Annotated in this window: 96 protein-coding genes, 1 tRNA gene, 3 pseudogenes and 1 riboswitch (1 of these 101 cut by a window edge); of the genes and pseudogenes, 51 read left to right on the top strand and 49 right to left on the bottom strand. The window is 74.0% G+C overall.

Going from position 1 to position 112732, the window contains the following annotated elements; all coding sequences use genetic code 11:
- The 3 genes from ACZ6ZT_RS24385 to ACZ6ZT_RS24375 all read left to right on the top strand — a co-directional run.
- On the top strand, positions 1-1310 hold the 3' portion of the coding sequence (locus tag ACZ6ZT_RS24385; RefSeq protein ID WP_469721990.1) for a BCCT family transporter. Its footprint begins 409 nt before the window's first position; 1310 of the gene's 1719 nt are visible here — the last part of the coding sequence; its start codon lies beyond the left edge, outside the window; the stop codon is at positions 1308-1310.
- Positions 1311-1360: 50 nt separating this feature from the next.
- Positions 1361-1861 carry an NUDIX domain-containing protein gene (locus tag ACZ6ZT_RS24380; RefSeq protein WP_469721989.1) on the top strand — a complete coding sequence of 167 codons (501 nt, stop codon included), beginning with the start codon at positions 1361-1363 and terminating at the stop codon, positions 1859-1861.
- 61 nt (positions 1862-1922) lie between these two features.
- The gene (locus ACZ6ZT_RS24375; RefSeq protein ID WP_469721988.1) at positions 1923-2351 is read left to right on the top strand and encodes a hypothetical protein; all 429 of its coding nucleotides are present in this window, start codon (positions 1923-1925) and stop codon (positions 2349-2351) included.
- On the opposite strand, the gene ACZ6ZT_RS24370 is transcribed toward ACZ6ZT_RS24375, so the two are convergent.
- From ACZ6ZT_RS24370 to ACZ6ZT_RS24320, 11 genes are all read right to left on the bottom strand, one after another.
- Positions 2294-2869, bottom strand: coding sequence for a methylated-DNA--[protein]-cysteine S-methyltransferase (locus ACZ6ZT_RS24370; RefSeq protein WP_469721987.1), 576 nt, complete (start codon positions 2867-2869; stop codon positions 2294-2296). The two genes, ACZ6ZT_RS24375 and ACZ6ZT_RS24370, sit on opposite strands and share 58 nt — an antisense overlap.
- An 11-nt stretch (positions 2870-2880) precedes the next feature.
- The gene (locus ACZ6ZT_RS24365) at positions 2881-4356 is read right to left on the bottom strand and encodes an AlkA N-terminal domain-containing protein (protein WP_469721986.1); all 1476 of its coding nucleotides are present in this window, start codon (positions 4354-4356) and stop codon (positions 2881-2883) included.
- 340 nt (positions 4357-4696) lie between these two features.
- On the bottom strand, positions 4697-5479 hold the full coding sequence (gene pssA, locus ACZ6ZT_RS24360) for a CDP-diacylglycerol--serine O-phosphatidyltransferase (protein ID WP_469722019.1): 783 nt from the start codon (positions 5477-5479) through the stop codon (positions 4697-4699).
- Between the two features lie 64 nt (positions 5480-5543).
- Positions 5544-6200, bottom strand: a complete 657-nt coding sequence (locus ACZ6ZT_RS24355) for a phosphatidylserine decarboxylase (protein WP_266573017.1) — start codon at positions 6198-6200, stop codon at positions 5544-5546.
- Between the two features lie 186 nt (positions 6201-6386).
- Positions 6387-7592, bottom strand: a complete 1206-nt coding sequence (locus tag ACZ6ZT_RS24350) for an acyl-CoA dehydrogenase family protein (RefSeq protein WP_469721985.1) — start codon at positions 7590-7592, stop codon at positions 6387-6389.
- Between the two features lie 2 nt (positions 7593-7594).
- Positions 7595-8107, bottom strand: coding sequence for a MaoC family dehydratase (locus tag ACZ6ZT_RS24345; protein WP_215018560.1), 513 nt, complete (start codon positions 8105-8107; stop codon positions 7595-7597).
- A gap of 5 nt (positions 8108-8112) precedes the next feature.
- Positions 8113-9087, bottom strand: coding sequence for an HpcH/HpaI aldolase/citrate lyase family protein (locus tag ACZ6ZT_RS24340; RefSeq protein ID WP_469721984.1), 975 nt, complete (start codon positions 9085-9087; stop codon positions 8113-8115).
- Entirely contained in the window at positions 9084-11153 is a 2070-nt protein-coding gene (locus ACZ6ZT_RS24335) for a protein meaA (RefSeq protein WP_469721983.1), read from the bottom strand. The genes ACZ6ZT_RS24340 and ACZ6ZT_RS24335 overlap by 4 nt, the downstream gene beginning before the upstream one ends.
- 45 nt (positions 11154-11198) lie before the next feature.
- Positions 11199-12536 (bottom strand): crotonyl-CoA carboxylase/reductase, encoded by a 1338-nt coding sequence (gene ccrA, locus ACZ6ZT_RS24330; RefSeq protein ID WP_469721982.1) that lies wholly within the window; start codon positions 12534-12536, stop codon positions 11199-11201.
- A gap of 422 nt (positions 12537-12958) precedes the next feature.
- Positions 12959-13825 (bottom strand): TetR family transcriptional regulator, encoded by an 867-nt coding sequence (locus ACZ6ZT_RS24325; RefSeq protein ID WP_469721981.1) that lies wholly within the window; start codon positions 13823-13825, stop codon positions 12959-12961.
- 160 nt (positions 13826-13985) lie between these two features.
- Positions 13986-15809: a 3-hydroxyacyl-CoA dehydrogenase family protein gene (locus ACZ6ZT_RS24320; RefSeq protein ID WP_469721980.1), complete on the bottom strand. Its 1824-nt coding sequence runs from the start codon at positions 15807-15809 to the stop codon at positions 13986-13988.
- Positions 15810-16139: 330 nt separating this feature from the next.
- Between ACZ6ZT_RS24320 and ACZ6ZT_RS24315 the strand changes: the two genes are divergently transcribed.
- Positions 16140-16721: a HEAT repeat domain-containing protein gene (locus ACZ6ZT_RS24315; RefSeq protein ID WP_469721979.1), complete on the top strand. Its 582-nt coding sequence runs from the start codon at positions 16140-16142 to the stop codon at positions 16719-16721.
- 140 nt (positions 16722-16861) lie between these two features.
- On the opposite strand, the gene ACZ6ZT_RS24310 is transcribed toward ACZ6ZT_RS24315, so the two are convergent.
- Entirely contained in the window at positions 16862-18445 is a 1584-nt protein-coding gene (locus ACZ6ZT_RS24310) for an alpha/beta hydrolase (protein ID WP_469721978.1), read from the bottom strand.
- Between the two features lie 124 nt (positions 18446-18569).
- Positions 18570-19625: an Rv2578c family radical SAM protein gene (locus ACZ6ZT_RS24305; protein ID WP_469721976.1), complete on the bottom strand. Its 1056-nt coding sequence runs from the start codon at positions 19623-19625 to the stop codon at positions 18570-18572.
- Positions 19626-19776: 151 nt separating this feature from the next.
- Between ACZ6ZT_RS24305 and ACZ6ZT_RS24300 the strand changes: the two genes are divergently transcribed.
- The 4 genes from ACZ6ZT_RS24300 (at position 19777) to ACZ6ZT_RS24285 (ending at position 24681) form a co-directional block, all read left to right on the top strand.
- A complete protein-coding gene (locus tag ACZ6ZT_RS24300) occupies positions 19777-20220 on the top strand; it encodes an SRPBCC family protein (RefSeq protein WP_469721975.1) in 444 nt (147 codons plus the stop codon).
- 181 nt (positions 20221-20401) lie between these two features.
- Positions 20402-21235: a M55 family metallopeptidase gene (locus ACZ6ZT_RS24295; RefSeq protein ID WP_469721973.1), complete on the top strand. Its 834-nt coding sequence runs from the start codon at positions 20402-20404 to the stop codon at positions 21233-21235.
- 103 nt (positions 21236-21338) lie between these two features.
- A complete protein-coding gene (locus tag ACZ6ZT_RS24290; protein WP_469722018.1) occupies positions 21339-22676 on the top strand; it encodes a M20/M25/M40 family metallo-hydrolase in 1338 nt (445 codons plus the stop codon).
- Between the two features lie 10 nt (positions 22677-22686).
- Entirely contained in the window at positions 22687-24681 is a 1995-nt protein-coding gene (locus ACZ6ZT_RS24285; RefSeq protein WP_469721972.1) for a S9 family peptidase, read from the top strand.
- Between the two features lie 4 nt (positions 24682-24685).
- Here ACZ6ZT_RS24285 and ACZ6ZT_RS24280 read toward each other — a convergent pair whose 3' ends face one another.
- Positions 24686-25423, bottom strand: coding sequence for a hypothetical protein (locus ACZ6ZT_RS24280; protein WP_469722017.1), 738 nt, complete (start codon positions 25421-25423; stop codon positions 24686-24688).
- 42 nt (positions 25424-25465) lie between these two features.
- On the opposite strand from ACZ6ZT_RS24280, the gene ACZ6ZT_RS24275 reads away from it, so the two are divergent.
- Both ACZ6ZT_RS24275 and ACZ6ZT_RS24270 read left to right on the top strand, forming a co-directional pair.
- On the top strand, positions 25466-26059 hold the full coding sequence (locus ACZ6ZT_RS24275) for a GNAT family N-acetyltransferase (protein ID WP_469721971.1): 594 nt from the start codon (positions 25466-25468) through the stop codon (positions 26057-26059).
- Positions 26060-26124: 65 nt separating this feature from the next.
- Positions 26125-28092: a DUF5107 domain-containing protein gene (locus ACZ6ZT_RS24270; protein WP_469721970.1), complete on the top strand. Its 1968-nt coding sequence runs from the start codon at positions 26125-26127 to the stop codon at positions 28090-28092.
- Between the two features lie 19 nt (positions 28093-28111).
- Here ACZ6ZT_RS24270 and ACZ6ZT_RS24265 read toward each other — a convergent pair whose 3' ends face one another.
- Both ACZ6ZT_RS24265 and ACZ6ZT_RS24260 read right to left on the bottom strand, forming a co-directional pair.
- Entirely contained in the window at positions 28112-28855 is a 744-nt protein-coding gene (locus tag ACZ6ZT_RS24265) for a nucleotidyltransferase domain-containing protein (protein ID WP_469721969.1), read from the bottom strand.
- Positions 28856-29064: 209 nt separating this feature from the next.
- Entirely contained in the window at positions 29065-29895 is an 831-nt protein-coding gene (locus ACZ6ZT_RS24260; protein ID WP_469721968.1) for a methyltransferase domain-containing protein, read from the bottom strand.
- A gap of 190 nt (positions 29896-30085) precedes the next feature.
- Here ACZ6ZT_RS24260 and ACZ6ZT_RS24255 point away from each other — a divergent pair, with 190 nt between their 5' ends.
- From ACZ6ZT_RS24255 to ACZ6ZT_RS24235, 5 genes and pseudogenes are all read left to right on the top strand, one after another.
- Entirely contained in the window at positions 30086-30658 is a 573-nt protein-coding gene (locus ACZ6ZT_RS24255) for a TIGR03086 family metal-binding protein (protein ID WP_469721967.1), read from the top strand.
- A 144-nt stretch (positions 30659-30802) separates the two neighbouring features.
- Complete coding sequence (locus tag ACZ6ZT_RS24250) at positions 30803-32068, top strand: aminotransferase class I/II-fold pyridoxal phosphate-dependent enzyme (protein WP_469722016.1); 1266 nt, start codon at positions 30803-30805, stop codon at positions 32066-32068.
- A gap of 43 nt (positions 32069-32111) precedes the next feature.
- Positions 32112-33206 carry an MBL fold metallo-hydrolase gene (locus tag ACZ6ZT_RS24245; protein ID WP_469721966.1) on the top strand — a complete coding sequence of 365 codons (1095 nt, stop codon included), beginning with the start codon at positions 32112-32114 and terminating at the stop codon, positions 33204-33206.
- Positions 33207-33316: 110 nt separating this feature from the next.
- Positions 33317-33733: pseudogene (locus ACZ6ZT_RS24240) on the top strand (amidase family protein); the annotation flags it as partial.
- A 103-nt stretch (positions 33734-33836) separates the two neighbouring features.
- Positions 33837-34586, top strand: a complete 750-nt coding sequence (locus ACZ6ZT_RS24235) for an amidase family protein (protein ID WP_469721965.1) — start codon at positions 33837-33839, stop codon at positions 34584-34586.
- A 284-nt stretch (positions 34587-34870) separates the two neighbouring features.
- Here the strand turns inward: ACZ6ZT_RS24235 and ACZ6ZT_RS24230 are convergent, their stop codons facing one another.
- The gene (locus ACZ6ZT_RS24230; RefSeq protein WP_469721964.1) at positions 34871-35512 is read right to left on the bottom strand and encodes a DedA family protein; all 642 of its coding nucleotides are present in this window, start codon (positions 35510-35512) and stop codon (positions 34871-34873) included.
- On the bottom strand, positions 35509-36285 hold the full coding sequence (locus ACZ6ZT_RS24225; protein ID WP_469721962.1) for an MBL fold metallo-hydrolase: 777 nt from the start codon (positions 36283-36285) through the stop codon (positions 35509-35511). Before ACZ6ZT_RS24225 ends, ACZ6ZT_RS24230 begins: the two co-directional genes overlap by 4 nt.
- A 158-nt stretch (positions 36286-36443) precedes the next feature.
- Between ACZ6ZT_RS24225 and ACZ6ZT_RS24220 the strand changes: the two genes are divergently transcribed.
- The 3 genes from ACZ6ZT_RS24220 (at position 36444) to ACZ6ZT_RS24210 (ending at position 40569) form a co-directional block, all read left to right on the top strand.
- A complete protein-coding gene (locus ACZ6ZT_RS24220) occupies positions 36444-36848 on the top strand; it encodes a hypothetical protein (RefSeq protein ID WP_469721961.1) in 405 nt (134 codons plus the stop codon).
- Between the two features lie 169 nt (positions 36849-37017).
- On the top strand, positions 37018-39081 hold the full coding sequence (locus ACZ6ZT_RS24215; protein ID WP_469722015.1) for a phage holin family protein: 2064 nt from the start codon (positions 37018-37020) through the stop codon (positions 39079-39081).
- A gap of 75 nt (positions 39082-39156) precedes the next feature.
- On the top strand, positions 39157-40569 hold the full coding sequence (locus ACZ6ZT_RS24210) for an amino acid permease (protein WP_469721960.1): 1413 nt from the start codon (positions 39157-39159) through the stop codon (positions 40567-40569).
- Positions 40570-40658: 89 nt separating this feature from the next.
- On the opposite strand, the gene ACZ6ZT_RS24205 is transcribed toward ACZ6ZT_RS24210, so the two are convergent.
- Complete coding sequence (locus tag ACZ6ZT_RS24205) at positions 40659-42245, bottom strand: RNA polymerase sigma factor (RefSeq protein ID WP_469721958.1); 1587 nt, start codon at positions 42243-42245, stop codon at positions 40659-40661.
- Between the two features lie 238 nt (positions 42246-42483).
- Complete coding sequence (locus ACZ6ZT_RS24200) at positions 42484-43245, bottom strand: methyltransferase domain-containing protein (protein WP_469721957.1); 762 nt, start codon at positions 43243-43245, stop codon at positions 42484-42486.
- 57 nt (positions 43246-43302) lie between these two features.
- Positions 43303-43402, top strand: a riboswitch (ZMP/ZTP riboswitch).
- Between the two features lie 95 nt (positions 43403-43497).
- On the opposite strand from ACZ6ZT_RS24200, the gene ACZ6ZT_RS24195 reads away from it, so the two are divergent.
- On the top strand, positions 43498-44379 hold the full coding sequence (locus ACZ6ZT_RS24195) for a bifunctional 5,10-methylenetetrahydrofolate dehydrogenase/5,10-methenyltetrahydrofolate cyclohydrolase (protein ID WP_469721956.1): 882 nt from the start codon (positions 43498-43500) through the stop codon (positions 44377-44379).
- 51 nt (positions 44380-44430) lie between these two features.
- Here the strand turns inward: ACZ6ZT_RS24195 and ACZ6ZT_RS24190 are convergent, their stop codons facing one another.
- The 3 genes from ACZ6ZT_RS24190 to ACZ6ZT_RS24180 all read right to left on the bottom strand — a co-directional run bounded on the left by ACZ6ZT_RS24190 (position 44431) and on the right by ACZ6ZT_RS24180 (position 48057).
- Positions 44431-45603, bottom strand: a complete 1173-nt coding sequence (locus ACZ6ZT_RS24190) for an MAB_1171c family putative transporter (protein ID WP_469721955.1) — start codon at positions 45601-45603, stop codon at positions 44431-44433.
- Positions 45600-47087: an NAD(P)/FAD-dependent oxidoreductase gene (locus ACZ6ZT_RS24185; RefSeq protein WP_469721954.1), complete on the bottom strand. Its 1488-nt coding sequence runs from the start codon at positions 47085-47087 to the stop codon at positions 45600-45602. The genes ACZ6ZT_RS24190 and ACZ6ZT_RS24185 overlap by 4 nt, the downstream gene beginning before the upstream one ends.
- Positions 47088-47280: 193 nt before the next feature.
- The gene (locus tag ACZ6ZT_RS24180; RefSeq protein WP_469721953.1) at positions 47281-48057 is read right to left on the bottom strand and encodes a hypothetical protein; all 777 of its coding nucleotides are present in this window, start codon (positions 48055-48057) and stop codon (positions 47281-47283) included.
- 340 nt (positions 48058-48397) lie between these two features.
- Between ACZ6ZT_RS24180 and ACZ6ZT_RS24175 the strand changes: the two are divergent.
- Positions 48398-48687 (top strand): annotated as a pseudogene (locus ACZ6ZT_RS24175) (hypothetical protein).
- Here the strand turns inward: ACZ6ZT_RS24175 and ACZ6ZT_RS24170 are convergent.
- Positions 48673-49479 (bottom strand): helix-turn-helix domain-containing protein, encoded by an 807-nt coding sequence (locus ACZ6ZT_RS24170; RefSeq protein ID WP_469721952.1) that lies wholly within the window; start codon positions 49477-49479, stop codon positions 48673-48675. The pseudogene ACZ6ZT_RS24175 and the gene ACZ6ZT_RS24170 sit on opposite strands and share 15 nt — an antisense overlap.
- A 152-nt stretch (positions 49480-49631) precedes the next feature.
- Between ACZ6ZT_RS24170 and ACZ6ZT_RS24165 the strand changes: the two genes are divergently transcribed.
- Positions 49632-49937 carry a 4a-hydroxytetrahydrobiopterin dehydratase gene (locus ACZ6ZT_RS24165; protein WP_469721951.1) on the top strand — a complete coding sequence of 102 codons (306 nt, stop codon included), beginning with the start codon at positions 49632-49634 and terminating at the stop codon, positions 49935-49937.
- On the top strand, positions 49937-50689 hold the full coding sequence (locus ACZ6ZT_RS24160; RefSeq protein ID WP_469721950.1) for a class I SAM-dependent methyltransferase: 753 nt from the start codon (positions 49937-49939) through the stop codon (positions 50687-50689). Before ACZ6ZT_RS24165 ends, ACZ6ZT_RS24160 begins: the two co-directional genes overlap by 1 nt.
- A gap of 48 nt (positions 50690-50737) precedes the next feature.
- Here ACZ6ZT_RS24160 and ACZ6ZT_RS24155 read toward each other — a convergent pair whose 3' ends face one another.
- From ACZ6ZT_RS24155 to ACZ6ZT_RS24140, 4 genes are all read right to left on the bottom strand, one after another.
- Positions 50738-51163 carry an RICIN domain-containing protein gene (locus ACZ6ZT_RS24155; protein ID WP_469721949.1) on the bottom strand — a complete coding sequence of 142 codons (426 nt, stop codon included), beginning with the start codon at positions 51161-51163 and terminating at the stop codon, positions 50738-50740.
- Positions 51164-51174: 11 nt separating this feature from the next.
- Positions 51175-52023, bottom strand: coding sequence for an aldo/keto reductase (locus ACZ6ZT_RS24150; protein WP_469721948.1), 849 nt, complete (start codon positions 52021-52023; stop codon positions 51175-51177).
- 140 nt (positions 52024-52163) lie between these two features.
- Positions 52164-53987 (bottom strand): AMP-dependent synthetase/ligase, encoded by a 1824-nt coding sequence (locus tag ACZ6ZT_RS24145; RefSeq protein WP_469721947.1) that lies wholly within the window; start codon positions 53985-53987, stop codon positions 52164-52166.
- Positions 53988-54133: 146 nt separating this feature from the next.
- Positions 54134-54985, bottom strand: coding sequence for a LysR substrate-binding domain-containing protein (locus ACZ6ZT_RS24140; protein WP_469721946.1), 852 nt, complete (start codon positions 54983-54985; stop codon positions 54134-54136).
- 379 nt (positions 54986-55364) lie between these two features.
- Here ACZ6ZT_RS24140 and ACZ6ZT_RS24135 point away from each other — a divergent pair, with 379 nt between their 5' ends.
- Positions 55365-56408: a bile acid:sodium symporter family protein gene (locus ACZ6ZT_RS24135; RefSeq protein ID WP_469721945.1), complete on the top strand. Its 1044-nt coding sequence runs from the start codon at positions 55365-55367 to the stop codon at positions 56406-56408.
- Between the two features lie 18 nt (positions 56409-56426).
- Positions 56427-56843: a (2Fe-2S) ferredoxin domain-containing protein gene (locus ACZ6ZT_RS24130; protein ID WP_469722014.1), complete on the top strand. Its 417-nt coding sequence runs from the start codon at positions 56427-56429 to the stop codon at positions 56841-56843.
- Here the strand turns inward: ACZ6ZT_RS24130 and fdhD are convergent.
- Positions 56840-57715 (bottom strand): formate dehydrogenase accessory sulfurtransferase FdhD, encoded by an 876-nt coding sequence (gene fdhD / locus ACZ6ZT_RS24125; protein ID WP_469721944.1) that lies wholly within the window; start codon positions 57713-57715, stop codon positions 56840-56842. The genes ACZ6ZT_RS24130 and fdhD overlap by 4 nt on opposite strands.
- 204 nt (positions 57716-57919) lie before the next feature.
- Between fdhD and ACZ6ZT_RS24120 the strand changes: the two genes are divergently transcribed.
- Both ACZ6ZT_RS24120 and ACZ6ZT_RS24115 read left to right on the top strand, forming a co-directional pair.
- A complete protein-coding gene (locus ACZ6ZT_RS24120) occupies positions 57920-58861 on the top strand; it encodes a beta-ketoacyl-ACP synthase III (protein WP_469721943.1) in 942 nt (313 codons plus the stop codon).
- A gap of 196 nt (positions 58862-59057) precedes the next feature.
- Positions 59058-59145: transfer RNA gene (locus ACZ6ZT_RS24115), tRNA-Leu, on the top strand.
- Positions 59146-59501: 356 nt separating this feature from the next.
- On the opposite strand, the pseudogene ACZ6ZT_RS24110 reads toward ACZ6ZT_RS24115, so the two are convergent.
- Together ACZ6ZT_RS24110 and ACZ6ZT_RS24105 are read right to left on the bottom strand one after the other, a co-directional pair.
- Positions 59502-60248: pseudogene (locus tag ACZ6ZT_RS24110) on the bottom strand (IclR family transcriptional regulator domain-containing protein); the annotation flags it as partial.
- A 773-nt stretch (positions 60249-61021) separates the two neighbouring features.
- Positions 61022-61552 (bottom strand): sigma-70 family RNA polymerase sigma factor, encoded by a 531-nt coding sequence (locus ACZ6ZT_RS24105; RefSeq protein WP_469721942.1) that lies wholly within the window; start codon positions 61550-61552, stop codon positions 61022-61024.
- A gap of 468 nt (positions 61553-62020) precedes the next feature.
- On the opposite strand from ACZ6ZT_RS24105, the gene metG reads away from it, so the two are divergent.
- Together metG and ACZ6ZT_RS24095 are read left to right on the top strand one after the other, a co-directional pair.
- A complete protein-coding gene (gene metG, locus ACZ6ZT_RS24100) occupies positions 62021-63736 on the top strand; it encodes a methionine--tRNA ligase (protein ID WP_469721941.1) in 1716 nt (571 codons plus the stop codon).
- Positions 63737-63894: 158 nt separating this feature from the next.
- The gene (locus tag ACZ6ZT_RS24095; RefSeq protein WP_469721940.1) at positions 63895-65124 is read left to right on the top strand and encodes a glycosyltransferase 87 family protein; all 1230 of its coding nucleotides are present in this window, start codon (positions 63895-63897) and stop codon (positions 65122-65124) included.
- 23 nt (positions 65125-65147) lie between these two features.
- On the opposite strand, the gene ACZ6ZT_RS24090 is transcribed toward ACZ6ZT_RS24095, so the two are convergent.
- Positions 65148-65816, bottom strand: coding sequence for a response regulator transcription factor (locus ACZ6ZT_RS24090; RefSeq protein WP_469721939.1), 669 nt, complete (start codon positions 65814-65816; stop codon positions 65148-65150).
- Positions 65804-67054 (bottom strand): sensor histidine kinase, encoded by a 1251-nt coding sequence (locus ACZ6ZT_RS24085; protein ID WP_469722013.1) that lies wholly within the window; start codon positions 67052-67054, stop codon positions 65804-65806. The genes ACZ6ZT_RS24090 and ACZ6ZT_RS24085 overlap by 13 nt, the downstream gene beginning before the upstream one ends.
- A gap of 319 nt (positions 67055-67373) precedes the next feature.
- Between ACZ6ZT_RS24085 and ACZ6ZT_RS24080 the strand changes: the two genes are divergently transcribed.
- Together ACZ6ZT_RS24080 and ACZ6ZT_RS24075 are read left to right on the top strand one after the other, a co-directional pair.
- A complete protein-coding gene (locus ACZ6ZT_RS24080; protein ID WP_469721938.1) occupies positions 67374-67913 on the top strand; it encodes a hypothetical protein in 540 nt (179 codons plus the stop codon).
- Positions 67914-67954: 41 nt separating this feature from the next.
- Positions 67955-68731 carry a bestrophin-like domain gene (locus ACZ6ZT_RS24075; protein ID WP_469721937.1) on the top strand — a complete coding sequence of 259 codons (777 nt, stop codon included), beginning with the start codon at positions 67955-67957 and terminating at the stop codon, positions 68729-68731.
- Positions 68732-68749: 18 nt separating this feature from the next.
- On the opposite strand, the gene ACZ6ZT_RS24070 is transcribed toward ACZ6ZT_RS24075, so the two are convergent.
- The 3 genes from ACZ6ZT_RS24070 to ACZ6ZT_RS24060 form a co-directional block, all read right to left on the bottom strand.
- On the bottom strand, positions 68750-69928 hold the full coding sequence (locus tag ACZ6ZT_RS24070) for an MAB_1171c family putative transporter (protein WP_469721935.1): 1179 nt from the start codon (positions 69926-69928) through the stop codon (positions 68750-68752).
- Positions 69925-70494, bottom strand: a complete 570-nt coding sequence (locus tag ACZ6ZT_RS24065) for a toxin-antitoxin system, toxin component (RefSeq protein WP_469721934.1) — start codon at positions 70492-70494, stop codon at positions 69925-69927. Before ACZ6ZT_RS24065 ends, ACZ6ZT_RS24070 begins: the two co-directional genes overlap by 4 nt.
- A 64-nt stretch (positions 70495-70558) precedes the next feature.
- A complete protein-coding gene (locus tag ACZ6ZT_RS24060; protein ID WP_469721933.1) occupies positions 70559-71227 on the bottom strand; it encodes a helix-turn-helix domain-containing protein in 669 nt (222 codons plus the stop codon).
- A 334-nt stretch (positions 71228-71561) separates the two neighbouring features.
- On the opposite strand from ACZ6ZT_RS24060, the gene ACZ6ZT_RS24055 reads away from it, so the two are divergent.
- The 3 genes from ACZ6ZT_RS24055 to ACZ6ZT_RS24045 all read left to right on the top strand — a co-directional run bounded on the left by ACZ6ZT_RS24055 (position 71562) and on the right by ACZ6ZT_RS24045 (position 76195).
- On the top strand, positions 71562-72434 hold the full coding sequence (locus tag ACZ6ZT_RS24055) for a helix-turn-helix domain-containing protein (RefSeq protein ID WP_469721931.1): 873 nt from the start codon (positions 71562-71564) through the stop codon (positions 72432-72434).
- A 250-nt stretch (positions 72435-72684) separates the two neighbouring features.
- Positions 72685-74043, top strand: coding sequence for a 6-phospho-beta-glucosidase (locus ACZ6ZT_RS24050; protein ID WP_469721930.1), 1359 nt, complete (start codon positions 72685-72687; stop codon positions 74041-74043).
- A gap of 91 nt (positions 74044-74134) precedes the next feature.
- Positions 74135-76195 carry an MDR family MFS transporter gene (locus ACZ6ZT_RS24045; protein ID WP_469721928.1) on the top strand — a complete coding sequence of 687 codons (2061 nt, stop codon included), beginning with the start codon at positions 74135-74137 and terminating at the stop codon, positions 76193-76195.
- Positions 76196-76243: 48 nt separating this feature from the next.
- On the opposite strand, the gene ACZ6ZT_RS24040 is transcribed toward ACZ6ZT_RS24045, so the two are convergent.
- Positions 76244-76798 carry a nucleotide triphosphate diphosphatase NUDT15 gene (locus ACZ6ZT_RS24040; RefSeq protein ID WP_469721927.1) on the bottom strand — a complete coding sequence of 185 codons (555 nt, stop codon included), beginning with the start codon at positions 76796-76798 and terminating at the stop codon, positions 76244-76246.
- Between the two features lie 170 nt (positions 76799-76968).
- Here ACZ6ZT_RS24040 and ACZ6ZT_RS24035 point away from each other — a divergent pair, with 170 nt between their 5' ends.
- A complete protein-coding gene (locus tag ACZ6ZT_RS24035; protein ID WP_469721926.1) occupies positions 76969-78384 on the top strand; it encodes an NAD(P)/FAD-dependent oxidoreductase in 1416 nt (471 codons plus the stop codon).
- Positions 78385-78442: 58 nt separating this feature from the next.
- Here the strand turns inward: ACZ6ZT_RS24035 and ACZ6ZT_RS24030 are convergent, their stop codons facing one another.
- The gene (locus tag ACZ6ZT_RS24030; RefSeq protein WP_469721925.1) at positions 78443-79510 is read right to left on the bottom strand and encodes an ATP-dependent DNA ligase; all 1068 of its coding nucleotides are present in this window, start codon (positions 79508-79510) and stop codon (positions 78443-78445) included.
- 75 nt (positions 79511-79585) lie between these two features.
- Between ACZ6ZT_RS24030 and ligD the strand changes: the two genes are divergently transcribed.
- Complete coding sequence (ligD, locus tag ACZ6ZT_RS24025; RefSeq protein WP_469721924.1) at positions 79586-80605, top strand: non-homologous end-joining DNA ligase; 1020 nt, start codon at positions 79586-79588, stop codon at positions 80603-80605.
- Between the two features lie 233 nt (positions 80606-80838).
- Positions 80839-81081, top strand: a complete 243-nt coding sequence (locus ACZ6ZT_RS24020; protein ID WP_469722012.1) for a WhiB family transcriptional regulator — start codon at positions 80839-80841, stop codon at positions 81079-81081.
- 75 nt (positions 81082-81156) lie between these two features.
- On the opposite strand, the gene ACZ6ZT_RS24015 is transcribed toward ACZ6ZT_RS24020, so the two are convergent.
- The 3 genes from ACZ6ZT_RS24015 to ssgD all read right to left on the bottom strand — a co-directional run bounded on the left by ACZ6ZT_RS24015 (position 81157) and on the right by ssgD (position 84657).
- Positions 81157-82128 carry an acyl-ACP desaturase gene (locus tag ACZ6ZT_RS24015; RefSeq protein ID WP_469721923.1) on the bottom strand — a complete coding sequence of 324 codons (972 nt, stop codon included), beginning with the start codon at positions 82126-82128 and terminating at the stop codon, positions 81157-81159.
- Between the two features lie 215 nt (positions 82129-82343).
- Complete coding sequence (locus tag ACZ6ZT_RS24010; protein WP_469721922.1) at positions 82344-83984, bottom strand: ABC-F family ATP-binding cassette domain-containing protein; 1641 nt, start codon at positions 83982-83984, stop codon at positions 82344-82346.
- 256 nt (positions 83985-84240) lie between these two features.
- Positions 84241-84657, bottom strand: a complete 417-nt coding sequence (gene ssgD / locus ACZ6ZT_RS24005; RefSeq protein ID WP_469721921.1) for a spore wall synthesis regulator SsgD — start codon at positions 84655-84657, stop codon at positions 84241-84243.
- A 304-nt stretch (positions 84658-84961) separates the two neighbouring features.
- Here ssgD and ACZ6ZT_RS24000 point away from each other — a divergent pair, with 304 nt between their 5' ends.
- Positions 84962-86116, top strand: a complete 1155-nt coding sequence (locus ACZ6ZT_RS24000; protein WP_469721920.1) for a WD40/YVTN/BNR-like repeat-containing protein — start codon at positions 84962-84964, stop codon at positions 86114-86116.
- On the opposite strand, the gene ACZ6ZT_RS23995 is transcribed toward ACZ6ZT_RS24000, so the two are convergent.
- Both ACZ6ZT_RS23995 and ACZ6ZT_RS23990 read right to left on the bottom strand, forming a co-directional pair.
- Positions 86097-86576 (bottom strand): GNAT family N-acetyltransferase, encoded by a 480-nt coding sequence (locus ACZ6ZT_RS23995; protein ID WP_469721919.1) that lies wholly within the window; start codon positions 86574-86576, stop codon positions 86097-86099. The genes ACZ6ZT_RS24000 and ACZ6ZT_RS23995 overlap by 20 nt on opposite strands.
- A 127-nt stretch (positions 86577-86703) precedes the next feature.
- Positions 86704-87003 carry a YciI family protein gene (locus ACZ6ZT_RS23990; protein WP_469721917.1) on the bottom strand — a complete coding sequence of 100 codons (300 nt, stop codon included), beginning with the start codon at positions 87001-87003 and terminating at the stop codon, positions 86704-86706.
- Positions 87004-87028: 25 nt separating this feature from the next.
- On the opposite strand from ACZ6ZT_RS23990, the gene ACZ6ZT_RS23985 reads away from it, so the two are divergent.
- Positions 87029-87706 carry an endonuclease V gene (locus ACZ6ZT_RS23985; RefSeq protein WP_469721916.1) on the top strand — a complete coding sequence of 226 codons (678 nt, stop codon included), beginning with the start codon at positions 87029-87031 and terminating at the stop codon, positions 87704-87706.
- A 15-nt stretch (positions 87707-87721) separates the two neighbouring features.
- Here ACZ6ZT_RS23985 and ACZ6ZT_RS23980 read toward each other — a convergent pair whose 3' ends face one another.
- Positions 87722-88921, bottom strand: coding sequence for a saccharopine dehydrogenase family protein (locus ACZ6ZT_RS23980; RefSeq protein WP_469721914.1), 1200 nt, complete (start codon positions 88919-88921; stop codon positions 87722-87724).
- A gap of 307 nt (positions 88922-89228) precedes the next feature.
- Between ACZ6ZT_RS23980 and ACZ6ZT_RS23975 the strand changes: the two genes are divergently transcribed.
- The 5 genes from ACZ6ZT_RS23975 to ACZ6ZT_RS23955 are packed head-to-tail and all read left to right on the top strand — an operon-like array spanning position 89229 to position 96067.
- Positions 89229-90428, top strand: a complete 1200-nt coding sequence (locus tag ACZ6ZT_RS23975) for a CaiB/BaiF CoA transferase family protein (protein ID WP_469721913.1) — start codon at positions 89229-89231, stop codon at positions 90426-90428.
- Positions 90428-91453, top strand: coding sequence for an LLM class F420-dependent oxidoreductase (locus ACZ6ZT_RS23970; protein WP_469721912.1), 1026 nt, complete (start codon positions 90428-90430; stop codon positions 91451-91453). The genes ACZ6ZT_RS23975 and ACZ6ZT_RS23970 overlap by 1 nt, the downstream gene beginning before the upstream one ends.
- A gap of 12 nt (positions 91454-91465) precedes the next feature.
- A complete protein-coding gene (locus ACZ6ZT_RS23965; protein WP_469721911.1) occupies positions 91466-92608 on the top strand; it encodes an acyl-CoA dehydrogenase family protein in 1143 nt (380 codons plus the stop codon).
- A gap of 27 nt (positions 92609-92635) precedes the next feature.
- The gene (locus tag ACZ6ZT_RS23960) at positions 92636-93850 is read left to right on the top strand and encodes an acetyl-CoA C-acetyltransferase (RefSeq protein WP_469721910.1); all 1215 of its coding nucleotides are present in this window, start codon (positions 92636-92638) and stop codon (positions 93848-93850) included.
- Positions 93851-93895: 45 nt separating this feature from the next.
- Positions 93896-96067: a 3-hydroxyacyl-CoA dehydrogenase NAD-binding domain-containing protein gene (locus tag ACZ6ZT_RS23955; protein ID WP_469721909.1), complete on the top strand. Its 2172-nt coding sequence runs from the start codon at positions 93896-93898 to the stop codon at positions 96065-96067.
- A 27-nt stretch (positions 96068-96094) separates the two neighbouring features.
- Here the strand turns inward: ACZ6ZT_RS23955 and ACZ6ZT_RS23950 are convergent, their stop codons facing one another.
- Both ACZ6ZT_RS23950 and ACZ6ZT_RS23945 read right to left on the bottom strand, forming a co-directional pair.
- On the bottom strand, positions 96095-96727 hold the full coding sequence (locus ACZ6ZT_RS23950) for a maltokinase N-terminal cap-like domain-containing protein (protein ID WP_469721908.1): 633 nt from the start codon (positions 96725-96727) through the stop codon (positions 96095-96097).
- 9 nt (positions 96728-96736) lie between these two features.
- The gene (locus ACZ6ZT_RS23945) at positions 96737-97468 is read right to left on the bottom strand and encodes a MerR family transcriptional regulator (protein ID WP_469721907.1); all 732 of its coding nucleotides are present in this window, start codon (positions 97466-97468) and stop codon (positions 96737-96739) included.
- An 85-nt stretch (positions 97469-97553) separates the two neighbouring features.
- Between ACZ6ZT_RS23945 and ACZ6ZT_RS23940 the strand changes: the two genes are divergently transcribed.
- Positions 97554-99419 carry an AMP-dependent synthetase/ligase gene (locus tag ACZ6ZT_RS23940; RefSeq protein ID WP_469721906.1) on the top strand — a complete coding sequence of 622 codons (1866 nt, stop codon included), beginning with the start codon at positions 97554-97556 and terminating at the stop codon, positions 99417-99419.
- Positions 99420-99465: 46 nt separating this feature from the next.
- On the opposite strand, the gene sph is transcribed toward ACZ6ZT_RS23940, so the two are convergent.
- Complete coding sequence (gene sph, locus ACZ6ZT_RS23935; RefSeq protein ID WP_469722011.1) at positions 99466-100461, bottom strand: sphingomyelin phosphodiesterase; 996 nt, start codon at positions 100459-100461, stop codon at positions 99466-99468.
- 232 nt (positions 100462-100693) lie between these two features.
- On the opposite strand from sph, the gene ACZ6ZT_RS23930 reads away from it, so the two are divergent.
- Positions 100694-101578, top strand: a complete 885-nt coding sequence (locus ACZ6ZT_RS23930) for an oxygenase MpaB family protein (protein ID WP_469721905.1) — start codon at positions 100694-100696, stop codon at positions 101576-101578.
- A gap of 46 nt (positions 101579-101624) precedes the next feature.
- Here the strand turns inward: ACZ6ZT_RS23930 and ACZ6ZT_RS23925 are convergent, their stop codons facing one another.
- A complete protein-coding gene (locus tag ACZ6ZT_RS23925; protein WP_469721904.1) occupies positions 101625-103130 on the bottom strand; it encodes a M1 family metallopeptidase in 1506 nt (501 codons plus the stop codon).
- Positions 103131-103454: 324 nt separating this feature from the next.
- Here ACZ6ZT_RS23925 and ACZ6ZT_RS23920 point away from each other — a divergent pair, with 324 nt between their 5' ends.
- The 5 genes from ACZ6ZT_RS23920 to ACZ6ZT_RS23900 all read left to right on the top strand — a co-directional run bounded on the left by ACZ6ZT_RS23920 (position 103455) and on the right by ACZ6ZT_RS23900 (position 109662).
- A complete protein-coding gene (locus ACZ6ZT_RS23920) occupies positions 103455-104318 on the top strand; it encodes an SCO6745 family protein (RefSeq protein ID WP_469721902.1) in 864 nt (287 codons plus the stop codon).
- Between the two features lie 78 nt (positions 104319-104396).
- Entirely contained in the window at positions 104397-106919 is a 2523-nt protein-coding gene (locus ACZ6ZT_RS23915) for a Tex family protein (protein WP_469721901.1), read from the top strand.
- Positions 106920-107226: 307 nt separating this feature from the next.
- Positions 107227-107679 carry a hypothetical protein gene (locus ACZ6ZT_RS23910; RefSeq protein ID WP_469721899.1) on the top strand — a complete coding sequence of 151 codons (453 nt, stop codon included), beginning with the start codon at positions 107227-107229 and terminating at the stop codon, positions 107677-107679.
- Entirely contained in the window at positions 107669-108868 is a 1200-nt protein-coding gene (locus ACZ6ZT_RS23905; protein ID WP_469721898.1) for an MAB_1171c family putative transporter, read from the top strand. The genes ACZ6ZT_RS23910 and ACZ6ZT_RS23905 overlap by 11 nt, the downstream gene beginning before the upstream one ends.
- Positions 108869-108876: 8 nt before the next feature.
- Complete coding sequence (locus ACZ6ZT_RS23900) at positions 108877-109662, top strand: SDR family NAD(P)-dependent oxidoreductase (RefSeq protein WP_469721896.1); 786 nt, start codon at positions 108877-108879, stop codon at positions 109660-109662.
- Positions 109663-109693: 31 nt separating this feature from the next.
- Here ACZ6ZT_RS23900 and ACZ6ZT_RS23895 read toward each other — a convergent pair whose 3' ends face one another.
- Positions 109694-111331, bottom strand: coding sequence for an ABC-F family ATP-binding cassette domain-containing protein (locus ACZ6ZT_RS23895; protein ID WP_469721895.1), 1638 nt, complete (start codon positions 111329-111331; stop codon positions 109694-109696).
- Between the two features lie 103 nt (positions 111332-111434).
- Here ACZ6ZT_RS23895 and ACZ6ZT_RS23890 point away from each other — a divergent pair, with 103 nt between their 5' ends.
- Entirely contained in the window at positions 111435-112394 is a 960-nt protein-coding gene (locus ACZ6ZT_RS23890; RefSeq protein WP_469721893.1) for a GlxA family transcriptional regulator, read from the top strand.
- Positions 112395-112732 lie beyond the last annotated feature (338 nt).

Genomic DNA, 112732 nt, shown 5'->3' with positions numbered 1-112732 from the left:
CGCCCCCGGCCTCCGGCGCCGCCCCGGGCACCGGCGGGGCGGCCCTCGCGGCCATGGAGTACTCGTTCTTCCACTGGACGCTCACCCCCTGGGCCATCTACGGCATCGCCGGCCTCGCCCTCGCCTACGCGACCTTCCGCAAGGGCCGCGGCAACCGCCTCAGCTCCGCCTTCGTCCCGCTCATGGGACAGCGGCGGGCCGACGGCCCGGCCGGCCAGGCCATCGACCTGCTCGCCGTCTTCGCCACCGTCTTCGGCACCGCCACCAGCCTCGGCCTCGGCGCCCTCCAGGTGGCCAAGGGCCTGAACCTCACCACCGGCGTCGAGGACTCCACCACCGTCGAGCTGATCATCATCGGCTCGCTGTCCGCCGCGTTCGTGCTCTCCGCCTTCTCCGGCCTGCACAAGGGCGTCAAGTGGCTGAGCACCATCAACATCGTGCTCGCCGCCGTCCTGATGCTCTTCGTCTTCGTGCTCGGCCCGACCGTCTACGTCCTGGACGTGATCCCCTCCAGCGTCGGCGGCTACCTGCACGAACTCCTGCCCATGGCCAGCCGCACCGGCGCCTTCACCGACAGTGCCTGGCTCGGCGCGTGGACGATCTTCTACTGGGCGTGGTGGCTCTCCTGGGCCCCCTTCGTCGGCACCTTCATCGCCCGCATCTCCCGCGGCCGCACCATCCGCGAGTTCCTGATCGGCGTGCTGCTGGTGCCCAGCGGCGCCACGGTCATCTGGTTCTGCGTCATGGGCGGCACCGCCATCCGCCTGGAGTCCACCGGCGCCGCCGACCTCGCCGCCAAGCTCAAGGAAGGCACCGAGGCCTCGCTCTTCGCGATGCTCGACGCGCTGCCGCTCGGCACCGTCACCTCCTGGGTGGCGATGGTCCTGGTCATGACGTACTTCATCACCAGCGCCGACTCCGCCTCCCTCGTCATGGGCTCGCTCACCAGCCGGGGGTCGCTGAACCCGCCGACCTGGCTCGTCGTCACCTGGGGCGTCCTGATGGCCGCCGTGGCCGCCGTCCTGCTCGTCGCGGGCGGCCTGAAGTCCCTGCAGACCGCGACCATCCTGGTCGCGCTGCCCTTCGTCGTCGTCATGCTGCTGCTGTGCTGGGCCCTGGTGACGGAACTGCGCGAGGACCCCGGCGCGGGACCCGTCCGCCACCACGCCCTGCACGGACTGCGGGACGCCGTCAACGCCATGGTCGGCGACGCCATCACCGAGCGGGGCGCGGCCCGCCACCACCGGCTGCGGCGCCTCGCCGAGTCCCGTGGACGCGACCGCGAGGACGGCAGCCCCCCACAGGAGTGATCGCGGGGCCGCCCGGTACCCCTGTCCGGGCGGCCGGTTAGGGTGGCCGCGTGACCACCACCGATGACTACGCCGACTACATCGCGAGCCTGCCTCGGGTCCTGGCCGGCGCGGCCGCCCTGTTCCGCGACGCGCGGGGCCACGTCCTGCTGGTCGAGCCCAACTACCGCGAGGGCTGGGCCCTGCCGGGCGGCACCGTCGAGTCCGACCGCGACGAGTCGCCCCGCACCGCGGCCCGGCGCGAGAGCGCCGAGGAGATCGGCATCGACGTCCCCCTCGGCCGGCTCCTCGCCGTCGACTGGAGCCTGGGCCCCGGCCGGCCCCCGCTGGTGGCCTACCTGTACGACGGCGGCGTCCTCGACGCCGGCCGGCTCGACTCGATCGTGCTCCAGGAGGAGGAACTCCTCTCCTGGAAGCTCGTCGAGCCCGCACGGCTCACCGAGTACCTCCTCGGATCGCTCGGCCTGCGCGCCCAGGAGGCCTGCCGGGTCCTGGAATCGGGCGAGGGCACCGTGGAACTGGAGAACGGCCGCAGGCCCGATCCCGCGTAAGACCCCGGCCGGGCCGGGGGGTTCATCACGTCGCCCACTGCGAGCAGGACAGAATCAGCAGATGATCACGATGTACGCCTGGCCCAGCACGGCCGACGGTCCCGACGCCCTCCCCATGGTCCACTTCACCACCGAGCAGCAGTCCGGGGGCGAGGTCACCGAAGAGGGCACCCCGGTCTGGCTGTTCGACACCGCGATCCGCGAGGGCGGCTGGTCCCCCTTCGAGGACTTCGAGGGCTGGTCCGCCCCCGCCGAGGGCTGGCAGGCCTTCTACCGCCGCGAGGACGACCTCCTCGCCATCACCGGCCCCGGCGCCTGCGAGGGCTGGTACCAGGGCCGCCTCGGCGCCGACGGCGACTGGGTGGCGGCCGCCGCCGCCCAGCAGAGCGTGGTCCTGCTCGCCGCCCCCGTCCAGCACCCGTCCCTCTACGCCTACGCGGTGGAGGCCGGAGCCGGTTTCGCGCTCCTGGTCCCGCTCGCCGTGATCTGACGGGCGCGGACCACCGCCCCCGCCGCAGCCTCCTCCCGCCGCTCGATCTCCAGCAGCCGCACCTTGCGGTCCAGGCCGCCGCCGTAGCCCGTCATCGCGCCCGAGGCGCCGATGACGCGGTGGCACGGCACGATGATGCTGACCGGGTTCTTCCCGTTGGCCAGGCCCACCGCCCGCGACGCGTTCGGCTTGCCCAGCTCCGCCGCGAGCCTCCCGTACGACCAGGTCTCGCCGTACGGGATCCGTACCAGCTGCGCCCACACGCTGCGCTGGAAGGGCGTGCCCTCCAGCCGCACCGGGACGGTGAACTCCGTCAGCTCCCCGGCGAAGTACGCGGTCAGCTCCCGCAGCACCTCGGGGAAGGGCCCCGCGGTCGCCGGTACCCGCTCGCCGAAGGTCTCCTCACCGGGCATGTGCCGGTGCTCGGTCATGTACAGGGCGCTGAGCACCCCTTCGGTGGCCACGAGCGTCAGCGGCCCCAGCGGGCTGTCGACGATGGTGTGGGTCTTGCCGTTCATTGCTTCGCTCCTCAGACGGGGAGGTGGTTGATGGCGTGGTCCTCGGTGGCCCACAGGTACTGGACGGCGTACGCGCGCCAGGGCCGCCAGCCGGCCGCCCGCGCGGTCAGGGCCGCGGGCGTGGCCGGCAGCCCCAGCCGCCGGGCGGCCCGCCGGACCCCGAGGTCGGACGGCAGGAACGCGTCCGGGTCGCCCAGCGCGCGCATCGCGATGATCCCCGTGGTCCACGGTCCGAAGCCGGGCAGGGCGTCCAGCCCGGCGCGGGCCTCCTCCCAGTCGCTGTCGATGCCGAGCGGCAGCGAACCGTCCGCCAGCGCCGCGACCAGGGTCGTCAGCGTGGTGCGGCGGCTGCGCGGCATCGACAGCGCCCCGGGGTCCAGGGCGGCCAGCGCCGCCGGGCTCGGGAAGAGGCGGGTCAGCCCGCCGTGGGGGTCTTCCACGGGCTCCCCGTACGCGCTCACCAGCCGGGCCGCGTGGGTGCGCGCGGCCGCGGTGGACACCTGCTGCCCCAGCACCGCCCGGACGGCGAACTCCGCCGCGTCGACGGTACGGGGGACCCGCCGCCCGGGGGCCTTGTCCACGAGCGGGGCCAGCAGCGGATCGGCGCGCAGCTGGTCGTCCACGGCCTCCGGGTCGGCGTCCAGGTCGAGCATCCACCGGCAGCGGCTGATGGCGATGGTCAGGTCCCGCAGGTCGGTCAGGGCCAGCCGGCAGCCGATGTGCTCGGGGCCGGGCGTCAGCGCGACCACGCCGGTGCCGTACGGGAGCCTCAGCGTCCGCCGGTAGGCGCCGTCCCGCCACTCCTCGACCCCGGGCACGGCCGTCGCGGCGAGGTGCCCGAAGAGGTTGTCGGGGTTCAGCGGGGCCCGGAAGGGCAGCCGCAGGCTGATCACCCCGGGCACCCGGGGCTCCTGCCGCCCGGCCTTCGCGGCCCGGGTCCGCAGCTCGCCGGGGGTCAGCGCGAAGACCTCGCGGACGGTGTCGTTGAAGCTGCGGATGGAGGCGAAGCCGGCGGCGAAGGCGATGTCGCCCATGGGCAGGGCGGAGGTCTCGACGAGCAGCCGGGCGGTCTGCGCGCGCTGGGCCCGGGCGAGGGCGAGGGGGCCCGCGCCGAGCTCGGCGCGCAGCTGCCGCTCGACCTGCCGCGCGGAGTAGCCGAGCCGCGCCGCCAGCCCCGGGACGCCCTCGCGGTCGACGACCCCGTCCTGGATGAGCCGCATCGCCCGGGCCACGGCGTCGGCGCGCGCGTTCCACTCGGGGGAGCCGGGGCTCGTATCGGGCCGGCACCGCTTGCAGGCCCGGTACCCGGCCTGCTGGCAGGCGGCGGCGCTGGGCAGGAAGCTCATGTTCTCGACCTTGGGCGGCACGGCCGGGCAGCTGGGCCGGCAGTAGATCCCGGTGGTCCGCACGGCGGTGAAGAACCACCCGTCGAAACGGGCGTCCTTCGACTGCACGGCCCTGACGCAGCGCTCGGTGTCGGTGTACATGCGTCCAGCTTCCCGTCCGAACCCCACCCGGGCTGGCAGTTTTCCGACATCAACCTTACGCCGGCACCACTCACTACACGGCGCTCCGCGCCCGCGCCTCAAACGCCGGCGGGGCTGAGGTTGCCGAAATCCAGCCCCGCCGGCGTTTGAGGCGCGGGGTCTGGGGCGGAGCCCCAGGGGCTTTCCGCCGCGCCGGCGGTCGAGGCGGGAACGGTGGAAGGGCGGGGAGGGGCGGGCCCCGCGCAGCGGTGGCAGCGGCGGACGCCGCCCCGGCCGGGGGCATGGGAAGGCCCCGGCGCCAATGGCGGCCGGGGCCTTCCCGTACAGCTGAGCGGCAGCGTTACGGCAGCTGCGCCGCCCGCGCCTCGCGCCGGTTGTGCCGGAACGTGTTCGCCCGACGGGTCGTCGCGAACAGCGGAATCGTCGCCGCGAGAGCGATCTGCAGCGCACACCCCGTCTGAAGCAGCAGCTGCCCGCCCGGCGCGTCGAACGCCCAGGCCGCCAGCAGCCCCATCGCCCCGACGATCCAGCTCAGCATCGCCGCCGCGAGGACCCCCCGCGGCTTGGGGTACTCGACCCGGCTCACCATCAGCCAGGCCACCCCGACGATCGCCAGCAGGGTCGGCACGAACGGCAGCTCCAGCAGCACGATGGAGACGACCGTCAGCGCGCCGAAGGGGCTCGGCATGCCCTGGAACATGCCGTCCTTCAGGGTCACGCAGCTGAATCTCGCCAGCCGCAGCACCACCGCCAGCAGCACCACGATCGCCGCCAGCGCGGACATCTTCTGGTGCGCGTCGTCGGCGACCATGCCGTAGACGAGCACGAAGTACGCCGGCGCCAGCCCGAAGCTGATCAGGTCGGAAAGGTTGTCCAGCTCCGCGCCCATCGGCGAGCTGCGCAGCTTCCGCGCGACGATGCCGTCGAAGAGGTCGAAGACCGCCGCGAGCAGCATCAGTATCACCGCGGTGGCCGCGCTGTGCCGGGCCATGCCCGACTCGCCGCTGCCGGTGAGGTGGGGGATGAGGATCCCGGTGGTGGTGAAGTACACCGCCATGAATCCGCACGTGGCGTTGCCGAGGGTGAGGGTGTCCGCTATCGACAGCCGCAGCGAGAGCGGCATGTCGTCCTCGGCGGACTCCGCCTCGGCGGATTCGGGCACCCAGCCGGTGGCAGGGCTCTCAGGGTCAGTCACGGTCAATTCGGGTCACCCCCGCGGTGGTGGCCTGACCGACCTCGACCGCGACCTCGACGCCCTCGGGGAGGTAGATGTCGACGCGCGAGCCGAAGCGGATCAGACCGATGCGTTCGCCCTGCTCCACCTTGGTGCCGGCCGGCAGGTACGGGACGATACGACGGGCGACGGCGCCGGCGATCTGCACCATCTCGATGTCGCCGAGCTCGGTGTCGAAGTGCCAGACGACGCGCTCGTTGTTCTCGCTCTCCTTGTTGAACGCCGGGACGAACCCGCCGGGGATGTGCTCCACGGACGTCACCGTGCCCGCCAGGGGCGCGCGGTTGACGTGGACGTTCAGCGGGCTCATGAAGATCGCGACGCGGGTGCGCCCGTCCTTCCACGGCATGATGCTCTGCACCACGCCGTCGGCGGGAGAGATGACGCGGCCCTGGGTGATCTCACGCTCGGGGTCGCGGAAGAACCACAGCATGCCCGCCGCGAGCGCGGTGGCGGGCACGGCCGCCGCGGCCCAGCGTCCGGACTTGCGGGCCCGGGTGAGGCTGAGCGCCGCGGTGGCGACGGTCGGCAGGAGCCACGGCGATGCTCCGCGTGCGAGACGTCCACCGAGGATGCCGACGCGAGGTGCAGAGGTTTGGCTGTGGGGCATGGATGACCTTCGTAGCGGGTGATTGCCGCGCCGTAAACGGGGGGACGGGACGGCGGCTTTACTGGAATGCTATCGGTTGCGCGCAACAACTGGGCAAGCCAGAAGCCGAGTCGATGGCCCGTAACCCGTGACTGCTAGTGACTCTTCGGCGGAGAATCATCGGTAAATTCGCCACAAAAGGGACATTCAGCCCTGGATCCGGTACTCCTCCAGCAGGCGTCGCCCGATGATCATTTTCTGGATCTCGGCGGTACCTTCACCGATCAGCAGCATCGGCGCTTCGCGGTAGAGCCGCTCGATCTCGTACTCCTTCGAGAAGCCGTAGCCGCCGTGGATGCGGAACGCGTCCTCGACGACCTCCTTGCAGTATTCGGACGCGAGGTACTTCGCCATCCCCGCTTCGAGGTCGTTTCGTTCCCCGGAGTCCTTTTTGCGTGCCGCGTTCACCATCATCGCATGGGCGGCTTCGACCTTGGTAGCCATCTCGGCCAGCTTGAACTGGATGGCCTGGTGTTCGGCGATCGCCTTGCCGAAAGTGTGACGTTGCTGGGCATACGAGACACCCAGTTCGAACGCACGCTGTGCGACACCGCAGCCACGCGCCGCCACGTTCACACGGCCGACCTCGACCCCGTCCATCATTTGGTAAAACCCTCGGCCGGTCTGGCCGCCGAGCACGCGATTGGCCGGAATGCGCAGTCCGTCCATGATCAGCTCGGTCGTGTCGACGCCCTTGTAGCCCATCTTGTCGATCTTGCCCGGGATCGTCAGGCCCGGCCGGACCTCGCCGAAGCCCGGCTCCTTCTCCACCAGGAAGGTCGTCATCGACTTGTGGGGCGCCGTGCCCTCGGGGTGTCCTTCGTCACTCCGGACCAGCACGGCCACCAGCGTGGACGTGCCGCCGTTCGTGAGCCACATCTTCTGGCCGTTCAGGACGTACTCGTCGCCGTCCCGCACCGCCTTGGACGTGATGGCCGACACGTCGGAGCCCAGAGCCGGCTCCGACATCGAGAACGCGCCCCGGACCTCGCCCAGCGCCATCCGCGGCAGGAAGTGGTCCTTCTGCTCCTGCGTGCCGTGCTGCTTGAGCATGTACGCCACGATGAAGTGGGTGTTGATGATGCCCGAGACGGACATCCAGCCCCGCGCTATCTCCTCGACGCACAGCGCGTAGGTGAGCAGCGACTCACCCAGACCGCCGTACTCCTCGGGGATCATCAGGCCGAACAGGCCGAGTTCCTTCAGACCGTCGACGATCTGCTGGGGGTACTCGTCGCGGTGCTCCAGCTCGGTCGCGACCGGGATGATCTCCTTGTCGACGAACTCCCGGACGGTCTTCAGGATCTCCCGCTGGACGTCCGTGAGCCCGGCGGTCTGGGCGAGTCGGGCCATGGCTACTTCCCCTGTTCCTTCAGCTGCGGGCGGCCGGGCTGCTCGCCGCCGCGCTCCTTGATGTACGTCTCGGTCGGGACCATCACCTTGCGCCGGAAGACGCAGACGAGGGTGCCGTCCTGCTTGTAGCCCTTGGTCTCCACGTAGACGATCCCGCGGTCGTTCTTCGACTTCGAGGGGGTCTTGTCGAGGACCGTGGTCTCGCCGTAGAGCGTGTCGCCGTGGAAGGTCGGCGCCACGTGCCGCAGCGACTCGATCTCCAGGTTGGCGATGGCCTTCCCCGAGACGTCGGGGACCGACATGCCGAGCAGCAGCGAGTAGATGTAGTTGCCGACCACCACGTTCTTGCCGAAGTCGGTGGTGTTCTCGGCGTAGTTGCTGTCCATGTGGAGCGGGTGGTGGTTCATGGTCAGCAGACAGAAGAGGTGGTCGTCGTACTCCGTGACCGTCTTCCCGGGCCAGTGCTTGTAGACCGCCCCGACCTCGAACTCCTCGTACGTACGTCCGAACTGCATCGGGATCAGGCCTCCGGGGTCTCGAACTTGCTGGTGCGCTGCATGCCGGCGGCCCGGCCCTTGCCCGCGATGACCAGGGCCATCTTGCGGCTGGCCTCGTCGATCATCTCGTCGCCGAGCATCGCCGAGCCCTTCTTGCCGCCCGCCTCCGAGGTGCACCAGTCGTACGCGTCGAGGATCAGCTCGGCGTGGTCGTAGTCCTCCTGCGAAGGGGAGAAGACCTCGTTCGCCGCGTCGACCTGGCCGGGGTGCAGGACCCACTTGCCGTCGAAGCCGAGGGCGGCGGCGCGGCCGGCCACCTCGCGGTAGCCGTCGACGTTCTTGATCTGGAGGAAGGGGCCGTCGATCGCCTGGAGGTCGTGGGTGCGCGCGGCCATCAGGATGCGCATCAGGATGTAGTGGTAGGCGTCCGCGCCGTAGCCGGGCGGCTGCATGCCCACGACCAGGGACTTCATGTTGATGGAGGCCATGAAGTCGGCCGGGCCGAAGATGATGGTCTCCAGCCGCGGCGAGGCGCCGGCGATCGCGTCGACGTTCACCAGGCCCTTGGCGTTCTCGATCTGCGCCTCGATGCCGATCTTGCCGACCTCGAAGCCCATGGTCTTCTCGATCTGGGTCAGCAGCAGGTCCAGGGCCACGATCTGCTGGGCGTCCTGGACCTTCGGCAGCATGATGCAGTCGAGGTTCTGGCCGGCGCCCTCGACGACCGTGATGACGTCCCGGTAGGTCCAGTGGGTCGTCCAGTCGTTGACGCGCACCACCCGGGTCTTGCCGGTCCAGTCGCCCTGGTTCAGCGCGTCCACGATCGTGTGGCGGGCGCCTTCCTTGGCGAGCGGGGCGCAGGCGTCCTCCAGGTCCAGGAAGACCTGGTCGGCCGGCAGGCCCTGGGCCTTCTCCAGGAACCGGGGGTTGGAACCCGGGACCGCGAGGCAGGAGCGGCGCGGGCGCAGCCGGTTGACCGGGGAAGAGGGCGTGGTCATGCGGGGACCTCCGTGCTTTCCGAGATGTCGAGTGGTTCGAGCTTGTTGGCCTTGCGGATCTCGTCGACGATACGTCCGATGATCTCCGTGATGCCGAAGTCCTTGGGGGTGAAGACGGCGGCCACGCCGGCCGCCTTCAGCGTCACGGCGTCGGCGTTCGGAATGATGCCCCCGACGATGACGGGGATGTCACCCGCCCCCGCCGTGCGCAGGCGTTCCAGCACGTCCGGGACGAGCGCGCTGTGCGAACCGGACAGGATGGACAGTCCCACGCAGTGCACGTCCTCGGCCAGCGCGGCCGAGGAGATCTCCTCGGGCGTCAGCCGGATGCCCTGGTAGACCACCTCGAAGCCGGCGTCGCGGGCCCGCACGGCTATCTGCTCGGCGCCGTTGGAGTGCCCGTCCAGGCCGGGCTTGCCGACCAGCAGGCGCAGCCGGCCCGCGCCCAGCTCGTCGGCCGTACGGGAGACCTTGGCGCGGACGAGGGCCATGGGGGTGCCCTCCTCGGCGGTGACCGCGACGGGGGCGGAGGAGACGCCGGTCGGGGCCCGGAACTCGCCGAACACCTCGCGCAGCGCGTCCGCCCACTCGCCGGTGGTGACGCCGGCCCGGGCGCACTCCAGGGTGGCCTCCATCAGGTTCTCGGTGCCCGCGGCGGCCTCCTTCAGCCGGTCCAGGGCCTGACCGACGGTCGGGAAGACGAACGGGTCGCCGCCGCCCTGCCGCTCCGAGGACTCCTGCCGCTCGGCGCGCCAGCGCCGGATCCGCTCCACGGTCAGCGCCTCGGTGGCCGGGTCGACCGTCATGATGGCGCCGTCGAGGTCGGCGGTGAGCGGGTTCTCCTCGGTCTGCTGGAAGCAGTTGACCCCGACGATCTTGTCCTCGCCGGCCTCGATCCGGGCGCGCCGCTCGGCGTGCGAGGAGACCAGCTCGCCCTTGAGGTACCCGGACTCGACGGCGGCCATCGCGCCGCCCATCTCCTGGATCCGGTCGATCTCGGCCAGGCACTCCCGGACCAGGGAGTCGACCTTGGTCTCGATGACGTGCGAGCCCGCGAAGATGTCCTCGTACTCCAGCAGGTCGCTCTCGTGCGCCAGGACCTGCTGGATGCGCAGCGACCACTGCTGGTCCCACGGCCGGGGCAGGCCCAGGGCCTCGTTCCAGGCGGGCAGCTGCACCGCGCGGGCGCGGGCGTCCTTGGAGAGGGTGACCGCCAGCATCTCCAGCACGATGCGCTGGACGTTGTTCTCCGGCTGCGCCTCGGTCAGGCCGAGGGAGTTGACCTGGACGCCGTAGCGGAAGCGGCGCTGCTTGGCGTTCTCGATGCCGTAGCGCTCACGGGTGACCTGGTCCCAGATGCGGCCGAAGGCGCGCATCTTGCACATCTCCTCGATGAAGCGGACGCCCGCGTTCACGAAGAAGGAGATACGGGCGACGACCTCGCCGAAGCGCTCCTCGGGCACCTGGCCGGAGTCGCGCACCGAGTCCAGGACGGCGATGGCGGTGGACATCGCGTACGAGATCTCCTGGACCGGGGTGGCCCCGGCCTCCTGGAGGTGGTACGAGCAGATGTTGATCGGGTTCCACTTGGGGATGTGGCTGACCGTGTACGCGATCATGTCCGTCGTCAGGCGGAGCGAGGGCCCGGGCGGGAAGACGTGCGTCCCGCGCGAGAGGTACTCCTTGACGATGTCGTTCTGGGTGGTGCCCTGGAGCAGGGAGACGTCCGCCCCCTGCTCCTCGGCGGCCACCTGGTAGAGCGCCAGCAGCCACATGGCGGTGGCGTTGATCGTCATCGAGGTGTTCATCTGTTCCAGGGGGATGTCCTGGAACAGCCGGCGCATGTCACCCAGGTGGGAGACCGGCACGCCGACCCGGCCGACCTCGCCGCGGGCGAGGATGTGGTCGGGGTCGTAGCCCGTCTGCGTCGGCAGGTCGAAGGCGACGGACAGGCCGGTCTGGCCCTTGGCGAGGTTGCGGCGGTACAGCTCGTTGGACGCCTCGGCCGTGGAGTGGCCGGCGTACGTCCGCATGAGCCACGGTCGGTCCTTCTGGCGCTCTGTCATCTCAGGCTGTCCCTTTGGCCCTTGAACGATCGGACGTGTCGGCTGTCAGACGTTGCGGAAGCGGTTGATGGCGTCGAGGTGCGTCGCGCGCATCTCGTGGTCGCGGACGCCCAGGCCCTCCTCGGGGGCGAGCGCGAGGACGCCGACCTTGCCCTGGTGGAGGTTGCGGTGGACGTCGTAGGCGGCCTGACCGGTCTCCTCCAGGGAGTAGACCTTCGAGAGGGTGGGGTGGATCTTCCCCTTGGCGATCAGGCGGTTGGCCTCCCACGCCTCGCGGTAGTTGGCGAAGTGCGAGCCGACGATCCGCTTGAGCGACATCCACAGGTAGCGGTTGTCGTACTCGTGGTTGTAGCCGGAGGTGGAGGCGCAGGTGACGATGGTGCCGCCCTTGCGGGTGACGTACACGGAGGCGCCGAAGGTCTCGCGGCCGGGGTGCTCGAAGACGATGTCCACGTCCTCGCCGCCGGTCAGCTCGCGGATGCGCTTGCCGAAGCGCTTCCACTCCTTCGGGTCCTGGGTGTGCTCGTCCTTCCAGAACTTGTAGCCCTCGGCGCTGCGGTCGATGATCGCGGTCGCGCCCATCGCCCGGCAGATGTCGGCCTTCTGCGCGCTGGAGACCACGCAGATGGGGTTGGCGCCGCCGGCCAGCGCGAACTGGGTGGCGTAGGAGCCGAGTCCGCCGCTGGCGCCCCAGATCAGGACGTTGTCGCCCTGCTTCATGCCGGCGCCGTTGCGGGAGACCAGCTGGCGGTAGGCGGTGGAGTTGACGAGGCCGGGGGAGGCGGCCTCCTCCCAGCTCAGGTGGTCCGGCTTCGGCATCAGCTGGTTGGACTTGACCAGGGCGATCTCGGCGAGTCCGCCGAAGTTGGTCTCGAAGCCCCAGATGCGCTGCTCCGGGTCGAGCATCGTGTCGTTGTGGCCGTCGGAGGACTCCAGTTCCACCGAGAGGCAGTGCGCGACGACCTCGTCGCCGGGCTTCCAGGCGTTCACGCCGGGACCGGTGCGCAGCACGACGCCCGCGAGGTCGGAGCCGATGACGTGGTACGGCAGGTCGTGGCGCCGGGTGAGGTCGCTGAGCTTGCCGTAGCGCTCCAGGAAGCTGAAGGTCGACACGGGCTCGAAGATCGACGTCCACACGGAGTTGTAGTTGACCGAGGAGGCCATGACGGCCACCAGGGCCTCGCCCGGACCGAGTTCGGGGACCGGGACCTGGTCGAGGTGCAGGGACTTGCGCGGGTCCTTCTCGCGGGTGGTGAGCCCGGCGAACATCTCCGTCTCGTCCTTGTGCACGGTGATCGCGCGGTACGAGTCGGGGAGCGGCAGGGCCGCGAAGTCGTCGGCGGTGGCTGCCTGCGACTGGATCGCGTCCAGGATGTCCTTCACGGTATTGCCTCCGGCTGAGCGCTGATGAGGGTGCGCTGAGGGATACGCGTTGCGTGCGTGGGAGCGGGTGTGGGGTGGTGCGGGTGCCGTCGGTCCGGCGGGAGCGGTGGTGCGGGGCGCACCCGTGGTGAGGTGCGTGGTGCCTGGTGACGCAGGCATCCGGGGCGCGTTCCGTGCCGTGTGGGCGTGGGCCGCGGGGACATCCGGACGAGATTCAACGTATGGCACCCCGTGTCACTCGACAAGGCACCGCGTGCCAAAACTTTCTCTCATTTGGCTATTGACCTGCGCAGATGAGCGATGATCGATCAGAGTTACCGGCGAGTAGGGGCAACCCGGACAAACGAAACGGCCGCTCCCGGGACGGGAGCGGCCGCTGTGACGTGCGCGACTTCGAGTGCGGTTACCGCGGTGCCTTCTTCCTACTGCTGCGCTTCGCGGTTGTTCCTGAGCGCCTCTTCGATGGTGCGCATGACCTCCTCCAGCGGGGCGTCGGTCCGCGCCACCGCGACCAGCACCTCGCCCTCGGTCCGCACGGCCGCCGGAGCCGCCGGCGCGACGGCGGCGGCGCCCGCACCGGCGCCGAGCGTACGGCCCGCGCCGATCCCGGAGCCGAAGGTCTTGCGGACGATCGAGAAGGCGTGGTCCAGCTGCGCCTCCACGTCCCCCTGGCCGCCCGCCCGCAGCCAGCGCCGCAGCACGTGGTTGTGGGCGGTCACCACCGCCGAGGCGGCCACCTCGGCCAGCAGCGGGTCGTCATTGCCGTCGTGGTGGTCCTGCTCGTCGAAGTGGGCCAGCAGGTAGCGGGTGAACAGCCGCTCGTAGCGGGCCACCGAGGCGATCTCCCGCTCCCGCAGCGCCGGTACCTCGCGGGTCAGCCGGTAACGCTCCACCGACACCGCCGGCGAGGCGGCGTACATCTTCATGACTTCCTTGATCCCCCGGCACACCGTGTCGAGCGGGTGCTCGTGCGCCGGGGCCACGTCCAGGACCGCCTCGGCGCGGGTCAGGGTGTCGTCGTGGTCCGGGAAGATCGCCTCTTCCTTGGACCGGAAATGCCGGAAGAAAGTCCGGCGGGCCACCCCGGCGGTCGCGGCGATCTCGTCGACCGTCGTGGCCTCGTACCCCTTCGTCGCGAACAGCTCCATGGCGGCAGCCGCCAGCTCGCGGCGCATCTTGAGCCGCTGAGCGGCCGCCTTGGTGCCGACCGCGCTCTCCGGGGCATCGGACGCCGTGGCGGCGCGGGGCGAGGTCTTGGCGGGCTGGGACATAGAGCGAAAGTACTTCATTCGCGCGGGGGAGCGCGCCTGTGGGGGGTCGCAGGGGGTCGGATGCGGGGGAGGGCCCGCACTGGGCCCGGGAGGGTGTGTCCGCCGTGAGGGTCCGGCGGACCCGAGCAGCCCTCCCCACGCATCCTGCTCGGGGACCGCGGGATCGGGGGGAGTCCCCTTACCGGCGGGCGTACTCACGGAAACCGCGGCCGGTCTTCCGGCCCAGGCAGCCCGCCGCCACCAGGTGCTCCAGCAGCGGGGACGGGGCCAGACCCGGATCGCGGAACTCCTGGTGGAGGACCTTCTCGATGGCCAGGGACACGTCCAGGCCGACGACGTCGAGGAGCTCGAAGGGCCCCATCGGGTACCCGCCGCCCAGCTTCATCGCGGCGTCGATGTCGTCGAGGGTCGCGTAGTGCTGCTCGACCATCTTGATGGCGTTGTTCAAGTACGGGAACAGCAGCGCGTTCACGATGAAGCCCGCCCGGTCCCCGCAGTCCACGGGGTGCTTGCGGACCTTGACGCAGACCTCCCGGACCGTGGCGTGCACGTCGTCGGCCGTCAGGACCGTCCGGACCACCTCGACCAGCTTCATCGCCGGCGCCGGGTTGAAGAAGTGCATGCCGATCACGTCCTGCGGCCGGGCCGTGGCCCGGGCGACGGCGATCACCGGCAGCGAGGAGGTGGTGGTGGCCAGCACCGCGCCCGGCTTGCACACCTTGTCCAGCCCCGCGAACAGCTCCTGCTTGACGGCCAGGTCCTCGGCGACGGCCTCCACGGCCAGGTCCACCTCGGCGAAGGCCTCCAGCGAACCGGCCGGGGTGATCCGGCCCAGGGTCAGCGCGGCGGCCTCCTCGGTCAGGCGGCCCTTGGACACCGCACGGCCCAGGGACTTCCCGATCGCGGCCTTCGCGGCCCCGGCCTTCTCCAGGCTGCGCGCGGCCAGCACCACGTCGTAGCCGGCCTGCGCGAAGACCTGGGCGATACCGCTCGCCATCGTCCCCGAGCCGGCCACGCCGACGGAGGCGACCGGGCGGCCGGAGCCCAGCAGCGAACCGTCGAGGGGGGTCTGCAGGTCACGGACGACCACGGAGCTGCCCGGGGCCTCGTACGTGTAGAAGCCGCGGCCCGACTTCTGCCCGGTCAGCCCGGCCTCCGCGAGGTGGCCGAGGATCGGCGCCGGGGCGTGCAGCCGGTCGCCGGAGGCGGCGTACATGGCCTCCAGCACGGTGCGCGCGGTGTCCACGCCGATCAGGTCGAGCAGCGCGAGCGGGCCCATCGGCAGGCCGCAGCCCAGCCGCATCGCCGCGTCGATGTCCTCGCGGGAGGCGTACTTGGCCTCGTACATCGCGGCGGCCTGGTTGAGGTAGCCGAAGAGCAGGCCGTCCGCGACGAAACCGGGCCGGTCGCCCACCGCGACGGGCTGCTTGCCCAGCTCGCGGGCCAGTTCGGTGACGGCCTCGACGGCCGGCGGGGCGGTCAGCACGCAGGAGACGATCTCGACGAGCTTCATCGCCGGCGCCGGGTTGAAGAAGTGCAGGCCCAGCACCCGCTCGGGGCGCAGCGACTCGGCGGCGAGCCGGGTCACCGACAGGGCGTTGGTGCCGGTGGCGAGGATGGTGTCGGGGCGGACGATCGCGTCGAGCTCGTCGAAGAGGCGGTGCTTGAGGTCGTAGTCCTCCGGGACCACCTCGATGACGAGGTCCGCGTCGGCGGCGGCGCCGAGTTCGGTGAAGGTGCGCAGGCGCGCCAGCACCGCCCCGCGCTCCTGCTCGGTGAGCCGGCCCCGGGCGACGGAGCGGGCGGTGGCCGCGGCGAGGGAGGCGGTCGCCCGGCGGGCGGCGGCCTCGCTGACGTCGATGCCGATGACCTCGCGGCCGCCCCGGGCGAGGACCTCGGCGATGCCGGAGCCCATCGTGCCGAGGCCGACGACGGCGATGGTGCGGGGACTGCTGGACGGGGCGGGCTGACCGGACTGACCGGACGTGGACGGAAGGTCCATCGCGGGACTCCAGTGGAAGAGGGTGACGGCTGAGGGCGCGGCGCGCGGTGCACGGGGCGCGGCCGGAAGCGGCATGCGGAGAGGAAACGCATGGCATGCCCGAAGAGGCGCGGAGAGCGGCGGACCCTGTCCCGGGGCCACGCCGTACGAAAGGGCAGCGCGAGCTGCCGCGGTACCTGGGTACCGGACCGACGGCACGGGGCGGCTGCGTCACCAGGCCGGTCCCGTACGTGATGAAGCGAGCGTAACCCGTCGGTAACCGCTTGGCCAGAGCCGGGGAGATGTGACGTACACCGCCCGCCCGTCACGCGTACCGCCTAGGGTGGGCCCGTGAACGACGTGCTGGAGCGCCTGCGGGCCGAGGCTGCCGGATCGCCGCGGGACGCGGATCTGTACGCGGAGCTCCTGGTGGCGGGCCCCGACGCGCTGGCCGCGTCGCTGACCTCGGCCGGCCGGCCGCTGTGGGCCCGCGAACTGGCCGCGTACCGGCTCGGGATGGCGGGGGACCGGCGCGCCTTCGAGCCGCTGGTGCTGCTGCTCAACCACCGCGACCCGGCCCGCTGCGAGGCCGCCGCGCAGGCCCTCGCCGTCCTCGGGGACCCCCGTACCGCCCGCGCGGCGGCGGCCCTGGCGACGAACGCCCTGCGCACCGCCTACGCCCTGCACCCGGTCCGGCTGCTGGCCGCGCTGCGGGCCCCCGAGTCGGCGCCCGCGCTGATCGCCACCCTGGCACGGCTGCTCGCGCCGCACGACCCGTACTGGCGGGTGGCCCTGGCCTGCGTCGAGGGGCTCGGCGCGCTGGCCGACCCGAGCGCCCGCGACGTCCTGGTCCGCGCCCGGTCGCACCCCCGGCTGGCGGTGGCGGCCACCGAAGCCCTCGGCCGCCTGCTGGCGGGCCACCCGGACGCGTAGCCGGGGGACGCGGGACCGGCCCGGCCGCCCGTGCTCACTCCGCGGCGACCGGGAGGACCGCGAACGCCTCGACCTCCAGCAGCAGTTCGGGCCGGAACGGACGAGGTCAGGTCATGTGCGCGTTCCTGCCGGGGCGGCGGTCAGCCGCGGAACCCCAGCAGGCCGTGCAGGGCGGCCCCGCCGGCCGAAGGCGGCACCGCGCGGGTCGCGGTGGTCGGCTTCGGGGCGGGCTGGGCGGGGCAGGAGGCGTCCGCCGCCCGGCCCGTCAGCAGGTACGCGGCGAGCTTTTCGTCCAGGCACTTGTTGCCGCTCAGGACGACGCCGTGGTTGCCGCCGCCCTCCTCGCGCACCAGCGCCGAGCCCGCCAGCCGGCGCTGCATGCCCACCGCGCCCTCGTACGGGGTGGCCGCGTCCTCGGTCGCCTGGAACAGCAGCGCCGGGGGCAGCTCGGTGTTCGTCACGTCCGGCGCCTTGAGCGGCTCGGTCTTCCAGAACGCGCACGGTGCGTTGTACCAGGCGTTGTTCCAGGTCATGAAGGGCGCCTTGGCGTGCGTGCGCCACATGTCGGCCCGCCACAGGTTCCAGTTCCGGGGCCACGCCGAGTCCCGGCACTGCACTGCCGTGTACACGCTGTAGCTGTTGCCCGCCGAGGGCTCCACCGCCCCGAACCGCTCGTACGCCGCCACCAGCGGCTTGGCCTCCCCGCGCACCGCGTACGCCGAGAAGGCCTCGGCGAGGGCCGGCCAGTAGCCGTCGTAGTAGCCGCCCGGCATGTAGGTGTCCTCCAGCTCGGCCGGACCGACCTTCCCGCCCGCCGGAGCCGACCGCAGCGCCTCGCGCACCGCGTACCAGCGCTCCTCGACGCGGGCCGGGTCGGTGCCCAGGTGGTAGGTGGAGTCGTACTGGGCCACCCAGGCCAGGAACGCCTTGTGGCGGGCGTCGAAGGCCTGGTCCTGGGCGAGGTTGTCCTCGTACCAGACCCCGCCCGGGTCGACCACGGAGTCCAGCACCAGGCGGTGCACCCGCCGCGGGTACAGCCGGGCGTACACCGCGCCCAGGTAGGTCCCGTAGGAGTAGCCGAAGTAGCTGAGGCGCTCGGCGCCCACGGCGGTGCGCAGCACCTCCAGGTCGCGGGCGGCGGAGACGGTCCCCACGTACGGGAGCACGTCGGCGTGCCGGCTCTGGCAGGACTCGGCGAAGGCCCGCACCCGGTCCAGGTTGGCCCGCTCGGTCGCCGCGTCCCGAGGCACCGAGTCGGGTCGCACCGGAGCGAAGTGGCCGGCCCCGCAGTCCAGCGCGGGTTCGCTCTTGCCCACCCCGCGCGGGTCGAAGCCGATCACGTCGTACTGGCCGGCCACGTCCTTGGGCAGGGCGGAGGCGACGAACCCGGCCAGGGTGCGCCCGCTGCCGCCCGGCCCGCCCGGGTTGACGAGCAGCGGGCCCTGGAAGGTGGCGGAGGTGTGCGGGACCCGGGTCAGGGCCAGCGAGATCTGCCGCCCGGCCGGCCGGTCGTGGTCGAGCGGGACCTTGAGGGAGGCGCACTGCAGCGTCGGGAAGCGGGGGGTCGCGCAGCGGGTCCAGGCCAGGGGCGCGGCGGCGCGGGCGGCGGCCGGGGCGGGCACCGGGGCCGCGGTGACGGGGCTCGCGAGCGCGGCGGCGACGGTGGACAGCGACAGCAGGACGGCGGCGCGCTTCTTCAGGGGGTGCGGAACGGGGTGCAGCATGGGGCCTCCCAGCCGAGGGTTCTGGGCGGAATCGTCCCGGAAACCGTGGCGGGAAGACGGCATTGGGCGGCCTATTGGCCCGATGTGATGACCCCTCGGGCGGCGGGTCCGGCCGACGGGGTGATCACAGCAGGGTGAGCTGCGTCGGCCCGGCGGGCGCCGGATCCGCCGGACGCTCCGGCAGGACGACCGCGCGCGCCGCCCCGCGCCCCGCCGGACCGATGCCGAATTCGGCGGCGAGTTCGTGGACTTGGCGGGTGATCCGGCGCTGGTACCAGGTCGGCGCGTACGAGCCGTCCGCGTACAGGCGTGCGTACCGTTCGACCAGGTCGGGGTGATGCCGCTCCAGCCAGGCGGTGAACCACTCCCGCGCCCCGGGCCGCAGATGGAGTACCAGGGGTGTCACGGAGGTGGCCCCCGAGGCGGCGACAGCGCGGACGGTGTCGCGCAGCTGCTCCGGGCTGTCGCCGAGGAAGGGGATCACCGGGGCCATCAGCACCCCGCACTCGATGCCCGCGTCGGTGAGGGTCCGTACGGCGGCCAGCCGGGCGGCGGGGGAGGGGGTGCCGGGCTCCACCGTGCGCCACAGGGCGGTGTCGGTGAACCCGGCCGACACGGAGATCCCGACGTCGGTGGCGGCGGCGGCCCGCCGCAGCAGGGGCAGGTCGCGCAGGATCAGCGTGCCCTTGGTGAGGATCGAGAACGGGTTGGCGCGCTCGGTCAGCGCCTCGATGATCCCCGGCATCAGCCGGTAGCGGCCCTCGGCGCGCTGGTAGCAGTCGACGTTCGTGCCCATCGCGATGTGGGCGCCGCCCCAGCGGGCCGCGCCCAGCTCCCGGCGCAGCAGCTCCGGCGCGTTGACCTTGACCACGATCTGGGAGTCGAAACCGATCCCGGTGTCGAGGTCGAGGTAGGCGTGCGTGTTGCGGGCGAAACAGTAGACACAGGCGTGGCTGCACCCCCGGTAGGGGTTGACGGTCCATTCGAACGGCATCCGCGAGGCACCGGGGACCCGGTTGACGATCGACCGCGCGCGGACCTCGTGGAAGGTGATCCCCCGGAACTCGGGGGTGTCGAAGGTGCGGGTGACGACGGATTCCGCGCCGAAGAGCGCGGGCGGCCCGCCGGGCCGCCCCTCGCCGGCCGCCTTCGGGTCCTCGGTCAGATGGTTCCAGCGCATGACGCCGCCTTTCGCTCGCCCTCCGACCGAGAATAGAACAAACGTTCCCATGATCGTGCGGAGCCGTTTCCGCGACCCCGGATTTGGGCGCCCGTCCCGGAGGTGGTTGGCTTGCCGCCGACGAGCGAGAACGACTGCTGGAGGAACAGGTATGGCGCAGGTCGAGGCCACCACGGAGCGCATCATCGGGGCCGACGCGGAGACCGTGTTCGACACGCTCGCCGACTACAACGGAGCCCGGCCCAAGCTGCTCCCCGAGCACTTCAGCGAGTACGAGGTGCGCGAGGGCGGAGACGGCGAGGGCACCCTCGTCCACTGGAAGCTCCAGGCCACCAGCAAGCGCGTCCGGGACTGCCTGCTGGAGGTCACCGAGCCCACCGACGGCCAGCTGGTGGAGAAGGACCGCAACTCCTCCATGGTCACCACCTGGACCGTGACCCCGGCGGGCGAGGGCAAGTCCAAGGTCGTGGTCAGCACCGTCTGGAACGGCGCCGGCGGCGTCGGCGGGTTCTTCGAGCGCACCTTCGCCCCCAAGGGCCTCGGCCGCATCTACGACACCGTCCTCGCGAACCTCGCGCGGGAAGTCGAGGCCTGAGCAACGCCGTTGCCCCGGCCCCGCGCGGGGCGGCTCACCGGATCGGGTGGATTCACCGGCCCCGGTGAGCCGCCCCGCCGGAGGTCTGGCGGACCGCCCGCGCACCCGGGCGTGGCCCCGGGCCGGGAGGGAGCCGGGCGGTTAGGGTGGGGCTCCGCGACCCGACGCACCGGGGGGCCCGATGAAGATCCTCATCTCCGCCGACATGGAAGGCGCCACCGGCGTCACCTGGCCCGCCGACGTGCTGCCGGGGACCGCGCAATGGGAACGCTGCCGGGCCATGTTCACCTCCGACGTGAACGCCGCCGTCCTCGGCCTCTACGACGGCGGCGCCGACCAGGTCCTCGTCAACGAGGCGCACTGGACCATGCGCAACCTGCTGCTGGAGCGGCTCGACGCCCGCGCCGAGATGCTCACCGGCCGCCACAAGTCCCTCTCCATGGTCGAGGGCGTACAGCACGGCGACGTCGACGGGATCGCCTTCGTCGGCTACCACACCGGCGCCGGGGCCGAGGGCGTCCTCGCCCACACCTACCTCGCCAACTCCATCACCGGGGTCTGGCTCAACGGCCTGCGCGCCAGCGAGGGACTGCTCAACGCGCACGTCGTCGCCGAGTACGGGGTCCCCGTCATCCTCGTCACCGGGGACGACCTGACCTGCGCCGACGCCCTCGCCTACGCCCCCGACGCGCGCACCGTCGCCGTCAAGGACCACGTCTCGCGCTACGCCGCCGTGTGCCGCACCCCCGCCCGTACCGCCGCCGACATCCGCGCCGCCGCCACCGAGGCGGTCAAGCTCGCCGTCCGGCACGAGCCGGTGCGGGGCGGACCGTTCGCGGTGGAGGTGGAGTTCGACGCCGAACACCTCTCCATGGCCGCCACCGTGGTCCCCGGAGTCGAACGCTGCGCCGAGCGCCGGATCGCGTACACCAGTGGGACCATGTACGAGGGGATCCGGACCTTCAAAGCCGTCACGACGGTCGTCTCGGCGGCCGTGGAGGAGCAGTATGGCTGACATGCGATGGATGGACGGCGAGGGTGAGGGCGAAGGCCACGGCGGCGCGGGCGCGGCCCCCGGGGGCCTGGCCGCGGCGGGCGCGCATCCAGCGGGCGTGGCTGTGGCCGGGGCGCCCGGCGGGTCCCTCGACGCGGCCGCCTTCGAGGAGGTCGTCGCCTTCACCTCCGACCTGATCCGGATCGACACCAGCAACCGGGGCGGCGGCGACTGCCGGGAACGGCCCGCCGCCGAGTACGTGGCCGAGCGCCTCGCCGGCGCCGGGCTGGAGCCGGTCCTGCTGGAGCGCACCCCGGGCCGCACCAACGTGGTGGCCCGCGTCGAGGGCACCGACCCCACCGCCCCCGCCCTGCTCGTCCACGGCCACCTCGACGTGGTCCCCGCCGAGGCCGCCGACTGGAGCGTGCACCCCTTCTCCGGCGAGGTCCGCGACGGGGTGGTCTGGGGCCGCGGCGCGGTCGACATGAAGAACATGGACGCGATGGTGCTGGCCGTCGTACGGGCCTGGGCGCGCCACGGCGTACGGCCGCGCCGGGACATCGTCATCGCCTACACCGCCGACGAGGAGGACAGCGCCGTCGACGGCTCCGGCTTCCTCGCCGACCACCATCCCCACCTCTTCGAGGGCTGTACGGAGGGCCTCGGCGAATCCGGCGCCTTCACCGTGCACACCGGACCCGGACGGGCCCTCTACCCGGTCGCCGCCGGCGAACGCGGCACCGCCTGGCTGAAGCTGACCGCGCGCGGCACCACCGGACACGGCTCCAAACCCAACCGGGCCAACGCCGTCAGCCGGCTCGCCGCCGCCGTCGCCCGGATCGGCGACCACGCGTGGCCGGTCCGGCTCACCGCCACCACCACCGCCTGCATCGCCGAACTCGCCGCCCTCCAAGGCCTGACGGCCGACCCGGAGGCACCCGGCTTCGACCTCGACGAGGTCCTCGGCGCGCTCGGACCCGCCGCCGCCCTGGTCGAGGCGACCGTCCGCAACAGCGCCAACCCGACCATGCTGGAAGCCGGTTACAAGCTGAACGTCATCCCCGGCCACGCCACCGCGTACGTCGACGGGCGCACCCTGCCCGGCGGCGAGGCCGAGTTCGCCGCCACCCTCGACGAACTCACCGGCCCCGACGTCGAGTGGGAGTTCCACCACCGTGAAGTGGCCCTGGAGGCCCCCGTGGACGGACGGACGTACGCGGTCCTGCGCGAGGCCGTCGAGCACTTCGACCCCGACGGGCACGTGGTCCCCTTCTGCATGGCCGGCGGCACCGACGCCAAGCAGTTCTCCCGGCTCGGCATCACCGGCTACGGTTACTCCCCGCTCAAGCTGCCGCCCGGCTTCGACTACTGGGCCCTCTTCCACGGCGTCGACGAGCGGGTCCCCGTCGACGCCCTGCACTTCGGCGTCCGCGTCCTCGACCGCGCGCTGCGCACCCTGTGAAGGCCCCGCGTTGACCACTCCCTCCGGCCTGGACGGCCCCTACGGCAGCTGGCCTTCACCGATCGACGCCGCGCTCGCCGCCGCCCACGACGGGCGCCCCGAGTACGTGGGCACCGTCGGCGCCGAGGTCTGGTGGACGGAGCCGCGCCCCCGCGAGGGCGGCCGCCGCACCCTCGTACGCCGCCCCGCCGACGGCCGGGCCGCCCGCTCGGTGCTGCCCGCGCCGTGGAACGTCCGCAGCCGCCTCACCGAGTACGGAGGCCTGCCCTGGGCGGGCGCCGAACGCCCCTCCGGGGGACCGCTCGTGGTGTTCGTCCACCACGCCGACCAGCGGCTGTACGCCTACGAACCCGACGCCCCCGGCAACCCCGGACCGCGCCCCCTCACCCCGCTCTCCGCGGTCGGCGGCGGCCTGCGCTGGGCCGATCCGGTGCTGCGCGGCGGCGAGGTCTGGTGCGTCCTGGAGGAGTTCACCGGCCCCGCCCCCGCCGACGTGCGCCGCGTCGCCGCCGCCGTCCCCCTCGACGGGTCGGCCGCCGCGGACCGCTCCGCCGTCCGGGAGCTCACCGACGACCGCCACCGCTTCCGGACCGGCCCCAAGCCCTCCCCGGACGGGCGGCGCGCCGCCTGGCTGGTGTGGGACCACCCCCGGATGCCCTGGGACGGCACCGAGCTGCAACTCGCCGACATCGCCCCCGACGGGACCCTCGGCACCCCCCGCACGGTGCTCGGCGGCCCCGAGGAAGCCGTCGCCCAGGTGGTGTGGGCGGCCGACGGGAGCCTGCTCGCGGTCAGCGACCGCAGCGGCTGGTGGAACCCGTACCGGGTCGACCCGGACGGCGGCGGGGCCGTCAACCTGTGCCCCCGCGAAGAGGAGTTCGGCGGCCCGCTGTGGAAACCGGGGCTGAGCTGGCTCGCCCCGCTGCCCGACCGGCTGCTCGCCGTCCTGCACGGCCAGGGCGCGAGCGTCCTCGGCGTCCTCGACCCGGACAGCGGGGACCTCGTCGACGCCGCCGGGCCCTGGACGGCCTGGCAGCCCGCGCTGGCCGTCAGCGGCACCCGCGTCTACGGCGTCGCCGCCAGCCCCCGCAGCGCCTACGAGGTCGTCGAGCTGGACACCGTCACCGGCCACACCCGCATCGTGGGCGCCCGCGCCACCGATCCCGTCGACCCCGCCCACTACCCCGAACCGCAGACCCGGACCTTCCCCGGCGCCGGCGGCCGGGAGGTGTACGCCCACGTCTACCCGCCGCACCACCCCGCCCGGCGGGCGCCCGCCGACGAGCTGCCCCCGTACGTGGTGTGGGCGCACGGCGGGCCCACCGACCACGTGCCCCCCGTACTCGACCTGCACATCGCCTACTTCACCTCGCGCGGCATCGGCGTCGTGGAGGTCAACTACGGCGGGTCCAGCGGCTACGGGCGCGCCTACCGCGAGCGGCTGCGCGAACAGTGGGGCGTGGTCGACGTCGAGGACTGCGCCGCCGTCGCCCGCACGCTGGCCGCCGAGGGCACCGCCGACCCGGCCCGCCTCGCCATCCGGGGCGGCAGCGCGGGCGGCTGGACGGCCGCCGCCTCCCTGGCCGCCACCGACGTGTACGCCTGCGCGGCCATCATCTACCCGGTCCTCGACCTGCTGGGCTTCGCCGCCGAGACCCACGACCTCGAATCGCATTACCTGGACGCCCTGGCCGGACCCCCGCCGGCCCTGGCCGTGCGCTCCCGCGAACGCTCCCCGGTGTCCCGGGCCGACCGGATCACCGCCCCCTTCGTCCTGCTCCAGGGCCTGGAGGACCCGGTCTGCCCGCCCGCCCAGGCCGAACGGTTCCTGGCCGCCCTGCGCGGCCGGGGGATCCCGCACGCGTACCTCGCCTTCGAGGGCGAGGGCCACGGCTTCCGGCGCGCGGAGACGATGGCGCGCGCCCTGGAGGCGGAACTCTCCCTGTACGCGCAGGTGTTCGGCTTCACCCGGGACGACGTCCCGCGCCTGGAGCTGCGCGGCTGACGGGTCAGGCGGTGTGCAGCCAGACGCGGAGGGGGCCCAGCGGGACGAAGCCGGCGCGCAGGGCCGCCGCCAGGTCCTCGCCGTGCTCGTAGCCGACCACCGGCAGGCCGGGCCAGCGGGCCGCGACCGCGTCCAGGACGGCCGCCCAGGCCGCGTCGGCCGCGTCCGTCCCGGGGCCGTCCGGGGCGAACAGGTTGGACACGCCGACGACCCCGGCCGCGGCGCTCGCGACGGCGCCCGCGACGACGCCGCCCCCGCTGCGGCCCGCCAGGAAGACGAGATCGCGGGCCAGGAGGTCCGGCCGGAACGGGCCGTCGGCGTCCGTGCCGTTCGCGTCGGCCTGGGCGCCCGCGCCGGCCTCGCCGCTCCAGGCCGTGCGCCAGGCCGCCAGCTCATCGGGCGTCCGGACCGCCGACCACTCCGGGCCCGTGGCCGCCGGCCGGCCGGCCGGTCCCGCCGGGCGGTGGATCCACTCCGCCTCGAACAGCACCTCGAAGCCCGCCGGAGCCAGGTCGAGCGAGGCGAAGCTGTCCTTCACCGAGCAGCCGGGGGAGACGGTGTCGATCCCGGCCAGCACCTCGGCGGCCGAGGCGTGCGGGGTGAGGGACACCGCGTCGGGGTAGAGCGGCGGGGTGCGCCGCGCGCTGCTCCAGACGGTGTCGGAGAACGCGCCGCCGCGGCAGACGGCGTCGCACCACTCGGCGTTGTTGCGCGCGGCGGCGCGGAGCAGGTCCGGGATCATGATCACAGGCGGGGATGCTGCCACACCGCCTAGCCTGGGGCGATGGAATATTCCGGGTACCTCGTCACGGGCCGTCGGGTCGGCCTGTCCCCCTACCGCTCCGCCGACGGGCCGGAGTTCACCGCCCGCGCCCGCGAGAGCCGCGCCCTGCACCACCCCTGGCTGTCCCCGCCCACCACCCTCGACGCGTACGGGCCCTACGCCGCCCGGTTCGCGGAAGGCGGCGGACGCGCCGGGTTCCTCGTGCGCGAGCTCGACGGCGGCGGCCTCGCCGGATTCGTCAACGTCAACAACATCGTCCACGGCGCCTTCCAGTGCGGAGCGCTCGGCTACGGGGCCTTCGCGCACGCCGCCGGGCGCGGCCTCCTCGGCGAGGCACTCGACCTGGTCCTCACCCACGCCTTCACCCCGCGCGAGCGCGGCGGCCTCGGGCTGCACCGGCTGGAGGCGAACATCCAGCCCGGCAACACCGCCTCCCTCCGGCTCGTCCGGGGCCGCGGCTTCCGGCTGGAGGGGCTGTCCCCCGACTTCCTCCACGTGAACGGGGCCTGGCGGGACCACGAACGCTGGGCCGTGACGGCGGACATGCGTACGGACGACCGACCGGCCGGCCCCGCCCCGGGGGCCTTTGCGTAATCCTGACCGGTGGTGATGCGCGGAACCCCTGTGCACGGGCCGGGGCGGAGTGTTCCATTTCCCTCATGGCCACCACCGTCCGACGTGCCCTACTGACCCTCCCGGCCGCCCCGTTGGGTCCCGACAACCCCCTCCCCGCCCTGCGCGCACCCGACGGGGTGCACGAGCTCGACGAGCGTTCCCGCCACGGGCTGCCGCGCGACATGGCCCGGCAGGTCGGGCACGAGCCGCTGCGCTCGCTGCTGCCCGTCCGCCTGCGTGACGGGTACGGACGCGAGCGCGCGGAGCGGGAGTTCGAGGCGGTCGTCCTGGACAACGGCCGGCTGCGCGTCACGGTGCTGCCGGAGCTCGGCGGCCGGATCCACTCCCTCGTCCACCTCGCGAGCGGACGCGAACTCCTCTACCGCAACCCGGTGTTCCAGCCCGCCAACTTCGCCCTCAACGGCGCCTGGTTCTCCGGTGGCATCGAATGGAACATCGGCGCCACCGGACACACCACCCTCTCCTGTGCCCCGCTGCACGCCGCCCTCGTGCCCGCCCCCGACGGCGGTTCCATGGTGCGGCTGTGGGAGTGGGAGCGGCTGCGCGACCTGCCCTTCCAGGTGGACCTGTGGCTGCCCGCCGACTCCGACTTCCTGTACGTCGGCGTCCGGATCCGCAATCCGCACGAGCGGCCCGCGCCCGTCTACTGGTGGTCCAACACCGCCGTCCCCGAGGACCCGGGCACCCGCGTCCTCGCCCCCGCCGAGGAGGCCTGGCACTTCGGGTACGAGCGCGCCCTGCGCCGCGTCCCGGTGCCCCGCTGGGAGGACGCCGACCGCACGTATCCGCTGGGCAGCGCCCATCCCGCCGACTTCTTCTACGAGGTCCAGGACGAGGACCGGCCCTGGATCGCCGCGCTCGACGCCGACGGGCACGGCCTGGTGCAGGCCTCCACCCGCCTGCTGCGCGGCCGCAAGCTGTTCGTGTGGGGCGCGGGCGCGGGCGGCCGCCGCTGGCAGGAGTGGCTCACCGCGCCGGGCACGGGCGGCTACGCCGAGATCCAGGCCGGGCTGGCCCGCACCCAGCTGGAACACGTACGCCTGGAGGCCGGGGCGGAGTTCAGCTGGCTGGAGGCCTACGGGCCGCTCTCCGCGGACCCCTCGGCGGTGCACGGCGAGGACTGGACGGCGGCTCGGGGGGCGGCCGGGGCGGCCCTCGACGCCGCACTGCCGGCCGTCGCGCTGGAGACGGCGTACGAGGCGTGGCGCGGGCACGCCGACACCGAGCCGGGGGAGCGGCTGGCCGCGGGCTCGGGCTGGGGCGCGCTCGAAGTGCTGTGCGGGGGCTTCGAGCTGCCCGGTACCCCCTTCCCGGAGTCCACCCTCGGGGAGGCCCAGCAGCCGTGGGCGCACCTGTGGCGCACCGGGGTGTTCCCCACCCCGCGCAAGGTGGTGCCGCCCGGGGAGGCGCTGGTCGCCCCGCACTGGCGGGACATGCTGGAGACCGCTCCGGCCGACCCGCTGACCGAGTACCACCTGGGCGTGGCCCAGTGGCACGCGGGCGACCGGGCCCAGGCCGTACGCAGCTGGGAGCGCGGGCTGTCGCTGGCGCCCTCGCGATGGCCGCTGCTGCGGGCCCTGGCGGTGGCCGACGAACTGGCCGGGTACCGCGAACGGGCCGCCGACCGCTACGCGGAGGCCTTCGACGACCTCGCGCAGGAGAGCCGGGGCGGCGAGCGCTGGGCGGCGGCCGAGTCCGCGCTCGGGCGGGAGGCGATGACCGCGCTGCTCGCCGCCGGACGCCTGGCGGCGGCCCGCGCGGTCTGGGAACGGCTCCGGCCCGTGCTGCGCGAGCAGGGCCGCTTCCGGCTGCTCGCCGCCCGGCTGCTGGCGGCGGAGGGGCACGTGGGCGCGGCCCGCCGGCTCTTCGAGGACGGCTTCGAACTCCCCGACCTGCGCGAGGGCGAGGAAACCCTGTCCGAGACCTGGGCCGCCCTCACGGACGCCCCCCTCCCGGCGGCCTACGACTTCCGCATGCGCCCCCCGCGCTGACGCGCCCCGGCGATGGTCGTCAGGCCGGGCCGGCGGCGAGCGCCTCGATGACCCCGTGCCAGCTCCGGCGGTAACCCTCGCGCAGGGGACCGCCGACCAGGGCGAGAACCTGAGCGGCCGCCCCGGCCAGGCCCGCCGGCTCCCCCGACCCGCACACGCGCCGATGCCCTTCGAGAAGAGCCGCACCGAGCCGACCGTCCGTCTCCAGCAGGCGCCGGGGAAGCCACTTGCCGCTGCCGGCCCAGGCGCGGTGGTGGTCGAAGAGCAGGTCGGCCGAGGCGTCGAGTACGACGGCCGCCACCGCGAGGCGCTCGAAGGGGTCGTCCGCGTCGGTGAGGTCGTCCAGGGCGTCCGTCAGCCCGTACCGCCGGTTCTCGACCGTCCGCGCGTCCAGCCGGGGCGGCCCGGCGCGCAGGTCTCGCCCGGCGAGGGTGCGGGCCCGGCGGCCCGCGCCGTCCCGATCGGCCAGTACGAGGCCGTCGGCGTACACGTGCTGCAGGACCGCGCGCCGGCCGGCGACGTCGGCCGCGAAGAGCTCGGCGAGCCCGGCCCGGGTGTGGACGAAGAACTCCACGACCCGGCCCTCGAACCGGACCGTCTCGCGGCAGGTCTCGCCGTCGTCACCGACCAGCACGGCGATGTCGAGGTCGCTGGTCGCGGTGGCCCGGCCGGCGACCGTGGAACCGGCGAGTACGACGGCCAGCGCATCGGGGAAGCGGTCGCGGGTGAGACGTCGAGCCTGGTCGACGGGGTCCGGGGTCATGCGGGGCACCCTCGCACGCCGGAGGGCGGACGATCAACGGGTTTCGCCGGAGCGGGCGGTGGCCCGGCGGCTCCGGTTCCGGCGGCCCGGCGCGCGGCCCGGACCAGCGGATCCGGCCGCCCAGCGGCCACAGCGGTGGTTCCGTCTCCCAGGCCCCGGCCCCGGCGGGTCCGGGTTTCCGCTCGCCACCGCCCCGGCCGTGTCCGCCGTCAGGCGCGGCAGAGCAGTTCGCCGTTCAGGACCGAGAACCAGGCGTCGGGGTGGGCGCCCCAGGTGTGCCAGGCGTCGGCGATGGCGGTCAGGCCGTCGGCCGTCGCGTGGCCGCCGCGGACGGCGATGTCCGCGTAGGCGGAGGCCGTCGTCCGCTCCGCCCACAGCGCCGACCACCAGGCGGTCTCCTCGGGGGCGGCGTAGCACCAGGCGGTCGCCGTGCAGGTGACGTCCGTGAAGCCGGCCTCCCGCGCCCAGGCGCGCAGCCGCCGTCCGGCGTCCGGTTCGCCGCCGTTGGCCCGGGCGACCTTCCGGTACAGGGCCTGCCACTCGTCCAGTGCCGGCGCGGCCGGGTACCAGGTCATCGCCGCGTAGTCGGCGTCCCGTACCGCCACGATCCCGCCCGGCCGGCACACCCGGCGCATCTCGCGCAGCGCCCGTACCGGATCGCCGACGTGCTGGAGCACCTGGTGGGCGTGGACCACGTCGAAGGAGTCGTCGGGGAAGTCCAGCGCGTGGACGTCCGCCACCGCGAAGTCCACCGACCCGGCCGCCCCGCGTTCCGCGAGGTGGGCCGCGGCCTGCTCCAGGACGTCCGCCGCCGCGTCGACGGCCGTGACCCGGCCGCCGGGGGCCACCAGCTCCGCCAGGTCCGCCGTGATGGTGCCCGGGCCGCAGCCCACGTCCAGCAGCCGCATGCCCGGCCGCAGGGCCGGGACCAGGTAGGCCGCCGAGTTGGCGGCGGTGCGCCAGCGGTGCGAGCGCAGCACCGATTCATGGTGGCCGTGCGTGTAGACGGCGCTCTCGCGCGCCGGCCTCGGGTCGTTCATGGCGGGACTCCTCGATGTCGGGAAGCGTGGTGATCACCGTAGCGGGGATGTTCGGTGGATGAGATACGCGTATTGATATGTGGACAGTCCGCTTCTCTCCCAAGGGCGGTCGGCCGGTCGGTGGCAGGGGCGGGAGGGGGCGAGGACAGTGGGCCCCAGGGGGATCCGAGCACGGAGGACGGTGAGAGCCATGCCGGAGACGCTGCTCGAACAGCACGCCGCGGCGCTGCGGCTGTTCGGCGAGCGGGTGCGGGAGGTCGGGGACGACCGGTGGGACGCGCCGACGCCCTGCACCGAGTGGACCGTGCGGGACCTGGTCGCCCACGTGACCGGCGAACAGCTCTGGATCCCGCCCCTGCTCACCGAGGGCCGCACGGTGGCGGACGTGGGCGACGCCCTCTCCGGCGATCCGCTCGGCGCGGACCCGGTCACCGCCTGGGACCGGGCCTCGGCCGCCGCCCTCGACGCCTTCGCCGAGCCGGGCGCGCTGGAGCGGACCGTGGCGCTGTCGTACGGGCCCACGCGCGGGTCCGCGTACTGCTCGGAGCTGATCACCGACTGCGTCGTGCACACCTGGGACCTCGCGCGGGCGATCGGCGCGGACGAGGAGCTGCCCGACGGGCTGGTGGAATTCGCCCTCAAGGAGGTCATGCCGTACGCCGACACCCTCGCGGCGAGCGGGATGTTCGTCGCGCCGCTGGACTTCCCCGCCGGGGCGAACGCGCAGACCCGGCTGCTGGCGCTGGTCGGGAGGCGGGGCTGAGAGGGCGCTCGGAGGGGTAGGCCCGGGAAGGGGTCGACGGACGCCGCTGGACGGGCATCGCGGGGCACATCATCGTATAAAGGTCACGGCTGGTCGGTCGGCGTGGCAGTGGTGGCGGCAACGGGAGGCGGACGCGTGGCGGGGATGGCGGAAGGGCGACTGGCCGGAGCCGGAGCCGGAGCATCCGGAGCGTGGCGCTCCGCCGCGCAGGGGCGCGGCCCCGTCCGCTACGGTCCCCCCGGACCCCCGCCCGGCCTGCCCGTGCTGCCCGAGCTGGCCGCCGTCCTCGCCGGAGCCGCCGGGCGGGCCGCCCCCGAGCCCCCGGGCGGCGGACCGGCCGTACACGAGGCCGCCTGCCGCTACTGGGCCCGGCGCGGGCTCGCCACCGCCCCCGAGAACGTCGCCGCCGGACCCGGCGCGCCCGCCCTGCTGCTGGCCCTGCTCGGCGCGTACGGCGGCGACGTGCTGCTGCCCCGGCCCTGTCCCGCCTGGTGGACCCCGCAGGTCCGGCTGCTGGGACGGCGGGCCTACCACGTGCCCACCCCGGCGGAGTGCGGGGGCATCCCCGACCCGTACGCCCTGCTGGAGACCGTCCGGCGGGTCCGGGCCGAGGGCGGCGACCCCCGCGTCCTGCTGCTGTCGGTCGCCGACGACCCCACCGCGACCGTGCCGCCGCCGGAAATGCTGCGCGAGGCCTGCGAGGCGGCGGAGTCCGCCGGGCTGTTCGTGGTCAGCGACGAGAGCTGGCGCGACACCGTCCACCGGCCCCACGACACCCTGGTGCTGAGCCCCGCCGAGATGCTCCCCGAGCAGGCCGCCGTCCTGGTCGACCTGTCCGGCGCGCTGCTGCCGGCCGGCTGGCCCGCCGCCGTCGTCCGCTTCCCCGGCACCCCGCGCGGCACCTGGCTGCGGGCCCGCACCCTCGACGTCCTCACCGCCACCGGCGCCGCGGTCGCCGGCCCCGTCGCGGCAGCCGCCGCGCACGCCCTCGACGAACCCGACGCCGTCGCGGGACGCGCGTACGCGGCCGCCGCCCTGCACGGCGCGGTCGCCGCCGCCGCCCACCGGGAACTGCTGGCCGCCGGGGCCCTGGCCCGGCCGCCGCAGGCCGGCCGCCACCTGTACGCCGACCTGACCCCGCTGCGCGCCGGGCTGGCCCGGCACGGCGTCGGCGACGCGATGGAGCTGGAGGACTGGCTCGGCGCCCGGCTGGGCGCGCCCACCCCCGGCGGCCAGCGGTTCGCGGACGAACTGGGCGCGCCACGCGTGCGGTTGTCGACCGGCCCGCTGCTCGGCGCCACCCCGGAGGAACGCCTGGCCGCGCTCGGGTCCCGCGAACCGCTGGCGCTGCCGCACGTCCGGGACGCGCTGGACCGGCTCGGCTCGGTGCTCGCCGGCCTGGCCGACTGACCCGCCCCCGCCCGAACCGGCCGCCCCTGAACGGAGACTCCCGATGAGGGACCAGACGGACGCCCCCGCCCCGCCCGCCGCCGCACCGGCCCCCGCCGCGCCCGCTCCCGTCCCGCCGGGCCCCGCCGCCCGCCCCGCACCCGCCCCGGGGACCGGCGGGACGCGGACCCTCGGGGAGGTACGGGTGTGGCCGCGGTCGTTCGCGGACCGGCTGACCACCCCGCTGCCCGGTGTCCGGGCCTTCGCGCGCCTCGCCCGCGAGGGGGCGTTCCGGCCCGGTCCCGACGGGCTGCGCGGGATCCCCGACCTGCCGTACGAGCCCGCCCCGCTGCCCGCCGCGTCCCCGGGCGCCGTCTGCGTCACCTGGGCCGGACACGCCAGCTGGGTCCTGCGGGCCGGCGGGCTGACGGTGCTCACCGATCCGGTCTGGTCCCGGCGCATCCTCGGCACCCCGGCCCGGATGACCCCCGTCGGGGTGCCCTGGGAGGATCTGCCGCCCGTCGACGCGGTGGTGATCAGCCACAACCACTACGACCACCTCGACGCCCCCACCCTCAGGCGGCTGCCCCGCCACACCGCCCTCTTCGTCCCCGCCGGGCTCGCCCGCTGGTGCCGCCGCCGCGGCTTCACCCGGGTCACCGAGCTCGACTGGTGGGAGTCCGCCGAACTGGGCGGCGTACGCTTCGAGTTCGTGCCGGCCCACCACTGGTCCAAGCGCTCGCTGCTGGACACCTGCCGGACCCTGTGGGGCGGCTGGATCCTGACCGACAGGGCGAACGGCCACACCGTCTACTTCGCGGGCGACACCGGGTACGGCCACTGGTTCGGGGAGATCGGCCGCCGCCACCCCGGGATCGACCTCGCCCTGCTGCCCATCGGGGCCTACGCCCCGCGCTGGTGGCTCCGCGACGTGCACGCCGACCCGGAGGAGGCCGTCCGGGCCTGCCGCGACCTCGGCGCCCGCCGGATGGCCCCGATGCACTGGGGCGCCTTCGTCCTGTCCGCCGAACCGGTCACCGAACCCCTGCACCGCGTTCGCGCCGCCTGGGCCCGCGCCGGGCTGTCCCGCGAGGACCTCTGGGACCTCCCGATCGGCGGCTCCCGGGAGTTCGGCGGCCGGGAGTTCGGCGCCCGGTGAGGACTCCGCACGCCGTGCGGGGGTCCCTTTCCCGGACGTCCGTCCGTCGATAGCCTGCTCGCCCCCACCCACCCGGAGCGGAAGGCGCGTACGTGGACGACAGTGAGCTGATGTTCCTGGGAGCCGCCCGGCAGGCCGCACTCGTACGCGCCGGCGAGGTCACCGCGCGGGCGCTCACCGAGGCCTCACTGCGCCGGATCGAGCGGCTCGACCCCGGCCTCGGCGCCTTCCGGGTCGTGCTCGGCGCCCGGGCGCTGGCGGAGGCCGACGCCCGCGACGCCGCCCGCGCGGCCGGGGAGGACCTCCCGCTGCTCGGCGTCCCCGTGGCCGTCAAGGACGAACTGGACGTCGCCGGAGAGGTCACCACCTTCGGCGGCGCCGCCAACCGCACCCCGGCCGCCCGCGACTGCGAGTCGGTGCGCCGGCTGCGGGCGGCCGGAGCGGTGATCGTGGGGAAGACGACGATGCCGGAATTCGGGCAGTGGCCCTTCACCGAGTCGGCGGCCCACGGCTACGCCCGCAACCCCTGGGACACCTCCCGCACCCCCGGCGGCTCCAGCGGCGGCAGCGCCGCGGCGGTCGCGGCCGCCGCCTGCTGCGGCCTGTTCGGCCTCAAACCGCAGCGCGGCCATGCTGGACAGTGCCCTGCTCTACGACGTCCTCAGCGGCCCGGCCCCCGGGGACCGCTGGGCGGCCCGCCCCGCCGCGACCGGCTTCGTCCGGGCGGCCACCACCGAGCCCGGCCGGCTGCGGATCGGCTGGTCCGCCCGGCCCGCGGCGCCAGGCGTACGCCTGCACCCGGAACACCTGGAGGCCCTGCGCGAAACCGTCCGGACCCTGCGCGCCCTGGGCCACGACGTCCGGCGGACCGACCCCGGCCTCCCCGACACCACCGCCGCCTTCCTCCCCCAGTTCTACGGGGGCGTACGCGCCGAGGCCCTGACCGTCGAGCACCCGGAGCTCCTGGAGCGGCGGACCCGGCAAACCGTACGGGCCGCCCGGTTGGTGCCCGAGGCCGTCGTGGAGCGGGCGGTCCGGGCGGGGGAGCGGATGGCCGTACGCGCCAACCGGGTCTTCGACCGCGTCGACCTGCTGCTCACCCCGACGCTGGCCGGCCGGCCCCGGCGGGTGGGCGCCCTCGACGGCCGGGGCATGGCGGGGGCGATGCTCCGCTCGCGCCCGATGATCGCCTACACCGCCCTGTGGAACGTCACCGGCAACCCGGCGGCGTCCGTCCCGGCCGGCTTCGGTACGGACGGCCTGCCGCTCGCCGTCCAGCTGGTGGGCCGGGAGCACGCCGAGCCCACGCTCCTCCAGGTCGCCGCCCAACTCGAAGCCACCCACCCCTGGACCACCCGCCGCCCACCGGCCTCCGCCTGACGCCCGGGTGCGCCCGCGGCCTGATGCCCCTGGTGCGCTTGCGGCCTGACGCCCCGGTGCGCTTGCGGCCTGGTGCCGGGTCCGCCTGCGGCCTGACGCCGGGGTCCGCCTGCGGCCCGATGCCCCGGGCGCGCCCGCGGCCTGACGCCCTGCTGCGCTTGCGGCCTGATGCCGGGTCCGCCTGCGGCCTGATGCCCCGGGTCCGCCTGCGGCCCGATGCCGGGTCCGCCTGTGCCCTGATGCCCCGGGTCCGTGCGCCCTGACGCCCCCGGGTGCCCGCGCCGCTACCCCGGCGGCGGTTCCGGGCGCAGCCGCCGCCACAGGGCCGGGGCGGCGCTGATCAGCACGGTCAGGGCCACCGCCAGGGCCACGCCCTTCCACGGCTCCGAGAAGAGCGAGCCGCCCAGGATCCCGATCAGCCCGTACGTCGCCGCCCAGGCCAGGCACGCCGGGGCGTCCCCCCGGGCGAACCGCCGCAGCGGCATCCCGCTCAGCAGGCAGGCCAGCATCACCGGGATCCGCCCGGCCGGCACCAGCCGCGAGAGGACCAGCACCAGCACCCCGTGCTCGTCCAGCCTCGTCCGCGCGTGCTCCAGCCGCTCCGGCGTGGCCCGCCCGCGCAGCGACTCCAGCCACCGCGAGCCGTTCTTCGACCGCACCCCGCCGCGCCCCAGCCAGTACAGGGCGACGTCCCCGCAGAAGGCCGCCAGGGCCGCCACCCCGCACACCAGCAGCACCCCGAACGGCAACGAGCGCTGATGGAACGCCACCACCGCCGCCGAACTCACCAGCGCCCCCGTCGGGATCACCGGCACCAGGGCCCCCAGTGCCACCAGCACGAACAGCGCCGGGTACCCCACGGCCTGCCGGGTGGTCTCCGGTGTCACCCGGCCGACGACCTCCGCCGCCACCCACCACGGCGTCACGGCAGCCGCACCCGCTCCCCGTGCGCGGGCACCCGTACGGCCACCTCCGGCGCGAGCCGCCGCGCCCACCGGGCGAACTCCTCACCCGGCGCGTGGAACTCGTGCGGCCGGACCGCGTCCATGCCGATCGGCCAGTACGTCCCGTAGTGCACCGGCACCGCCGCCGCCGGCCCCAGCAGCGCCGCCGCCCGCGCCGCCCGCTCCGGGTCCAGATGGCCCGGCCCCAGGTACGGACCCCACCCGCCGACCGGCAGCAGCGCCACGTCCACCGGACCGACCTCCTCCGCCAAGGTGCCGAACAGTCCGGTGTCCCCGGCGAAGTACGTCCGCTCCGAGCCGTGCACCACGTACCCCAGCGCGGGCGCCCGCTCGGGCCCGTACGGCAGCCGCCGCCCGTCGTGCCGGGCGGTGACCGCCCGGATCCGTACGCCCTCCCGTACGCCGACCTCCTCGCCCGCGGCCACCTCCGTCAGCGCCAGCCCCCGGACCCGGGCCAGCCGCGCCAGCCCCGGCACCGCCCGGGGCGCGCCCCGGGGCACCACGAGCCGGGTGCCGGGCGCGAGCCGGGCCAGCGAGGGCAGGTGCAGGTGGTCGGCGTGCAGGTGCGACACCAGCACCACGTCCGCCTCCGCCGCCTCGGGCGGGGGCACCGCCCCGCGCCTGCGCCGCAGATGCGCGAGCCGCCGGGCGAACAGCGGGTCCGTCAGCACCCGTACGCCGGAATCCCGCACCGTGCACGTCGCATGACCCCACCAGGTGATATCCACCGGCACCCCGCACTCCCTCCCTCGGCCCCCGGCACACGGCCCGCGGCCCACCGAGCCTAAGCCTGCGCGGCTCTCCTCCGCTGACCTGCCCGCAAGCGCCCCCGGCAACCGGATCCCGGCCACCCCCTCCTCCCCGGGCCCGGATCGGAGTAGGGTCGGGCGCCATGGAAGCGCTGCGCGTGGCCGCGATCGCCAGCCTGGCCCCGCTCGAAGAACTCGACGCCGACCCCTTCGCCGTGGACACCCGCAGTCAGCACGCCATGTGCGCGCGCTGGGCCGCCGCACAGGGCTACGTGGTCACCCGCCACCTGCTCTTCTACGGGCTGCGGGCCGACCACTGCGGCCTGTGGTGCGACGTGGACGCCGGGCAGGTCGACCTGTTCGTCGCCCCCAACCGGCGGGTCCTGGCCCGAGCCCTGCGCTCGGTGGAGGAGTTCGCCGCCGAGTGCGCGCGGCGCGGCGTCCGCCTGGAGACCGCCGGACTGGACGAGCCGCGCTACACCTCCGCCATGAAGGCCGAGGTGCACCGGCGCCTGTCCATGCCCACCGCCGGGTACGACGGCACGTAGACCGCCCGCGCCCCCACCGAACTCCCGTGCGCGGCCTCGGCGACCGCCCGGATCGGGCCGCCTGTGCGACGCTGGCGGGGGGTCCGCGGGCGGGGCGCGGACCGTGGAGCGAGGCGGGTACGGCGTGCGGCGGAGGCGGTTGCGGTGGCGGGCCGCGGGCGGGGCACTTATACGGGTGGTCCTCGTCTGGGCGGCGTCCACCCTCACGATGCTCGCGCTCGCCGCGATCCTGCCCGACTTCCGCCTCCAGTCCGCCGACGGCGCCAGCGTCACCCGGGTCGGGCTCACCGCCGCCTGGGCGGCCGGAGCCTTCGGCCTGCTCAGCGCCCTCGTCTGGCCCCTCCTGGTACGGGCCGTGCTGCTCGTGCCCGCCCTGGTGCTCGGGCTCCTGGTGTTCTTCCTCAACGGCTCGCTGCTGCTCGCGGCGCTCGACCTGATCCCCGAGGGGCGCGGCGCCCGGGTGGCCCCGGAGACGGCGGTGGTCGTCGCCGCCGTGATGTCCGCCGTCGCGTCGGCCACCTCCACCGCCCTGGCGGTGCGCGACGACGAGGCGTACCGCCGACGCCTGTACCGGCTGGCCGACCGGCGCCGGCGCCGCCACGGGGCGCCCCCGGGCGGCGCGCCCGGGCTGGTCTTCCTCCAGCTCGACGGCGTCGGGCACGAGGTGCTGCGGCGGGCGGCGGCCGACGGCCTGATGCCGACGGTGGCCGGCTGGCTGGAACACACGCACCGGCTGACGCCCTGGCAGACGGACTGGTCCAGCCAGACCGGCGCCAGCCAGCTCGGCATCCTGCACGGCTCCACCTTCGACGTCCCCGCCTTCCGCTGGTACGAGAAGGACACCGGCGAGGTGATGGTCTGCAACCGGCCCAGCAGCGCCGCCGAGCTCCAGCGCCGGGCCGCCGAGCGGACCGCGGACGGCGGGCTGCTCACCCTCGACGGCGCCAGCCGCGGCAACCTCTTCAGCGGCGGCGCCGACCAGGTGGCCCTGGTCCTCGCGGTCGCCGCCCGCCGGGGCCGCGCCAACCGCTCCCGCGCGGGCTACTTCGCGTACTTCTCCGATCCGGCCAACGCCGTGCGCACCGCCCTGTCGCTGGTCGCCGAGGTGGCCCGGGAGATCGGCCAGTCCCTGCGGGCACGGCTGCGCAAGGTGACGCCCTGGGTCTCGCGCGGCGGGCTGTACCCGGTGCTGCGGGCCTTCGCGACGGTCGTCGAACGGGACGTGGTCGTCTCGGCGGTGATCGGCGACATGCTGGCGGGGCGCGCCGCCGTGTACGCGGACCTGGTGGCCTACGACGAGGTCGCGCACCACTCGGGGCCGCGCGGCCGGGACACCGACCAGGTGCTGGCCCGGCTCGACCGGAGCCTGGCGCTGATCGCCCGGGTCGCCGAGCACGCGCCCCGCGAGTACCGCCTGGTGCTCCTGTCGGACCACGGCCAGAGCCCTGGGGAGACCTTCCTCGCCCGCTACGGCCTGACCCTGAAGGACCTGGTCCGGGCCGGCTGCGGGCTGCCCGTCCCGCGCCGGGCCCGCCGCAGCCGCAGCGGCGCCGAGGCCCGCGCGGCCGTACTGGCGGCCCTGCGCCGGCCCGTCGAGGAGGACGAGGAGGCCCGCCCGGCGCCCGGCTCCGACCCGGTGGTGCTGGCCTCGGGCAACCTCGGGCTGGTCTCCTTCCCCGGTGTGCCGGGGCGGGCCACCCGGGAGTGGATCGAGCGCGCGCACCCGGCGCTGCTGCCCACCCTGGCCCACCATCCCGGGGTGGGTTTCCTGCTGGTGGACGGGGAGGTGCTGGGGCCGGGCGGGGCGAGCGCCCGGCTGGACGTGCCGGGGGCGGCGGAGGAGCTGCTGGCGGTCTTCGGCCCGGGCGCGGCCGACGCGGTCCGCCGTACGGACTCCTTCCCACACGTGGCCGACATCATGGTCAACTCCGCGTACGACCCGGCGACCGGGGCCGTGCACGCCTTCGAGGAGCAGATCGGCTCGCACGGGGGCCTCGGCGGAGAGCAGGGGCACCCGTTCCTGATGTGGCCGACGGTGCTGTCGGAGCCCGGCCCCGCGCTGGTGGGCGCGGAGGCCGTGCACCACGTACTGCGCCGCTGGCTGCGGGAGGCGGACGGGCCGCAGGTGCCCCTGACGGGCGCGGAGCGGCCGCCGGAGGATCGGCGGCCGGAGGCCGCATCGAGTGGAACCCTTCCTTCCGCATGCGTGCCCGCGCCGGACGAAACCCGGTGATTTGGTACGGACTTCGGCGTGGTCAACCATGTGGAGACCTGCCCACCATGTGAGATCTTCCGAGGCGCACCCCCGATGACCAGCACCGCAGCCCCACCCTCCAGCACCGAGACCGCCCCCGCGACCCCGTCGGCCCCCGCCCCCGCCACCGGTGCGGGCGGGCCGGCCGCCGACCGGCACGGCCGCGGCTTCGGCCTCCCGGTCGCCATCTGCCTGGTCATGGGCAACATCATCGGCGGCGGGATCTTCCTGCTGCCCGCCTCGGTCGCCCCCTTCGGCACGATCAGCCTGGTCGCCTTCGCCGTCCTGACCGCCGGCGCGATCGCCCTGGCCCTCGTCTTCGGCCGGCTCGCCGAGCGCCACCCGCGCACCGGCGGCCCGTACGTGTACGTCCGCGCCGCCTTCGGCGACTTCGCGGGCTTCCTCGCCGCCTACAGCTACTGGATCACGGCCTGGGTCTCGAACGCGGCCCTCGCGGTGGCGGCCGTCGGCTACCTCGCGGTGCTCTTCCCGGCCGTCGGCGCCCACACCTGGTCCCTGTGCCTGACGGCCCTCGCCGTCCAGTGGCTGCCCGCCCTCGCCAACCTGGCCGGCACCCGGTACGTGGGCGCCGTGCAGCTGGTGGCGACCGTCCTGAAGCTGGTCCCGCTGCTGCTGGTGGCCGTGGGCGGGCTGTTCTTCTTCGACCCGGCGAACCTCGGCCCCTTCCAGGCCACCGGCCAGGGCCCGGTCGGCGCCGTCTCCGCCTCGGCGGCGATCCTGCTCTTCAGCTACCTCGGCATGGAGTCCGCCGCCGTCAGCGCGGGCGAGGTCCGCGATCCGGCCCGCAACGTCGGCCGCGCCACCATCCTCGGGACCGGGGGCGCCGCCGTCGTCTACCTCCTCGGCACCCTCTCCGTCTTCGGGCTGGTCTCCCACGCGAAGCTGGTCGACTCCCAGGCCCCCTTCAGCGACGCCGTCAACGCGATGTTCGGCGGCACCTGGGGCGGCACCCTCGTCGCCTGCGCCGCCGTGATCTCGATGCTCGGCGCCCTCAACGGCTGGACCCTGCTCAGCGCGCAGACCCCGTACGCCGCCGCCCAGGACGGGCTCTTCCCGAAGGTCTTCGAAACCAAGCGGCGCGGGGTCCCCGTCGTCGGCGTCCTGGTCACGGCCGGGCTCGCCTCCGCCCTCACCGTCTACAACTACACGGCCGGTTCCGACGGCGTCTTCGAGATCCTGGTCCTGGTCACCACCTTCACGGCGACCGTCCCCTACCTGCTGTCCACCGCCGCGCAGCTCTACTTCCTGGCCTCCGGCCAGGGGGAGCGGGTCCGGCGCGGCCGGCTGGTGCGCGACGCCGTCCTGGCCGCCCTGGCCTTCGGCTTCTCGATGTGGCTGGTCGCCGGCTCCGGCTACGCCGCCGTCTACCAGGGCGTGCTGTTCCTCTTCGCGGGCGTCCTCGGCTACGCCCTGATGGCGGCCCGCAAGCGGCGCGCCGCCGGCTGACCGCCCCCCCGCCCCCCGATACGCGCCTGCCGCGCGGGACGGAGCACTCTCCGTCCCGCGCGGCAGGTTCCGTCGTATCCGACCGGGGATCAGTCGAGGTAGTCGCGCAGCACCTGCGAACGCGAGGGGTGACGCAGCTTCGACATGGTCTTGGACTCGATCTGGCGGATGCGCTCACGGGTGACCCCGTACACGCGGCCGATCTCGTCCAGCGTCTTCGGCTGGCCGTCGTTGAGGCCGTAGCGCATGGAGACCACGCCCGCCTCGCGCTCCGAGAGCGTGCCCAGGATGGACTGCAGCTGCTCCTGGAGGAACGTGAAGGACACGGCGTCGGCCGGGACGACCGCCTCGGAGTCCTCGATGAGGTCACCGAACTCGCTGTCGCCCTCCTCACCCAGGGGGGTGTGCAGGGAGATCGGCTCGCGGCCGTACTTCTGGACCTCGATGACCTTCTCGGGGGTCATGTCGAGTTCCTTGCCCAGCTCCTCCGGAGTGGGCTCCCGGCCGAGGTCCTGGAGCATCTGGCGCTGCACGCGGGCGAGCTTGTTGATGATCTCGACCATGTGGACGGGGATGCGGATGGTGCGCGACTGGTCGGCCATGGCGCGCGTGATCGCCTGCCGAATCCACCAGGTCGCGTACGTGGAGAACTTGAAGCCCTTGGTGTAGTCGAACTTCTCCACCGCGCGGATCAGACCGACGTTGCCCTCCTGGATCAGGTCCAGGAAGAGCATGCCGCGGCCGGTGTAGCGCTTGGCCAGGGAGACCACGAGGCGGAGGTTGGCCTCCAGCAGGTGGTTCTTGGCCCGGCGGCCGTCCTCGACGAGGATCTCCAGCTCGCGCTTGAACGCGGGCTTGTGGTCCTCCTCCTCTTCGAGCTTGTACTCGGAGAACAGGCCCGCCTCGATGCGCTTGGCGAGCTCGACCTCCTGCTCGGCGTTGAGGAGCGGCACCTTGCCGATCAGCTTGAGGTAGTCCTTGACGGGGTCGGCGGTGGCGCCGGCCACCATGACCGTCTGCGCCGGAGCGTCGTCCTCGTCGTCGTCGGACAGGACGAAGCCCTGGGTGCCGCCCGTCTTGGGCGTCTCCTCCTCGGCCTCGTCGGCGAGGTCCTCGACGGCCCAGTCCTCGCCCTCGGCGGCCGGGGTCTCGGCCTCGTCGCCGTCCTTGCCGCCGGCCTTCTTCGTGGCGGCGGTCTTCTTCGTGGCCGTGGCCTTCTTCGCGACGGCCTTCTTGACCGTGCGCTTCTTCGGCTCGGCGGCGGCCCCGGCCGTCGCCTCGTCCTCGGCGGCGGCCGGCGAAGCGGATATCGCCGCGGCGGTGGCCGGGGCGGCGGTGGCCGCGGTCTTGCGCGCGCCGATGGGGCGCGGCGCGGCGGCGGCCTTCTTCGTCACGGTGCGGGCGGGGGCGGCGGCTGCCTTGCGGGGCTTCTTGGCGGCGGCCTTCGTGGCGGGGGCGGCGCTGACGTGGAGAGCGACACCCTCCTCGTCCAGGACCTGGTTCAGGCTGCGCAGGACCCGCTTCCACTGGTCCACCGGGATGCGGCCGGCCTCGAAGGCCTGACGCACATCGTCACCGTTGATGTGACCCTGCTCGCGGCCGCGCTCGACGAGCGCGACGAGGGCCTCCGATTCGGCGATCTCCGGAGGGAACGTACGGGACGGGCTGAGCGACACAAGGAGCCTCTCGTTGCGAACAGATAAGGGGTGGGCGGGACATCATCGCGCGAACTCGGGAAACAGACCCGAGGGGGGTCGGTATTCCGGGGCCGCGCGAGGACACCTGTCGGTTCATCGCATGCCCGAGTCGATTCGTTACGCGCTGAATTGAGTGACCTGCGCCACGCTGTGGCCGCGCAACCGATCCCACGCGGATCCGTCCGCCCCGGATCCGCGCCTTCCGCAGGTCCCGACGTCAGCCCTTTTTGCGGGCTTCGATCAAGAACCGGGCGGTGTGCGCGACGAACGGGCCTTCGCGCTCGATCCGTTCGTGGAGCTCGCGCAGCCGGTCCCGGTACTGCCCGACCGTGAAGCCGGGCACCATCCAGATCACCTTCCGGAGAAAGTAGATCACGGCTCCGATGTCATGGAATTCCGTCCGCAGCCGCTCGGAGCGCAGATCGACGACTTCCAGGCCCGCCTTCGTGGCGTCGGCGACCGCGTCGTCGGGGTGCCGGCCGCGCCGCACCTCCTCGGGCTGCGGGCCGAGGAAGTACTCGACGAGCTCGAACACGCTCGCCGGACCGACCTGCTGCGAGAGGTACGTGCCGCCCGGTGTCAGCACCCGGGCGATCTCCTCCCACCAGATGGTCACCGGGTGCCGGCTGGCGACCAGCTCGAAGGCCTCGTCGCCGAAGGGCAGCGGCGGTTCGTCGGCGTCCGCGACCACCACCGCGCCCAGCGGGTGCAGCAGCCGCGTCGCCTTCCCGATGTTCGGCGGCCAGGACTCGGTGGCGGCGGTCAGCGGCGGCAGGGGACCGGCGCCGGCGAGCACCTCGCCGCCGCCGGTCTGGATGTCCAGGGCGGAGCGGACCCGGGCCAGGCGCTCGCCCAGCAGCCGCTGGTACCCCCAGGAGGGCCGCTGTTCGGTGGCCCGGCCGTCGAGCCAGGAGAAGTCCCAGCCGTCCACGGAGACGGAATCGGCCTCCGCGACGAGATGGTCGAAAGTGCGCGTCATGTCCCGATCGTCCCAGGTCGAGGCTCCGGCAACCACCGGATACCTCGACTAGACTGTGCGACGGGCCGTGACTGGCGTTCGGGTGGATCACCACCGGGGAGCGGCCCGGCGTACGGCCACCTCCGTACGTCGACTGCCGCGCGCCTGGGCGACACGCGATCCACGTTCCGCGATCCACATCCCGTGATCGATGTCCGTGATCGGCGTCACACGTTCCGCGTTCCGCGCCCGCAGCGACGTCCAGGAGACCCCATGACGACCGCCACCGCCCGCCTGATGGACGGCACCGCCCTCGCCCGCCGCATCTCCGAGCAGACCGCCGCCCTCGCGGCGAAGATCACCGGGCGCACCGGCACCGCGCCCTGCCTCGCCACCGTCCTCGTCGGCGAGGACCCCGCCTCCGTCACCTACGTACGGATGAAGCAGAACCGTTGCGCCAAGGCCGGGATCACCTCCCGCCACGTGGAGCTGGCCGCCTCCACGACCACCGAGGAGCTCGTCGCCGCGCTCACGGCCCTCTCCGAGGACCCGGAGATCAGCGGCATCCTGCTCCAGCACCCCGTCCCGCACCACATCGACGAGCGCGCCGCCTTCGAGGCCATCGCGCCGGGCAAGGACGTCGACGGGGTGACCATGCACTCCTTCGCCGCCATGGGCTTCGGCCTGCCCGGCTTCGTCTCCTGCACCCCCGACGGCATCATGCGGCTGCTGGAGGCGTACGACGTCGACCTCACCGGCAAGCACGCCGTCGTCGTCGGCCGCAGCGCGATCCTCGGCAAGCCCGCCGGCATGCTGCTGCTGGAGCGCAACGCCACGGTCACCTACTGTCACTCCCGCACCGTGGACCTGCCCTCGATCGTCCGCCAGGCCGACGTGCTGGTCGCCGCCGTCGGCAAGGCCGAGTTCATCCGGGGCGAGGACATCAAGCCCGGCGCGGTCGTCCTGGACGCCGGTTACAACGAGGGCAACGTCGGCGACGTCCACTTCGAGTCGGCCGCCGCCCGTGCCTCCCTGATCACCCCGGTGCCCGGCGGAGTCGGCCCGATGACCATCGCCGTCCTGCTGGAGCAGACCGTCCGGGCCGCCGCCGCACAGGCCGGCCTGGACCTCGCGGAGCTCCTCGCGGACCACTGACCGCGCGCGCCCGGGCCGGGGGCCCCGCGCCGGCTCCGGCCGGGCGGGGTCTCAGCGGCCGGCCGCCGCCACGATGGGGGAGGTCCGCAAGGCCCGGGCGAGGGCGGCCAGCGGCGGCCCGTCCAGGCGGTGCCCGGCGTCCTCCCCGGCAGGCCGGGACGGGGGCCGCACCGTGCCCGCGCGGTCCGCGGCCTCCCGGCTCCGGCAGGCCGCGGCGAGCATGGCGGCGTCCGCCACCACCGAGGCGGCCGCCCCGTCCAGCCCCTGGCCGCGCGCGGCCTCGTACGCCGCCTCCCGGACTGCGGGGTCGAACCAGCCGGCCAGGGCCAGCAGCCCGTCGTCGATCACCGACTCGCGGTGGACCAGCCGGATCCCGAGCGGGGACCACCAGGCCAGCGGCACCGTCGTCACGCTGCGGGACGCGAAGGGGCGCAGCGCGCTCCACAGCGGGCGCAGCAGGCGGTACTGGCGCAGGTCCCGCCAGAACGCCGAGCCGCCGGCCAGCGGCACGAGGAAGCCCGCGCCGACCATCAGGGCGGAGGCGGAGGCCAGCGGCGGCGCCACGTCCGTGGACAGCGCCACCCAGTCGCGGCCGCACCAGCGGCCCGCCACCGCAGCCCACTTGGCGGCGAGGCAGGCCAGGTCCAGCAGCCCGCCCAGCACGATCAGCGCCAGCCCGCCGCGCAGCGGCCGCAGCGAACGGCCCGCCCGCCGCAGCCACTTCGCGCACAGCACGGTCAGGGCCGAGGTGCCCGCCGTGTGCGCCGCGAGATAGCAGACGATCATCTCCCGGATCCAGGGCGTCGTCGCGTAGTACGTGTCCAGGTCCCGCAGCCGCTCCACCGGCGCGTCCCCGATCACGAACAGGACGACGATGGCCGCGGCCGCCGCGCCGAAGACGCCCACCGTCAGCCGGGTGGCCCGCCGCACGGCCTCGGGCGGACCGCCGCGCCACTGCAGGACCAGCACCACGCAGACCCCGGAGAACAGCGTGAGCAGGCAGAACACCAGCGGCGCGGAGAAGTTGACCACCCCGGTCGCCCGGTTGACCGCCGCGATCGTCGGCGGTGAGGCCAGGAAGGTGATCGGAGCGCCGAGGACGAGCAGCGCGCACGCGGCCCGGTTCAGCGGCCGGTTCCAGTCCCGGAGCAGGGCCGGCGCCTTGACCAGCAGCGCCAGGACCATGAGGGACCCCGGCAGGCAGTCCAGGAACCTGCCGCTCACCGGGCCTGTCCGACGGGATCGGCGGGGTCGGCCGGGCCGACGGGGTCGGCGGGACCGGCCGGGCCGGCCGGGTCCACCGCGCCGGCCGGCGCGTCCAGGCCGGCGACCGCGCGTTCGGCCGCGGTGAGCGGCGGCGCCTTCAGGGCGCCCCGGTCCGAGGCGCGCAGGACGTGCCAGACCACCGACGGGCGCAGCCAGTCGGTGGGCGCACCGCTCATGGTGATCACCTTGAACAGCGCGGCGGTGAGCACCTCGTCCGTGGTGGCCCCGGTCATCAGCCGGTCTACGTACGCGTTGAGCAGACCGCTCCCCGCCTTCGGCTTCATCCCGGTCGCCCCCGGGTACAGGATGTCCTGCGAGGTGGCCAGCTCCCAGGCGGTGGCCACCTGCGGCACCAGCGCGCGCTGCGCCTCGCGGCCGATGCCGGGATGGGCGAGCCCCTTCTCCCGGAGCAGCGCCCGTACGGCCAGCAGCCCCTGGGCGGCGACCGTCATCCCCTGCCCGTACAGCGGATTGAAGGTGGCGACCGAGTCGCCGACGGCGAAGAAGCCGTCGGGCAGCGCCGCCTTCTCGAAGTAGATCCGGCGGTTGGCGGTGCCCGGGGTGACGGCGACGTCCGTCAGGGGCTTCCTGCCCTCCAGGAGCTCACCGACGATCGGGTCCCGCATGCCCTTGGCGAAGGGGATGAACCGCTCGGGGTCGCCGGTCGGCTGCCCGCCCCGGGTGCCGGAGAGGGTGGCCTGCCAGCGGCCGTCCTCGATCGGCACGATCGTGGCCGTCTGCCCCGGTACGGGCACCCGCGGGTCGGACTGCACGTTGACGATGGGGAAACCCGCCTCGTGCGCCCCGGCCGGGGCCTCGAAGATCCGGGTCGCGTAGACGAGGCCGGAGTCGACCCCGGCCTGCCGGATGCCGTCCACGCCCAGCGCCCCGAGCCAGGCCGTCGCCCGCGAGCCGCGCCCGCTCGCGTCGACCACGAGGTCGGCCGCCACCAGCCGTCCCCGCTCCTCGGGCGTGTCGACGCGGACCCCGGTGACCCGGGCCGCCGTGCCCTCCAGGCCCTGGACCCGGCTGCGCTGGAGCGTGCCGACCCCCGGGAGGCCGGTGACCCGGGCGCGGAGCACCGAGTCGAGCAGATCGCGGCTGCACGAGATGTTGAACTGCTTCTCCGCGCAGCGCGGGATCCAGCCCTGGGCGGTCATGGTGACCAGGTCGGTGGGCAGGCTGCGGCGCAGGGCGCCCGCGGCCGTCAGCTCGTCGAGGATGCCGGGCAGGACCGCCTCCATGGCCCGGGCGCCGCCCGACCACAGCAGGTGGGTGTGCCGGCCCTGCGGCAGGCCGCGGCGCGGGGCCGGCCCCTCGGGCAGCAGGTCCGCGTCGATGACGGTGACCGTCGCGTGCTCGGCCAGCACGGCGGCGGCGAGGAGCCCGGTCAGACTGCCGCCGATGACGACGGCGTGGCGGCGCGGGGAGGACTGGTTCATCGTGTCGTGCTCTCTGTCAGGGGCCGTGCCCGGAGGCAGCGGCCGCGCGGGGACGCGGGGACGCGTTGACGCGGGTCAGGCGGTTCCTCGGCGGGACGGGGTCGCTCCGCTCGGCGGGGGTACGTGGCGGGACGGGGATCATGTGGCGGGCCGGGAGCCACCCGGTGAGGCGGGCGGCACGGCCCTACGGGGATCACCCGGCGGGGGACGGACCACCCCAGGCAGCCGGGCCGCCGACGGGAGCCCGGCCGCCCGCAGGGGACGGGCCGTCTGCGGCAGGCGGGCCGCCGGCCGGGGCGGGGCCGCCGGCGGGGGACCGGCCGTTCGCGGCAGCCGGGCCGCCCCCGGCAGCCGGGGCGCCCCCGGCGGACGGGCTGCCCGGTGGGCGTGGGGGGCCGGGGTGACACGTGCTGCCCCAGCCGAGCGAGGTGTTGATGCGCTCGATCGCCCCGGGGAACCGCTCCTCCCGGGGCGCCGGCAGATAGGGCCGGAGCAGCTTGCCCAGGTGCAGGCCGAAGGTCTCGGCCCGGACCTCCACCGGATCCCCCTGGTCGGCCCGGGCGGCCACCTGCCGGACCACCGCGTCGAGCCCGCCCTCGCGGGCCAGCAGATCGGCGAGGGCGGCGTGGCGTGCCGTCAGCCGGGCCGCCACCGCCCTGCCCGGTCCGAGCTCGTAGCCGATGCCCTCGTCCACGTGCCACAGCTCGTGGCAGGCGATGACGAGCTGGTGCTCCGGCCGGGTGCGCTCCTCGACGACCACCAGGTCCCGGTCCTCCAGCTCCAGCCACAGCCCACTGGCCGACTCCGGCGGGAAGGAGGTGAAGTGGAAGTCCACCGGCCGGCCGCCGCGCCGCCGCTCGAACGCGGCGCAGAGGGCGCCGAGGATCCCGGCGACGTCACAGGGCGGCACGATCCGTGCCTCGGCCAGCAGTTCGGCGCCGAGCCGGCGCATGGCCCGGGTGGTCCTCATGACGCCGTCCCGCCGACGGGGCTGTGGGCCACGGTGGGTTCGGGTCGGGCGGCGGCTCGCACCGGGTCATTCTCCGTTTGTCGACAAGGCGTTCGAGTGAGGGGCTCGGGGCAGCCTAGCCGCCGCTCCCGCCCCCAACCAGCGCCCGCCCAAAAGGCGGGCGCCGGACGCTCCCCGGCCCCCGCTCCGCCGCCTTGACCTCGCAGGTAATCGACCCGCGCCCCGGCACCCCGGCACAGTGAGGACACGGGTTCCGGGGCCGCGCACTCGGCTCCGGGATCCGGCGACGCCCCGCCATCGCCCCGCCCCGCCCCACGACCTCGACGGAGGCTGGTCCGCCATGTCCGCGACCCTGTTCACCGCCCTCGCCCGTACCGGCGCCCCGCAGACCGCACTGCGCCGCTTCCTCGCCCTCGACGCCGTGGTCACCGCCGGGAACGGACTCGCGTACGCCGTCTTCGCCGGCCCCCTCGCTACGCCTGGGCGGCCCTCAGCCCGCTCTCGCTCGCCCTGTGGTTCCCGCCCACCGCGGCCGCGGCGGTGTGGATCCCGGCGCAGGCCCTCGTCGTCGCCGCGTTCGCCCTCGTCCAGCAGTCGGCGCTCCGCTCGGCCCGCTCACGGGCCCAGTGAGCGCAGGTACTTCACCGTCGCCGGGTCCGCCGGGAGGAAGGTCTCGATGGCCAGTTCGGCGACGGTCACGTCCAGCGGCGTGTTGAAGGTGGACACCGACGACACGAAGGACAGCAGCTGCCCGTCGTGCTCGATCCGCAGGGGCAGTGCGACGTACGGATACCCCTCCACGCCCGCCTCCGCCGCCTCCGGCCGCTCCCGCTCCCGCTCCGGCGGTACGGGGTAGGCCGCGACCTCCTCGTACAGGGCGTGCAGCGGCGCCGAGCGGACCAGCGCCATCTGCCGCTCCATCTGCTCCAGCAGGTGGCCGCGCCACTGCCGCAGGTTGCGGATCCGCGGGGCGAGCCCGCGCGGGTGGAGCGTGAGCCGCATGGCGTTCAGCGGCGGCGCCAGCAGCTCCTCCGCGACCCCCTCCAGCAGCATCGCGACGCCCCGGTTGGCCGCCACCACCGTGTACGTCCCGTCCACCACCAGCGCCGGGTACGGCTCGTAGCCGGCCAGGAGCCGCTCGATGCCCTCCCGGAGGGCGCCCATGGCCGGGGCGTCCAGCGGGGTGTGCGCGTACCGGGGGGCGTGACCGGCGGCCATCAGCAGGGCGTTGCGGTCCCGGACCGGCACGTCCAGGTGCTCGGCGAGCCGCAGCACCATCTCCTCGCTCGGCCGGGACCGCCCGGTCTCCACGAAACTGATGTGCCGGGACGAGGAGCCGGCCCGGCCCGCCAGCTCCAGCTGGCTGATCCCGCGCCGCTCCCGCCAGGTGCGCAGCAGCGCGCCCACACTTGCCGTCGTCATGCCCCGAAGGTAGCCGAGCCCCCCGCCGCCGGGAGCGTGCGGTGCCGGGGCGCGTGCGCCGGAGCACCCGGGCGCACCGTGGCGCGCGAGGGTCGTACCGGCGCCCGCTGTGGGAAACTGACCGTACGTCACCGGGATGAAGGAGAACGCGGATGCCGAGCGAACCGCTGTCGCAGAAGGAGATCGAGGACCGGCTGCGCGAGCTCCCCGGCTGGGCCTTCGAGGACGACCGGATCCTGCGCACCTACCGGCTGCCCACGCACCGCGCCGCCAGCGCAATGGTGGCCCATATCGCGGTGGTCCAGGACGAGTTGAACCACCACAGCGACCTCACCCTCGGCTACGACACCGTCCGCCTCGCCGTGAACAGCCACGACGCGGGCGGGCTCGTCACCGAGAAGGACTTCGGCCTCGCCGAACGCGTCGAAGCCCTCGCCCCCGCCCATGGGGCCGCCTGATGGCGGGGGCGCGCCCCCTGCTCGACTACGACGCCGAGGCGGGGAGCTACGACGCCACGCGCGGCGGCGTCCCGCGCGCCGAGGCCGCCGCCGCGGCGGTGCTCGGCCTGCTCCCGCCGCACGCCCGCACCCTCCTCGACCTCGGCTGCGGCACCGGCATCGTCACGGCCCGGATCACCCGGCCCGGGCTCACCGTCCTCGGCGCCGACAGCTCGTTCGGGATGGCCCGCACGGCCGTCCGGCGCGGGGTGCCGGCCGTCCTCGCCTCCGGCACCCGGCTGCCGCTGCGCCCGGCCTCCCTCGACGCGGTCGGCGCCGTCTGGCTGCTGCACCTGCTGCGCGCACCCGGCGCCGTGGCGGCCGTGGTCGCGGAGGCGGGGCGGGTCCTGCGGCCCGGCGGGGTCCTCGTCACCACCGTGGACAAGGACGCCGCGCACGACGTCGGCAGCGACATCGACACCCTGTTCGCCCCGCACCTGACGGACCGGCCCGCCGACGACTCGCGCACGGTGGAGGCGTACGCGGCCCGCGCGGGCCTGCGCCCGGACCGGGAGACCCGGTTCACCGGCCACGGCCAGGGCCGCACCCCGCGCGGCGCCGCCGCCGACCTGCTGGCCGGGCGCTACGCCTCCCGGATCAGGCCGCGCGGCACCACCGTGGCGGAGCTGGCGGCCCGGTTGGCGCACCTGCCCGGCCAGGACGCCCCGCGCGCGGAGCCGACGTACCGCGTACGGAGCTTCGTACGCCTGTGAGGACGCGGGCACCGGGGCGGACCCCCGCGTCCGCCCCGCCGGGGCGGGTCAGGCCGGTTCCAGGCGCCACCACTGGGACGGGGAGTCGGTGTCCTCGCCCTGTCGGGCCCGGCCCTCCGGACCGGTCTCCAGCGGGAGGCCGCTGATGCAGGCGACCAGCGACACCACCCCGGGGGCGTCGAGATGCTCCTCGACGAGCCACTCCTGCGCCCCGAAGGCGTTGGCCCGCCACACCTGTACCCGGGCGCCGCTCTCCGTCGACGCGTTCGCGACGTCGAGGCGGCGGCCGTTGTCCTCGCTCACCACATGGAAGATCCCGCCGCCGCTGTGCACCGGCGAGATCCGCCACCGGCGGGCCCCCGCAGGCGCGGGCGGCCCGTCCGGGCCCACCCGTACCCGCGAGGCGCCCTCCAGCTGGAGCACCAGGCCACTGTCGACGTTGCGGATCCGGTAGACCCCGTCCGGAAGATTCACGCGCGCGGCCCTCAGACGTCGAAGACGGCCGGGTCCGGACCGATCCGCCGGCCCGCCGCGCTCGCGCCCAGCGCGTCCAGCGCCGCGACGTCGGCGGCGTCCAGCTCGAAGCCGAACACGTCCAGGTTCTCCCGGATCCGCTCCGGCGTCACCGACTTCGGGATCACGACGTTGCCGTGCTGGAGGTGCCAGCGCAGCACCACCTGCGCCGCGCTGCGGCCGTGCCGGTCCGCGATCCCGACGACGGTCGGGTGCGTCAGCAGCTCCTTGCCCTGGCCCAGCGGGGACCAGGCCTCGGTGACGATGCCCCGTGCGGCGTGCAGGGCCCTCAGCTCCTCCTGCGGGAAGAGCGGGTGCAGCTCGATCTGGTTCACGGCCGGCACCAGGCCGCTCTCGCCGGCCAGCCGCTCCAGGTCCGCCGGGCGGAAGTTCGACACGCCGACCGCCTTGGCGCGGCCGCTCTCCGCGATCTCCTCGAAGGCCTTCCAGATGGCCAGGAAGTCGTCGCGCATCGGGCGCGGCCAGTGGATCAGGTACAGGTCGAGGTGGTCGAGGCCCAGCTTGTCGAGGGACTCGTCGAAGGCGCGCAGCACCTCGTCGCGGCCCCACCGCCGGTCCGGGCCGTTCCACAGCTTCGTGGTGACGAACAGGTCCCCGCGCGGCACCCCGGACGCGGCCAGGGCCCGGCCGGTACCGCGCTCGTTGCCGTAGACCGCCGCCGTGTCGACGCTCCGGTAGCCGGCCTCCAGGGCCGTCCCGACGGCGCGTTCGGCGTCGGCGTCCGGGACCTGCCAGACGCCGAAGCCGAGCTGGGGCATGAGCGTGCCGTTGTTGAGCTTGATGGTGGGGACCTGGTTCACGTCTGGTCGTTCCCTCGGGGTCGGTGCGGTGTGGCCCGTGCCACGGCGTACGAGGGGCGACAACCGGCCCTCAGCACACCGTATTCCCGCTCTCGGGGTGATCATCCGGGGCGGCGGCCGGCTCCCGGGCGGGCGCACGCTCACGACGGGTAGAGGCCGGCCACCTCCCGCGCGTACGCCTTCTCGATGGCCCGGCGCTTCAGCTTCAGCGACGGTGTCAGCAGCCCGCGTTCCTCCGTGAACTGCCCCGGCAGCACCCGGAAGGCCCGGATCCCCTCGGCCTGCGAGACCAGCGTGTTGGCCGCCACCACCGCCCGCCGCACCTCCGCCGCCAGCTCCGGATCGTCCACCAGCTCCTCGGCGGGCCGCTGCGCCAGCCCCCGCATCGACAGCCAGTGCGCGATGCCCTCCCGATCCAGGGTCACCAGCGCCGCGATGAACGGCCGGTCGTTGCCGACCAGTACGCAGTGCGACACCAGCGGATGGGACCGGACCCGCTCCTCCAGCGCGGTCGGCGCCACGCTCTTGCCGTTGGAGGTGACCAGGATCTCCTTCTTGCGGCCGGTGATCGTCAGGTACCCGTCCCGGTCCAGCCGCCCCAGGTCGCCGGTCGCCAGCCAGCCGCCGCGCAGCACCTCCTCCGTACCGCGCGGGTCGTTCAGGTACCCGGAGAAGACGTGGCCGCCGCGCAGCCACACCTCCCCGTCGTCGGCGATGTGGATGGTGCAGCCCGGGATCGGCGGCCCCACCGTCCCGTACTTCGTCGCCCCCGGCGGGTTCGCGGTGGCGGCGGCCGACGTCTCCGTCAGTCCGTACCCTTCGAACACGGTGATCCCGGCGCCGTCGAAGAACAGCCCCAGCCGCCGCGACATCGCCGACCCGCCCGACATCGCGTGCCGCACCCGCCCGCCGAGCGCCTCGCGGACCTTCCCGTACACCAGCCTCTCGAACAGCTGGTGTTCCATCCGCAGCCCGGCGGAGGGCCCGGGCCCGATCCCGAAGGCCTTCTGTTCGCGCGCCTCCGCGTACCGCACGGCCGTCTCCACGGCCCGGTCGAAGGGACCCCGGCGTCCCTCCGCCTCCGCCTTGCGGCGGGCCGCCGCGAACACCTTCTCGAAGACGTGCGGGACCCCCAGCACGAAGGTCGGCCGGAAGGCGGCGAGGTCCGGCAGCAGTTCGGACGCCGCCAGCACCGGCTGGTGCCCCAGCTTCACCCGGGCCCGTACGGCGGCCACCTCCACCATCCGCCCGAAGACGTGCGCCAGCGGCAGGAACAGCAGGGTGGACGGCTGCTCGCCGGGCCCCGCCCGGAACACCGACTCCCAGCGGGCCACCATCGTGTCCGCCTCGAACATGAAGTTCGCGTGGGTGAGCACGCAGCCCTTGGGGCGGCCGGTGGTGCCCGAGGTGTAGATGACGGTGGCGACGGCGTCCGGGGTCACCGCGCGGCGGTGGCGGTGCACCACGTCCTCGGCCACCGACCGCCCCTCGGCCACCAGTTCCGCCACCGCGCCCGCGTCGAGCTGCCACAGCAGCCGCAATTCCGGCAGCCGCTCGATCACCGAGCCGACCGTCATCGCCTGGTCCTCGTCCTCCACGACGCACCCGGTGCAGGCGGAGTCGTAGAGGATCCAGTGCACCTGCTCGGCGGAGGAGGAGGGGTAGACGGGCACCGGCTGGGCGCCGATCGCCCACAGCGCGAAGTCGAACAGGGTCCACTCGTAGCGCGTACGTGACATCACGGCGACCCGGTCCCCGAACCGGATCCCCTGCGCCAGGAGCCCCTTGGCGAGCGCCAGCACCTCGGCGGCCAGCTCCTGAGAGGTGACATCACGCCAGATTCCGTCCGACTTGCGCCCGAGCACGACCCGGTGCGGATCCTCTGCGGCATGCTGGAACACGACGTCGGCCAGACCGCCGACCGGCGCTCCTGTGACCACGGGTGGCACGGTGAACTCGCGCAACGTCCCGCTCCTCTCGGTGCTGGGCGCCGCGACGCTACCCCAACCACCCCACCGACCGGCACCCCTGTGGAAACCTCCACAAGATCCCTACGGGGGCGGGCGCGGGGGCGGCGGCCCGGGGTGACGGGTTCCCCGGCGGGGCCGGGTCAGACCGGCCGGCTCAGGCGGTCGGCGCCGCGCAGGACGGCCGCCGCGAGGGCTTCCGCCGCCGGGGCGGGGCGGCGCCCGTGGAGCAGGGCGAACTCCACCGGCCCCAGCTCCGGCAGGCCGCCCACCCGTACCAGGCCCGGCGGGATCAGGCCCCGGGTGTGCGCCATCACGCCGAGCCCCGCACGGGCCGCCGCGACCAGACCGCTCAGGCTGCCGCTGGTACACGCGATCCGCCAGGCCCGCCCGTCCCGCTCCAGCACCTCCAGCGCCCGCGCCCGGGTGATCCCCGGCGGCGGGAAGACGATCAGCGGCACCGGACGCTCCGGGTCCACCCGCAGCCCCTCCGCCCCGATCCACACCATCCGGTCCCGCCACACCAGCCGGCCCCGCTCGTCCCCGGGCCCGCGCCGCTTGGCCAGCACCAGGTCCAGTCGCCCCGCGTCCAGCCGTTCGTGCAGCGTGCCCGACAGCTCGACGGAGAGTTCCAGGTCCACCTCGGGGTGCTCGTGGCGGAACCCCTCCAGGATCTCCGGCAGCCGGGTGAGGACGAAGTCCTCGGACGCCCCGAACCGCAGCCGCCCGCGCAGCCGCGTGCCGGTGAAGAAGGCGGCGGCCCGCTCGTGCGCCTCCAGGATGGTCCGCGCGAACCCGAGCAGCGCCTCCCCGTCCTCCGTCAGCGCCACGCTGTGCGTGTCCCGGGCGAACAGCGGCCGCCCCGTCGCCGCCTCCAGCCGCCGCACGTGCTGGCTGACGGTGGACTGCCGTACGCCGAGCCGGGCCGCGGCCTGGGTGAAGCTCAGGGTCTGGGCCACGGTGAGGAAGGTCCGCAGCTGGACGGGGTCGTACATGGAGCCAGGGTAGGGCAGCCATCGTGTTACGTGATGGCAGTGAGTGCGGTGTACGGGTTTCCCGATGACCGTCCCACCGGCGAGCATGGAGGAGCCCTCCAGGCCCCGCCCCCGCACTTCGGGGGTGGCGACTTCGTTCGCGGAGCCACCGGCCCCACCCCGACCCAGCCGCCGGGGCGGGGCCATCGGCTCCTCAGGGCAGAGCTCCGGGTGTCCCGCACCGCCGGGCCCCCGGTCGGGGCCGCTGGTCCCGCCGCCTGCTACGGCCCGCCGCCGGAGCGGAACGGCCGCCCGCCCCGACGCGCCCACGGCCGGGCACCCTCCGGCCCCGCCCCGCCCCGCCCGCCGTCCCCGACCCCGCCCCGAGTGAGTGCCGCCCATGCGAAGTGCCCGTACCCGTCTCCCCGCCCGGCTGCCCCTGGACCCGTACGTACTGGCGCTGCTCGCCACCGTGGGCCTCGCCGCCCTCCTCCCGGCCAAGGGCGCCGCCGCCCCCGTCGCCGACGGCGCGTCCGTCGCCGCCGTCGCCCTGCTGTTCTTCCTCTACGGGGCCCGGCTCTCCACCCGGGAAGCCCTCGACGGCCTGCGCCACTGGCGGCTCCACCTCACCGTCCTGGCCTGCACCTTCGTCCTCTTCCCGGTACTCGGCCTGGCGGCCCTCCCACTGGCCCCCGGCCTGCTCGGCCAGCCGCTCTACAGCGGCCTGCTCTTCCTGTGCCTGGTCCCCTCGACCGTCCAGTCCTCCATCGCCTTCACCTCCATCGCCCGGGGCAACGTCCCCGCCGCGATCTGCGCCGGCTCCTTCTCCAGCCTCGCCGGCATCGTCCTGACCCCCCTCCTGGCCGCCGCCCGGCTCGGTGCCGACGCCGGCGGCTTCTCCAGCGGCTCCCTCCTCAAGATCGCCGTCCAGCTGCTGCTGCCGTTCCTCCTCGGCCAGGTCCTGCGCCACCGGATCGGCGGCTTCCTGACCCGGCACAAACCGCTGCTCGGCTACGTCGACCGGGGCTCGATCCTGCTCGTCGTCTACGCCGCCTTCAGCGCGGGCATGGCCGCCGGGGTCTGGCACCAGGTCGCCCTCCCGCGCCTCGGGGCCCTGCTGGTGGTGGAGGCCGTACTCCTCGCCGTGATGCTCCTGGTCACCTGGTACGGGGCCGGCCGGCTCGGGTTCGGCCGCGAGGACCGGATCGCCATACAGTTCGCCGGGTCCAAGAAGAGCCTGGCGGCCGGACTCCCGATGGCCAGCGTCCTGTTCGGGGCCCAGGCCGGCCTCGCGGTGCTGCCGCTGATGCTGTTCCACCAGATGCAGCTGATGGTCTGCGCGGTCCTGGCCCGCCGCCGCGCCCAGGATCCCCCGGTACCCGGCCCCCACCGAGTGGCCGAGGTCGCGCCCCCGGCTCAACACCCCACCGCCCGGGGCCGGTAACGTGCCCCGGTGACCTGGATACGCCCGCTCGCCGTCCGCGCCCCGCGCCCCTGCACCCTCGTGGTCTGCCGCGGCTGCTGCTGCGGGGATCCCCGTAAGAACCCCGGCACCGACCACGCCGGCCAGCTCGCCCGGCTGCGCGAGGCCGCCGCCGCCTCCGGGGGCCGGCTGGCCGTCCGCACCAGCGAATGCCTCGGACCCTGCGCCCAGGCCAACGTCATCGTCGTCCAGCCCACCAGCGAGGCCCGCGCCCGGGGCGCCCGGGCCACCTGGTTCGGCTGGGCCCTGGACGACACCGCGACCGACGAGGTCATCGCCTGGGCACTGTCGGGCGGCCCGGGCGCCACGCCCCTCCCGGCCACCCTGGAACTGCACCGCATCGACCCCCCGCAGCCGAAGCCGGTCCCGACACCACGCAAGGGCCGCCGGCGCTAGCCCCCGGCCCCGGCCCCCGCCGTCGCCGCCGGGCCCGGGCTCGTCGGCAGGACGACCCGCTCCTCGCCCGCGTACACGTTCATGTCCCGCCCCCGCAGGAACCCCACCAGCGTCAGCCCGGCCTCCACCGCCAGGTCCACCGCCAGCGAGGACGGCGCCGAGACCGCCGCCAGCACCGGGATCCCGGCCATGACCGCCTTCTGCGCCAGCTCGAAGGAGGCCCGCCCCGACACCAGCAGCACCGCCCCCTCCAGCGGCAGCCGCCCGGCCTGGAGCGCCCGGCCGACGATCTTGTCGACCGCGTTGTGCCGCCCCACGTCCTCCCGTACGTCGAGCAGCTCGCCCCCGGCCGTGAACAGCCCGGCCGCGTGCAGCCCGCCCGTACGGTCGAAGACCTTCTGCGCCGCGCGCAGCCGGTCCGGCAGCTCGGCGAGGAGCTCCGCCCGGACCCGTACGCCGTTCGCGGCCAGCCCCGGGAACCGGGTCGCCGTACGCACCGCGTCCAGGCTGGCCTTGCCGCACAGCCCGCAGGAGGAGGTGGTGTAGACGTTGCGCTCCAGCGTGATGTCCGGCACCGGCACTCCGGGCGCGAGCTGCACGTTGACCACGTTGTACGTGTTGGAGCCGTCCTCGGCCGCGCCCTCGCAGTAGGTCACGGCCCGGACGTCGGAGGCGTGCGCGAGCACGCCCTCGCTGACCAGGAAGCCCACGGCCAGCGCGAAGTCGTCGCCCGGCGTGCGCATCGTGATGGCCAGCGGCTTGCCGTTCAGCCGTATCTCCAGCGGCTCCTCCGCGACCAGCGTGTCGGGGCGCATGACGACCGCCCCGCCCCGGATCCGCACGACGCGGCGCCGCTCGGTGACCCGTCCCATGGCGATCAGCCACCCGTTCTGTCTTGGTCGTGCACCTGACGAGCACATTCTGTCGGATCCGCGGTGTGCGAGGCCCCCGGCAGCGAGTTGCTCGGAATTCTCCAAATTACGGTGCGTGAATACTGTCGGGTCACGCGCACCCGTACCGACCGGTAGCAGGCCAAGCTGGTTGATCCTGACCGTCTACAAAGGGGGACCCCGCCCATGACCGGTTCACGCGTGGTGGCGCTCGGGCACTACCAGCCCGCGAAAGTGCTCACCAACGAGGACCTCGCGGCCATGGTCGACACCAATGACGAGTGGATCCGGTCCCGCGTCGGCATCCGGACCCGCCACGTGGCCGGCCCCGAGGAACCGGTGGACGAGCTGGCCTACCAGGCCGCCGGCAAGGCCCTCGCGCACGCGGGTCTGAGCCCCGACGACATCGACCTCGTCCTGGTGGCCACCTCCACCGCCATCGACCGTTCCCCCAACATGGCCGCGCGCGTCGCCGCCAAGCTGGGCATGGGCGGCGGACCGGCCGTGATGGACATCAACGTGGTCTGCTCGGGCTTCACCCACGCCCTGGCCACCGCCGACCACGCGATCCGGGCGGGCGCCGCCCGCCGCGCCCTGGTCATCGGCGCCGACAAGATGACCGAGATCACCGACTACAGCGACCGCACCACCTGCGTGCTGACCGGCGACGGCGCCGGCGCGGCCGTGGTCGAGGCCTCCGCGGAGCCGGGCATCGGCCCGGTGCTGTGGGGCTCGGTGCCGGAGATGGGCCACGCGGTCCGCATCGAGGGCTCGCCCCCGGTCTTCGCGCAGGAGGGCCAGTCCGTCTACCGCTGGACCACCAGCCAGCTCCCGCCGCTCGCCCGCAAGGTCTGCGAGAAGGCCGGGATCACCCCCGAGGACCTGGCCGGGGTCGTCCTGCACCAGGCGAACCTCCGCATCATCGAGCCGCTCGCGGCCAAGATCGGCGCGGTGAACGCCGTCGTCGCCCGGGACGTCGTCGACTCCGGCAACACCTCCGCCGCCAGCATCCCGATGGCCCTCTCGAAGCTGGTCGAGCGCCGCGAGATCCCCTCGGGCGCCCCGGTCCTCCTCTTCGGCTTCGGCGGCAACCTCTCGTACGCCGGCCAGGTCATCCACTGCCCGTAACGCCCCGGCGGGCCCACCCCCGCCGCAAGGCGCCAGGCCACCCCGAGACGCCCCGTCTCGCCGACCCCGCAGCGTCATGCCCGCAGGTCAACGCGGCGAGTCCCGCGCTCCGGCCCCCCGGATAAGTGGTCGGAGCCCCCCCGATCCTTTGCTATTGTTGTCCATGTCGCCGCGGGAAACCGGGGCCGACCACCTGGTCCGGGTGGCGGAATGGCAGACGCGCTAGCTTGAGGTGCTAGTGCCCTTTATCGGGCGTGGGGGTTCAAGTCCCCCCTCGGACACCAGCAGGAACCCCATTTCGGTGGGGTTCTTTTGCGTTTCCGGGGTTCGGGCGCGCTCGCCTGCTCGTACCGGGCGCCGGTCACATGCGGAGGACCAACAGGGACTTCGGGGTGGGGAGGGTGTCCGGGGGGAGTTCTGTGTAGGTGTGGGGGAGGGTGAGGTGGGTGGGGTCTGGGTTGGCTTCGAAGAGGTAGGCCTTGGCGGTGGTGGGGTCGGTGACCAGGTGGGGGCCGTCCTGGGGGGTGGCGCGGGTCAGGGGGGTGCGGAAGAGGAGGCGCAGGGTTTCCGGGGTGATCCGCGTCGGTGGGGCGGGGGCCGTCTCCGGGGGTGGCGGGGGGTCCGGGGGGATGGCGCCGGAGAGGAGCAGGGCCAGGAGCACCGGGACCGCTTTGCGGCGCAGGGCCTCCGTGGCGGAGGGGAGCCGGTGCGCGTGGGCCGCGGGAAGGGAGAGCGCGAGGCTTCCGGCGGCGCCCCCGGCCGCGATCGGTACGGCCGCGCAGACGACGCCGGGGGAGTACTCGCGCAGGTCGAAGACGGGGGCGCCCGGAGCCACCGCGTCCAGGGTGGTGAAGAGGGTTCTGCTGTCGGTGATGGTCCGCGCGGTGAGCCGGGCCGGGCGGTGGCGGGCCACGTGGTCGGCGCGGCCGTGGTGGTCGAGCTGCGTCAGCAGGCACTTGCCGACCGCGCTGGCGTGCGCGGCGGCCCGGAAGTCCACCCACTCCCGCACCGGCGGGGCCCCCGGCCCGGCGGCCATCTGCGTGATGCGGACCTCTCCCTCCGCGTACCGGCTGAGGTAGACGGCGGCGCCCGCGCTGTCGCGGGCGAGGGCCAGGGTGCGCTGGAGCTGGCCGGCCAGGCTCGTGCCGCCCGGGCCGCCGAGCCGGTCCAGGGCCGGGCCGCGGGCGTACACCCCCGCGCCCGGGAGGTAGGCGTACTCCTCCTCGCACAGCATGGCCAGCAGCGGTCTGAGCGCCGCCTCGCTGAGGCCCGACTCGCGGGCGAGCCGGCCGGCCCGTACGCCCAGGGGGTGCCGCTCCAGGACGCGTACGACGGCCAGGGCGCGCCGCGCCTGCGCCAGGGCCTCGCCCGAGTCGGTCCGCACCACCGCCCGGCGTGCGGCGGAGGTCAGCGCGGGGTGGCGCAGCGGGCCCGGGTCCGGGCGGGGGCGGTGCGCCGGGAGCGGGAGCGGGAGCGGGGGCGGCGGCAGGAAGGCGCCGAGTACGGCCGGCAGCCCCGCCCGGGGCAGCGGTACCGGGCCCAGGTCGGGGTCGTCGCGCTGGTCCACGTACCGCAGGACGGCGGCCTGGGCGCACAGCCGGACCTCGCGCAGCTCGCGGCGCCCGCCCGGCCGGAAGCCGCGGCGGCCCAGCTCCCGCGCCCACAGCCGGGCGTCGTGGTGCTCGCCGCGGCGGGAGTGGTCGAGGAAGAGGCAGTACGCGGCGGGGGCGGTGCGCTGGATCCCGGCGCCCGCGGCGAACTGCCACCAGAAACGGGAGCCCTCGCGCAGGCCCGCGAGGTGCAGCAGGCAGCCGAAGACGACCGCGCCGGGCGGGTCGGCGTGGCAGCCGTCGACGAACCGGCCGAGGTCCTGCCCGGCGCGGGGGTCGCAGACGACGGCGAGGCAGGCGGCCTTGAGGTCACGGCGGGCGCGTTCGGAGTCGAGGGGGCGGTCCCGGGCCGGATCGCTCCAGCCGAAGGGGCGGCGCCGGTTGCGGGCGGCCGCCGCGGGGGCGCCCGGGGCCCGGGGGGTGCGCAGCAGCCGTGACTCGGCGGCGCCGAGGTCGTAGTGGGGGTAGCGGTCGCGCACACCGGCCCGGGCCAGGAACTCGGTCAGGGCGCGCGGCGGCCCGGCGGGCGGGCCGGTGTGCTCGCGGGGCCTCATGATCCGGCGGACGCGTCGAGCAGCCGGGCGAGGCGGCGGTGGGCCTGGCCCAGCTGCGAGCGGACGGTGGCCTCGTCGACGCCCATCACGGCGGCGGCCTCCCCCGGGGTGCACTGGAGCCCGTAGCGCAGGATCACCGTGTCGCGCTGGCGTTCGGCGAGGCGGGAGACCGCCGCGTAGAAGCGGATGGTGTCGGCGAGCACCTCGTACCGGTCGGCGTGGGCCTCTTTGAGGGCCGCCTCGAAGGCGGTGGTGTCCATCGGTTCGGCAGGCTGCCGGCGCGGGTCGCGCCGTAACTGCCCGTCGACGATGCGCTGTTTGAGCACGGTCCAGGCGTAGGCGTCGAGGCGGTCCATGTGCAGCATGCGGAGCCACTCGTCCATGATCGATTCGAAGGTGGCGTCCACGGCGTCCTCGGCGGCCGCGTCCGAGCCGAGCTGGAGGTACGCGAAGCGCATGTACTGGGGCCGTCGGTTGGTGTGGAACGCCCAGTACGACAGGCGTGCCGTCGGATCCCACTGGCTCATGGGCGTGGGCTGCCGCTTCCGGCTGGGCAGTCCCACGGCCCCACCGGACTCCTCCGGTCCGCCATCGTTCACCGTTCCCCACCTCATCCCCTGTACGGGTCCATGGAAGCAGCGCGGGCGCACTCGGAGGGCGCAGAGAGGAAACCTGGAAATATTACGTTCGGTGATGACCGGTTCGTGATCGATGCCGATCGCGGAGGGGGGCCCGACGGGGCGGCCCGAGCCGGTGCGGGCGCCTGTAGCATGGGCCCCTTGCGAGGGCCGTGACGCAGAGGTCACCGCCCTCCCTGTTTTTGCGCCGCGAGCGCAAGAGCGCGAGCGCCGGGACCACCCGGTGAAATGCGGGCGCGTGCCCTCCGGGCGGTTCGATACGATGAACCGCATCACCGTCCGTCACGGCACGCCGTCACGCATGGACCCGTACGAACCGTACGAACCGTACAAATGAAACGAATGGAGCATCCGAGGATGGCTCGTCACCTGATCACCAGCGCGCTTCCCTACATCAACGGGATCAAGCACCTGGGCAACATGGTCGGGTCGATGCTTCCGGCGGATGTGTACTCCCGGTACCTCCGCCAGCGCGGCCACGACGTCCTGTACATCTGCGCCACCGACGAGCACGGCACCCCCGCCGAACTCGCCGCCAAGGAGGCCGGGATCTCGGTCGCCGAGTTCTGCGCGCAGGCCCACGACGCCCAGAAGGCGGTCTACGACGGCTTCGAGCTGTCCTTCGACTACTTCGGCCGCAGCTCGTCCGCGCAGAACCGGGAGATCACCCAGCACTTCGCGCGCAAGCTCCAGGAGAACGGCTTCATCGAGGAGCGCGCGATCCGGCAGGTGTACTCGCCCGTCGACGGCCGCTTCCTGCCGGACCGCTACGTCGAGGGCACCTGCCCGCACTGCGGCTACGACAAGGCCCGCGGCGACCAGTGCGAGAACTGCACCCGCGTCCTCGACCCCACGGACCTGATCGAGCCCCGCTCGGCCATCTCCGGCTCCACCGAGCTGGAGGTCCGCGAGACCAAGCACCTCTTCCTGCGCCAGTCCGCGCTCCAGCACGAGGTCGAGGCCTGGGTCGCCGAGCACGAGGAGGAGTGGCCGCAGCTCGCCTCCTCCATCGCCCGCAAGTGGCTGACCGAGGGCCTGCACGACCGCGCGATCACCCGCGACCTCGACTGGGGCGTCCCGGTCCCCGCCGACACCTGGCCCGAACTGGCCGCCGAGGGCAAGGTCTTCTACGTCTGGTTCGACGCCCCGATCGAGTACATCGGCGCGACGAAGGAGTGGGCCGACCTCGACCCGGCGAACCGCGACTACCAGTCCTGGTGGTACGAGGCCGACGACGTCCGCTACACCCAGTTCATGGCCAAGGACAACGTCCCGTTCCACACGGTGATGTTCCCCGCCACCGAGCTGGCCACCCGCGAGCCGTGGAAGAAGGTCGACTACGTCAAGGCCTTCAACTGGCTGACGTACTACGGCGGCAAGTTCTCCACCTCCCAGAAGCGCGGCGTCTTCACCGACCAGGCGCTGGAGATCCTCCCGGCCGACTTCTGGCGCTACTTCCTCATCGCCAACGCGCCCGAGTCCGACGACTCGTCGTTCACGTGGGAGCACTTCGCGGCCACGGTCAACAAGGACCTGGGCGGCACCCTCGGCAACTTCGTCAACCGCGTGCTGACCTTCTCCCGCAAGAAGTTCGGCGACGAGGTCCCCGCGGGCAGCGCCGCCGGCGAGAGCGAGGCCAAGCTGGGCGAGCAGATCGCCGAGCTGCTGGCCGAGTACGAGGGCCACATGGAGTCCCTCCAGTACCGCAAGGCGGCCGCCGCGCTGCGCGCCCTGTGGTCGGCCGGCAACGCCTACCTGGACGAGAAGGCCCCCTGGCTGGAGGTCAAGACCGACCTGGACGGCGCCGCGCTCACCCTGCGCACCGCGATGAACCTCATCCACCTCTACTCGGTGGTCTCCGAGCCGTTCATCCCGGCCTCGGCGCGCGCCATGCGCTCCGCCTTCGAGCTCTCGGACGACACGGCGGCGTGGATCACCCCGGAGCGGGCCCGCTCCCTGGACGCCGTCCCGGCCGGCACGCCGTTCACCGTGCCGCCGGTGCTCTTCGCGAGGATCACCGAGGAGGACCTGGAGTCCTACCGCGAGCGCTTCGGCGGTTCCCCGGAGGCCTGACGGTCCCCGCACCCCGCACCCGGCTCCCCGAAGGGCGCGACCCGACCAGGTCGCGCCCTTCGGCGTTCCCGCCGGCGTCGCGGGTAGGGGAAACCCCACCACGAAGGCTCCGCCTGGGTGTGCAGACGGGGAGGGGGCCGCGCGGCTGGAATGGGCCCATGCCCCTGATCCCCGCCCCCCTTACGGCCCGACTCCCGCGCCCCGCCGCCGTTTCCGCCACCGTCCGGTGGACCGCCGGGTGGCTGCTCGCGGCCGCCTGGGCCCTGTCGTTCCCGCTGCTGTCCTCCCTCGGCCCGCACCGCCTGTGGGGGTGGTGCGCGGCCACCGGGTACCTGGCCGCCGCCGGGGCCACCCTGCTCGGCCGCCGCCGGGCGGCGCTGGGCGCGGCCCTGCTGGGAGCCGTCGCCGTACCGCTGCTGTACCTGGTCCTCACCGGACAGGGGCAGTCCGAGGTCGGCGTGATCGAACGGTCCGGGCGGCTCCTGCTGGCGTCCGGACGGCTTTACGTGGACCAGCCCGCCGGAGTCGGCGAGTACACCCCCTACCTGCCGGGCATGGCCCTCCTCGGCCTCCCGCGCGCCCTGCTGGGCGGCGGCGACGGCTGGGCGGTCCGGCTCCTCGGAGACGCCCGGATCTGGTGCGCGGCGGTGCTGTTCGCCGCCCTGTGGGCCGGCCGCCGGATGCTGGGCGGGCCCCCCTCGCCGCTGCTCCCGGTCCTGGTGGCCTCACCGGTGGTGGCCCTTCCGCTGGCGGTGAGCGGGGTGGACCTGCCGCTGGCGGGGCTGTGCTGCCTGGCGCTCGCGGCGGCCGTCTCGGGCCGCCCGGCGGCGTCGGGGGCGGCGCTCGCGGCGGCCTGCGCCCTCAAGTGGACGGCGCTGCCCGCGGTGGCGGTGGCCCTCGCCGTCCTCGCGGCCTGCCGGGGCGGCCGGGCGGCGGTGCGCTGCGCGGCGGTGGCGGCGGCGGGCACGGCGGCGCTGGTGCTGCCGGGAGCGCTGCTCCAGCCGGCGGAGCTGTGGCGGCAGGTGTTCGCGTTCCCGACGGGCCGGGCGGCGGTGGCGACCCCGGCGAGCAGCCCGCTGCCGGGGCACCTGCTGGCCGGACTCGGGCCGTGGGGCTGGCACCTGACGGTGGCCCTGCTGGCGCTCGGCGGCTTGGCGGTGGCGCTCTCGCTGTGGGCGCGGCCGCCGCGCACGCTCGTCGCCGCCGCCGACCGGCTCGCCCTCGGGCTGACCCTGGCCTTCCTGCTGGCCCCGGCGGGCCGCTTCGGGTACCTGGCCCTGCCGGTGCTGCTGGTGCTGTGGGCCCGCTCGACGGGCCCGCGGCCGGGGCCGTCCCGGATCGTGGCCCGTTCGGCCGCCGGGAGCCACCGTCCGGCGGGGGCCCGGTAGCGGCCGGGCGGCGGGACGGTGGCTCAGGTGGGGGCGTCGGTGCTGCCCCGCAGGTGGGCCAGGACGGCCAGGACGCGGCGGTTGCCCTCCGTCGGGTCCAGGTCCAGCTTCATGAAGATGCTGGACGCGTGCTTGACGACGGCCGCCTCGGTGACGAACAGCCGGGCCGCCAGCGCCTGGTTGTTGAGCCCCTCGGCCATCAGCGCCAGCACCTCGCGTTCGCGCGGGGTCAGGCGGCCCAGCGGCCGGTCCCGCTCGTCGCGGGGCGCGAGCAGCACCCGTACCACCTCCGGGTCGATGACGGTCTGGCCGCCGTGCACCCGTTCCAGGGCGTCGAGGAACTCCGTCACCTCACCGACCCGGTCCTTGAGCAGGTAGCCCAGCCCGGCCGCCGAACCGCCGCCGAACAGCTGGGCCGCGTACGCCGTGGCCACGTACTGGGAGAGCACCAGGACCGGCAGGGCGGGATCCTCCGCCCGGAGTTCGAGCGCCGCCCGCAGGCCCTCGTCGCGCAGTCCGGGCGGCATCCGCACGTCCGTGACGACCACGTCGGGCCGCTCGTCCCTCACCGCCCGCAGCAGCGCGGGGGCGTTGCCGACGGCGGCGAGGACCCGGTGGCCGCCCAGGGTCAGCAGCTCCGTCAGCCCCGCGCGCAGCAGGACGGAGTCCTCGGCGAGGATCACCCGGAGCACGGCACCTCCACGCGCAGCTGCGTCGGTCCGCCCACCGGACTGGTCACCGTCAGTCTGCCCCGCAACATCGCCACCCTGTCCGCGAGTCCGGCCAGGCCCGCCCCCGCGCCGGGATCGGCCCCGCCGCGGCCGTCGTCGCTGATGGTGAGGGTGAGCCGGTCGCCCTCGACCCTACCGGCGACGCCGATGTGCGTGGCACCGCTGTGTTTCGCGGCGTTGGCGAGGGCCTCGGTGACGGTGAAGTAGGCGGTGGTCTCCACGGGTTCGGGCAGCCGGGGCAGATGGGCCAGGTCCACCGTCACCGGCACCGGATGGCGCAGCGCCACCTCGGCGACGGCCGCCGCCAGCCCGTGGTCGGTGAGCACCTGGGGGTGGATCCCGCGTACCAGGTCGCGCAGTTGCTCCAGGGCGAGCTTCGCCTCGCCGCGTCCCCGCGCGACCAGCGCCGCGGCCGCCGCCGCCTCGGGGACCGCGCGCAGCCGCATTTCCGCCAGGCCCAGGGTCATGCTGAGCGCCACCAGCTGCTGCTGCGCACCGTCGTGCAAGTCGCGTTCGATGCGCCGCCGTTCGGCCTCGAAGGCCTCCACCAGCCGCACCCGTGACCGGGTCAGCTCCAGCACGCGGCCGTCCTCCTCGCGCGGGCCGAGCAGCAGCCGCGCCGCCTTCACCTGGGCTCCGGCGATCAGGGCGCCCGCGTACGCCGCCAGGACGAGCCCCGCCAGCCCGGCGGCCGTCCCGCCCAGGGCCTCCAGCGGGCCCGACACGGCCCGGCCGGGCACCAGCATCACCGGTTCCGGGGCGAGCGCCCACACGACGGCCGGGGAGGCCACCAGGAGCAGCGAGAACGCGACCAGGGCCAGCACCCCGAAGCCGGCCGCGCCGAAGACCGCCCCGAGCAGCGCGGCGTACCCCAGCTCCCGCCACGTGGCCCGCTCCCGCAACCGGGTCCGCAGCCAGGCGGCGGCGCCGGCCCCCGCGAGCGAGGTGTGCGGATCGGTGACGGGCACCGGCTCGATCCAGCGCAGGCGGCCCCGCTCCAGCTCCCCGAGCGGCACGGCGCCGGCCAGGACGGCGGTCAGCAGCAGCAGCCCGATCCCGGTGACCGCGAGCAGCACCCCGAGGCCGGTGAGCAGCACGAGCGCGACCAGCAGCGGGTAGCCGAGGAGGAACCCGCTCCCCAGGTAGGCCCAGCACCGCCACGGCCACCACGAGCCGAGGAACCGCAGGGGCCGCCGCATCACCGCCCACACGGCCACCGGGGGAGCGGGCGGGGCGGAGGAGGATGCGGACACGTGCTCCACCCTAAGGGAGGCGGCGCGAGCGCCGACGGGGCGTCACATCGTCCCGACCGGGCCCGGGAAGCCGCAGATCAGGATGGGCAGGGTGGCCAACGGCGGCCGGCCGGAGCGCGGGTAGCGGTCGCAGCCCGCCTTCGCGAGGGCGACGCCGCCGACGGTGACGGCCGTGACGGGGACCCGGAGGGCGTGTCGCAGGGGCGTTCTGATCGTTTCTTCAGCCGTAGGCCTCAGATCGGCTGCCGAAATCGGGAGGAGCGCGGTGACGGCTTGGCAGTACTTCGCCGGGGCGGGGCTGGTGGCGGCGCTCTGCCCGCTGCACGGTTACGTGGCGGTCGCGGGCGACGGCCACGGCCGGGGGGCGCGGGTCGACGTGTGCGTGCCGGGCGGGCATCCGCAGGCGCACCCCCCGTCGCCGTCCGGGACGCCGGAGCCGCCGGCCGTGGCCGGTCCCCCGCCCCGGGCCGGCCTGCCCACCGTGCGCCACCCGGGCGTCGCGCCCCGGCTCGGGGCGCCGGCCCCGCCCGCGCCCCCGGTGCCGCCGGCGGTGGCGCAGCCCGCACCGCCCGCGCCGGAGGCCGCGCCCGGACCGGAGCCGGTCCCGGCCGCCGCTTCCGCCCCGCCCGCGGTCAGGGCCGCCGCCGCGCGGGCGAGCGCCTTCCACGTACGTCCGTACCGTTCCGCGGCCCTGGAGCGGCGTAACCCGAACGGCCTGAGCACCATGGTGCTCATGGTGGTCGTCACCACCCCGGCCGTGCTCGCCGCCGCCGCGCTGCGCCCCCGCTCCAAGAGCCGCGGCTGAGGCACCGATGAACCCACGCATCCACGAACGGGAGATCCCTCGTGTCCGAATGGCTGGTCCTGGCCATCGCCATGGCGCTCGTCTGCGCCGTCGTCCTCACCATCACCACGATCCGGCACCGCCGGGTCGCGGCCGACGAGGACACCAGCGAAACCCCTGACGTCATCGAGTACATGACGATGATGGTCGGCGTGGTCTACGCGATCGTCCTGGGCCTGGCCATCGCCGGAGTCTGGGAGGCGCGCGGCTCGGCCGAGGACAGCGTGCGCCGCGAGGCGCAGTCCCTGTACGAGGTCACCCAGCGCGCCGACGTCTACCCGGTGCCCGTCCGCGACCGGATCCGCGGCGAGGTGGACGCGTACGTCTCCCACACCGTCAGCGTGGACTGGCCGCGGCTGGTCTCCGGGCAGGCCGCCTCCGAGGAGGGCGCCCAGCTGCTCGGCAAGCTGCGCGGCGACGTCACCCACCAGAGTCCGGCCAATGAACTCCAGGCCCAGGCCTACCAGCCGCTGCTGGACCACATCGCGGCGGCCGACGACGCCCGCCACTCCCGCACCCAGAGCGACGAGTCCACCCTGCCGGGCGTGGTCTGGTTCGGACTGGTGGTGGGCGGCCTCGTCACCATCGGGCTGATCTTCACCCTGCAGATCCGGCGCTCGGGCCGGGAACTGCTGCTGGCGGGCCTGTTCAGCGCGCTGATCGTCTTCCTGCTGTTCATGGTGTGGAGCTTCGACGCCCCCTACGGGCGGGAGGGCACCGATTCCGCCGGGCCCTTCCAGGACCTGTTCCCGGCCGTGACGGTGACCGCCTCGCGCTGAGACCCGGCGGCCCCGCCGTCAGGTGACGGACAGCGCCGCCTGGCGCCGGGCCGCCGCCACCACCGGGGAGTGCCGCAGGGCGTCGGAGATCCGGACGAGGTCGCGGGGGCCGTCGGCCGCCACCAGCACCTGCTCGCCGTCCCCGGCCGCGTCCGCCGTCCCCTCGGGGGCGGCGGCGCTCGTGCGTACGGCCGCCGCGACCATCGCCGCGTCCGCCACGGCGCGGGCCGTCTCCTCGTCCGCCCCGGCCGCGCGGGCCCGCTCGTACGCGGAGTCGCGGTGGCGGCGGTCGAAGCAGGGGCCGAGCCGCAGGAAGCCGTCGTGGATGTCGGACTCCCGCTGGATCACCCGGATCTCGGCCGGGGACCACCAGGACATCCGCACGCACGGGGTGCCCGGGGCGATGCTGCGCACCTCGTGCCACAACGCGCCGAGGCGCCGGTACGTCGTCCAGGTCCGCCAGCTGTCCGACACCCGCTGGCACACCAGCGGCAGGACGAAGCCGACCGCGCTGACCAGCGCCGCGGCGGAGGCCAGCGGCGGGGCCACGTAGGTGCTGAGGAAGTCCAGGTCGTGGCCGAGCCAGCGGGCGCCGACCGCGGAGATCTTCGTGGCGTCGTAGGTGAGGCTGATGGAGTACCCGGACACGATGATCACCAGCCCGGCCCGCAGCCAGCCGCGGACCTGGACCGACCAGCCCCAGCACATCGCGACCATCGTCACGGCGGCCACGTTGTGCGCCAGCAGGTAGGCGACGATCATCAGCCGGACGTAAGGGGTGTTCGCGTAGTACGTGTCGAAGTCGCGCAGCCGCTCGACGGGTGTGTCGCCGAGGACCGCGAACACCACGATCGCCACGATCACCACGGAGTAGCCGGTGATCCAGCGCAGCGTCGTGCGCCGGATCTCCGCCGCCGGGCCGCCGCGCCAGTTGAACATCAGGATCAGGCAGGACGCGCTGAAGGCCGTCATCAGGCAGTACACCAGCGGCGCCGAGAAGTTGGGGATCCCGGTCCAGCGGTTGACGGCCGCGATGGTGGGCGGGGCGGCGAAGGTGAACACCGCCGTGGCCAGGACCAGCAGGACGCAGACCGACCGCAGGAGCGGATCGCGCCAGTGGGTGCGCAGGGCCGGCAGCTTGGCGACGAGGGAGACCGCCATCGCCACTGCCGGGATGTAGTAGTCCTGTCCGTTCAACGGTCGTTCCTGTGCCCCCGGTAGCCGAGGGAGGTCTCGATGCGGCCCGCCAGCTCGTCCCGCTGGGCCGGCGCCCGCAGGCCGGAGGACCCGGCCAGCCAGGTGCGGCAGCGGCTGCCCAGCAGGAGGCCGAAGGTCTCGGCCTCCGTCTCCTCCTGGACGTCGGCACGGGTGCGCGCCGCGACGCTGCGCACGGTCTCGCGGACCGTCTCGCCGAGGTCGGCGTCGTCGGCCAGGAGGCGTGCGGCGACGGCGGCGCCGTCGACGTGGTGGCTGCAGTGGCCCGCCTTCATGTGCCACAGCTCGTGGCCCAGGATCACCAGCTGGTGGTCGGGTGCCGTGCGTTCCTCGATGACCACCAGGTCGCGGTCCGCCATGTCGAGCCAGAGCCCGCTGGCCGTCCCCTGCGGGAAGGCGGCCATCCGGAACTCCACCGGGCGCCCGCGGTGCCGGCTCATGCCCTCGCAGAGGGCGGCGTAGAGGTCCAGGGGCTCCACGGGGGCGGGCAGCTTGAGGCCGGCCACCAGTTCCCCGCACAACCGCCGCTGCGCTCTGCCTATGCTCACCGTTCTCCCCGTCGGCGCGGATCCGGATCAGGACTCAAGGATCAGATCCAGACTTTCGACTGGGTCATGATTCGTTCGGTTTGACGCTTTCGAGAAGCATGTCCAGCCATTCGGTCACCTTGTCCCGGTGCTTGTCGCTGGGCAGTTGGGCGGCGCGCCAGGCGATGCCCCGCACACCGTGGTTCTGCAGGAGTCTTGCCAGCGGATCGCCTGCCGAAGCGGCCTCGGGGGTCACGGTCTGCCGTTCGCGCGCCGCGAAGTCCTGGAGGAGCTGCTGCTCGGTCCGCTGGAGCGCGTCGGTGAGGGCGTCGGCGTCGTGGGCGGTGAGGAAGCCCGCGTGCACCCCGAAGAAGCGCTGGATCGCGTCACAGTGCTCCATGGTGGGGCGGCGGTCGCCGTTGATCAGGGCGCCCGCCTGCTGGCGGGACATGCCCGCGCCGTCCGCGATCTCCTGCTGGGTGTAGCGGCGGCCGTTGGGCTTCACCCGGGTGCGCCGCAGCAGGTCGAGGCGCTGGAGGAAGCGCGCCTGGAGATCGGGTTCGCCGGCCGGGCGGCCGTCGAGCAGGGTCTTGATCACGTCTGTCGGGACCCCGGAGGCCTCCGAGAGCCGCCGCAGGTCGAAGACCTGGTTGCGAGTTCGGCCCAATTTGTTCGCGAGTTCGGCGACCCGCGTGACGGTCGCTGCCAGGGGCGCGTTGGCCACCGCGACGGGAGCCGGGAAGCCGTCTGTCACCAGTGGTTCTCCTAGATCGCGCGAGGTCAGTGGGCACGGGGTCGGCCTCAGGGAATCTATCCGGTCTGCCTCGGGAGAGCTAGAACTTGCCACAGCTGTGGCGGGAATGAGCTGTCGCGAGGCTGGAATTGCCACAATAGTTGACACTCGAATGAAGTCGGTAGCAGGATCGCCACACGGAAATGAAGATCCAGACCGTGAGGAGGGGGAGCTCTCGGTGCCACATCTCGCAGCGGTGGGCCCGTCTGATGGCCTCGTCCGAGCCGGTGAGGAACGCCTGGCGGGCGAGGAGTCCGTCCGTGGCGCAGTGCGGTCGGAGCGACGCAAGGAGATTTTGCGCCAGCGCCGCGAGGAGCTGGGCCTGAGCCAGGAGGACCTCGCGTCCCGCCTGCGCATCAGCGTACGTGCGTACGGGAACTGGGAGCGCGGGCTCGTCAAGGAGTGGACGGACCGCAAGCTCCTCGCCCTGGCCGAGGCCTTGGAGATGAGCGAGCGGCAGTGCTTCTGGCTGTTCCGGGTCATGGTCGACCGGGACCCGCCGCCCACCTGGCGCGCGGCCGAGGAGAACCGGCTGCCCCAGGACCCGGCCCAGCGCGACTACCTGTGCGACTACGCGGCCCTGATGGAGGCCGTCCCGTACCCGAGCTTCCTGGTGGACCACCGCTGGGACGTCGCGCTCACCAATTCGGCCTTCGACCGGCTGTTCCAGTCGGTGCGCCCGCATCCGACGGCCCTGCCGGACGACAACTTCCTGCGCTTCGTGCTGTTCCACCCGGACGCCGCGGCCGTGCTGGAGGACCACGAACCGGCCTGGTGCGTACCGCTGCTGGCCCAGTTCGCGACCGCGCTCGCCGCCGCCCCCGAGGACGAGGGACTGCGGAGCATCCGTCAGGAGGTGGCCCGTGACCCGTTCATGGAGGCGGCCTACCGGTACGGGGTCCCGCACTGGCTGAGCACCCACGGGGAGGCGGCCGCCGAGCAGGACGGCGCCGTGCGGACGGTCCGTCACCCCGACCCCGGGTACGGCGTCGTGCGGTGCCGGATGGTGGCGGAATCCAGCCGGATGCTGGAGGGCATGGGACTCACCCGGATCACCCTGGTGCTGTCCGCCCCGCAGGGCGTGCCCTCGGGTCCCGTGCGCGGTGGCACCGCGTTCCCGCAGCAGCAGGGGGCGCGGCTGCGGGCCGTGCCGTCGCCGGTGGAGTGAGCGGGCGGGGGACACTGGTCCCCTGAAGCGGTGCCGCGGGGCGTGTGCCGCCGGGGCGTCGCGTGCAGCGGTGTCGGATGCCACGATCCGCGTCATCGGCCGGATGTCACCGATCGTGGCATCCGGTGCGGGTGGTGCTGATGGTGCGGGCGGTGCGGCGCGGGTGGTCTGCCCCTGTCCGCGGGCTCGTACTCCGTGGCCCGGCGCGTGGTCCGTGGCACCGGTCGTGACGGCGAAAGGCGGTAAGGGCGTGCGGTTGACCATCCTCGGCGGGGGCGGATTCCGTGTTCCGCTCGTCTACGGAGCCCTCCTCGGGGACCGCGGCGAGGGCAGGGTGTCCCATGTGACGCTCTACGACGAGGACCCCGGCCGGCTCACCGCCATGGCCCGCGTCCTCGCCGACCAGGCCGCGGCGGCGGGCTCGCACGGGGCCCCCTCCGTCACCGCCACCCGGGACCTGGACGAGGCCCTGCGCGGCGCCGACTTCGTCTTCTCCGCCCTGCGCGTCGGCGGGCTGGAGGGCCGCGCCGCCGACGAGCGGATCGCCCTGGCCGAGGGGGTGCTGGGCCAGGAGACGGTCGGCGCGGGCGGGATCGCGTACGGCCTGCGGACCGTTCCCGTGGTGCGCGAGATCGCCCGCAGGATCGCCCGTACGGCCCCGGACGCGTGGGTCATCAACTTCACCAACCCGGCCGGAGTGGTCACCGAGGCCATGGCCGAGGTGCTCGGCGACCGGGTCATCGGGATCTGCGACTCGCCGGTCGGGCTCGGCCGCCGCATCGCCCGGCTGCTCGGCGTCCGCCCGCAGGACGCCTGGATCGACTACGTCGGCCTCAACCACCTGGGCTGGGTACGGGGCCTGCGCGTCGCCGGCCGGGACGAACTGCCCCGGCTGCTGGCCGACGAGCGGGCGCTGGAGTCCTTCGAGGAGGGCCGGCTCTTCGGAGCGCCGTGGCTGCGCTCGCTCGGCGCGGTCCCCAACGAGTACCTGCACTACTACTACTTCAACCGGGACACCGTCCGCGCCTACCAGGAGGCGAAGCGGACGCGCGGCGCCTTCCTGCGCGACCAGCAGCACGCCTTCTACGCCGAGACCGGCCGGGAGGCGGGCGGCGCCGCCGGGGATGCGCTCGCCGCCTGGGACCGGACGCGGGCCGAGCGCGAGGCCACGTACATGTCGGAGAACCGCGAGGTGGCGGGCGCCGGCGCGCGCGAGGACAGCGACCTGGAATCCGGCGGGTACGAGAAGGTCGCCCTCGCCCTGATGCGGGCCATCGCGCGCGACGAGCGGGCCACCCTCATCCTCAACGTCCGCAACCGCGGCACCCTGGCGGTGCTCGACGACGAGGCGGTGATCGAGGTGCCCTGCCTGGTCGACGCCAACGGCGCCCACCCCGTGTCCGTGGACCCGCTGCCGCTGCACGCGGTGGGGCTGGTCACCTCGGTCAAGGCGGCCGAACGGGAGGTCCTCGCCGCCGCCGCGAGCGGGTCCCGGGCCGACGCGGTGAAGGCCTTCGCGCTGCATCCGCTGGTGGACTCGGTGACGGTGGCCCGGCGGCTGCTGGAGGAGTACGCGGCGGAGCACCCGGGTCTGGCCTACCTGCGCTGAGGGGGCCGGTCGCGTACGGCCACCCGCGTACGTTCACCCGTACGGCGGCTTGCGGCATGCGGGGGCGGGGGCGCGCTGTGACAGTGCGAGAGTGACCACAGCCACCGTCCCGGCCGCCGCGCCGCCCGTGATCGACCGGCGGCGGCGCAACGTCATCTTCGGCACGATCATGCTGGGCGTGCTGCTGGCCGCACTCGACCAGACCATCGTCGGCACCGCCCTGCCCACCATCGTCGCGGACCTGGGCGGGGCGGCCCACATGTCGTGGGTGGTGACCGCGTACCTGCTCGCGGAGACCGTCGCGACGGTACTGGTGGGCAAGTTCGGCGACCAGTTCGGGCGCAAGCTCGTCTTCCAGATCTCCGCCATCGTCTTCATCACCGGCTCGTTCCTCTGCGGCCTCGCCGGCAACATGACGATGCTCATCCTGTGGCGGGGCGTGCAGGGCGTCGGCGCCGGCGGTCTGATGGTCACCTCGATGGCGCTGATCGCGGACGTGGTGCCGCTGCGCGAACGCGGCAAGTACCAGGGCGCCATCGGGGCGGTCTTCGGCGTCGCGACGGTCATCGGTCCGCTGTTGGGCGGCCTCTTCACCGACCACCTGAGCTGGCGCTGGGCCTTCTACGTCAACGTCCCGATCGCGATCCTGGTGGTCATCGCGGCCGCCCGTACGATCCCCTCGGTACGGGCCGCCGGACGGCCCGTCATCGACTACCCGGGCATCGCGTTGGTCACGGTCGGCGCCAGCGCGCTGATCCTGGCCACCAGCTGGGGCGGGAACGAGTACGCGTGGAGCTCTCCCGTCATCATCGGCCTGTTCGCGGGCGGCGCGCTGGCCCTGGCCCTGTTCTGCCTGGTGGAGACGCGGGCCGCCGAACCGATGCTGCCGATGCGGCTCTTCCGCAACCCCGTCTTCTCCGTGTGTTCGGTGCTGAGCTTCGTGGTCGGCTTCGCCATGCTCGGCGCGATGACCTTCCTGCCGACCTACCTCCAGTACGTGGACGGCAACTCGGCCACCGTCTCCGGCGTACGGACGCTGCCGCTGGTCATCGGGCTGCTCATCGCGTCCGTCTTCAGCGGCAACGTCACCGGCAAGACGGGGCGCTACCGGATCTTCCCGATCGTCGGCAGCGCGGTCATGGGTGTCGGGCTGTACCTGCTGTCGCGGATGGGGCCGCAGACCGGGGCCTGGCTGGAATCGCTGTACATGTTCGTGCTGGGCGTCGGGATCGGCCTGTGCATGCAGGTGCTCACCATCGCCGTGCAGAACACCGTCGACTACGCGGACCTCGGCACGGCCACCTCCGGCGTCACTTTCTTCCGTACGCTCGGCAGCGCCTTCGGGACCGCCGTCTTCGGGACGATCTACGCCAACAGCCTGGAGCCCGCGCTGAAGGCGGGCGTCGCCGAGGCCGCCCGGGCCATCGGGGCGGATCCGGCGGCCCTGAGCGCCGCCGCGCAGAGCCCGCAGGGGGTGCTCGGGCTGGATCCGGCGGCCGCCGGGCCGGTCATCGCCGCGTACGCCGAGGCCCTGCACACCGTGTTCCTGTGGACGGTGCCGGTGGCCGCCGTCGGCTTCGTCGTCGCCCTCTTCCTCAAGCAGGTGCCGCTGCGCGACAGCGCCCGCGCCGCGTCCACGGACATGGGCGACGGGTTCGGCTCGCCGGTCACGGCCTCGGGGGATTCGGCCACACTGCTGGAGCTGGCGGTCGGCCAGCTCGTACGGACCATGGGGCCCGATACGGCGCGCGGGATCGTCGACGGCTCGGACACGCGGCTGGACATCGCGGGCGCGTGGGCCGTGATGCAGGTGGACCTGCTGACGCGGACGGTCGGCCACGCCAGCCTCGGCCTGGTCGCGGCGCGGTGCTCGCTGCCGCCCGAGGTGCTCCTGCCGGTCTTCGACCGGATGTCGGAAGAGGGCTTCCTGACCCGGCAGAACGGTTACTTCGCGCTGACGCGGGCGGGGGAGCGGGAGGCGGGGGTGATCTCGGAGGCGTGGGCGCGGTGGCTCGGCGACCGGCTGGAGCAGGACCGGGGGCGGCCGCGCAGCGCCGAGCTGCGGGTGGCGGCGGACGCGATCGCGAAGCGGCTGCTGGCGGAGGACCTGCGCGAGGGCAACTTCGCGCCACGGCTGGCGGCGCGGGGGTAGGCGGTGGGCGGGGGTCGTGCTGACCCCCGGTTCCGCCTACGGGTGGGCCTACGGGGTGTGCAGCGCGACCGTCGCGCCCGCCGGGTCCGTCGGGTAGTCGTACGAGGGCACGTACGGCAGCATCGGGAGGTCCGGGCGCCAGGTGCGGAGCACGGCGGCCGTGGGCGGGTAGAGGGCGGCGGGTACCTCGGCCGGGGAGAACCACTCCCAACGGGCGATCTTGTGCGGCTCGGTGACGGTGGGACTGCCCTTGGCGGTCCGGGTGACGGCGGCGGCGGTCAGCCGGGTCAGGCCGGAGGCGGCGTCGATCTGGACCGCGAGGACCTCGATGCCCCCGGGGTCGGCCCGCAGATCCGTTTCCTCGGCGAGTTCGCGGGCGGCGGCCTGCTCGAAGCCCTCGCCGGGGTCGACCTTGCCGCCGGGCAGCTCCCAGCGGCCGTCGTGGGCCTGGCCGAGCAGGACCCGGCCGTCGTCGCCGAGCACGATCAGTCCGACGCCGACGACGGCGTTGGGCTGCGGGACGGCTCGTACGGTCTGCGCGGTCTGCGTGGTCCGCCCGGCCTGCGTGGTCTGCCCGTTCTGGTTCTGGTCTTCGGTAGCCATGGCTCCATTTGCCCGGCCGGTGCGACGGTTTGTCAAACCCCGGAGGTGTGCGGGGCCATCGGGGGGAAGGGGAGGGAATCGGACGGATGTGCGGGTTTCGGTCAGGGCCCATCCGTGCAGGCTCTGGGCGGTCTGATCGTCGTACGGTTCGTCGGTTCGGGGGAACGCGCATGGCACACGTGCTGGTCATCGGCGGAGGGGTCGCCGGTCTCGCGGCAGCCCTGCTCGCCGCCCGGCGGGGGCACACCGTCGAGCTGTTCGAGCGGGACACCCGCGCGCCCGGCACCGCCCTCGACCGGGACTTCTTCGGCTGGCGCCGCCCCGCCGTACCGCAGGCCGCCCAGCCGCACGCGCTGCTCGGCGCCGCCCGCAAGGTGCTGGTCAGCGAACTGCCCGACGTCCACGCCGAGATGCTCCGGCTGGGGGCCCGCGAGTGGCACGAGCTGGACTGGTTCGACGTACGGCCGCCCGCGCGGCCCGGCGACGAGGATCTGATCATGCTCCAGGCCCGCCGGATCGTGCTGGAGAGCGCCCTGGCCAGCGCGCTGCGCGCCGAACCGGGCGCGGTGGTGCACTACGGGGAGCCGGTCTGCGGGGTGACGGCCGTCTCGGGGGCGGCCGGGGCCGGAGGCGGCGGGGACCCGGAGGTCCGGGTCACCGGGGTGAGCACGCGGAGCGGCGCGTACGAGGGGGACCTCGTCGTGGACGCGGGCGGGCGGCGCGGCGGGGCCGAGCGCTGGCTGGCGGCGGCCGGCTGCCGGCCGGGCACCGTCGAGCGGCACCGTACCGGGCTCGCGTACTTCTGCCGCTGGTACCGGCTGCCCGCCGGGGTGCCGGAGGGGCCGCGCCGGCCGTGGACGGTGACCGGCGGCGGCTTCGCCGGGTGCGCGGTCTTCCCCGCGGACAACGGGGTCTTCGCGGTGACCCTGTTCGTGCACACCGAGGACCCCACCCGTTCGGCGCTGCGCGAGCCGGCCGTCTTCGAGGCCGCGGCGCGGGCCTTCCCGCCCGGCGCGGCCTGGCTGGGCCTGGGGGCCGTGCCGCTGTCCGGGGTACTGGCCACCGCGAGCCTGGACAACCGGTGGAGCGCGCTCGCGGACGAGCGGGGTCCGGTGGTCAGCGGGCTGGTCCCCGTCGGCGACGCGCTCACCCACACCAATCCGACCCTGGGGCAGGGGACCTCGCTCGCGCTGTGGGCCGCGCACCGGGTGGCCCGGACCGCGCACCAGGACCCCGGGTCGGCGCGGTTCGCCGCCGGGTACCACGCGTGGGCGGTGCGCACCCTCAAGCCCTGGTTCGACTTCCAGGTGGTGGCGGACGCGGCCATCGGGGAGCGCTTCGCGACCCGGGCCGGCCGGACGGGGACGGCGCGCGAGGCGGCCGCGCTGTTCGAGTGCGCGCTGGAGGACCCGGAGGTCATGCGGGCCCGGGCGCGGGTCCGCCACCTCGTGGAGCAGCCCGGGCGGGCCTACGCGCACCCCCTGATCCGGGCCCGGGTGGCGCGCTGGCTCGCGGCCCGCCCGGAGTACGCGCCGAACGCGGTGGGGCCGGACCGGGCGGAGTGGGAGAAGCTGACGGCCGGCTGAGAGGCCGGGCGGGGACGTCGCGGTGCGGGCGGGCGTGTGGGCGGGCGGCAAGGGGGCGTCAGAGGGGTGTGCCGAGGACTTCGGCGAGGTCGTAGCCGACGACCTCCTCCAGCTGGGCGTACGTGCAGCTCTCCGGTGTGCGGTCCGGGCGCCAGCGGCTGAACTGGGCGGTGTGCCGGAAGCGGTCGCCCTCCATGTGGTCGTACCTCACCTCGCAGACGCGCTCCGGGCGCAGTGGCACCCACGACAGGTCCTTCTTGCCGGTCCAGCGGCTCTGCGCCCCCGGCAGCCGGGCGCTCTCGTGCGCGGACTCCTCCGTCCAGGCCGCCCAGGGGTGGCCGGCGGAGTCGGGCATGCGCAGCGGTTCCAGCTCCTTGACCAGCTCGGCTCGGCGCTTCATCGGGAAGGCGGCGCAGACCCCGACGTGCTGGAGCGCGCCGTGGTCGTCGTACAGGCCCAGGAGCAGCGATCCGACAATCGGACCGCTCTTGTGGAAACGGAAACCCGCGAGGACGACGTCGGCCGTACGCTCGTGCTTGATCTTGAACATCAGGCGGGCGTCGGGCCGGTAGGGGAGGTCGAGGGGTTTCGCGACGACCCCGTCCAGCCCGGCGCCTTCGAACTGCTCGAACCACTGCCGCGCGAGCGCGGGGTCGGTGGTGGCGGGCGCGACGTGTACGGGGGGCCGAGCGGTGGAAAGGGCATCGACCAGGGCGGTACGGCGGGCGCTGAGCGGAGTGTCGAGCAGCGACCGGTCGTCCAGGGCGAGCAGGTCGAAGGCGACGAAGCTGGCGGGGGTGGTCCCGGCGAGCAGTTTCACGCGGGACGCGGCGGGGTGGATCCGCTCGGTGAGCCGGTCGAAGTCGAGCCGCCCGCCCTGCACGATCACGATCTCCCCGTCCACCACGCAGCGGGCCGGCAGGTTCTCTTTCAGGGCCGCCACCACTTCGGGGAAGTACCGGTTCAGCGTCTTGCCGGTGCGGCTGCCGATTTCGAGTTCGTCGCCGTCGCGGTGGACGATCGCCCGGAAGCCGTCCCATTTCGCCTCGTACTGCATGCCGGGCGGGATCTTCGCGACGGACTTGGCGAGCATCGGTTTCACGGGGGGCATCACCGGCAGATCCATGCCTTCGATTCTGCGGTGGTACGTCCGGACCCGCCCGGTGTGCGCGTCCGGCCGGGCGCGCCTACCGTGGCGCACATGGGTGCTGCGGGTGGTGCGATCGAACTCGAAGCCGGCGGGCGCAAGGTACGGCTGTCCAGCCCGGACAAGGTGTACTTCCCCGAGCGCGGCCTCACCAAGAGGGACGTCGCCGCCTACTACCTCGCCGTCGCGGACGGGATCACCCGGGCGCTGCGCGACCGTCCCACCACCCTGGAGCGGTTCCCCGACGGGGTGGAGGGCGAGTCCTTCTTCCAGAAGCGCGCCCCGAAGAACCTCCCCGACTGGATCCCGACCGCACACATCGCCTTCCCCAGCGGCCGCACCGCGGACGAGATCTGCCCCACCGAGCCGGCCGCCGTCCTGTGGGCCGCCAACCTGGGCTGCCTCACCTTCCACCCCTGGCCGGTGCGCCGCGGGGACACCGACCGGCCCGACGAGCTGCGCATCGACCTCGATCCGCAGCCGGGCACCGACTACCACCACGCGGTGGCCGCCGCCCACGAACTGCGGGCGCTGCTGGAGGAGCTGGGCCTGCGCGGCTGGCCCAAGACCTCCGGCGGGCGCGGGCTGCATGTGTTCGTGCCGATCGCCCCGCGCTGGACCTTCACCGAGGTCCGCCGGTGCGCGATCGCCCTGGGGCGGGAGCTGGAGCGGCGGATGCCGGGCAAGGTCACCACCGCCTGGTGGAAGGAGGAGCGCGGCGAGCGCATCTTCGTCGACTACAACCAGACGGCGCGCGACCGGACCATCGCCTCGGCCTACTCGGTCCGCCCGCGCCCGCACGCCCCGGTCTCGGCGCCGCTGCGCTGGGACGAGATCGATGACGCGGAGCCGCGCGACTTCGACATCGTGACCATGCCGGCGCGCTTCGCCGAGCTGGGCGACCTGCACGCCGACATGGACGAGCACGCCTTCAGCCTGGAGGCCGCACTGGAACTCGCGGCCCGGGACGAACACGAACACGGCCTGGAGGACATGCCCTACCCGCCGGACTACCCGAAGATGCCGGGCGAACCCAAACGCGTCCAGCCGAGCCGCGCGAAACACGAGGACTGAACCCCGTGCCATGACGGCACGACCCTGCCTAGGCTCGGACCATGACGCCCGCCGGACAGCGCCCCCTGCTCTTTCTCGATGTCGACGGCCCCTTGATCCCGTTCGGCGGCACGGGCCACCCCGCCGCGGCCGCCACTTCGACGTGCTCGCGCGGTGGCTGGGCGAAGTGGGAGGGGCGGGGTGTTGATGACCTGTTGATCGGACGTCCATCGGGCGGCAGCAGGATCGGCGGCATGTCGATGAACACCACTGCCACCAACGTCCCCGCCTGGTACGAGCTCGCGCTGTGTGCCCAGACGGGGCCCTCGTTCTTCTTCCCCGAGCCGGGTTCCTCGCTCCGGGACGCGAAGCGGCTGTGCGGGGCGTGCGAGGGGCGGCGGGCGTGTCTGGAGTACGCGCTGGCCAACGACGAGCGGTTCGGGGTCTGGGGCGGCCTGTCCGAGTCGGAGCGCCAGGCGCTGCGCCCGCGCGGCTGAGCAGCCGGACCCGGACGCGGTGAAGCCCTGGCGGGCAGGCCCGCCAGGGCTTCGGCACATCGGTGTACGGCCGCGTCAGCCCTTGCGGGCGGCCACCCGCGCGGCGCGCGCCGCCAGGCGCTCGTCGAACTTGCGGGCCTCGGAGTCCAGGCCGCCCATGAACAGCCCGAGCTCCTCCTGGGCCTTCAGACCCTCCGGGCCCAGCCCGTCGATGTCCATGACCTTGAGGAAGCGGATCACCGGGCTCAGCACGTCGTCGTGGTGGATCCGCAGGTTGTACACCCCGCCGATCGCCATCTGCGCGGCCATCCGCTCGAAGCCGGGCATGCCGTGGCCGGGCATCCGGAAGTTGACGACCACGTCCCGCACGGCCTGCATCGTCAGGTCCGGGGCCATCTCGAAGGCCGCGCCCAGCAGGTTGCGGTAGAAGATCATGTGCAGGTTCTCGTCCTGCGCGATGCGCGCCAGCATCCGGTCGCAGACCGGGTCACCGGACTGGTGGCCGGTGTTGCGGTGCGAGATCCGGGTCGCCAGCTCCTGGAAGGCGACGTACGCCACCGAGTGCAGCATCGAGTGGCTGTTGTCGGACTCGAAGCCCTCCGACATGTGCTGCATCCGGAACGCTTCCAGCTTGTCCGGGTCCACGGCGCGCGACGCCAGCAGGTAGTCGCGCATCACGATGCCGTGCCGGCCCTCCTCCGCGGTCCAGCGGTGCACCCAGGTGCCCCACGCGCCGTCGCGGCCGAAGAGGGTCGCGATCTCGTGGTGGTAGCTGGGGAGGTTGTCCTCCGTCAGCAGGTTCACGACCAGCGCGATCTTGCCGATGTCGGTGACCTTGGACTGCTTCGGGTCCCACGCTTCGCCGTCCTCGAAGAAGCCCGGGAAGTTCCGGCCGTCGCTCCACGGGACGTACTCGTGGGGCATCCAGTCCTTGGTGACCTTCAGGTGGCGGTCGAGTTCCTTCTCCACCACCTCTTCCAGCGCGTACAGCAGCTTGGCGTCGGTCCACGCCTGCGAGCTGCCGAGGTGGGGAGAGGTGATCGTCACGGGTGCTCCTGGGGACAAAGCGAAATACCTACGGTTCCGTAGCCTACGGAGTCGTAGGTTAAGGGTGGCATCAAGGCCCAGCCAAGCCCCAGGCATCGTTGTGTCCGGTTACCGCCGGTTATCTGCGCATTTGAAGGGCCCCTCCAGCGGATTCAGAAAGGTCAGAATCACGCCAGAAGGTGGCCCCGCCTCCCGCCTTGACGGCGCGCGTCGGCTCAGTCGTGCCAGAGCGCCTCCCGGACCTCCTCCGCCGAGGACGGCCGCAGCGTTCCGTCGAGCAGCAGCCATCGGGTGATCCCGACCGACTCCAGGAACGGCACGTCGTGGCTCGCCACCAGCAGGGCCCCCTCGTACGCCGCCAGGGCGCCCGACAGCTGTCGTACGCTCGCCAGATCGAGGTTGTTCGTCGGTTCGTCCAACATCAGCAGCTGCGGAGCGGGCTCCGCCAGCAGCAGCGCCGCCAGCGTGGCCCGGAACCGTTCACCGCCCGACAACGTGCCGGCCGCCCGGTCCGCCCGGCCGCCCCGGAACAGGAAGTGCGCGAGCCGAGCCCGTACGACGTTGTTCGTGGCGTGCGGGGCGAATCGCAGCACGTTCTCCACGACCGAGCGCTCGTCGTCCAGTACGTCGAGCCGCTGCGGCAGGAAGCGGGTCGGCACGTGCGTCACCGACTCCCCGGATTCGGGCGGCACCAGCCCCGCCAGGGTCCGCAGCAGGGTGGTCTTGCCCGAACCGTTGCCGCCGACCAGGGCGATCCGCTCCGGACCGCGGATCTCCCACTCGCCCGGCGCCGACGCCCCGTGCGCGAGGCCCAGGTCCCGCAGGGTCAGGACGCGCCGGCCCGGTGGCACCCGGGTCGCGGGCAGCTTGATCCGGATCTCGGCGTCGTCGCGCACCGCCTCGGCCGCCTGGTCGAGCCGCTCGCAGGCGTCCGCCAGCTTCTCGGTGTGCATGATCCGGTGTTTGCCCGCCGATTCCTGGGCGGCGCGTTTGCGGTTGCCCATGACGATCTTCGGCTCGCGCTTGCTGTCCTGCATCTTCTGGCCGTACCGCTGGCGCCGGGCCAGTTTGGCCCGCGCCTCGGCCAGTTCGCGCTTCTGGCGCTGTACGTCGGCCTCCGCGACGCGGACCATCCGCTCGGCCGCGTCCTGCTCGGCGGCGAGCATCCGCTCGTACTCGGTGAAGTTCCCCCCGTACCAGCGGACTTCACCGTCGCGCAGGTCGGCGATCTGGTCGACCCGGTCCAGCAGCTCCCGGTCGTGGCTGACCAGGAGCAGCACCTTGGACCAGGACTCGACCGCCGCGTACAGGCGGCGACGGGCCGCCAGGTCGAGGTTGTTGGTGGGTTCGTCGAGCAGCAGCACGTCCGGGCGGGCCAGCAGCAGGGCCGCCAGCCGCAGCAGGACGCATTCACCGCCCGAGAGCTCGCCGACGGTGCGGTCGAGTCCGACGCGGGCGAGTCCCAGCTGGTCGAGGGTGGCCAGGGACCGTTCCTCCACGTCCCAGTCGTCGCCCACGGCGGCGAAGTCGGCCTCGGTGGCCGCGCCCGCCTCGATGGCGTGCAGAGCCGCGCGGGCGGTGTGGACACCGAGCGCCTCGTCCACGCGCAGGGCCGTGTCCAGGGAGGCGTTCTGCGGGAGGTAGCCGAGGGTTCCGGCGACGGAGACCTGACCCGCGCTCGGCGTCAGCTCGCCCGCCGCGAGCTTCAACAGGGTGGATTTGCCCGACCCGTTGAGCCCGGTCAGGCCGGTGCGGCCGGGGCCGACGGCCAGCTGCAGGCCGTCGAAGACGGGGGTTCCGTCAGGCCAGTCGAAGGACAGGGCGGAGCAGGTGAGAAAGGCAGGGGGATGACTCATGGAGGCCTCCAGGTTGCGTGGAATGGTGCGTGCAACGCGGGGAGACGGCCGACGGGTCACAAGGATGTGGTGGCGGTCGGTGTCTCGGACCTCAGACGAGCAATGTCCTGCTCCGTTTCGGCGGCGATGGGGCGTTCACGAAGCTACGGCGGACGGGAGCGGCCCGCAAACGAATTGAGGCCGGTCCCGGTGGAGCGCGCGAGCGGCGCGCTCCACCGGGACCGGCCCAAGCCGGGAGGGAGGGGTGGCGGCAGGGTCAGCGGGAGCCGCGCAGCAGCTCGTCCAGGCTGTGGTCCATGTCGAGGTACAGGTGCTCCAGCCCCGGCGGGACGACCGTGGCGGCCCGGTCCAGGAACCGCTGGAGCTCGTCCGTCGGCATCAGCACGATCGCCACGCCCTCCGGCGCGTGGAACTCGACCGTCGTGCGGTCCCCGTCGTACGGACGCACCCGCACGTCGCCGCAGCCGGACGGGTGCCGCACCCCGGACAGCAGCAGCTCCCGCGCGAAGGTCCAGGCGACTTCGACGCCCTCCAGGGTGGCCAGGGCCGGGAACGACATGCGGACGGCGAAGGGATCCGCGCGGTCGTAGCAGAGGGTGACGGGCACGGTCTCGACCTTCGGCGCGGTGGCGACCAGTCGGGCCTGTACGGCCTGCTCGATGACAGTGATCAAGGCTCACTCCCTTGCGGCGGATCTGCTGCCGGCCGTGGGTGGGGCCCGGCAACCGGATAGACGCCGGAATCGGCAAATCCGTGCACGGCGGATGACGTGAGCTGTGTCACCGATTGGCCTGATCTCACCCGTGTGATCGCACAGAGTGAGAGAGGGAGGGATGCGGGAACAGGGCACCTCCGCGGTCACGTACGTCCCGGGGTGATCGCAAATCGTCCGGTTAGCGCTCACCCCACAGGAGCAACGGGCCGTCCGGGGGAGGCACCCTGGACTCCGGACGGGGGCTGCGTTAACTTCCGGCGCCATGGGACTTCTGGGAGTGGGCGCGTGCGCGGCGGCGCTGCTGATGGGGCTCGCGGGACCGGTCGTCGCGCCCACGCCCGTGCAGGCGCAGACACAGGCGCGGGCACAGACGCCGGCCGACGGCGGTGGCGTGTCGGACACCGCCGGCGCGGACGTGCGGGGCGCGGGCTGGGCGCTCAAGGCGACCGGCACGGACGCCCGGTTCCGGGGACTCGCGGCGGTCAGCCGCGACGCGGCGTGGGTGGCCGGCTCGAAGGGGACCGTGCTGCGCACCACCGACGGCGGGCGGAGCTGGCGGGACGTGTCACCGCCCGGCGCGGCCGCCGAGGGGCTGGAGCTGCGCGACATCGAGGCGTTCGACGCGCGGCGGGCGGTGGCGCTGTCCATCGGGGAGGGCGAGGCCTCGCGGATCCTGCGCACAGAGGATGGCGGCGCCACCTGGACCGAGGCCTTCCGCAACCCCGACCCGCGGGCCTTCTACGACTGCCTCACCTTCCTAGACGCCCGCCACGGACTGGCGATGAGCGACCCCGTGGACGGGAAGTTCCGGATCCTGGCCACCGACGACGGCGGCCGGGCGTGGCGGGTGCTGCCGGACGCGGGCATGCCGGCGGCGCTGCCCGGGGAGGCCGGTTTCGCCGCGAGCGGGCAGTGCCTGGCGGGGTCCGGGCCGCGCGACGTCTGGCTGGCCACCGGCGGCGGACCGGTCGCCCGGGTGCTGCACTCCGCCGACCGGGGCCTGACCTGGCGGGGCGCCGACGCGACCCTCCCGGCCGGGGACCCGGCGCGCGGGGTCTTCGCCCTGGCCTTCCGCGACCGTACGACGGGCCTCGCGGTCGGCGGTGACTACCGCGCCGGGCAGGCCTCGCCCCGCGCGGCGGCCCGCTCCGCCGACTCCGGGCGGGGCTGGAGCCAGGCGGCCACCCCGCCGCCGGCCTACCGGTCGGGCGCGGCCTGGTATCCGTACAGGCACGCCACGGCCCTGGCGGTCGGCCCGACCGGCACCGACGTCACCACGGACGCGGGCCGCACCTGGCGGAGCCTGGACGCGGGCTCCTTCGACACCGTCGACTGCGCGGCCGACGGCGGATGTTGGGCGGCGGGCGAGCGGGGACGGGTGGCCCGGCTGGAGCCGGTCAGGCAGCCGGGCCGATGACGAGGTCCATGCCGGGGTAGCGGGCGTCGGTGAAGCCGGCCGCCCGGTAGACGGGGTCGCCGTCGGCGCTCGCGTGCAGCTGGACGAGGTGGACGCCCTGGCCGCGGAGCCACTCCACCAGGCCGTCGACGATCCGGCGGCCGTGGCCCCGGCCGCGGGCGGCGTTGTCGGTGACGATCGCGTCCAGGTAGCCGCGGCGGCCGTCGGGCTGTCGGGGCGCGGGCAGGTGGTACGTGATCCAGGCCATGCCGGTGGCCACCAGCGGCTCGCCGGGAGCGCCGCCGGCGACGAGGCAGCACACGTCGGCCCGCCCGGTCAGCCGCTCCCGGAACCACCCGTCGGCGACCCTCCGCCAGGGCGCGTCCAGGGGCCCGGGATCCGTCCCGAGGGACTCCAGCGCGACGGCGCGCAGCCGTATCAGCTCGGGGACGTCCTCCACGACGGCGCGGCGGATGTGCACGGGTACCTCCAGGGATGGTGTCGAAGCGCCGGACTCCGGCCGCCCGCGCACCCCGCACGGGAGGCTCCCCCGACGACCCACCCGCCCCGCGCCACCTCGGGCGGCGGAGCCGTCGGGGTGCCGGGGGTCAGGCCGGCAGGGTTTCGCGGACGGCTTCCAGCGACGGGGCGGTCTTCGTGGCCACGAACTCCGTGATGCGGTAGGCGCAGACGCCGGCCAGGATGAAGGGGTCCTCGGCGGCTATGCCCTCGATCTCGGCGCGCGAGACGCCCGCCGCCAGGATGACGCCGCCCTCGCGCGGGACCTTGCGGCCCGAGGCGAGGAAGAGGCCGGAGGCGTAGTGGCCGTCCAGCCAGGCGATGTGGGCTTCCATCGCGGCGTCGACGGCTTCGAGGGGCGCGGTGTAGGTGAGCTCCATGACGAACATGATCGCCAGGCTACCCTCGCACTCCATGACGACTGTGAAGACCCCCGCCGACGAAGCCGAGGCCCGCGCGATACAGGACGAACTGCGCGCCCGCGTCGTGCTCGACGAGCCCGGACCGCCCCCCGGACAGGGCCTGATCGCCGGAGTGGACGTGGCCTACGACGACGAGCGCGACCTCGTCGCCGCCGCGGCCGTGGTCCTCGACGCCGCCACCCTTGAGGTGGCCGCCCGGGCGACCGCCGTCGGGCACGTCAGCTTCCCCTACGTGCCCGGACTGCTCGCCTTCCGCGAACTGCCCACCGTACTGGCCGCCCTCGACGCCCTGACCGTCGTCCCGGACCTCGTCGTCTGCGACGGCTACGGACTCGCCCACCCCCGCGGCTTCGGCCTCGCCTGCCATCTCGGGGTGGTCACCGGCCTGCCCAGCATGGGCGTCGCGAAGAACCCGTTCACCTTCACCTACGAGGAGCCGGGGGCCCGCCGCGGCGACACCTCCCCGCTGCTGGCCCCCGACGGCGCCGTCGTCGGGCGGGCGCTGCGCACCCAGGACGGGATCAAGCCGGTGTACGTGTCCGTCGGCCACCGCGTCTCGCTGGACGGGGCCTGCGCCCACGCCCTCGCCCTCAGCCCGCGCTTCCGGATCCCCGAGACCACCCGCCACGCCGACTCCCTGTGCCGCCGGGCCCTGCGCGAGGCCTCCTGACGGGCCGGCCCCCGGTCAGCGCGCGTCGGCCACCCGGAAGCGCAGGCCCGCCTCGCGGAGCCGGTCCAGCAGGGCGTCGCCCATGGCCACCGCCGTGGTGAGCTGCCCGGCCCGCTCCGGGAGGGCGTCCAGGGCCAGGCACAGCGCGGACTCCGCCAGCATCTTCGCCGTCTCCCCGTAGCCCGGGTCCCCGCCCGACACCTCGGTGAACACCCGCCGGCCGCCGCCCTCCCCGACGAAGCGGAGCGTGAACCAGCTGCGCGCACGGCGCTCCGCGTCGGGCCCGCTGCCCGGCTCCCAGCGGGCCATCAGCCACCGCCGGGCCGCCGGGACCTGCGCCAGCGCCGCCGTCGCGCCCATCGCGGCGGTCCCCCCGAGGGCGATCGGCAGCCGCCGCACCGAGGCGTAGTGCCGGTAGCGGAAGTCCGGACCGTAACGCTCCAGCGCGGCCGCCGACCGGGCCACGACGGCCGGGTCCAGGGTGGGCAGCGGCAGCGCCCAGGTCCCGGTCTCCCGGCTGAAGCGCGGCGGGCCCACGGGTCCCCGTACGCGCCGGCCCGGCACCCGGGGCTCGTACGGACGGCGGGCGCGCGCGGCGGCCAGGGTCTGCGGACCCCGGCCCAGGGCGGTGAGCGCGGAGGCGAGCGTGCCGCCGGAGAAGAGGGCGTTGGAGCGGACGAAGCCGTCGACCCGCAGCGGCACCCCTTCCGGCAGCCGGTGCACGGTGAAGTACGCCCCGAGGTCGGCCGGTACCGAGTCGAACCCGCAGGCGTGCACCAGCCGGGCCCCCGTCTCCCGGGCCCGCGCGTCGTGCGCTACGTACATCCGGTCGACGAACTCCGGCTCCCCGGTGAGGTCCACGTAGTCGGTGCCCTCCTCGGCGCAGGCCGCGACCAGCTCCGCCCCGTACCAGACGTACGGGCCCACCGTGGTGGCCAGCACCCGGGTGGCGGCGGCCAGTTCGCGCACGGCGGCGGCGTTCCCGGCGTCGGCCCGCAGCAGCGGCAGGGCGGCGCAGTGCGGGTGGCGGGCGGCCAGGTCCTCGCGCAGCCGTTCCAGCTTGCCGAGGTCGCGGCCGGCCAGCGCCCAGCGCAGCCCGGCGGGGGCGTGCTCGGCGAGGTACTCGGCGGTGAGCGCCCCCACGAAACCGGTGGCGCCGAAAAGGACGACGTCGTACGCCCGTTGCGGGCCTTCCTGGCGGACCTGCGCGTTCATGAACCGCTCCTCCCAGCTGGTGTCGGTGGCTGAGGCTAGCGTGGGGACCGGCGGTCCGTACGAGCGGGTGTGACCGGCGGTAAGCGGGAGGCGTCGATGAAGGCCGCTGTGCGCGGGCGGGAGACGGTACGGGAGTGCGCGCGCGGGCTGTCCGAAGCCGCCGAGGAGTCGCGCGCGACGCCGCCCGACGGGCCGATCCCGCCAAACGGCTAAGCGCTTGCTCTTGTGCTGAGCGGAACGCGTTCCTAGCATCGCTGGTGTTACATCGGTTGTGTCACACACTCGCACCAGGGGCGCTGGGGGCTCGATGGCAGTGACAGAGGACGGTCCGCGGCGGACGGCCACGGGCCCGCTCGCCGGCGTGCGCGTCGTCGAGCTGGCGGGCATCGGTCCGGGACCGTTCGCCGCCATGCTCCTCGCCGACCTCGGCGCGGACGTGGTGCGCGTGGACCGGCCGGGCGGCGGCGGCCTCGCCGTCGACCCGGCCTACGACGTCACCAACCGGAACAAGCGCTCCGTCCTGGTCGACCTCAAGTCCGAGGAGGGCCCCGCGCTGGTGCTCGACCTGGCCGCGCGGGCCGACGTGCTGATCGAGGGGTTCCGGCCCGGGGTCGCCGAGCGGCTCGGCGTCGGCCCGGCCGACTGCCACGCCCGCAACCCGAAGCTGGTCTACGGCCGGATGACCGGCTGGGGCCAGGAAGGCCCGCTGGCCCACACCGCCGGGCACGACATCGCGTACATCGCCGTCACCGGCGCCCTCGGCATGATCGGCGCCCCGGACGGCCCCCCGGCCGTCCCGGCCAACCTGGTCGGTGACTACGCGGGCGGCTCCCTGTACCTCGTCATCGGCGTCCTCGCCGCCCTGCAGCACGCCCGGACCCCCGGCGGCTCGGGCCAGGTCGTCGACGCCGCCATCGTCGACGGCACCGCCCACCTCACCGCGATGATCCACGGCATGGTGGCGGCCGGCGGCTGGCAGGACCGGCGCGGGGCCAACCTGCTCGACGGCGGCTGCCCCTTCTACGGCACCTACGAGACCTCCGACGGCCTGTACATGGCGGTCGGGGCGCTGGAGCAGCAGTTCTACGACACCTTCACGGACCTGCTGGGCATCAGGGAACAGGCCCCCGCCCGCAAGGACCTGGCCCGCTGGGGCGAGCTGCGCGAGACGGTCGCCGCCCGCTTCAGGACCCGTACCCGCGCCGAGTGGACCGAGGTCTTCGAGGGCACCGACGCCTGCGTGGCCCCCGTCCTGTCCCTGCGCGAGGCGCCGCGGCACCCGCACCTCGCCGCCCGCGCCACCTTCACCGACTTCGGCGGGATCACCCAGCCCGCCCCCGCCCCCCGCTTCTCCGCCACGCCGACCGCCGTCACCGCGGGCCCCGCGCGGCCCGGGGCGCACACCGGGTCGGTGGCCGCCGACTGGGACGTACCGGCCCTGCTCACGGCAACGGCGGCCGTAAAGGCAGCGGCGGAAGCGGAAGCGAAAACAGAGGAAGAGGCCTGATGGAACTGTCCATGCTGCTCGACTACGCGGGCGACCCGCGCAAGGCCGCCGACGAGGCCGCCGCGCTGGAGGCGGCCGGGCTCGACGCCGTATGGGTGGCCGAGGCCTGGGGCTTCGACTCCCCGACCATCATGGGCTACCTAGCGGCCCGCACCGAGCGGATGAAGATCGGCTCGGCCATCCTCAACGTCTACTCCCGCACCCCCGCCCTCATCGCCCAGACCGCCGCCGGACTGGACGCCGTCTCGGGCGGCCGGGCCCTGCTCGGCCTCGGCGCCTCCGGCCCGCAGGTGGTCGAGGGCTGGCACGGGAAGCCGTACGACAGACCGCTCGGCCGCACCCGCGAGACCGTCGAGCTGTGCCGCCGCATCTGGCGCCGGGAGACCATCGACCACCACGGCATCACCGACATGCCGCTGCCACCGGAGCGGGGCAGCGGCCTCGGCAAGCCGCTGAAGATCCTCACCCGGCCCGTGCGCGACGCGGTCCCCGTCTACGTCGCCTCCCTCGGACCGGCCAACGTCCGCCTGACCGCGGAGATCGCCGATGGCTGGCTGCCCACCCTCTTCCTGCCCGAGAAGGCCTCCGCGGTGTGGGGCGGCGCCCTGGCCGAGGGCGCGGCCAAGCGGTCACCCGAGCTCGGTCCGCTCCAGACGGTCGCGGGCGGCCTGCTGGCCATCGGCGCGGACGCGGCCGCCGCCCGCGACCTGGCGCGCCCGCAGATCGCCCTGTACGTCGGCGGGATGGGCGCGGTCGGCAAGAACTTCTACAACGACCTCGCCGTGGCCTACGGCTACGGCGACGCGGCCCGGAAGATCCAGGAGCTCTACCTCTCCGGGCGCAAGCGCGACGCCGCGGCCGCCGTCCCGGACGAGTTCTGCGAACTCATGACCCTGTGCGGGCCCGAAGGCTATGTGCGCGAGCGCGTCGAGGCCTTCCGGGAGGCGGGCGTCACCATGCTCAACGTCACGCCCGTCGGCCCCGAGCCGGCCCGGCTGATCGAAACCGTCAAGAGCTGGCTGTAGGGGGACCGACCGATGCAACGCCGCATCTTCGACGCCGACCACGAGGCGTTCCGCGCGACCGTCCGCACCTTCCTGGCCAAGGAGGTGCTGCCGCACTACGACCAGTGGGAGAAGGACGGCATCGTCAGCCGCGAGGCCTGGCGGGCGGCCGGCCGCCAGGGCCTGCTGGGCCTGGCCGTCCCCGAGGAGTACGGGGGAGGCGGAAACACCGACTTCCGCTACGCCGCCGTGATCGCCGAGGAGTTCACCCGCGCCGGGGCGCCGGGCCTCGCCATCGGCCTGCACAACGACATCATCGGGCCGTACCTCACCACGCTGGCCACCGAGGAGCAGAAGCGCCGCTGGCTGCCGGGCTTCTGCTCGGGCGAGACCATCACCGCCATCGCGATGACCGAACCGGGCGCCGGCTCCGACCTCCAGGGGATCCGCACCACCGCCGAGGACCGGGGCGACCACTGGCTGCTCAACGGCTCGAAGACCTTCATCTCCAACGGGATCCTGGCCGACCTGGTGATCGTCGTCGCGAAGACCACCCCCGAGGGCGGGGCCCACGGCCTGTCCCTGCTGGTCGTCGAACGCGGCACGGAGGGCTTCGAGCGCGGCCGCAACCTCGACAAGATCGGCCAGAAGGCCCAGGACACCGCCGAACTGTTCTTCCACGACGTACGCGTGCCCAAGGAGAACCTCCTCGGCGAGCTCGACGGCGCCTTCGTCCACCTGATGACCAACCTCGCCCAGGAGCGGATGGGCATCGCCATGGCCGCGATCGCCGCCGCCGAGCACCTGCTGGAGATCACCACCACCTACGTGAAGGAGCGCGAGGCCTTCGGCCGGCCGCTCTCCAAGCTCCAGCACATCCGCTTCGAGATCGCGGAGATGGCCACCGAGTGCGCCGTCACCCGTACCTTCCTCGACCGCTGCATCACCGACCACACCGCCGGCGAGCTGGACCACGTCCACGCCTCGATGGCCAAGTGGTGGGCCACCGAACTCCAGAAGCGGGTCGCCGACCGCTGCCTCCAGCTGCACGGCGGCTACGGCTACATGAGCGAATACCGGGTCGCCCGTGCCTTCACCGACGGCCGCATCCAGACCATCTACGGCGGCACGACCGAGATCATGAAAGAGATCATCGGCCGCTCCCTCCTCGGCTGACGCCAGACCTTCAGAAAGGCTTGACCAGTGAGCACCGAAGCGTACGTGTACGACGCGATCCGCACGCCGCGCGGCCGCGGCAAGGCCAACGGAGCCCTGCACGGCACGAAGCCGATCGACCTGGTCGTCGGCCTCATCCACGCCCTGCGCGAGCGCAACCCGGGCCTGGACCCGGCCGCCATCGACGACATCGTCCTCGGCGTCGTCGGCCCGGTCGGCGACCAGGGCTCCGACATCGCCCGCGTCGCGGCCATCGCCGCCGGACTCCCCGACACCGTGGCCGGCGTACAGGAGAACCGCTTCTGCGCCTCCGGCCTGGAGGCCGTCAACCTGGCCGCCGCCAAGGTCCGCTCCGGCTGGGAGGACCTGGTCCTCGCGGGCGGCGTGGAGTCCATGTCCCGCGTCCCCATGGCCTCCGACGGCGGCGCCTGGTTCAACGACCCGATGACGAACTGGGACGTCAACTTCGTCCCGCAGGGCATCGGCGCCGACCTGATCGCCACCATCGAGGGCTTTTCCCGCCGCGACGTCGACGAGTACGCCGCCCTCTCCCAGGAGCGGGCCGCCGCGGCCATCAAGGACGGCCGGTTCGGCAAGTCCGTGGTCCCGGTCACCGACCGCAACGGCCTGGTCGTCCTGGACCACGAGGAGTTCGTCCGCCCCGGCACCACCGCCGACTCCCTCGCCCGGCTGAAGCCCTCCTTCGCCGACATCGGCGAGCTCGGCGGCTTCGACGCCGTCGCCCTGCAGAAGTACCACTGGATCGAGAAGATCGACCACGTCCACCACGCGGGCAACTCCTCCGGCATCGTCGACGGCGCCTCCCTCGTCGCCATCGGCTCCCGCGAGGCCGGCGAGCGCGCCGGACTGCTCCCGCGCGCCCGGATCGTCTCGGCCGCCGTCTCCGGCTCCGAGCCCACCATCATGCTGACCGGCCCCGCCCCCGCCACCCGCAAGGCCCTCGCCAAGGCCGGGCTGACCATCGACGACATCGACCTCGTCGAGATCAACGAAGCCTTCGCGGGCGTCGTCCTGCGCTTCGTCAAGGACATGGGCCTGTCCCTCGACAAGGTCAACGTCAACGGCGGCGCCATCGCGCTGGGCCACCCGCTCGGCGCCACCGGCGCGATGATCCTGGGCACCCTCGTCGACGAACTGGAGCGCCAGGACAAGCGCTACGGGCTCGTCACCCTCTGCGTCGGCGGCGGCATGGGCGTCGCCACCGTCGTCGAACGCGTCTGACCGTCCTGATCCCCTGATCCCGCCTCTCACACGGAAGTAGCGAACATGAGCGAGTCCACCACGATCCGCTGGGAACAGGACGAGACCGGCGTCGTCACCCTGGTCCTCGACGACCCCGGCCAGTCCGCCAACACGATGAACCAGGCCTTCAAGGACTCCATCGCGGCGATCGCCGACCGCGCCGAGGCCGAGAAGGACTCCATCCGCGGCATCGTCTACACCTCCGCCAAGAAGACCTTCTTCGCGGGCGGCGACCTCAAGGACATGATCCGGCTGCGCCCCGAGGACGCGGCCCTCGCCTTCGAGACCGGCAACGCCATCAAGCGCTCCCTGCGCCGCATCGAGACCCTCGGCAAGCCCGTTGTCGCCGCCATCAACGGCGCCGCGCTCGGCGGGGGTTACGAGATCGCCCTCGCCTCCCACCACCGGATCGCCCTCGACGCGCCCGGCTCCAAGATCGGCCTGCCCGAGGTCACCCTCGGCCTGCTCCCGGCCGGCGGCGGCGTCACCCGTACCGTCCGCCTCATGGGCATCGCCGACGCGCTGCTCAAGGTCCTGCTCCAGGGCACCCAGTACAGCCCGCGGCGCGCCCTCGACAACGGCCTCGTCCACGAACTGGCCGCCACCCCCGAGGAGATGCTCGCCAAGGCGCGCGCCTTCATCGACGCGCACCCCGAGTCGCAGCAGCCCTGGGACGTCCCCGGATACCGCATCCCGGGCGGCACGCCGTCGAACCCCAAGTTCGCCGCCAACCTCCCGGCCTTCCCGGCCAGTCTCAAGAAGCAGCTGAACGGGGCCCCGTACCCGGCCCCCCGCAACATCCTGGCCTGCGCCGTCGAGGGCTCCCAGGTGGACTTCGAGACCGCGCTGACCATCGAGGCCCGGTACTTCACCGAGCTGGTCACCGGCCAGACCGCCAAGAACATGATCCAGGCGTTCTTCTTCGACCTCCAGGCCGTCAACGCGGGCCGCAGCCGCCCCCAGGGCGTCGCACCGCGCCAGGTCCGCAAGGTCGCGGTCCTCGGCGCCGGGATGATGGGCGCGGGCATCGCCTACTCCTGCGCCCGCGCCGGCATCGAGGTGGTCCTCAAGGACGTCACCGCCGAGGCCGCCGCCAAGGGCAAGGCGTACTCCGAGAAGCTCCTCGACAAGGCGCTCGCCAAGGGCCGCACGACCGAGGCCCAGCGCGAGGCGCTGCTGGCCCTGATCACCCCGACCGCCGACGCCGCCGACCTCGCGGGCTGCGACGCCGTCATCGAGGCCGTGTTCGAGGACACCGCGCTCAAGCACAAGGTGTTCCAGGAGATCCAGGACGTCATCGCTCCCGACGCGCTGCTCTGCTCCAACACCTCCACCCTGCCCATCACCGGGCTCGCGGAGGGGGTGAAGCGGCCCGCCGACTTCATCGGCCTGCACTTCTTCTCGCCCGTCGACAAGATGCCGCTGGTGGAGATCATCAAGGGTGAGCGCACCGGCGACGAGGCCATCGCCCGCGCCTTCGACCTCGTCCGCCAGATCAACAAGACCCCGATCGTGGTCAACGACTCGCGCGGCTTCTTCACCTCGCGCGTCATCGGCCAGTTCATCAACGAGGGCGTGGCGATGGTCGGCGAGGGCGTCGAGCCCGCCTCCGTCGAGCAGGCCGCCGCCCAGGCCGGCTACCCGGCCAAGGTCCTCTCGCTGATGGACGAGCTCACGCTCACCCTCCCGCGCAAGATCCGCAACGAGACCCGCAAGGCCTTCGAGGCCGAGGGCCGCGCCTGGGCGGAGCACCCGGCGGACGCCGTCATCGACCGGATGGTGGACGAGTTCGGCCGCTCCGGCCGCAGCGGCGGCGCCGGCTTCTACGAGTACGACGAGTCGGGCCGGCGCACCCGCATCTGGCCCGGCCTGCGCGAGCACTTCGCCAAGCCGGACGCGGAGATCCCGTTCACCGACATGAAGGAGCGGATGCTCTTCTCCGAGGCCCTGGACACCGTCCGCTGCCTCGACGAAGGCGTGCTCACCTCGATCGCCGACGCCAACATCGGCTCCATCATGGGCATCGGCTTCCCGGCTTGGACCGGCGGCGTCATCCAGTACATCAACGGCTACGAGGGCGGCCTCGCGGGCTTCGTCGCCCGCGCCCGCGAGCTGGCCGCCACCTACGGCGAGCGCTTCACCCCGCCGGCCTCCCTCGTGGCGAAGGCCGAACGGGGCGAGACGTACGCGGACTGACCCCGGACCGGGGTCCGCGGACCGGCGTCAGTGACCGGCGGCGCGCAGCAGGGCGAACACCCCGCGCCGCGCGCCGCCGTCCACCGCGGTCCACCCGGCCACCACCCGCGGCCCGTCGGCGCCGTCACCGGGGCGCAGCACCCGGGACAGGGTCAGGGACGCCCCGATGACGGTGGCGTCGGCGGTGTCGTCGGCCCGCCCGAGCCCGGCCGGGCCGGCCGCCGGCTCCGCCGGGCCGCCGAGGACCTCCACCGTCGGGTCGGGGGTGTCGCTCTCGCTCTGGGCCTGCGCCGCGGCCCGGCCCGCCAGCAGCGCCAGCAGCCGCTCCACCAGCACCGGGTCGTGGGCGCCGTCGTAGACCCAGCGCTTACCCAGCACCCCGTGCTCCATGGTGCCGATCAGCGCGTCCCCGGCGGCCTCCAGCGGGGCTCCGCGGTAGGCCAGCGGGACCAGGTAGGCGTGCGGCCCGTCGCCGGAGGTGTCGGTGACGACCATGAACTCGATGCCCACCTCGCCCTCGGGGTCGTCGAGCCGGAACCCGCCCGCCCGCGTGAGCCGGGCGAGGTCCCCCTGGCCCCGGTACCAGGGCCGCGACGGGAGCCAGCCGGCGAGGAGTTCGAGCTTGGTCGGGGCCAGTGTGGTGCGGTGGATGACAGCCATGCGGCGAACCTACCCTCCCTCCGGCACGAACGCCGCCCGCAATTCCGCCTTCAAGGAGCGCTGGAACGCCGTCACCAGGGCCTGCACCACCATCGGCTGCATGTGCGCCGACAGCGCCTTCATCGACTCCACCCGCTCCGGGTCGCTCTCGCCCTCGGTGAACGGCCCCCACACCTCGTCGCGGAACAGCGCCGTCAGTTCGTGCGCCGCCGTCCGCGCGTGCTCCATCAGCACGGTGCGGGCCGCCAGGATCGTCTCGTGCGCGATCGGTACGTCGAGCAGCGCGACCCCGAGCCGCAGCAGCCCCACGTCCACCCGGAAGGCGCCGCCGTCCGCCGCGGCGAGCACGTTCATCGCGGCGAGCCTGCGCAGGTCGGTGTCCGACAGGCTCCGCCCCGCCCGCTTCTCCAGCTCCGCCCGCGAGACCTCCCGCGCCGCGTCCGGCGCCCAGGTGGCCACCAGGGCCCGGTGGATCGCCAGATCGTGCGCGCTCAGGTCGTCGGGGAGCGCGTCCAGGTAGCGCTGGATCGCCGACAGGGTCATCCCCTGGTGCTGCAACTCCTCGATCAACTCCAGCCGGGACAGGTGCTCCGGGCCGTAGTGGCCCACCCGGCGGGCTCCGATCACGGGAGGGGGCAAAAGCCCGCGCGTGCTGTAGAACCGTACGGTGCGGACGGTGACACCGGCCTTCGAGGCCAGCTCGTCCACGGTGAGCACCGGCTCGGTCGCCCGGTCCGCCATCGTCCGCTCCTCGCTCTCTGCTCCACAGCTTGGGTTGAACAGTATTGCTGTCGCACCAACGATGTGAAACGGCCAGGAGCTGCCCATGACCACGAACCTGCGACTGCCCGGACGCCCCGAAGACCTCACCCTCCCCGTCCTGCTGCTCCGCAACGCCGCCGAGCACGGTGAGCTGCCCGCCCTCTCCTGGCGCGAGGGGCGCGAGGGTCGCGAGGGGCGCGAGGCGGAGGACGGCTGGCGCACGCTCACCTGGAGCGAGGTCCGCCGCGAGGTCGCCGTCCTCGCCGCCGGATACGCCGCCCTCGGCGTCGGGCGCGGCGACCACGTTCTGCTGATGATGGGCAACCGGCCCGAGCACTGGCTGAGCGACCTCGCGCTCGTCCACCTCGGCGCCGTCCCCGTCACCGTGTACGGAACCTCCGCGCCCGAGCAGATCTCCCACATCGCCCGCCACAGCAGGGCCCGCCTGGCCGTCGTCGAGGGGGCCGGTGAAGTGGCCCGGTGGGAGCCGCTGCTGCGGGCCCCCGGCGTCCCCCTGGAGCGGCTCGTGGTCGCCGAGGCCGCCGGGGCGGGAGCGCACACCCCGTACGCCTCCGTGCACGCCACCGGCGCCCGGCTGCACCGCGCCGGGGAGTTCGAGGAGGGCTGGCGCGCGGCCCGCCCCGAGGACCCGCTGACGGTCGTCTACACCTCGGGCACCACCGGCGACCCCAAGGGCGTCCGCCTCACCCACCGCAACATCATGCTCCAGGCGGTGCGGCTCGACCGGAACACCGAGCTGCCCGAGCACGCCGAGCACGTCTGCTACCTGCCGTTCGCGCACATCGCCGAGCGGATCCTCGGCATCTACCTGCCCCTGCTTCGGGCCGCCCACGTCCGCCTGGTCGCCGACCCGGCGGCCGTGGCGGGGGCGGTCCGCGAGCTGCGCCCCGTGCAGTTCTTCGGCGTGCCCCGGATCTGGGAGAAGCTGGCCGCCGCCGTGGGGGCCGTCGTCGCCCGGCTGCCCGAGGAGCGGCGGCTGGCCATCGAGGAGGCGGGCGGCCTGGCCCGGGCGCGGGCCGGGCACCGGGAGCGGGGCGAGGAGGTGCCCGCCGCGCTCGAAGCCTCGTACGCCCTGGCCAAGGAGCGGGTGCTCGATCCGCTGCTGGAGCGGGCCGGGATGGACCGGCTCGTCTGGACGGCCAGTGCCACCGCGCCGATGCCGATCGACGTGGTCCGCTTCTGGGCGGGTTGGGGGATCACCATCATGGACGCCTGGGGGCTGACGGAGACCTCCGGCGTGTGCACCGTCAACCGGCCGGACCGGTTCCGGCTGGGCTCGGTCGGGCTGCCGATCGAGGGGCTGGAGCTGAGGATCGCGCGGGACGGGGAGGTCCTCACCCGCGGGGAGACCGTCTTCGACGGCTACCTGAGGCCCGACGGCACGGTGGAGAGCGCCCGTGACGCCGAAGGCTGGTTCCCCACCGGGGACATCGGCCGGATCGACGGCGACGGCTTCCTGTGGATCACCGATCGCAAGAAGGAGCTGATCGTCACCTCGACCGGCAAGAACGTCTCCCCGGCCCTGGTGGAGAACACCGTCAAGGAACACCCGTTGATCGGCCAGGCCCTGGTGCACGGCGACGGCCGCTCCTACCTGGTCGCCCTGCTCGTCCTGGACCCCGAACTGGCCCCCGCCTGGGCGGCCGCCCGGGGGATCGGGGCCGGCTCGCTGGCCGCCCTCGCCGAGCACCCGGCCGTGCTGGAGGAGACCGCCCGCGCGGTGGCCGCCGCCAACGCCCGCCTCAACCGCACCGAGCAGATCAAGCGCTACCGGCTGCTCGCCGAGGAGTGGGGCCCGCTGAGCGGTGAGCTCACCCCGTCGCTGAAACTGCGCCGCCGCGTGGTCCGGGAGAAGTACGGGCCGCTGATCGAGGAGCTGTACGAGGTCCCGGCGGCGCCCCCGCAGTAGCCGGCCGCGGGTGCCCGCCGGTGGGCGGGCACCCGCGGCCGTGCCGTCAGGAACCGATCAGGGGGTAGTGGTCCGAGAGGTTGGTGTACGTGTAGGACGTGCCCCAGCTGGAGACCGTCCAGGGCGCCGACTGCTCCTTGACGACGGTGTTGTTCCAGTTCGCCGGGCGGGCGTTGCCCTTGCGGTAGAGGACGTAGTCCAGGTCCTCGCGCGGGTCCGTCGGGTAGCGGTAGTTCGCGATCGAGTTGAGCGCCGTGTCGAAGGAGTACGGGTGACCCGTGCGCGAGTCGGCGCCGGCCAGGTCGGCGTCGGCCAGCATGGAGGCGTACTCGGGGCTGCGCGAGTCGACGTTCATGTCGCCCGCCACGATGACCTGCTCGCCCGCCGGGATGTTCTTGGCGTCCAGGAAGGCGTCGATCGCCTTGAACTGCCGGCTGCGCATCTGCGCGGCCTCACCCGCGCCGCAGCCCGGGTCGGTGGACTGCGCGTGGGTGCCCACCACGTGGACCCGGGCGCCGTTCACGTCCAGGACCACGTAGGCGAAACCCTTGTTGGACCACCAGTCGGCGCCGCAGGCGTCCTTGTAGACCACCTGCTCCTTGCGGACGATCGGCCACTTGCTCAGGATCGCGACGCCGCCGTCCTCCGGGGTGGTGGCGGAGTACGACCCGCCCGTCGCGTCCCAGCCGCTCTTGCTGCGCCCCACGACCGGGGTCTGGTACGGGTACTGCGCGGCCGAACCGGCCTTCAGCGCGTCCGAGGCGCCGTTGTCGAAGGCCTCCTGGAGCACGACCACGTCGTGGCCCTGGTAGAAGGACGCCTTGGGGATCTCGGCGGCCCGGTGGTCCTGACCCCAGTTCGGGTACAGGTTCTTGCTCATCAGGAAGGTGTTGTACGTCAGGACGCCGAGCCGCGGCGCGGCGGCCGGGGCGCTCTCCGCGGCCGTGGCGGCGGGCGCGGTGGTGAGGGCCAGGGCTCCCGCGGCGAGCGCCGCGACGGCCGTGGCGGCGGCGCGGGTGCGGCGGTGCGAGGTGTGCGGCATGGAGGTCTCCGTCAGTGCGGCGGGGAAGATCGACGCCGTCATCCAAGCAGCCACGGTTACTTCGGGGTAACACCCGTGACAAGACTTTCTGTCCGGGCCACGACAAGGTGGGGGCGGGCGCCGCGAGCGGCCCGCCGAGGCCTGCGCGGCGGGTGCCGGAAGCGGCCCGCCGAGGCCTGCGGCGATACTGGAAGGACCGCGAGGCGCGCGGGGCACGACCGGGGGAGCACCGATGAGCACGCACACCGCCAGAGAGGCCGCCGCACGCGGCCACGACCCCGAGCCGCCCCCGCCCGGCGGAGTGCTCTGGACCAACGCCGGGGACATCCGCTCGCTGCTCACGCTGCCCGCCGCCTTCACCCTCCAGGTCGCCCACCCCGCCGTCGGCGCCGGCGTCGACCGGTACTCCGTCTTCCGCACCGACCCCTGGGGCCGCGGCGAACGCTCGCTGCGCTCGGTGATGCTGTGGGTCTACGGCGGGGAGCGGGCCGCCGAGGAGGGCCGCCGGGTGCGCCGGCTGCACAGGGAGATCCAGGGCACCGACACCCGGGGACGCCGCTACCACGCCCTCGACCCGGCCTGCTACGCGTGGGTGCACGCCACCGGCTTCCCCGTCGCCCTGTACTCCGGGCGCTACCTGTTCCGCCGCATCACCCCGGCCCAGGAACGCCAGCTGTACCGCGAGTGGCTCCAGGTGGGCCGCGTCCTCGGGCTGCGCGACCGGGACATGCCGCAGACCGTCGAGGAGTTCTGGCCCTACTACCACCGGATGCTGGCCGAGGAGATCGAGCCCACGAAGGTGGCCCGCGAACTGCTCGCCACCGAGACGGACGTACCCCGGCCCGACGCCGCCTCCCCGGCCGTCCGGCTGCTGCTGCGGCTGACCTGGCCGCTGCTGCGCACCGCCTACCTGCGCTTCCGGGCCTTCGTCACCGTCGGGTACCTGCCGCCCGACGCCCGGGCCGCCCTCGGCCTGGAGTGGACCCCGGCGCAGGAGCGCCGGCTCCGGCGGCTCAGTACCGCCCTGCGGATCCTCGTACCGCTGCTGCCCGAGCGGCTGCGCTACCTGCCGCTCGCCCGTACCGCCCGGGCACGGCACCGCGCCGGCGCCCGCTGAGGGGCACCGGCGCGGGCGTGGTCCCGGGCGGGACTCCCGGCAGGGGTCAGTGCGCGTGGACCGAGTTCGTCGCGGCGATCTTCTTCCAGGACTTCGGCTCGACGGCGGGCTTGGCCGGGGCCTGGGCGCGGGCGCCCGGGGCCTTGGCGGCGGCCGGCGGGGCGAAGGCGGGCTTGCCCGGGGTGTAGAGCCAGGTCTCGAAGAGCTGCGCGAGCGGCTTGCCCGAGACCTTCTCCGCGTACCGGACGAAGTCCCCGACCTTGGCGTTGCCGTAGGCCCGCTCGGTCGGCCAGCCCTTGAGGATCGCGAAGAACTTCTCGTCGCCCACCTCGTTGCGCAGCGCCTGGATGGCGATGGCGCCCCGGTCGTAGACGGCTCCGTGGAACTGGTTCTCCGCGCCCGGGTCACCCGGCTTGACCTGCCAGAACGGGTCCTCGGCGGGCCGGGAGGCATAGGTCCAGTCGGCGAGCTCCTGGGCCGTGCCCTCGCCCTCCTTCTCCGACCACAGCCACTGGGCGTAGCGGGCGAAGCCCTCGTTGACCCAGATGTCCTTCCAGTTGTTCACGGACACGCTGTCGCCGTACCACTGGTGGGCCAGCTCGTGCACGACCACCGAGACGTTCGCCCCGTTCGCGAACTGCTTGGGGCTGTAGAACGGCCGGGTCTGCGTCTCCAGCGCGAAACCGGAGGGCACGTTCGGGACGTAGCCGCCCAGCGCGTTGAACGGGTACGGGCCGAAGACGCCCTCCAGCCACTCGGCGACCTCGGTGGTGCGCTCGACGCTCGCGCGCGCCGCGCCGTCGTTGTCGCCGAGGTCCCTGCTGTACGCGTTCAGGACCGGCAGGCCGCTCGCCGTCTTGTCGGTGGTGATGTCGAACTTGCCGATGGCGAGGGTGGCCAGGTAGGTGGCCTGCGGCTTGTTGGAGCGCCAGTTGTAGCGGGTCCAGCCCAGCTTCGAACTCTGGGACTGGAGCACGCCGTTGCTGATGGCCTGCGTCCCGTCCGGCACGTTCACCGACACGTCGAAGGTGGCCTTGTCCAGCGGGTGGTCGTTGCTCGGGAACCACCAGGCCGCCGAATCGGGCTCCTGTGCCGCGACGCCGCCGTCCGGCGTGCGCTGCCAGGCGGACCAGCCGTCGACCTTGAACTCGGACGGCTTTCCCGCGTACTTGACGACGACGCTGGCCTGCTTGCCCTTCTGGAGCGGCTGGGCCGGGGTGATTTCGAGCTCCTGGGTGCCGGAGGTGGCGAACTTCGCCTTGACCCCGTTGACCCGGACCTCGCTCACCTTGAGGCCGAAGTCCAGGTTGAAGCGGGAGAGGTCCTGGGTGGCGGTGGTCAGCAGGGTGGCCGTGCCCTCCAGCAGGTCGGTCCTGGGCTGGTACTGGAGGCGCAGGTCGTAGTGGGAGACGTCGTAACCGCCGTTCCCGCTGGCCGGGTAATAGGGGTCGCCGATCCCCGGCGCGCCCGGACCGGCACTGGCCGCCGAGGCCGGGATCACCAGCAGCAGGGAGGCGGCGAGCACGCTCGGGGCGATGACTTTGCGGCGCACGAAGAGCTCCAAGGGGTAGGGGAGACAGATCGGTTCGAGGTCTCGTCTCGGTTCTAGGTCTCGTCGTTCGACCGTATTCACCCCTGGCCCCTCCCGTCATGTCCATGGCCCCTCCTGTCACACGATCGCCATCCGGCCGCAAAGGAACCGGCGGCGGACGCCCCTCCCGCCCCGTCGCCGCCACGTCCGGGCGCGCCGCCGGGCCGTACGGAGGTCCGGGCCGGGCGGGGCACATTGGCCGGATGGCGCCGCTCCGCGGGCCACCGGCGCCGCCCGCCGTTCCCGGGGCAGACGGCATACCGAGCAGTCGGTAACCTGCGGCGCATGACGCTTCCCCCGCACGCCGCCCGCCGCGCCTGGCACACCGCCATCAACCCCCTCCACTCCACGATCTACTTCTCGCCCGACCTCGCCACCGAGTTCGCGGCCCTCGGCGTCACCCACCGGGTCGCCGTCAACCTCGCCAGCCGCTCCGCCGCCCTCGGCGCCGTCGGCCCCGGCGCGGTGACCGCCGCCTTCTACAACTACCGCCACGACTACGTCGCCCGGCACCTCCCCGCCGTCTGGGACACCCTCACCCCCGCCCAGGCCCTCGCCGCCCGGCTGCGCGCCGCCGACACCACCCTGCGCCGCCTCCTCGGCCCCGAGACCATCGACTCGCCCGAGCTCGCCGAGGCCGCCGCCCTCGCGATGCGCGCGACCGAGGGCTGCACCCGCTCCGGCCGCGTCCTCTACGCCGCCCACGCCGACCTCCCCGTCCCCGAGGAGCCGCACCTGCGCCTGTGGCACGCCGCCACCCTGCTGCGCGAGCACCGCGGCGACGGCCATGTGACCGCGCTGCTGTTCACCGGCCTCGATCCCGTCGAAGCCCTGGTCAGCCATGCCGCCACCGGTCGCGGCATGGCCCCGAAGTGGGACAAGGCCATCCGCGGCTGGGAGCAGGACGACCTCGACGCCGCCGCCGGCCGGCTGCGCGCCCGCGGCGTCCTGGACGCCGACGGGGAGCTCACCGAGGAGGGTCGGGCCCTGCGCGAACGGCTGGAGAGCGAGACCGACCGCCTCGACGCCGGCCCGTACGAGCACCTCGGCGCCGAAGGCCTCGCCCGGCTCCACGAACTGGGCGGCCGGTTCGTCGGCCAGGCCCTCGCCGCCGGCGCCTTCCCCCGGGACCTCACCGCCAAGGCCTGAGGGGCTCCCGCCGTCCGCCACCGCCACCTGCCACAATTGGCAGCCTTCCACGCAAACGAAGGCAGGCGGGACCGCACAGTGACGATGTCCATCGAAGGCAGGATCGCCGAGGAGCTCGGCGTACGGGAGCGGCAGGTCAAGGCCGCCGTCGAGCTGCTCGACGGCGGCTCCACCGTGCCGTTCATCGCGCGCTACCGCAAGGAAGCGACCGAGATGCTCGACGACGCCCAGCTGCGCACCCTGGAGGAGCGGCTGCGCTACCTGCGCGAGCTGGAGGACCGCCGCGCGGCGATCCTCGAATCCGTCCGGGAGCAGGGCAGGCTCGACGACGCCCTCGCGGCCCGGATCAACGCGGCCGACACCAAGGCCCGGCTGGAGGACATCTACCTCCCCTTCAAGCCCAAGCGCCGCACCAAGGCCCAGATCGCCCGCGAGGCCGGCCTGGAGCCGCTGGCCGAGGGCCTGCTGGGCGACCCGTCCACCGACCCGGCCGCCGCCGCGGCCGCGTTCGTCGACGCGGACAAGGGCGTGGCCGACCCGGCCGCCGCCCTGGAGGGCGCCCGCGCCATCCTCACCGAGATGTTCGCCGAGGACGCCGACCTCATCGGCGACCTGCGCGAGCGCATGTGGAACCGCGGCCGCCTCGCCGCGAAGGTCCGCGAGGGCAAGGAGGAGGCGGGCGCCAAGTTCGCCGACTACTTCGACTTCGCCGAGCCCTTCACCGCCCTCCCCTCCCACCGGGTGCTCGCCATGCTGCGCGGCGAGAAGGAGGACGTGCTCAGCCTGGACCTGGAGCCCGAGGAGCCGTCCGAGGTCCCCGGCCCGTCCACGTACGAGGGCATCGTCGCCCGCCGCTTCGGCATCGCCGACCGCGGCCGGCCCGGCGACAAGTGGCTGGCCGACACGGTCCGCTGGGCCTGGCGCACCAAGATCCAGGTCCACCTGGGCATCGACCTGCGGACCCGGCTGCGCGCCGCCGCCGAGGACGAGGCCGTACGGGTCTTCGCCGCCAACCTGCGCGACCTGCTGCTCGCCGCTCCCGCCGGCACCCGCGCCACGCTCGGCCTCGACCCGGGCTTCCGGACCGGTGTCAAGGTGGCCGTCGTCGACGCGACCGGCAAGGTCGTGGCCACGGAGGTGATCCACCCGCACGTTCCCGCCAACAAGTGGGACGCCTCCCTCGCCACGCTCGCCCGGCTGGCGAAGGAGCACGCGGTCGAGCTGATCGCCATCGGCAACGGCACCGCCTCCCGCGAGACCGACAAGCTGGCCGGGGACCTCATCACCCGCCACCCCGAGCTGGGGCTCACCAAGGTGATGGTCTCCGAGGCCGGGGCCTCGGTGTACTCGGCCTCCGCCTTCGCCTCGCAGGAACTCCCGGACATGGACGTGTCGTTGCGCGGCGCCGTGTCCATCGCCCGCCGCCTGCAGGACCCGCTCGCCGAACTGGTCAAGATCGACCCGAAGTCCATCGGCGTGGGCCAGTACCAGCACGACCTGTCCGAGACGAAGCTCTCCCGCTCGCTCGACGCGGTCGTCGAGGACTGTGTGAACGGTGTCGGCGTCGACGTCAACACCGCCTCCGCGCCGCTGCTCTCGCGGGTGTCGGGCATCAGCGGCACCCTCGCCGAGAACATCGTGACCCACCGCGACTCCCACGGCCCCTTCCGCAGCCGCAAGGGCCTCAAGGACGTGGCCCGGCTCGGCCCGAAGGCGTACGAGCAGTGCGCGGGCTTCCTGCGCATCCGCGGCGGCGACGACCCGCTGGACTTCTCCAGCGTGCACCCCGAGGCCTATCCGGTGGTCCGGGAGATGGGCAAGACGGCGGGCACCGAGGTCGCCGCGCTGATCGGCAACTCCGGCGTGCTGCGCTCCCTGCGGCCCGAGCAGTTCGTGACGGAGGCCTTCGGCCTGCCCACCGTCACCGACATCCTGCGCGAGCTGGAGAAGCCGGGCCGCGACCCGCGCCCCGCCTTCAAGACGGCCACCTTCAAGGAGGGCGTGGAGAAGATCGGCGACCTGGCCCCCGGGATGATCCTGGAAGGGGTCGTCACGAACGTGGCCGCCTTCGGCGCCTTCATCGACATCGGCGTCCACCAGGACGGCCTGGCGCACGTGTCGGCCCTCTCGAAGACCTTCGTCAAGGACCCGCGCGACGTGGTGAAGCCGGGTGACATCGTCCGGGTCAAGGTCATGGACGTGGACATCCCGCGCAAGCGGATCTCGCTGACGCTGCGGCTTGAGGACGAGGCCGGGGCCGACCGGGCCACGGGCGCCCCCCGCCAGCGCGAGGAGCGCGAGGAGCGCCGGGGCGGCGGCCGTCCCCCGCAGCAGCGCGGCGCGGGCCAGGGGCAGGGCCAGGGCCAGCGCGGCCAGGGCCAGGGCCAGGGCCAGCGCGGCCAGGGCCAGGGCCAGGGTCAGGGTCAGGGCCGGCGCGGTGGCGGCGGTCAGGACGGACGCCGCCAGGGGCAGCAGGGCCAGGGCGGCCAGGGCGGCGGCGGGCAGCGCCCCGGTGCCCCGGCCCCCGCCAACAGCGCCATGGCCGACGCCCTGCGCCGGGCCGGCCTGACCGGGCCGCAGGAGGGCCGCAAGCGCGCGTAGGAGGCCCGGCGGAACGCCCCGTTCCGGGTAACCGGAAGGAGTGGCCGGATCGGCACCCCCGCAGGGCAACCCGCCTTGCCACCAAGGCAAACGATCTGTAGGCATGGTGGAACGCCCGTTCGCACGCGCGGACGGGCTTCCGCTTTTCCACCCCCGGGACCCCCACTCCCGAGGCCTCCAGGCACAGGACGCCATGCCGATGCCCACCCACACCTACCGACGCTGCCCGAGAAAGGGACCCCAGAGGGAACACATGCCCCACCGGAATCTCAGCCTGCGCAAACGGTGCGAGTTGATTCTCGGTCACATGGATCTGACGCACCCGTTCTCCCTCGACGCGCTGTGTGCGCGGCTGGCCGAACAGCGCGGCCGCCCGATCCGGCTGCACCCGCTGCCCAGGGAGGCCGCCGAATCCGGCATCTGCGGGCTCTGGGTGGGCACCGAAACGGTGGACTACGTCTTCTACGAGACCCAGACCACCCCCCTGCACCAGGAGCACATCGTGCTCCACGAGCTCGGCCACATCCTCTTCGGCCACCACTCCGTCGAGGGCGAGGAGAACGACGGCCGCGCGCCCGTGATCCTCGGCCGCACCAACTACACCACCCGCCAGGAACAGGAGGCGGAGATGCTCGCCAGCATGATCCGCATCCGGACCTCCGGCAACGGCCACCCGCACCCGGCCACCGCGCCCCGGGGCGCCCTGGCCCGCCTGGAGTCCGCCATGGGGTACGAGCGGGGTCCGCGCGATGGCGGCTGAGCTGACCGCCCTCGGGGACTGGCTCGCCGTCCCCAGCGTGGTGTGCCTCTGGGCCGCCGTCCTGCTGCGGGCCCCCGGCGCCCTGCGCTCCCCGCAGCAGCGCGGCCTGTGGTTCGCCGTCGCCACCGCCGCCGCCGCGATGACCCTGAACCTGCCCGACGTCGTCGCGTACGCCACGAGCCGCACCCCCGGCTACGCCCATGCCGTCGCCCTCGTCCGCAACCTCATCGGGGTCCTGTCGGCCGGCGCCGTGCTCTACTTCGTCGCCGCCGCCACCCGAGGCCGCCGCCTCCAGCGCGCCGCCTGGGCCGGCACGGTCCTGTGGCTGAGCGTCCTCGTCGCCCTGGACGCCGCCGCCCCCGCCCACGGCGCGCACACCATCCCGCCCACCGGACCGCCCGTGCCCTCGCTCGCGTACTGGCTCGTCCTGATCTCCGCCCACCTCATCGCCAACACCGTGTGCGTGTACGTGTGCTGGCGCTACAGCCGGTACGCCGAGAGCCGGGGCCTGGCGGCCGGACTGCGGCTGTTCGGCCTGGGCACCGCGCTGGCCGGCCTGTTCTGGTTCGCGTACCTGCTCAAGGCGCTGTTCGGGAGCAGCTGGGCCATGCCCGCCCTGCCGCTGATGATGAACCTGCACGGGCTGCTGCGCGCCGCCGCGATCCTCGTGCCCACCCTGTTCACGCTGCGCCGCGCCGGCGCCGACATCGCCACCGCCTGGCGGCTGTGGCCGCTGTGGCGGGACCTGGTCCAGGCCGTTCCGCACGTGGTCCTCTCCGAACCCCGGACCGGGCGGGTGCTGGAACTGCTGTGGCCTCCCGTACCGCGCAACCTGCTCGTCTACCGCAAGGTCATCGAGACCCGCGACGCGATCCTGATCCTCGGGGAGTACGTGTCCCCGGACGTGCCGGACCGCGCGCGCAGCCACGTCGCCGGGAGCCGGATACCCGAGCGGCGGCGCGCGGCGGCCGCGCTGGCCTGCGTACTGAAAGAGGCGCGGCGGGCGAAGCTGGCCGGACGGCCCGGACAGCCGGGCCAGGCGACCTCACTGGACCTGCCGTCCGCGATGCAGGCCGGCGAGGAGGGCGGCGGGCTGGCGGAGGAGACCCGCTTCCTGGTGGACGTCGCCCAGGCCTACGCCTCCCCCGAGACCCTCGCCTTCACCACCACGCCGCCGCACCGGAAGTGAGACCCCCCTTGCCCACCACCGTTCTGATCACCGGCGCCAGCGCCGGCCTCGGCGCCGCCTTCGCGCGCGGCTTCGCCGCCAAGGGCTGCGCCCTCGTCCTCGTCGCCCGGGACAAGACCCGGCTGGAGGCCCTGGCCGAGGGGCTGCGCCAAGAGTTCGGCACCCCCTGCGAGGTGCTGGCCGCCGACCTGCTGGACCCGCAGCGGTGCGCCGCCGTCGAGGCCCGGCTCGCCGACCGGACCCGGCCGGTGGACATGCTGGTCAACAACGCCGGCTTCGGACTGCCCGCGCCCTTCCCGTACAGCCCGGTCGCGGACGAGGAACGGATGCTCGACCTGCTCGTGAAGGTCCCGCTCCGGCTCACCCACGCCCTGCTGCCCGGCCTGCGCGAGCGCCGCCGGGGCGCCGTGCTCAACGTGGCCTCGGTCGCCGGACTGCTGCCCACCGGCACCTACGGGGCGGCCAAGGCCTGGATCACGGCCTTCAGCGAGTCCCTGCGGGTGGACATGGAGCCGTACGGGGTCCGGGTGCTGGCCGTGGTCCCGGGCTTCACCCGGACCGAGTTCCAGCAGCGTGCCGGGATGGACGTCAGCGCCCTGCGCGACGCGGTGTGGCTGGAGCCGGACGCGGTCGTCGCCAAGGCGCTGCGCGACCTGGCCCGGCGCCGCCCGCTCAGCCTCACCGGCCGCCACTACCAGGCGTACGCGCTCGCGGTCCGCCACCTTCCGCGCGGATTCGTGGCCCGGAAGATGGCCCGCACCCGCAGGGCACCGGCGCAGGCGCGCACCGACTGACCGGCGGACCGGAGCCGGCCCGTCACCCGCTCTACAGCTCCGTGACCCTGCCGTCCGCGACCTCCAGGCGGCGGGTCACCTGGACGGCCTCCAGCATCCGGCGGTCGTGCGTGACCAGCAGCAGGGTGCCCTCGTAGGACTCCAGCGCCTCCTCCAGCTGCTCGATGGCGGGCAGGTCGAGGTGGTTCGTCGGCTCGTCCAGGACGAGGAGGTTCACCCCGCGCCCCTGCAGCAGGGCCAGCGCCGCCCGGGTGCGCTCGCCGGGGGAGAGGGTGGCCGCCGTACGCAGCACGTGCGCCGCCTTCAGGCCGAACTTGGCGAGCAGCGTACGCACCTCCGCCGGCTCGGTGTCCGGGACGGCGGCGCAGAAGGCCTCCAGCAGCGGCTCGTCACCGAGGAACAGCCCGCGCGCCTGGTCCACTTCGCCGACGAGCACGCCCGAGCCGAGCGTGGCGGAGCCGGAGTCCGGGGCGAGCCGGCCCAGCAGCACGGACAGCAGGGTGGACTTGCCGGCGCCGTTGGCCCCGGTGATCGCGACCCGGTCCGCCCAGTCGATCTGCAGACTGGCCGGGCCGAAGGCGAAGTCGCCCCGCTTGACGGCCGCTTCGCGCAGCGTGGCGACGACCGAGCCGGAGCGCGGGGCCGCCGCGATCTCCATGCGCAGCTCCCACTCCTTGCGCGGCTCGTCGACGACGTCCAGCCGCTCGATCGCGCGCTGGGTCTGGCGGGCCTTGGCGGCCTGCTTCTCGCTGGACTCGCCGCGCAGGTTCTTGCCGATCTTGTCGTTGTCGCTCGCCTTGCGGCGGGCGTTGCGCACGCCCTTGTCCATCCAGTTGCGCTGCATCTGGGCCCGGCCCTCCAGGGCGGCCTTCTTGCCCGCGTACTCCTCGAACTCCTCGCGGGCGTGCCCCCGGGCGCGCTCGCGCTCCTCCAGATAGGACTCGTAGCCGCCGCCGTAGAGGTTGATCTGCTGCTGCGCCAGGTCGAGTTCGAGGACCTTGGTGACCGTCCGGGTCAGGAACTCGCGGTCGTGGCTGATGACGACCGTGCCGGCGCGCAGCCCCTTCACGAACTGCTCCAGCCGCTCCAGACCGGCCAGGTCCAGGTCGTTGGTGGGCTCGTCCAGGAGGAACACGTCGTACCGGGACAGCAGCAGCGAGGCGAGACCGGCGCGGGCCGCCTGGCCGCCGGAGAGGGCGGTCATCGGCAGGTCCAGGCTCACGGCGAGACCCAGCTCGTCCGCGACCTCCTGGGCGCGCTCGTCGAGGTCGGCGCCGCCGAGGTTCAGCCAGCGGTCGAGGGTGTCCGCGTACGCGTCGTCCGCGCCCGGGGTGCCGTCGACCAGGCCCTGCGTGGCCTCGTCGAGCGCGGCCTGTGCGGCGGCGACGCCGGTACGGCGGGCGAGGAACTCGCGCACCGACTCGCCGGGGCGCCGCTCGGGCTCCTGGGGCAGGTGGCCGACGGCCGCGCCGGGCGGGGAGAGCCGCAGGTCGCCGGTCTCCGGGGCGTCCAGGCCGGCGAGCATGCGCAGCAGGGTCGACTTCCCGGCGCCGTTGACGCCGACGAGTCCGATGACGTCGCCGGGCGCGACGACGAGGTCGAGATCGGCGAAGAGCGTGCGCTCACCGTGCGCGGCGGTGAGGTTCTTGGCGACGAGGGTTGCAGTCATGATGCCCCGATCCTATCCGCGCGCCGCCGTCCGCCCGGCCGTGGCCGGATAGGTGGGATGCCCGTCATTGCGGCCATGGCGGGCCGCGTCACACCATGGAGGCATGCCACTGCGAAACGTACTGGTCGTCCTCTACGCCGGGGTGCAGAGCCTGGACGTCACCGGGCCGGTCGAGGTGTTCGGCGGGGCCGCGCGCTGTCCGGGCGGCGGGGACGGGTACGCGATCCGGACCGTGTCCCCGGGCGGGGCGCCGGTCCGCACGAACAGCGGGCTCACCCTGGTCCCGGACGGGGACCTGGAGAGCGCCCGGCCCGGCCCGGGCACCACCCTGCTGGTGCCCGGCGGACAGTACCGGGGCGACTTCGAGCCCCGGCTCACCGACTGGCTCCGCGCGTACGGGAGGCGCGCGGAACGGCTGGTGTCGGTGTGCACCGGGGGACTGCTGCTGGCGGAGGCGGGGCTGCTCGACGGGCGCCGGGCGACGACGCACTGGAACGCGTGCGAGGCGATGGCGCGGGACTACCCCCGGGTGACGGTGGAACCGGACCCCATCTACGTACGGGACGGACCCGTCTCCACCTCGGCCGGGGTCACCGCCGGGATCGACCTGGCGCTGGCGCTGGTGGAGGAGGACCTCGGGCGGGACGTGGCGCTGCTCATCGCCCGCCACCTGGTGGTGTTCCTGCGCCGCCCGGGGAACCAGGCGCAGTTCAGCGCGCAGCTGGCGGCGCAGACGGCGCGGCGCGAGCCCCTGCGGGACGTCCAGCAGTGGATCACCGAGCACCCCGGCGGGGACCTGAGCGTGGAGGCCCTCGCGGCGCGCGCGGCGCTGTCGCCCCGGCACTTCGCGCGGGCCTTCCAGGCGGAGACCGGGGTGACGCCGGGGCGGTACGTGGAGCGGGTACGGGTGGAACACGCGCGCAGGCTCCTGGAGGAGGGCGGGGGAGGCGTGGCCCAGGTCGCCCGCGCCTGCGGCTACGGCACCCCGGAGGCCCTCCGCCGCGCCTTCACCCGCCACCTGGGCCAGCCCCCGACGGAATACCGCCGCCGCTTCGGCCCTTAGCCTCCGGCGGGCATCCGGAACGCCGCTACTCCGGGCCACCGGATCTCCGGTACTCCGGTACTCCGGTACTCCGGGCCACCGGGTCTCCGGGTCTCCCGGCCGCCGGGTCTCCGGAACGCCGGGCCGCCGGGCCACGGGCCGCCGGGCCACCGGATCTCCGGTACTCCGGGTCTCCGGGTCTCCCGGCCGCCGGGTCTCCGGGTCTCCGGAACACCGGGCCGCCGGGTCTCCGGGTCTCCGGGCCACGGGTCTCCGGGCCACGGGCCGCCGGGTCTCCGGGCCGCCGGGTCTCCGGGTCTCCCGGCCGCCGGGTCTCCGGGTCTCCGGAACACCGGGCC

The sequence above is a fragment of the Streptomyces sp. NPDC102258 genome (genome assembly GCF_055584685.1).
Note: the sequence above shows the minus strand (reverse complement) of the source record. Positions and strands in the feature narration are given on the sequence as shown.

Bases quoted from the DNA above. Each gene is read 5' to 3' on its own strand.
- ACZ6ZT_RS24305 (WP_469721976.1), bottom strand. From the start codon at position 19,625: ATGCGCTGGAACCATCTGACCGAGGACCCGAAGGCGGCCGGCGAGGGG.
- ligD (WP_469721924.1), top strand. From the start codon at position 79,586: ATGGGTGCTGCGGGTGGTGCGATCGAACTCGAAGCCGGCGGGCGCAAG.
- ACZ6ZT_RS24120 (WP_469721943.1), top strand. From the start codon at position 57,920: ATGACCGGTTCACGCGTGGTGGCGCTCGGGCACTACCAGCCCGCGAAA.
- ACZ6ZT_RS23910 (WP_469721899.1), top strand. From the start codon at position 107,227: ATGGATCTGACGCACCCGTTCTCCCTCGACGCGCTGTGTGCGCGGCTG.
- ACZ6ZT_RS24085 (WP_469722013.1), bottom strand. From the start codon at position 67,054: ATGCGGCGGCCCCTGCGGTTCCTCGGCTCGTGGTGGCCGTGGCGGTGC.
- ACZ6ZT_RS23975 (WP_469721913.1), top strand. From the start codon at position 89,229: ATGGCAGTGACAGAGGACGGTCCGCGGCGGACGGCCACGGGCCCGCTC.
- ACZ6ZT_RS24010 (WP_469721922.1), bottom strand. From the start codon at position 83,984: ATGAGTCATCCCCCTGCCTTTCTCACCTGCTCCGCCCTGTCCTTCGAC.
- ACZ6ZT_RS24350 (WP_469721985.1), bottom strand. From the start codon at position 7,592: ATGGCCCGACTCGCCCAGACCGCCGGGCTCACGGACGTCCAGCGGGAG.
- ACZ6ZT_RS23950 (WP_469721908.1), bottom strand. From the start codon at position 96,727: ATGGCTGTCATCCACCGCACCACACTGGCCCCGACCAAGCTCGAACTC.
- ACZ6ZT_RS23970 (WP_469721912.1), top strand. From the start codon at position 90,428: ATGGAACTGTCCATGCTGCTCGACTACGCGGGCGACCCGCGCAAGGCC.
- ACZ6ZT_RS24195 (WP_469721956.1), top strand. From the start codon at position 43,498: ATGACGACCGCCACCGCCCGCCTGATGGACGGCACCGCCCTCGCCCGC.
- ACZ6ZT_RS24200 (WP_469721957.1), bottom strand. From the start codon at position 43,245: ATGACGCGCACTTTCGACCATCTCGTCGCGGAGGCCGATTCCGTCTCC.
- ACZ6ZT_RS24340 (WP_469721984.1), bottom strand. From the start codon at position 9,087: ATGACCACGCCCTCTTCCCCGGTCAACCGGCTGCGCCCGCGCCGCTCC.
- ACZ6ZT_RS24020 (WP_469722012.1), top strand. From the start codon at position 80,839: ATGTCGATGAACACCACTGCCACCAACGTCCCCGCCTGGTACGAGCTC.
- ACZ6ZT_RS24310 (WP_469721978.1), bottom strand. From the start codon at position 18,445: ATGCTGCACCCCGTTCCGCACCCCCTGAAGAAGCGCGCCGCCGTCCTG.
- ACZ6ZT_RS24375 (WP_469721988.1), top strand. From the start codon at position 1,923: ATGATCACGATGTACGCCTGGCCCAGCACGGCCGACGGTCCCGACGCC.
- ACZ6ZT_RS24165 (WP_469721951.1), top strand. From the start codon at position 49,632: ATGCCGAGCGAACCGCTGTCGCAGAAGGAGATCGAGGACCGGCTGCGC.
- ACZ6ZT_RS24105 (WP_469721942.1), bottom strand. From the start codon at position 61,552: ATGAGCCAGTGGGATCCGACGGCACGCCTGTCGTACTGGGCGTTCCAC.
- ACZ6ZT_RS23980 (WP_469721914.1), bottom strand. From the start codon at position 88,921: ATGAACGCGCAGGTCCGCCAGGAAGGCCCGCAACGGGCGTACGACGTC.
- ACZ6ZT_RS24245 (WP_469721966.1), top strand. From the start codon at position 32,112: ATGAGGGACCAGACGGACGCCCCCGCCCCGCCCGCCGCCGCACCGGCC.
- ACZ6ZT_RS23965 (WP_469721911.1), top strand. From the start codon at position 91,466: ATGCAACGCCGCATCTTCGACGCCGACCACGAGGCGTTCCGCGCGACC.
- ACZ6ZT_RS24095 (WP_469721940.1), top strand. From the start codon at position 63,895: ATGCCCCTGATCCCCGCCCCCCTTACGGCCCGACTCCCGCGCCCCGCC.
- ACZ6ZT_RS24280 (WP_469722017.1), bottom strand. From the start codon at position 25,423: ATGATCCCGGACCTGCTCCGCGCCGCCGCGCGCAACAACGCCGAGTGG.
- ACZ6ZT_RS24170 (WP_469721952.1), bottom strand. From the start codon at position 49,479: ATGACGACGGCAAGTGTGGGCGCGCTGCTGCGCACCTGGCGGGAGCGG.
- ACZ6ZT_RS24365 (WP_469721986.1), bottom strand. From the start codon at position 4,356: ATGTACACCGACACCGAGCGCTGCGTCAGGGCCGTGCAGTCGAAGGAC.
- ACZ6ZT_RS23930 (WP_469721905.1), top strand. From the start codon at position 100,694: ATGAGCACGCACACCGCCAGAGAGGCCGCCGCACGCGGCCACGACCCC.
- sph (WP_469722011.1), bottom strand. From the start codon at position 100,461: ATGCCGCACACCTCGCACCGCCGCACCCGCGCCGCCGCCACGGCCGTC.
- ACZ6ZT_RS23990 (WP_469721917.1), bottom strand. From the start codon at position 87,003: ATGTTCGTCATGGAGCTCACCTACACCGCGCCCCTCGAAGCCGTCGAC.
- ACZ6ZT_RS24295 (WP_469721973.1), top strand. From the start codon at position 20,402: ATGAAGATCCTCATCTCCGCCGACATGGAAGGCGCCACCGGCGTCACC.
- ACZ6ZT_RS23895 (WP_469721895.1), bottom strand. From the start codon at position 111,331: ATGACTGCAACCCTCGTCGCCAAGAACCTCACCGCCGCGCACGGTGAG.
- ACZ6ZT_RS23945 (WP_469721907.1), bottom strand. From the start codon at position 97,468: ATGGCGGACCGGGCGACCGAGCCGGTGCTCACCGTGGACGAGCTGGCC.
- ACZ6ZT_RS24270 (WP_469721970.1), top strand. From the start codon at position 26,125: ATGGCCACCACCGTCCGACGTGCCCTACTGACCCTCCCGGCCGCCCCG.
- ACZ6ZT_RS24275 (WP_469721971.1), top strand. From the start codon at position 25,466: ATGGAATATTCCGGGTACCTCGTCACGGGCCGTCGGGTCGGCCTGTCC.
- ACZ6ZT_RS23940 (WP_469721906.1), top strand. From the start codon at position 97,554: ATGACCACGAACCTGCGACTGCCCGGACGCCCCGAAGACCTCACCCTC.
- ACZ6ZT_RS24180 (WP_469721953.1), bottom strand. From the start codon at position 48,057: ATGAGGACCACCCGGGCCATGCGCCGGCTCGGCGCCGAACTGCTGGCC.
- ACZ6ZT_RS24250 (WP_469722016.1), top strand. From the start codon at position 30,803: ATGGCGGAAGGGCGACTGGCCGGAGCCGGAGCCGGAGCATCCGGAGCG.
- ACZ6ZT_RS24265 (WP_469721969.1), bottom strand. From the start codon at position 28,855: ATGACCCCGGACCCCGTCGACCAGGCTCGACGTCTCACCCGCGACCGC.
- ACZ6ZT_RS24325 (WP_469721981.1), bottom strand. From the start codon at position 13,825: ATGAAGTACTTTCGCTCTATGTCCCAGCCCGCCAAGACCTCGCCCCGC.
- ACZ6ZT_RS23920 (WP_469721902.1), top strand. From the start codon at position 103,455: ATGACGCTTCCCCCGCACGCCGCCCGCCGCGCCTGGCACACCGCCATC.
- ACZ6ZT_RS23955 (WP_469721909.1), top strand. From the start codon at position 93,896: ATGAGCGAGTCCACCACGATCCGCTGGGAACAGGACGAGACCGGCGTC.
- ACZ6ZT_RS24335 (WP_469721983.1), bottom strand. From the start codon at position 11,153: ATGACAGAGCGCCAGAAGGACCGACCGTGGCTCATGCGGACGTACGCC.
- ACZ6ZT_RS24135 (WP_469721945.1), top strand. From the start codon at position 55,365: ATGCGAAGTGCCCGTACCCGTCTCCCCGCCCGGCTGCCCCTGGACCCG.
- ACZ6ZT_RS24370 (WP_469721987.1), bottom strand. From the start codon at position 2,869: ATGAACGGCAAGACCCACACCATCGTCGACAGCCCGCTGGGGCCGCTG.
- ACZ6ZT_RS24210 (WP_469721960.1), top strand. From the start codon at position 39,157: ATGACCAGCACCGCAGCCCCACCCTCCAGCACCGAGACCGCCCCCGCG.
- ACZ6ZT_RS24300 (WP_469721975.1), top strand. From the start codon at position 19,777: ATGGCGCAGGTCGAGGCCACCACGGAGCGCATCATCGGGGCCGACGCG.
- ACZ6ZT_RS24260 (WP_469721968.1), bottom strand. From the start codon at position 29,895: ATGAACGACCCGAGGCCGGCGCGCGAGAGCGCCGTCTACACGCACGGC.
- ACZ6ZT_RS24140 (WP_469721946.1), bottom strand. From the start codon at position 54,985: ATGTACGACCCCGTCCAGCTGCGGACCTTCCTCACCGTGGCCCAGACC.
- ACZ6ZT_RS24185 (WP_469721954.1), bottom strand. From the start codon at position 47,087: ATGAACCAGTCCTCCCCGCGCCGCCACGCCGTCGTCATCGGCGGCAGT.
- pssA (WP_469722019.1), bottom strand. From the start codon at position 5,479: ATGCCGCTCTCGCTGCGGCTGTCGATAGCGGACACCCTCACCCTCGGC.
- ACZ6ZT_RS23905 (WP_469721898.1), top strand. From the start codon at position 107,669: ATGGCGGCTGAGCTGACCGCCCTCGGGGACTGGCTCGCCGTCCCCAGC.
- ACZ6ZT_RS24030 (WP_469721925.1), bottom strand. From the start codon at position 79,510: ATGGATCTGCCGGTGATGCCCCCCGTGAAACCGATGCTCGCCAAGTCC.
- ACZ6ZT_RS23890 (WP_469721893.1), top strand. From the start codon at position 111,435: ATGCCACTGCGAAACGTACTGGTCGTCCTCTACGCCGGGGTGCAGAGC.
- ACZ6ZT_RS24220 (WP_469721961.1), top strand. From the start codon at position 36,444: ATGGAAGCGCTGCGCGTGGCCGCGATCGCCAGCCTGGCCCCGCTCGAA.
- ACZ6ZT_RS24160 (WP_469721950.1), top strand. From the start codon at position 49,937: ATGGCGGGGGCGCGCCCCCTGCTCGACTACGACGCCGAGGCGGGGAGC.
- ACZ6ZT_RS24345 (WP_215018560.1), bottom strand. From the start codon at position 8,107: ATGCAGTTCGGACGTACGTACGAGGAGTTCGAGGTCGGGGCGGTCTAC.
- ACZ6ZT_RS23985 (WP_469721916.1), top strand. From the start codon at position 87,029: ATGACGACTGTGAAGACCCCCGCCGACGAAGCCGAGGCCCGCGCGATA.
- ACZ6ZT_RS24235 (WP_469721965.1), top strand. From the start codon at position 33,837: ATGCTGGACAGTGCCCTGCTCTACGACGTCCTCAGCGGCCCGGCCCCC.
- ACZ6ZT_RS24355 (WP_266573017.1), bottom strand. From the start codon at position 6,200: ATGCCCCACAGCCAAACCTCTGCACCTCGCGTCGGCATCCTCGGTGGA.
- ACZ6ZT_RS24255 (WP_469721967.1), top strand. From the start codon at position 30,086: ATGCCGGAGACGCTGCTCGAACAGCACGCCGCGGCGCTGCGGCTGTTC.
- ACZ6ZT_RS24035 (WP_469721926.1), top strand. From the start codon at position 76,969: ATGGCACACGTGCTGGTCATCGGCGGAGGGGTCGCCGGTCTCGCGGCA.
- ACZ6ZT_RS24000 (WP_469721920.1), top strand. From the start codon at position 84,962: ATGGGACTTCTGGGAGTGGGCGCGTGCGCGGCGGCGCTGCTGATGGGG.
- ACZ6ZT_RS24320 (WP_469721980.1), bottom strand. From the start codon at position 15,809: ATGGACCTTCCGTCCACGTCCGGTCAGTCCGGTCAGCCCGCCCCGTCC.
- fdhD (WP_469721944.1), bottom strand. From the start codon at position 57,715: ATGGGACGGGTCACCGAGCGGCGCCGCGTCGTGCGGATCCGGGGCGGG.
- ACZ6ZT_RS24040 (WP_469721927.1), bottom strand. From the start codon at position 76,798: ATGGCTACCGAAGACCAGAACCAGAACGGGCAGACCACGCAGGCCGGG.
- metG (WP_469721941.1), top strand. From the start codon at position 62,021: ATGGCTCGTCACCTGATCACCAGCGCGCTTCCCTACATCAACGGGATC.